Source organism: Neobacillus rhizosphaerae, assembly GCF_937468385.1.
In the GTDB taxonomy this organism is placed as follows: Bacteria; Bacillota; Bacilli; order Bacillales; family Cytobacillaceae; genus Neobacillus; species Neobacillus rhizosphaerae.
In genome coordinates this window covers 1-87,472 of the sequence record NZ_CALBWS010000023.1, presented here as the reverse complement: position 1 = coordinate 87,472, position 87,472 = coordinate 1, and the positions used below count along the sequence as shown (strand labels likewise).

Annotated in this window: 83 protein-coding genes, 1 other RNA gene and 3 other annotated features; of the genes, 18 read left to right on the top strand and 66 right to left on the bottom strand. The window is 38.9% G+C overall.

Annotation, left to right across the window (positions count from 1 at the left end; genetic code table 11):
- Positions 1 to 150 precede the first annotated feature (150 nt).
- The 11 genes from trxA to zapA all read right to left on the bottom strand — a co-directional run bounded on the left by trxA (position 151) and on the right by zapA (position 11,558).
- Complete coding sequence (trxA, locus tag M5A78_RS16650) at positions 151 to 465, bottom strand: thioredoxin (RefSeq protein WP_248736403.1); 315 nt, start codon at positions 463 to 465, stop codon at positions 151 to 153.
- Between the two features lie 208 nt (positions 466 to 673).
- Entirely contained in the window at positions 674 to 1,651 is a 978-nt protein-coding gene (locus M5A78_RS16645) for an electron transfer flavoprotein subunit alpha/FixB family protein (RefSeq protein WP_248736402.1), read from the bottom strand.
- A gap of 41 nt (positions 1,652 to 1,692) precedes the next feature.
- A complete protein-coding gene (locus tag M5A78_RS16640) occupies positions 1,693 to 2,466 on the bottom strand; it encodes an electron transfer flavoprotein subunit beta/FixA family protein (protein WP_248736401.1) in 774 nt (257 codons plus the stop codon).
- Between the two features lie 118 nt (positions 2,467 to 2,584).
- The gene (locus M5A78_RS16635; RefSeq protein ID WP_248736400.1) at positions 2,585 to 3,358 is read right to left on the bottom strand and encodes an enoyl-CoA hydratase; all 774 of its coding nucleotides are present in this window, start codon (positions 3,356 to 3,358) and stop codon (positions 2,585 to 2,587) included.
- A 32-nt stretch (positions 3,359 to 3,390) separates the two neighbouring features.
- Entirely contained in the window at positions 3,391 to 3,975 is a 585-nt protein-coding gene (locus M5A78_RS16630) for a TetR/AcrR family transcriptional regulator (RefSeq protein WP_248736399.1), read from the bottom strand.
- A 201-nt stretch (positions 3,976 to 4,176) separates the two neighbouring features.
- Complete coding sequence (locus M5A78_RS16625; RefSeq protein ID WP_248736398.1) at positions 4,177 to 5,880, bottom strand: AMP-binding protein; 1,704 nt, start codon at positions 5,878 to 5,880, stop codon at positions 4,177 to 4,179.
- Positions 5,881 to 6,143: 263 nt separating this feature from the next.
- On the bottom strand, positions 6,144 to 6,551 hold the full coding sequence (locus M5A78_RS16620; protein ID WP_248736397.1) for a DUF350 domain-containing protein: 408 nt from the start codon (positions 6,549 to 6,551) through the stop codon (positions 6,144 to 6,146).
- A 20-nt stretch (positions 6,552 to 6,571) separates the two neighbouring features.
- On the bottom strand, positions 6,572 to 8,929 hold the full coding sequence (locus tag M5A78_RS16615) for an endonuclease MutS2 (RefSeq protein ID WP_248736396.1): 2,358 nt from the start codon (positions 8,927 to 8,929) through the stop codon (positions 6,572 to 6,574).
- A gap of 14 nt (positions 8,930 to 8,943) precedes the next feature.
- Complete coding sequence (gene polX / locus M5A78_RS16610) at positions 8,944 to 10,662, bottom strand: DNA polymerase/3'-5' exonuclease PolX (RefSeq protein ID WP_248736395.1); 1,719 nt, start codon at positions 10,660 to 10,662, stop codon at positions 8,944 to 8,946.
- A gap of 107 nt (positions 10,663 to 10,769) precedes the next feature.
- The gene (locus M5A78_RS16605) at positions 10,770 to 11,291 is read right to left on the bottom strand and encodes a CvpA family protein (RefSeq protein ID WP_248736394.1); all 522 of its coding nucleotides are present in this window, start codon (positions 11,289 to 11,291) and stop codon (positions 10,770 to 10,772) included.
- Positions 11,292 to 11,297: 6 nt separating this feature from the next.
- Positions 11,298 to 11,558: a cell division protein ZapA gene (gene zapA / locus M5A78_RS16600; protein ID WP_248736393.1), complete on the bottom strand. Its 261-nt coding sequence runs from the start codon at positions 11,556 to 11,558 to the stop codon at positions 11,298 to 11,300.
- 118 nt (positions 11,559 to 11,676) lie between these two features.
- Here zapA and rnhC point away from each other — a divergent pair, with 118 nt between their 5' ends.
- The gene (rnhC, locus tag M5A78_RS16595) at positions 11,677 to 12,621 is read left to right on the top strand and encodes a ribonuclease HIII (RefSeq protein ID WP_248736392.1); all 945 of its coding nucleotides are present in this window, start codon (positions 11,677 to 11,679) and stop codon (positions 12,619 to 12,621) included.
- A gap of 33 nt (positions 12,622 to 12,654) precedes the next feature.
- Entirely contained in the window at positions 12,655 to 12,939 is a 285-nt protein-coding gene (locus M5A78_RS16590) for a 4a-hydroxytetrahydrobiopterin dehydratase (RefSeq protein ID WP_248736407.1), read from the top strand.
- Positions 12,940 to 13,292: 353 nt separating this feature from the next.
- Here the strand turns inward: M5A78_RS16590 and pheT are convergent, their stop codons facing one another.
- The 3 genes from pheT to M5A78_RS16575 form a co-directional block, all read right to left on the bottom strand.
- Complete coding sequence (gene pheT / locus M5A78_RS16585) at positions 13,293 to 15,707, bottom strand: phenylalanine--tRNA ligase subunit beta (RefSeq protein WP_248736391.1); 2,415 nt, start codon at positions 15,705 to 15,707, stop codon at positions 13,293 to 13,295.
- An 84-nt stretch (positions 15,708 to 15,791) separates the two neighbouring features.
- Positions 15,792 to 16,829: a phenylalanine--tRNA ligase subunit alpha gene (gene pheS / locus M5A78_RS16580; RefSeq protein WP_248736390.1), complete on the bottom strand. Its 1,038-nt coding sequence runs from the start codon at positions 16,827 to 16,829 to the stop codon at positions 15,792 to 15,794.
- A gap of 271 nt (positions 16,830 to 17,100) precedes the next feature.
- Positions 17,101 to 17,342, bottom strand: a binding site (T-box leader).
- Between the two features lie 189 nt (positions 17,343 to 17,531).
- The gene (locus tag M5A78_RS16575; RefSeq protein ID WP_248736389.1) at positions 17,532 to 18,281 is read right to left on the bottom strand and encodes a TrmH family RNA methyltransferase; all 750 of its coding nucleotides are present in this window, start codon (positions 18,279 to 18,281) and stop codon (positions 17,532 to 17,534) included.
- 121 nt (positions 18,282 to 18,402) lie between these two features.
- Here M5A78_RS16575 and sspI point away from each other — a divergent pair, with 121 nt between their 5' ends.
- Positions 18,403 to 18,609 carry a small acid-soluble spore protein SspI gene (gene sspI, locus M5A78_RS16570; RefSeq protein ID WP_248736388.1) on the top strand — a complete coding sequence of 69 codons (207 nt, stop codon included), beginning with the start codon at positions 18,403 to 18,405 and terminating at the stop codon, positions 18,607 to 18,609.
- Between the two features lie 461 nt (positions 18,610 to 19,070).
- Here sspI and M5A78_RS16565 read toward each other — a convergent pair whose 3' ends face one another.
- Both M5A78_RS16565 and M5A78_RS16560 read right to left on the bottom strand, forming a co-directional pair.
- A complete protein-coding gene (locus tag M5A78_RS16565; protein ID WP_248736387.1) occupies positions 19,071 to 20,156 on the bottom strand; it encodes a M42 family metallopeptidase in 1,086 nt (361 codons plus the stop codon).
- Positions 20,157 to 20,226: 70 nt separating this feature from the next.
- Positions 20,227 to 20,718, bottom strand: a complete 492-nt coding sequence (locus M5A78_RS16560) for a dUTP diphosphatase (protein ID WP_248736386.1) — start codon at positions 20,716 to 20,718, stop codon at positions 20,227 to 20,229.
- A 106-nt stretch (positions 20,719 to 20,824) separates the two neighbouring features.
- Between M5A78_RS16560 and M5A78_RS16555 the strand changes: the two genes are divergently transcribed.
- Positions 20,825 to 21,202, top strand: coding sequence for a sigma-w pathway protein ysdB (locus tag M5A78_RS16555; protein WP_248736385.1), 378 nt, complete (start codon positions 20,825 to 20,827; stop codon positions 21,200 to 21,202).
- On the opposite strand, the gene M5A78_RS16550 is transcribed toward M5A78_RS16555, so the two are convergent.
- The 23 genes from M5A78_RS16550 to M5A78_RS16440 all read right to left on the bottom strand — a co-directional run bounded on the left by M5A78_RS16550 (position 21,191) and on the right by M5A78_RS16440 (position 44,767).
- Positions 21,191 to 21,454 carry a DUF1294 domain-containing protein gene (locus M5A78_RS16550; protein ID WP_406603716.1) on the bottom strand — a complete coding sequence of 88 codons (264 nt, stop codon included), beginning with the start codon at positions 21,452 to 21,454 and terminating at the stop codon, positions 21,191 to 21,193. The genes M5A78_RS16555 and M5A78_RS16550 overlap by 12 nt on opposite strands.
- 65 nt (positions 21,455 to 21,519) lie before the next feature.
- Complete coding sequence (gene rplT, locus M5A78_RS16545; protein ID WP_007087364.1) at positions 21,520 to 21,879, bottom strand: 50S ribosomal protein L20; 360 nt, start codon at positions 21,877 to 21,879, stop codon at positions 21,520 to 21,522.
- A 36-nt stretch (positions 21,880 to 21,915) separates the two neighbouring features.
- Positions 21,916 to 22,116, bottom strand: a complete 201-nt coding sequence (gene rpmI, locus M5A78_RS16540; protein ID WP_248736384.1) for a 50S ribosomal protein L35 — start codon at positions 22,114 to 22,116, stop codon at positions 21,916 to 21,918.
- A gap of 19 nt (positions 22,117 to 22,135) precedes the next feature.
- Positions 22,136 to 22,639, bottom strand: coding sequence for a translation initiation factor IF-3 (infC, locus tag M5A78_RS16535; RefSeq protein ID WP_141561135.1), 504 nt, complete (start codon positions 22,637 to 22,639; stop codon positions 22,136 to 22,138).
- 131 nt (positions 22,640 to 22,770) lie between these two features.
- Positions 22,771 to 22,903 (bottom strand) — a sequence feature (ribosomal protein L20 leader region).
- Between the two features lie 170 nt (positions 22,904 to 23,073).
- A complete protein-coding gene (gene thrS / locus M5A78_RS16530) occupies positions 23,074 to 25,008 on the bottom strand; it encodes a threonine--tRNA ligase (protein ID WP_248736383.1) in 1,935 nt (644 codons plus the stop codon).
- 70 nt (positions 25,009 to 25,078) lie between these two features.
- Positions 25,079 to 25,325, bottom strand: a binding site (T-box leader).
- Between the two features lie 86 nt (positions 25,326 to 25,411).
- Positions 25,412 to 26,293 (bottom strand): putative sporulation protein YtxC, encoded by an 882-nt coding sequence (gene ytxC, locus M5A78_RS16525; protein WP_248736382.1) that lies wholly within the window; start codon positions 26,291 to 26,293, stop codon positions 25,412 to 25,414.
- 167 nt (positions 26,294 to 26,460) lie between these two features.
- Positions 26,461 to 27,387: a primosomal protein DnaI gene (gene dnaI, locus M5A78_RS16520; protein ID WP_248736381.1), complete on the bottom strand. Its 927-nt coding sequence runs from the start codon at positions 27,385 to 27,387 to the stop codon at positions 26,461 to 26,463.
- 13 nt (positions 27,388 to 27,400) lie between these two features.
- Positions 27,401 to 28,786, bottom strand: a complete 1,386-nt coding sequence (locus tag M5A78_RS16515) for a replication initiation and membrane attachment family protein (RefSeq protein ID WP_248736380.1) — start codon at positions 28,784 to 28,786, stop codon at positions 27,401 to 27,403.
- 108 nt (positions 28,787 to 28,894) lie between these two features.
- Positions 28,895 to 29,356 carry a transcriptional regulator NrdR gene (gene nrdR / locus M5A78_RS16510; RefSeq protein ID WP_248736379.1) on the bottom strand — a complete coding sequence of 154 codons (462 nt, stop codon included), beginning with the start codon at positions 29,354 to 29,356 and terminating at the stop codon, positions 28,895 to 28,897.
- Positions 29,357 to 29,446: 90 nt separating this feature from the next.
- A complete protein-coding gene (locus tag M5A78_RS16505; protein WP_248736378.1) occupies positions 29,447 to 29,845 on the bottom strand; it encodes a hypothetical protein in 399 nt (132 codons plus the stop codon).
- A gap of 110 nt (positions 29,846 to 29,955) precedes the next feature.
- Positions 29,956 to 30,330, bottom strand: a complete 375-nt coding sequence (speD, locus tag M5A78_RS16500; protein ID WP_248736377.1) for an adenosylmethionine decarboxylase — start codon at positions 30,328 to 30,330, stop codon at positions 29,956 to 29,958.
- Between the two features lie 527 nt (positions 30,331 to 30,857).
- Entirely contained in the window at positions 30,858 to 31,889 is a 1,032-nt protein-coding gene (locus M5A78_RS16495) for a glyceraldehyde-3-phosphate dehydrogenase (RefSeq protein ID WP_248736376.1), read from the bottom strand.
- Between the two features lie 164 nt (positions 31,890 to 32,053).
- Positions 32,054 to 32,659, bottom strand: a complete 606-nt coding sequence (gene coaE / locus M5A78_RS16490; RefSeq protein WP_248736375.1) for a dephospho-CoA kinase — start codon at positions 32,657 to 32,659, stop codon at positions 32,054 to 32,056.
- A 95-nt stretch (positions 32,660 to 32,754) separates the two neighbouring features.
- The gene (gene ytaF, locus M5A78_RS16485) at positions 32,755 to 33,390 is read right to left on the bottom strand and encodes a sporulation membrane protein YtaF (RefSeq protein ID WP_248736374.1); all 636 of its coding nucleotides are present in this window, start codon (positions 33,388 to 33,390) and stop codon (positions 32,755 to 32,757) included.
- Between the two features lie 106 nt (positions 33,391 to 33,496).
- Positions 33,497 to 34,324: a DNA-formamidopyrimidine glycosylase gene (mutM, locus tag M5A78_RS16480; protein WP_248736373.1), complete on the bottom strand. Its 828-nt coding sequence runs from the start codon at positions 34,322 to 34,324 to the stop codon at positions 33,497 to 33,499.
- A gap of 15 nt (positions 34,325 to 34,339) precedes the next feature.
- A complete protein-coding gene (gene polA, locus M5A78_RS16475; RefSeq protein ID WP_248736372.1) occupies positions 34,340 to 36,976 on the bottom strand; it encodes a DNA polymerase I in 2,637 nt (878 codons plus the stop codon).
- A 16-nt stretch (positions 36,977 to 36,992) separates the two neighbouring features.
- Positions 36,993 to 38,762 (bottom strand): two-component system histidine kinase PnpS, encoded by a 1,770-nt coding sequence (pnpS, locus tag M5A78_RS16470; RefSeq protein WP_248736371.1) that lies wholly within the window; start codon positions 38,760 to 38,762, stop codon positions 36,993 to 36,995.
- Positions 38,759 to 39,475, bottom strand: a complete 717-nt coding sequence (locus M5A78_RS16465) for a response regulator transcription factor (RefSeq protein WP_248736370.1) — start codon at positions 39,473 to 39,475, stop codon at positions 38,759 to 38,761. The genes pnpS and M5A78_RS16465 overlap by 4 nt, the downstream gene beginning before the upstream one ends.
- A 246-nt stretch (positions 39,476 to 39,721) precedes the next feature.
- On the bottom strand, positions 39,722 to 40,198 hold the full coding sequence (locus M5A78_RS16460; RefSeq protein ID WP_248736369.1) for a MaoC/PaaZ C-terminal domain-containing protein: 477 nt from the start codon (positions 40,196 to 40,198) through the stop codon (positions 39,722 to 39,724).
- An 83-nt stretch (positions 40,199 to 40,281) separates the two neighbouring features.
- Positions 40,282 to 41,220 carry a malate dehydrogenase gene (gene mdh / locus M5A78_RS16455; protein ID WP_248736368.1) on the bottom strand — a complete coding sequence of 313 codons (939 nt, stop codon included), beginning with the start codon at positions 41,218 to 41,220 and terminating at the stop codon, positions 40,282 to 40,284.
- 181 nt (positions 41,221 to 41,401) lie between these two features.
- Positions 41,402 to 42,670, bottom strand: coding sequence for an NADP-dependent isocitrate dehydrogenase (gene icd / locus M5A78_RS16450; protein WP_248736367.1), 1,269 nt, complete (start codon positions 42,668 to 42,670; stop codon positions 41,402 to 41,404).
- 142 nt (positions 42,671 to 42,812) lie between these two features.
- Positions 42,813 to 43,931 carry a citrate synthase gene (gene citZ, locus M5A78_RS16445; protein ID WP_248736366.1) on the bottom strand — a complete coding sequence of 373 codons (1,119 nt, stop codon included), beginning with the start codon at positions 43,929 to 43,931 and terminating at the stop codon, positions 42,813 to 42,815.
- A gap of 377 nt (positions 43,932 to 44,308) precedes the next feature.
- The gene (locus tag M5A78_RS16440; protein WP_248736365.1) at positions 44,309 to 44,767 is read right to left on the bottom strand and encodes a DUF441 domain-containing protein; all 459 of its coding nucleotides are present in this window, start codon (positions 44,765 to 44,767) and stop codon (positions 44,309 to 44,311) included.
- 220 nt (positions 44,768 to 44,987) lie between these two features.
- Between M5A78_RS16440 and ytvI the strand changes: the two genes are divergently transcribed.
- On the top strand, positions 44,988 to 46,103 hold the full coding sequence (ytvI, locus tag M5A78_RS16435; RefSeq protein ID WP_248736364.1) for a sporulation integral membrane protein YtvI: 1,116 nt from the start codon (positions 44,988 to 44,990) through the stop codon (positions 46,101 to 46,103).
- Between the two features lie 47 nt (positions 46,104 to 46,150).
- On the opposite strand, the gene pyk is transcribed toward ytvI, so the two are convergent.
- The 7 genes from pyk to dnaE form a co-directional block, all read right to left on the bottom strand.
- Positions 46,151 to 47,914 (bottom strand): pyruvate kinase, encoded by a 1,764-nt coding sequence (pyk, locus tag M5A78_RS16430; RefSeq protein WP_248736363.1) that lies wholly within the window; start codon positions 47,912 to 47,914, stop codon positions 46,151 to 46,153.
- A 30-nt stretch (positions 47,915 to 47,944) separates the two neighbouring features.
- Complete coding sequence (gene pfkA, locus M5A78_RS16425) at positions 47,945 to 48,904, bottom strand: 6-phosphofructokinase (RefSeq protein WP_248736362.1); 960 nt, start codon at positions 48,902 to 48,904, stop codon at positions 47,945 to 47,947.
- Between the two features lie 286 nt (positions 48,905 to 49,190).
- Entirely contained in the window at positions 49,191 to 50,168 is a 978-nt protein-coding gene (gene accA / locus M5A78_RS16420) for an acetyl-CoA carboxylase carboxyl transferase subunit alpha (protein ID WP_248736361.1), read from the bottom strand.
- Positions 50,162 to 51,040, bottom strand: a complete 879-nt coding sequence (accD, locus tag M5A78_RS16415; protein ID WP_248736360.1) for an acetyl-CoA carboxylase, carboxyltransferase subunit beta — start codon at positions 51,038 to 51,040, stop codon at positions 50,162 to 50,164. Before accD ends, accA begins: the two co-directional genes overlap by 7 nt.
- A gap of 199 nt (positions 51,041 to 51,239) precedes the next feature.
- The gene (locus tag M5A78_RS16410) at positions 51,240 to 51,806 is read right to left on the bottom strand and encodes a FadR/GntR family transcriptional regulator (RefSeq protein ID WP_248736359.1); all 567 of its coding nucleotides are present in this window, start codon (positions 51,804 to 51,806) and stop codon (positions 51,240 to 51,242) included.
- Between the two features lie 56 nt (positions 51,807 to 51,862).
- Complete coding sequence (locus M5A78_RS16405) at positions 51,863 to 53,101, bottom strand: NAD(P)-dependent malic enzyme (protein WP_248736358.1); 1,239 nt, start codon at positions 53,099 to 53,101, stop codon at positions 51,863 to 51,865.
- A gap of 128 nt (positions 53,102 to 53,229) precedes the next feature.
- On the bottom strand, positions 53,230 to 56,592 hold the full coding sequence (gene dnaE / locus M5A78_RS16400; protein ID WP_248736357.1) for a DNA polymerase III subunit alpha: 3,363 nt from the start codon (positions 56,590 to 56,592) through the stop codon (positions 53,230 to 53,232).
- A gap of 167 nt (positions 56,593 to 56,759) precedes the next feature.
- On the opposite strand from dnaE, the gene M5A78_RS16395 reads away from it, so the two are divergent.
- Both M5A78_RS16395 and ytrI read left to right on the top strand, forming a co-directional pair.
- Complete coding sequence (locus M5A78_RS16395; RefSeq protein WP_248736356.1) at positions 56,760 to 57,098, top strand: YtrH family sporulation protein; 339 nt, start codon at positions 56,760 to 56,762, stop codon at positions 57,096 to 57,098.
- Complete coding sequence (ytrI, locus tag M5A78_RS16390; RefSeq protein ID WP_248736355.1) at positions 57,095 to 57,595, top strand: sporulation membrane protein YtrI; 501 nt, start codon at positions 57,095 to 57,097, stop codon at positions 57,593 to 57,595. The genes M5A78_RS16395 and ytrI overlap by 4 nt, the downstream gene beginning before the upstream one ends.
- 145 nt (positions 57,596 to 57,740) lie before the next feature.
- Here the strand turns inward: ytrI and M5A78_RS16385 are convergent, their stop codons facing one another.
- Positions 57,741 to 58,685 (bottom strand): DHH family phosphoesterase, encoded by a 945-nt coding sequence (locus M5A78_RS16385; protein ID WP_248736354.1) that lies wholly within the window; start codon positions 58,683 to 58,685, stop codon positions 57,741 to 57,743.
- A 210-nt stretch (positions 58,686 to 58,895) separates the two neighbouring features.
- On the opposite strand from M5A78_RS16385, the gene M5A78_RS16380 reads away from it, so the two are divergent.
- Positions 58,896 to 59,207 carry a YtpI family protein gene (locus M5A78_RS16380; RefSeq protein WP_248736353.1) on the top strand — a complete coding sequence of 104 codons (312 nt, stop codon included), beginning with the start codon at positions 58,896 to 58,898 and terminating at the stop codon, positions 59,205 to 59,207.
- Positions 59,208 to 59,275: 68 nt separating this feature from the next.
- On the opposite strand, the gene M5A78_RS16375 is transcribed toward M5A78_RS16380, so the two are convergent.
- The 3 genes from M5A78_RS16375 to M5A78_RS16365 form a co-directional block, all read right to left on the bottom strand.
- Positions 59,276 to 60,595 carry a CBS domain-containing protein gene (locus tag M5A78_RS16375; RefSeq protein ID WP_248736352.1) on the bottom strand — a complete coding sequence of 440 codons (1,320 nt, stop codon included), beginning with the start codon at positions 60,593 to 60,595 and terminating at the stop codon, positions 59,276 to 59,278.
- 128 nt (positions 60,596 to 60,723) lie between these two features.
- The gene (locus tag M5A78_RS16370; RefSeq protein ID WP_248736351.1) at positions 60,724 to 60,957 is read right to left on the bottom strand and encodes a hypothetical protein; all 234 of its coding nucleotides are present in this window, start codon (positions 60,955 to 60,957) and stop codon (positions 60,724 to 60,726) included.
- An 83-nt stretch (positions 60,958 to 61,040) separates the two neighbouring features.
- On the bottom strand, positions 61,041 to 61,721 hold the full coding sequence (locus tag M5A78_RS16365) for a metal-dependent hydrolase (RefSeq protein WP_248736405.1): 681 nt from the start codon (positions 61,719 to 61,721) through the stop codon (positions 61,041 to 61,043).
- A 178-nt stretch (positions 61,722 to 61,899) separates the two neighbouring features.
- Here M5A78_RS16365 and M5A78_RS16360 point away from each other — a divergent pair, with 178 nt between their 5' ends.
- Complete coding sequence (locus M5A78_RS16360) at positions 61,900 to 62,997, top strand: M24 family metallopeptidase (RefSeq protein ID WP_248736350.1); 1,098 nt, start codon at positions 61,900 to 61,902, stop codon at positions 62,995 to 62,997.
- Positions 62,998 to 63,051: 54 nt separating this feature from the next.
- A non-coding RNA gene (ssrS, locus tag M5A78_RS16355) (6S RNA) lies at positions 63,052 to 63,247 on the top strand.
- 273 nt (positions 63,248 to 63,520) lie between these two features.
- Here the strand turns inward: ssrS and ald are convergent.
- The 5 genes from ald to M5A78_RS16330 all read right to left on the bottom strand — a co-directional run bounded on the left by ald (position 63,521) and on the right by M5A78_RS16330 (position 67,774).
- Positions 63,521 to 64,639 carry an alanine dehydrogenase gene (gene ald, locus M5A78_RS16350; RefSeq protein ID WP_248736349.1) on the bottom strand — a complete coding sequence of 373 codons (1,119 nt, stop codon included), beginning with the start codon at positions 64,637 to 64,639 and terminating at the stop codon, positions 63,521 to 63,523.
- 248 nt (positions 64,640 to 64,887) lie between these two features.
- On the bottom strand, positions 64,888 to 65,289 hold the full coding sequence (locus M5A78_RS16345) for a hypothetical protein (RefSeq protein ID WP_248736348.1): 402 nt from the start codon (positions 65,287 to 65,289) through the stop codon (positions 64,888 to 64,890).
- Positions 65,276 to 66,778 (bottom strand): FTR1 family iron permease, encoded by a 1,503-nt coding sequence (locus tag M5A78_RS16340; protein WP_248736347.1) that lies wholly within the window; start codon positions 66,776 to 66,778, stop codon positions 65,276 to 65,278. The genes M5A78_RS16345 and M5A78_RS16340 overlap by 14 nt, the downstream gene beginning before the upstream one ends.
- A 308-nt stretch (positions 66,779 to 67,086) precedes the next feature.
- Positions 67,087 to 67,437 carry a hypothetical protein gene (locus M5A78_RS16335; protein WP_248736346.1) on the bottom strand — a complete coding sequence of 117 codons (351 nt, stop codon included), beginning with the start codon at positions 67,435 to 67,437 and terminating at the stop codon, positions 67,087 to 67,089.
- 169 nt (positions 67,438 to 67,606) lie between these two features.
- Positions 67,607 to 67,774, bottom strand: a complete 168-nt coding sequence (locus M5A78_RS16330; RefSeq protein ID WP_248736345.1) for a hypothetical protein — start codon at positions 67,772 to 67,774, stop codon at positions 67,607 to 67,609.
- Between the two features lie 105 nt (positions 67,775 to 67,879).
- On the opposite strand from M5A78_RS16330, the gene M5A78_RS16325 reads away from it, so the two are divergent.
- The 3 genes from M5A78_RS16325 (at position 67,880) to M5A78_RS16315 (ending at position 69,707) form a co-directional block, all read left to right on the top strand.
- On the top strand, positions 67,880 to 68,332 hold the full coding sequence (locus M5A78_RS16325) for a universal stress protein (protein WP_248736344.1): 453 nt from the start codon (positions 67,880 to 67,882) through the stop codon (positions 68,330 to 68,332).
- Between the two features lie 319 nt (positions 68,333 to 68,651).
- On the top strand, positions 68,652 to 68,966 hold the full coding sequence (locus M5A78_RS16320) for a hypothetical protein (RefSeq protein ID WP_248736343.1): 315 nt from the start codon (positions 68,652 to 68,654) through the stop codon (positions 68,964 to 68,966).
- A 363-nt stretch (positions 68,967 to 69,329) separates the two neighbouring features.
- Positions 69,330 to 69,707 (top strand): DUF4181 domain-containing protein, encoded by a 378-nt coding sequence (locus M5A78_RS16315; protein ID WP_248736342.1) that lies wholly within the window; start codon positions 69,330 to 69,332, stop codon positions 69,705 to 69,707.
- A 228-nt stretch (positions 69,708 to 69,935) separates the two neighbouring features.
- Here M5A78_RS16315 and M5A78_RS16310 read toward each other — a convergent pair whose 3' ends face one another.
- Together M5A78_RS16310 and M5A78_RS16305 are read right to left on the bottom strand one after the other, a co-directional pair.
- Entirely contained in the window at positions 69,936 to 70,448 is a 513-nt protein-coding gene (locus tag M5A78_RS16310; protein WP_248736404.1) for a MogA/MoaB family molybdenum cofactor biosynthesis protein, read from the bottom strand.
- A 2-nt stretch (positions 70,449 to 70,450) separates the two neighbouring features.
- Positions 70,451 to 71,287, bottom strand: a complete 837-nt coding sequence (locus M5A78_RS16305) for an EcsC family protein (protein WP_248736341.1) — start codon at positions 71,285 to 71,287, stop codon at positions 70,451 to 70,453.
- 263 nt (positions 71,288 to 71,550) lie between these two features.
- Here M5A78_RS16305 and M5A78_RS16300 point away from each other — a divergent pair, with 263 nt between their 5' ends.
- Entirely contained in the window at positions 71,551 to 72,459 is a 909-nt protein-coding gene (locus M5A78_RS16300) for a nuclease-related domain-containing protein (protein ID WP_248736340.1), read from the top strand.
- Positions 72,460 to 73,464: 1,005 nt separating this feature from the next.
- Here M5A78_RS16300 and M5A78_RS16295 read toward each other — a convergent pair.
- Together M5A78_RS16295 and M5A78_RS16290 are read right to left on the bottom strand one after the other, a co-directional pair.
- Positions 73,465 to 74,412: an L-lactate dehydrogenase gene (locus M5A78_RS16295; protein WP_248736339.1), complete on the bottom strand. Its 948-nt coding sequence runs from the start codon at positions 74,410 to 74,412 to the stop codon at positions 73,465 to 73,467.
- 30 nt (positions 74,413 to 74,442) lie between these two features.
- A complete protein-coding gene (locus M5A78_RS16290; protein WP_248736338.1) occupies positions 74,443 to 76,059 on the bottom strand; it encodes a lactate permease LctP family transporter in 1,617 nt (538 codons plus the stop codon).
- 265 nt (positions 76,060 to 76,324) lie between these two features.
- Between M5A78_RS16290 and M5A78_RS16285 the strand changes: the two genes are divergently transcribed.
- Genes M5A78_RS16285 through M5A78_RS16275 form a run of 3 tightly spaced genes read left to right on the top strand, consistent with a single transcriptional unit; the run spans position 76,325 to position 80,044 of the window.
- Positions 76,325 to 77,851 carry a spore germination protein gene (locus M5A78_RS16285; protein WP_248736337.1) on the top strand — a complete coding sequence of 509 codons (1,527 nt, stop codon included), beginning with the start codon at positions 76,325 to 76,327 and terminating at the stop codon, positions 77,849 to 77,851.
- A complete protein-coding gene (locus M5A78_RS16280) occupies positions 77,832 to 78,917 on the top strand; it encodes a GerAB/ArcD/ProY family transporter (protein WP_248736336.1) in 1,086 nt (361 codons plus the stop codon). Before M5A78_RS16285 ends, M5A78_RS16280 begins: the two co-directional genes overlap by 20 nt.
- Positions 78,918 to 78,922: 5 nt before the next feature.
- On the top strand, positions 78,923 to 80,044 hold the full coding sequence (locus M5A78_RS16275) for a Ger(x)C family spore germination protein (RefSeq protein ID WP_248736335.1): 1,122 nt from the start codon (positions 78,923 to 78,925) through the stop codon (positions 80,042 to 80,044).
- A 201-nt stretch (positions 80,045 to 80,245) separates the two neighbouring features.
- Here the strand turns inward: M5A78_RS16275 and M5A78_RS16270 are convergent, their stop codons facing one another.
- The 7 genes from M5A78_RS16270 to sppA form a co-directional block, all read right to left on the bottom strand.
- Positions 80,246 to 81,439: an acetate kinase gene (locus M5A78_RS16270; RefSeq protein ID WP_248736334.1), complete on the bottom strand. Its 1,194-nt coding sequence runs from the start codon at positions 81,437 to 81,439 to the stop codon at positions 80,246 to 80,248.
- Between the two features lie 241 nt (positions 81,440 to 81,680).
- Positions 81,681 to 82,664, bottom strand: coding sequence for a class I SAM-dependent methyltransferase (locus M5A78_RS16265; protein ID WP_248736333.1), 984 nt, complete (start codon positions 82,662 to 82,664; stop codon positions 81,681 to 81,683).
- Positions 82,665 to 82,801: 137 nt separating this feature from the next.
- The gene (tpx, locus tag M5A78_RS16260; protein WP_248736332.1) at positions 82,802 to 83,302 is read right to left on the bottom strand and encodes a thiol peroxidase; all 501 of its coding nucleotides are present in this window, start codon (positions 83,300 to 83,302) and stop codon (positions 82,802 to 82,804) included.
- Between the two features lie 178 nt (positions 83,303 to 83,480).
- Complete coding sequence (locus M5A78_RS16255; protein WP_248736331.1) at positions 83,481 to 83,984, bottom strand: spore germination protein GerW family protein; 504 nt, start codon at positions 83,982 to 83,984, stop codon at positions 83,481 to 83,483.
- 17 nt (positions 83,985 to 84,001) lie between these two features.
- Positions 84,002 to 84,694, bottom strand: a complete 693-nt coding sequence (locus tag M5A78_RS16250; protein ID WP_248736330.1) for a DUF2953 domain-containing protein — start codon at positions 84,692 to 84,694, stop codon at positions 84,002 to 84,004.
- Positions 84,695 to 84,780: 86 nt separating this feature from the next.
- On the bottom strand, positions 84,781 to 85,341 hold the full coding sequence (locus M5A78_RS16245) for an RDD family protein (protein WP_248736329.1): 561 nt from the start codon (positions 85,339 to 85,341) through the stop codon (positions 84,781 to 84,783).
- A gap of 14 nt (positions 85,342 to 85,355) precedes the next feature.
- Complete coding sequence (gene sppA / locus M5A78_RS16240) at positions 85,356 to 86,366, bottom strand: signal peptide peptidase SppA (RefSeq protein ID WP_248736328.1); 1,011 nt, start codon at positions 86,364 to 86,366, stop codon at positions 85,356 to 85,358.
- A gap of 161 nt (positions 86,367 to 86,527) precedes the next feature.
- Between sppA and M5A78_RS16235 the strand changes: the two genes are divergently transcribed.
- Positions 86,528 to 87,331: an NAD kinase gene (locus tag M5A78_RS16235; RefSeq protein WP_248736327.1), complete on the top strand. Its 804-nt coding sequence runs from the start codon at positions 86,528 to 86,530 to the stop codon at positions 87,329 to 87,331.
- Positions 87,332 to 87,472 lie beyond the last annotated feature (141 nt).

Below are 87,472 nucleotides of genomic sequence, written 5' to 3'. Positions count from 1 at the left end.
ATAGCTTCGTTCCCATTTACATACCGTAAAACAATCTGTATTCTATCTTCTGCTGTAAATTTGGCCATAAAAAAACCCCCGTAAACGTCAGATTGGTGTCTAACATTTACGGGGCAGTTCAATTCCAGCTAAGGTTTTTTTGTCCGAAGATTATACGTGTTTTTCTAAAACACCTGCTAAAGCTTCTTTTGGTTGGAAGCCGACTACTTTATCAACAATTTCGCCATCTTTCATAACCAATAAGGTTGGAATGCTCATAACACCAAAATTAGCAGCTGTTTGTGGGTTGTCATCCACATCAAGCTTGGTAATTTTTACTTTATCGCCCATTTCTGAATCAAGCTCTTCAAGAACTGGAGCAATCATTTTACAAGGTCCGCACCAAGGAGCCCAGAAATCTACAAGAACAAGGCCTGAACCTGTTTCAGCAGCAAAGTTTTGATCTGTTACGTGTGAAATAGCCATTTTAAAATGCCCTCCTAATAAATACTAAAATACTACCGAAAGTATAACATTGATTAAAAAATCACGCTAATAAATTGCTCTCCCGTCATTTTCCCCTATTTCTCTCCTAAGTATTCTTAATGATTAATAAAGCGAGCGGAACCTTCCGCTCGCTTTTTTATTTTCTTGTATCTCTTACGGAGCGGATCCAATCCATCTGTCGCTCTTATTATGAATGTACTTTCAGCTTTTTAAACTCTTCGGTTAATAATGGAACCACTTCAAACAAGTCGCCGACGATTCCGTAATCTGCTACTTTGAAAATATTTGCTTCCGGATCTTTATTAATGGCTACGATTACTTTCGAGTTGGACATTCCAGCTAAGTGCTGAATGGCTCCGGAAATTCCGCAGGCAATGTAAAGGTCGGGTGTAACAACCTTTCCAGTTTGGCCAATTTGTAATGAATAATCGCAATAATCTGCATCACAGGCACCGCGGGAAGCTCCTACTGCTCCGCCTAAAACTTGCGCCAATTCTTTCAATGGTTCAAAACCTTCTGCGCTCTTTACACCACGACCGCCAGATATAACCACTTTTGCTTCACTTAAATCTACGCCTTCACTTGTTTTTCTTACTACCTCTTTAATGATGGCACGAAGGTTGATAATTTCAACTGAAAGGGAGGAAACCTCACCACTTCTGCTTTCATCCTTCGCCAATGTTGCAATATTATTTGGACGTACTGTGGCAAAAATAAGCCCGTCGGTAACAATCTTCTTTTCAAAGGCTTTACCGGAATAAATCGGTCTGGTAAACACAATATTTCCTCCACCAGCTTCAACGGCAATGACATCAGAAATGAGACCTGACGAAAGTTTACCAGCAATTCGTGGAGCTAAATCTTTCCCAAGCGCGGTATGTCCTAATACGAGTCCTTCTGGTTTTTCTTGATTAATTACTGCCAATAATGCTTGGGCATAACCATCTGATGTATATTGTTTTAATTTTTCATCTTCAACAACGACAACTCGGTCTGCTCCATATTGTACTAATTCTGCTCCTAAAGCGCTTACAGTTTCACCCGCTATTACTCCAATTACTTCTCCGCCTTCTGCAATTGTTTTCGCTGCAGCGATTGCTTCAAATGATACATTACGTAACGATCCGTCACGAACTTCTCCTAATACCAATACTTTTCTTGACATTCTATATACCTCCTGAAAAAACAATTTTTATGTGAATTCGATTAAATTACTTTTGCTTCCGTATGAAGTAAGTGTACAAGTTCTTTAACCTGATCATTTAAATCGCCAGCTAAAACCTTTCCAGCTTCTTTTTTAGGCGGCAAATAAATTTCAATTGTTTTAGTTTTTGCTTCCACATCGTCTTCTTCAAGGTCAAGATCATCTAATTCTAATTCAGCAAACGGCTTCTTCTTCGCTTTCATGATTCCAGGTAATGAAGGGTAGCGCGGTTCATTAAGACCTTGTTGTGCTGTGACTAAAAGCGGAAGGCTTGTTTCGATGACTTCTGAATCCCCTTCAACATCACGAGTAACTGTTACATTACTGCCATCGATTTCAAGCTTGGTAATCGTAGTAACGTAAGGAATGTTAAGCAGTTCGGCAACACGCGGACCAACTTGACCAGATCCACCATCAATCGCAACATTGCCGCCTAAGATTAAATCAGCGTCTTTATCCTTTAAGTATTCAGCAAGTAGTTTTGCAGTTGTAAATTGGTCGCCATTTTCCACATCGTCTTCCGTATTAATAAGGACAGCTTTATCGGCACCCATTGCAAGAGCTGTACGCAATTGCTTTTCGGTTTCTTCGCCACCGACAGAAATAACAGTTACTTCTCCACCATTGGCATCTCGGACTTGGATGGCTTCTTCAATTGCATATTCATCGTAAGGGTTGATGATAAATTCGGCACCATCCTCATTAATTTTTCCGCCGTTCAACGCAATCTTTTCTTCGGTATCAAAGGTTCTTTTCATTAATACAAAAATATTCATGGTCAAGGTTCCCTCCTAGATATTCAAACATTTGTTCAGTTCGAAAGATTGAAAAAATTTTTTTGAAAAAAATATTAGTTAAAACTACCTTGGCAGGGAGGACCCCAGCAAGGTAAGTTTATTCCCCTTTAAAATGTGGTTCTCTCTTTTCAATAAAAGCTTGGATGCCTTCTTTAGCATCAGCAGAGACGAATACTTCACCAAACAACTCCGCTTCCTTTTTCGTCCCTTCATAAAATTCTTCTGTTTTGGCATAATTTAATAGTTGAATAGCAGCACTAATCGAGCCAGGACTTTTCTTGGCCACTTTCTTCGCCAGTTTATAAGCCTGATCCAGTACTTCATTTTCCGGGAAGGCGTGATTGGCTAGACCGTATTGAACTGCCTCTAATCCTGTGATTGGTTCAGAAGTGAATAGCATTTCCGCTGCTCTGGCAACCCCGACATATTTCGGCAGACGCTGGGTGCCAGCAAATCCAGGGATTAATCCCAGCTGCAGCTCTGGCAGGCCAAGTTTAGCTGTTTCGCTAACATAACGGATGTGACAAGCCATTGCGAGTTCAAGACCACCGCCAAGGGCCGCCCCATGAATGGCTGCAATAATTGGCTTTGGAAATTTCTCCATCCGGTCAAACAAATCTTGTCCAAACTTTCCAAGATTTGCAAAGCCTTCGGAAGAAGTAATGGTGGTAAATTCTTTAATGTCTGCTCCTGCAGAGAAAAAGCGTCCTTCACCATGTATGACAATGACCCTAATTTCATGGTTCGGTTCAATTTCATCAAGTACTTCCGACAATTCCCTTAAAAGACCTGATGAAAGGGCATTTGCCGGAGGTCGCTGAATCGTGATTGTCGCGATATTGCTCTCACTAGACCATTTTAAATATTCCAATTAAACTCCCCCTCTACCTAATTTTCCATGTGTTAGCGACTTCTAAATCCATTAATCAAGAGACGATGGACCGGAGATGCCAGCTTAGTGATTTCATATTTTTCCTCATTCATCACCCAGGATGTTGCTGTTTCATCAATCGTACCGAATATCATTTGCCGGGCAAGACGTACATCAAGGTCACTTGAAAACTCATCAGATTCTTTGCCTTCTATTATAATCTTATCAATCACCTTTAAATAGCCCTTTAGTACATCGTTAATACGGAGGCGTAAATCCTTATTCGATTGGCGCAATTCTAATTGGGTGACAATGGCAAGGTGATGGTCTGCAGAAAGCAGGTTGAAATGAGCTTCAATCATCATTAATAACTTCTCTGTCGCCGTCCCTTTTCCTGCAATCATTTGATCTATTTCTTCAATAAAACTTCCCATTTTTTCTTCAAAGAGGGAGATAAGAATGTCTTCTTTGTTTTTAAAATACAGGTAAATGGTGCCGTCAGCCACTCCCGCCTGTTTCGCAATTTTTGATACCTGTGCCTGATGGTAGCCATTTTCAGCGATAACAATCACGGCAGCATCAATAATTTGCATATATTTTGGCTTCGTTTTTTTCAACGATATCCCCCCTTTGAAGATTAGAATTTTAATAGTAAAAAAAGAAAAATATGAATGAATAATCATTCATATTTTAATAATAGTTTTTAAATTTATTTCTGTCAAGAAATTCTGGAACACCCTCTTCATAATATTTCAAATTTTTCAATTAGACAAGCCTGATTCCACAAAAAAAAAATGAATGATTGACTAAATTAATTGTCAGGCGTGCTTGATGCTTTCTTCCTCTATTTTTTGTTTTTCTTCTTCTATTAGCATTCTTCTTAATATTTTCCCAACAGCTGTTTTCGGTAATTCCGATCTAAATTCATATAGTCTCGGTGCTTTATAGGCTGCGAGATACTTTCTTGCATATTCATTCATTTCATCTGAGGTAACAGCTGAGCCCTCTTTTAAGACAATATAGGCCTTCACGGTTTCACCGCGGTATGGATCAGGTATTCCGGCAGCGACTGCCTCTAGCACATCCGGATGTTCATACAATACTTCCTCTATTTCCCGAGGATAAATATTGTATCCACCAGCAATAATCATATCCTTTTTGCGGTCGACGACATAGAAATATCCCTGCTCATCCATGTAGCCAAGGTCTCCTGTATACAGCCAGCCGTCATGGAGGACTTCCTTCGTTTCCTCTGGCCGATTCCAGTAGCCTTTCATAATCTGCGGTCCTTTTACAACAATTTCGCCAATTTCCCCAACCGGCATTGGTTCACCATTATCCATAGATAGAATCATAGCATCTGTATCAGGGTATGGAACACCGATGCTTCCCTTTACTCTTTCCACGTCCCACAAGAAGTTGGAATGGGTGACAGGTGATGCTTCTGATAAACCATAGCCTTCGACAAGCTTTCCTCCGGTCACTTCCTCAAACTTCTGCTGAACTTCAATTGGAAGTGGGGCCGAACCACTAATACACGAATGAATCGAAGAAAGGTCGTATTTTTTCATGTCAGGGTGATTTAATAAGCCAATATAGATGGTCGGTGCACCCGGAAAAAGGGTCGGACGTTGTTTTTGAATCGTCTTTAATGTTGTCAAAGCATCGAATTTAGGCAATAAAATCATTTTACACGCCATCTTAATAGATAAAATCATGCATACCGTCATCCCATAAACATGAAAAAAAGGAACGATTCCGAGCATCGATTCTTCTCCAGGCTTTGCTTTGTATAACCACGCTTCACTCATTGTTGTGTTGGAAAGTAAATTTTTATGGGTTAGCATTACACCTTTCGGAGATCCTGTCGTACCGCCTGTATATTGAAGTAAGGCAATGTCTTCCTCAGGATTGATACTGTACTTGATCAATTTTTTCGGACTTCCCTTTACTATTTCTGTAAGCAAATGGGTGTTTCCCTCATGCTTTACTTTCACGACAATTCCATATTGTTTTTTCTGAATGAAAGGATAAACGAGATTTTTTGGAAATGGCAAGTAGTCTTTGATAGCGGTTACAATTATATGCTGTAACTCAGTCTGTGGAATAACTTTCGAAACACGTGGATAGAGGATATCTAAGGTGATAATGGCTTTGGCTCCGGAGTCCTTCATTTGGTACTCCAGTTCACGTTCCGTATATAACGGATTGGTTTGGACCACAATTCCGCCCGCCATTAATATACCAAAATAACTAATAACCGCCTGAGGAGTATTTGGAAGCATGATGGCGATCCGGTCATCTTTTTCAATGCCCAAGGTTTCCTGCAAATAACTAGCAAAGTTTAAGGCATCTTCATAAAGTTTTTTATAGGTATGTTCTTTACCCATAAAATGAATAGCAATTTTTTCTGGAAACCTCTTGGCTGCATCTTCTAAGTATTGTTGTACTGGTTCTGAGGAGTATTCAAGTGTGGCAGGAATTTCTTTTGGGTAAATATCCAACCATGGTTTAGACTCCAACTTAACAAACCTCCCTTTTTTTATTAAATTATTTAAAATTTTCCAACAATCACTTCTATTATAGTACAGTATTTCACAATAAACAATGGAAACTAAGTACACTAATATAGCAATAATAAGTTCTAAAAAAAAATCACCGCTGATACCATTCAGCGATGATTTCCCCTTATGCAAAAAATACCATATAAATGATACCGATTAGCAAAAACAAGCCGCACAAGCCAATAAGAACTTTAGCTAATTTCTCCACAGTTTATCTCCCCTTAAGAAATTCCTGCACCAATCACATAAGATAACCCTACGGAAATGACCAACGAAATCAAGCCAACAGCCCGATTATCATTTTGAATTTCCTCGTCAATCTTGAACTTTGGTGTTAAAAATTCAAAAATAAAATAGCCGATTAATAACAGCACAAATCCATATATCCCCCAGCCAATCATTGTCAGTAAAGAATCATGCAGCGCAATCGTATGACGAAAGATATTGGCAACACCAAATATTTTTCCTCCGGTAGCCATCGCTACTGCTAGGTTTCCCTTTTTAATCTCATCCCAATTTTTATATTTGGTTACTACTTCAAATACGGCTAAAAAGACAATCATACATAAAATAACGACACTATAATAAGCAGCAATTTGAATATACTCATTCTCCCAAAAATGGTCCATGAACAAAACTCCCCCGGGCATTATTTAAATTCTACGATGGTAACGCCTGATCCACCCTCTCCGGCTTCTCCAAAGCGAATTTTTTTAACGGAACGATGGTTTCTTAAATATTCCTGAACTCCCTGCCTTAATGCGCCAGTACCTTTCCCGTGAATAATCGAGACACGAGGGTAACTGGAAAGCAAGGCATCATCTATATATTTTTCTACTTTTAACAGAGCATCCTCATACCTTTCACCGCGCAGGTCTAGTTCCAGTTTAACAAGTAAGTCCCGCCCTTTTACAATCGCCATCGGCTTGGTCTCCACTTGTTTCGGCGTGCTCATATATTCCATGTCTTTTTCTTTCACTTTCATTTTTAAAATTCCAATTTGAACCTGCCATTCATTGGCAGATTTTCTTTCGACAAGTATCCCTTTTTGATCAAACGTAAAGACCTTTACTTCATCTCCAGGCATGTACGTATGTTTCTTGTTTTTCTTATTCGCTAGCTTCGCTGATTTTTGAATTTCCGGAGCTGCTTTTTCTAGGCGTCTTTTAGCATCAATTAATTCATGCTCCTTGATTTCCGCATGCTTTTCGGTTCTCATTTTTCGAAGATCACGGATAACCATTTCTGCTTCATTTTTCGCTTCTTCGACAATTTCCTCTGCTTTTTCGGCTGCTTTTTCCATCATCGAGTCTTTATTCTCATAAAACTCCAATATTTGTTTTTGCAGGTCTTGATGAAGCTTTTCCGCCTGTTTTAAGTAATCGCGGGCTTCCTGCTGCTCGATTTCTGCCTGTCGCTTGCTTTCTTCCAACGAAGCAATCATTTTATCGATTTGGTTTGTATCCTCGCTCACATGAGACCGGGCTGCTTGAATGACCAGATCATTTAACCCTAATCGTTTCGAAATTTCAAAAGCATTACTCCGGCCAGGCACTCCAAGGAGCAACTTATAGGTTGGACTCAATGTCTCGACATTAAACTCAACACTCGCATTCAGCACACCCTCACGGTTATAACCATACGCCTTCAATTCCGGATAGTGAGTTGTCGCAATAACTCTTGCGCCCCGCTTGTGAACTTCATCTAAAATCGAGATAGCCAGAGCTGCCCCTTCTTGTGGGTCAGTTCCTGCTCCAAGCTCGTCAAACAGAACAAGGCTATTAAAATCGACATGTTTTAAGATTTCGACGATATTGACCATATGGGACGAAAACGTACTTAAGCTTTGTTCTATCGACTGTTCATCGCCAATATCGGCATAAACTGAGTCAAAAACGGCAAGCTCTGAACCATCCTGCGCGGGTACATGCAATCCTGCCTGAGCCATTAATGAACATAAACCAAGTGTTTTTAAGGTGACCGTTTTCCCGCCTGTGTTCGGCCCAGTAATAACAATGGTTGTAAACTCTTTCCCCAGCAAAATATCGTTGGCCACTACTTCATCGGTTGGAATTAACGGATGTCTTGCTTTGTATAACGCAATTCTGCCTTCATTATTCATCGTTGGCATCGTTGCTTTGATTTTTTTCCCATATCTTGCTTTAGCAAAAATAAAGTCTAAATTCGCTAATATGTCTACGATTACATGCAACTCGCTCTCATGCTCAGCAGCAAAGGCGGAAAGCTCTGTTAGAATTCTTTCCATTTCAAGCTGTTCTTTCACACGAATATCCTGTAATTGATTGTTTAATTGGACAATCACTTGCGGTTCAATAAATAATGTTTGTCCCGATGCGCTTTGGTCATGGATAATCCCGCCGTAATGACCGCGGTACTCTTGTTTAACGGGAATAACAAAACGATCATTTCGAATTGTGACAATCGCATCGGAAAGCATTTTACTGGCATTCGATGAACGAATCATACTCTCTAATTTTTCGCGAATCCGTGATTCATTCGACCTGAGCTGTTGTCTTAATGAACGCAACAGGTCACTCGCACTATCTAAAATCTCGCCGCTTTCATCGATGGCCTGTTTAATTGCTTGCTCTAGGTTTGTGAGTGGAATGATACGTGCAACTTGTTCTGATAAAATCGGCAGTTCTGTTCTTTCCGCTGCAATATCCTCAATAAATCGTTTCATCTGCCTGCTTGCATAAATGGTGCTTGAAATTTGGATAAGCTCGTGTGTGCTGAGGATACCACCAATAACAGACCGTTTTATATGGGCCCGGATATCATGTATCCCTGACAAGGGAACATTTCCTTTTATCCGAAAAGCAGTGGCAGCCTCATCTGTTTCTGCTTGAAGCCGGACCACATCTTCAAAAACAGTGGATGGCACCAAGTGATTGATTTTATCTTTTCCAAGTGATGATGCAGCATGTTCTAAAAGCTGCTCCCTCACTTTTGTAAATTCTAATACCTTTAAAGTCTTTTCTTGCATGGAGTTACCCCCCTTTAGTTTCGATTATGTAAAAATTCTAGTAAGTCATTTTTATCAAGTGCGTTTAACACCGATGATTTTTTGATCCAGCCCTTTTTAGCTGTGGAGACACCAATTTCCATATGCTTTAATGTATCCAACTTATGGGCATCCGTATTGATGAGAACTTTCACACCCGCCTCCTGGGCTTTTCGTAAATACTCTGCCGCTAGATCAAGGCGGTTTGGATTGGCATTTAATTCTAAAGCGGTATTCGTTTCTTTTGCTAATTCTATCAGTAAATCAATATCGACATCGTATCCTTCCCGGCGGCCGATTTTTCTGCCAGTTGGATGAGCAATTAAATCGACATGGGCATTGGTTAAAGCTGTCTTTAGCCGCTCCATAATTTTTTCTCTTAGTTGGGAAAAAGCAGAATGGATAGAGGCGATAACAAAATCCATTTCAGACAATAAATCATCCTCAAAGTCTAACGTGCCATCCGGTAAAATATCCATTTCAACGCCACGAAGGATGAGAAAATCATTATATTTTTTATTTAACTTTTTGATTTCTTCTCCTTGCTTCAATAGCCGTTCACGAGTAAGTCCATTAGCTACCTTAAGGTACTGCGAATGGTCGGTGATGGCCATGTATTGATAACCACGCGACCGGCATGCTTCTGCCATTTCTTCAATCGAATGAGCCCCGTCACTCCAGGTTGTATGCATATGAAGATCACCCTTAATATCTTCAAGCTCGATTAATTCCTCATTGACTGTGAAGGTCTCTACTTCTTTCCCGTCCTCTCTTATTTCAGGAGGAATAAAGGGAAGGTTGAAATGCTTGAAAAAGTCCTCTTCTGAGGTGAAGGTGCGGATTTCACCTGTCTCTACGTTTTCCACGCCGTACTCACTTATTTTTTCGCCGCGTTCTTTGGCAAGCTGTCTCATGCGAACATTATGTTCCTTTGAACCAGTAAAATGATGTAAGGTCGTAATAAATTCCTCTGGTTTGACCAAGCGAAAATCGATGGAAACATCATAATCATACGCAAGTACTAAAGAAACCTTCGTATCGCCTGCACCAATCACTTCTTTAATATCAGGCAATTGGAGCAGTTGCTCACGAACAATTTCATAGTTGGAGGTCGCAATAATAAAATCAAGGTCTTTGACCGTCTCTCGCATTCTTCGAAGGCTACCAGCCCGCGAAAAACGAAGGATCTCCGGTATTCTGGCAAGCCTTTCTTCAATCTGTTCTGCTATCGGCAGCATATAGGCAATTGGCAGCCGTTCAGGCCTTGAACCGATGCTTGCGATGGCACTAAGGATTTTTTCTTCCGTTTTTTTGCCAAAACCAGCAAGCACTTGTACATGACCTGCTTCACAAGCTTCTTTTAAACTGGTAACATCGACGATTCCTAACTCCTTATAAAGCTTGGCGATTTTCTTTCCACCTAGCCCCGGCAGCTGTAGTAACGGAACCAAGCCGGCCGGGACTTCTTCCTTAAGTTCTTTTAGCACTGACGAAGAACCTTCCTTTAAGTATTCATCAATCACTGCGGCAGTGCCTTTTCCAATCCCCGAAATAGTGGTGTAGTCCTCAATGTCTGAAAAGATCCGTTCATCTGTTTCAAGAGCATTGGCTGCCTTGCGGAAAGCTGATACCTTGAAAGGGTTCTCACCCTTTAATTCCATATAAATCGCAATCGTTTCTAGTAAACGTATTAATTCTTTTTTATTGACTTCCATAAAATCCACCTACCCCTTGAGTATAGCATCTTCATTTTAACTTATTTTAAGGAAGAAAAGAAAAACTTCTCTGCCAAAGAGAAGTTCAAGCAGTTGTTCTATTCAATTCACAGACTTTTGATTTGCTGTGAAAGGATTGGAGTGTGATTCACAATCGCCTTTGCCAAAACGGAATGATCCAAAAGAGACTGGATAAGTTCTATTGGAATTAAGGCAGCGATATATAATAAAATAAAAATAAGTAAATAAACCTCAAAGAAACCTAAGAGGCCTCCAGCCCAAACATTTAACTGCCTTAGGACCGGTAAATGGGCAATAAAGTCGAGCATGGAACCAATAATTTGGAGGACCACTTTAACTGCAAAAAAGATAATCACAAAGGCAATCGCCGAATAGAAGGCCGTTTCTACGTCAGTAGAGTCTGTTAGGATTTTTAACACTGTTCCTTCTCCCAGGTTTGGGTAGGGAATCCATAGAGTTAACTTTGGCGACAACTGATCGTAGTATAAATAAGCGACAATATATGCAATAATAAAACCTGTTAAATGAACAAGTTGCAGGATAAAGCCTCTTTTAAGGCCTACAAAGAATCCAATGATTAAAAGGAAGATAATTACTAAATCCATCATATTTTTTTAGTCCTTTTCTTTTTGTAGTTCTGCTTGCAGTCGTTCTAATTGATCTTTTATTTTAATATAATCATTGACTGCATTTACCGCTGTTAAAACAGCAAGTTTACTTACGTCAAGAGCTGGATTCTTAGAATTGATTTCGCGCATTTTATCGTCAACTAACGATGCCACAAGCCGAATATGACTCGGGCTTTCCGTCCCCATTATGACGTATTGCTGTCCGTAAATATCAACGGTGGTTCTATTTTTTTCTGTTTTTGACAAAGTAAATGCTCCCTTCAAAGAATCCTACTCCATATCATAACACGAACGTATGGAAGTGGAAAAGTCAAACCTATTTAAGAGAGTCGTATATACTTAGTGGAAATGTGGTGTTTTAAGATTGGGTAATCTTGTAATTAATCAAGGAATAAGTGAAATCATGAAAATGCAGGAGTATTACGAGAAACATTTATTGGATAAAAATCCTCCCGGAAGTGTGTTTGTTGCGAAAACTCCGGCCTGTATGATCACGGCTTATAAATCAGGAAAAGTTTTATTCCAGGGGAATGATTGTGAAAAAGAGGCTGGTAAATGGAGTGGCAGCGCGCCCTCCAAAAAGCCTGTTTCATCCAAAACGAAATCAGCGGTGAAAAGCGATCTCCCTGTTGGCATTGGAGGGATGTCAGCCATCGGTTCAGATGAAGTCGGGACCGGGGACTTTTTTGGCCCGATTACCGTCGTAGCTGCTTACGTAAAGAAAGAACACATCCCTTTGTTAAAAGAATTAGGCGTCCGAGATTCGAAGGATTTAAATGACGAAAAAATCATTGCCATTGCAAAAGTCATCAAAGATGTTGTTCCATTTAGCCTGATGACCCTTAAAAACGAAAAATATAATCAGGTTCAAAAATCAGGCATGTCACAAGGAAAAATGAAGGCCATTCTTCATAATCAAGCAATATTAAATGTGTTGGACAAAATTTCACCTGAGAAACCAGAAGCGATTCTCATCGATCAATTTGTGCAATCAAGTACCTACTATCAACATCTAAAAGGACAGAAAGCGATTGCCAAAGAAAATGTCTATTTTAGCACGAAGGCAGAAGGCATACATCTGGCAGTTGCGGCTGCGAGCATTCTCGCCCGCTACGCCTTTATCCAATATATCGATAAGCTTAGTGATGCTGCTGGTTTTACGATTCCTAAGGGAGCAGGTGCACATGTGGATATAGCTGCAGCAAAGTTAATTATGAAAAAAGGGCGCGACATCCTGCCCTCTTTTGTTAAGCTCCACTTCGCCAATACGGATAAGGCGCTGGCGATTGTCAATAAAAAGCGGATATAAAAAATTTATAGGGTCGGAGGGGTAATAATGGCGATGAGACTTAGTGAAGCAGAAATAAATGAAGCTGTTGTTGAATTAACTGGCTGGAAATTAGACGGTAAATTCATTGTGAAAAAGTATCGTTTTCGGGAGTTCTTAAAAGGGGTAGCGTTCGTGAATGCGGTTGCTGAGCTTTCCGAAGAAAAAAATCATCACCCATTCATCGCAATTGACTATAAACTAGTGACGCTTAGGATTACCTCGTGGAATGCAGGGGGATTGACGGATTTGGATGTGGCATTGGCAAAAAACTATGATGCAATTTATGAAAAGATTTAATCAGAACAAAATGGAAGAGGTTGCCCCGATATTTAGCTGGTGGGGCAACCTTTTTTGCTGTATTTTCGAGACTTATTCATGAAAAATCTTCAAAAGAAGATGATCCATCTTTAATAACAGATTCTTATTCTTACTAAAGGCATTATTTACACAAAAAAGGGGACATTTACCCGTCAAAAATGTCATTATTTAATTTTATCAGCGACTTTGAGAGATTTATCAGCGACTTGAAGTGTTTTATCAGCGATTTAAGACAATTTATCAGCGAATCGATTTTTTAACCCAAGACTTAGCCAAATAAAAAGAAAAAGCCAACCCGAAATAAAAATACCTTTCGAGTCAGCCTATATTAATTAACCTCTTAACACCGCGCCTGCCTGTTCTTTTAAGGCTTCAAGCACACGATCATGAACTTTAGTAACTTCTTCATCTGTTAATGTTCGTTCAGGATCAACATATTTTAACGAGAATGCAATGGATTTCTTGCCCTCCTCCATCCTGTCACCTTCATACAAGTCAAACACCTGAACCTCCTTAAGAAGCGGTGCACCTGAAGATAAAATGATTTCCTTTAGGGTGCCTGACACCGTTTCTTTGTTTACCACAAGGGCAATGTCTCTTGTGATCGATGGGAAGCGTGGGATGGCTTCGTATTGTAACACCGGTGCATCTGCTTCAAGGACTGCTTTTAAAGATAGTTCAAATACATAAGTATCCTTCAAATCAAGCTCTTTTTGGACGCTCGGGTGTACTTGGCCAACGAAGCCGATTTTCTCACCGTTTAAGATAATTTCTGCGGTACGGCCAGGGTGCATGCCTTCTACCTTGGCTTGAACATATTGAACACCTTCTGCTAAACCAAGCTTCGCAAACATTCCTTCTAAAATTCCTTTAACAACGAAGAAGTCAACTGCCTTTTTCTCGCCCTGCCAAGAATGACTGTGCCACAGGCCAGTAATGGCACCTGCTAAATGCTCTTTTTCAACTGGTAGTAAGTCTTCTCCATTTGCTAAGAAAACGGCACCTGTTTCATACACGCCTAAGCTATCGTTTTGACGAGCACTATTGTATTTTAAAACTTCTAAAAGCTGTGGCATAATGCTTAAACGAAGGATGCTACGCTCTTCACTCATCGGCATCGCTAAACGAATCGTTTCACGCTTTTCAAGTGCAAATTGTGTAGCTTTTTCCTCACTGGTCAAGGAATATGTTACAGCCTGATATAGGCCTACACCCTCAAGATATTGACGGACAAAACGGCGTTTCTTCTGGTACTCTGACAACCTACCAGGTGTTGAAGAGCCAATCGGTAACGTCTTTGGAATATTGTCATAACCGTAAAGACGAGCTACCTCTTCTAGTAAATCTTCTTCAATTTTGATATCACCACGGCGTGTTGGTGCCGTGACTGTGATGGTTCCCTGCTCTACGATTACTGTGAATTGCAGACGATCAAAGATTTCTTTAACATCTTTCATTCCAAGGTCTGTACCTAGAACACGATTGATTTTTTCTAAAGTTATCGAAACAACTGCTGGCTCAACAGAAAGTGTATCCGCTTCAGCAGCACCTTCTAAAACTTCACCATTAGCATATTTCGCCATCAGGTAGGCAGCGCGTTCGCCTGCTACACGAACACGATTAGGATCCACACCTTTTTCAAACCGAGCGCTGGCTTCACTTCTCAAACCATGATCTTTTGAAGCTTTTCTAACAGTCCCCCCGATAAAATAAGCTGATTCTAATAAAACAGTTGTCGTATCAGGTGTTACCTCTGAATTCGCTCCGCCCATCACACCGGCAAGGGCAACTGGCACTGTTCCATTTGTGATGACGAGATGCTCGGAAGTTAATGTCCGTTCTGTATCATCAAGCGTTACAAATTTTTCACCATCATTCGCGCGGCGAACAAGAATTTCTTTTGATCCTAAACGGTCATAATCAAATGCATGTAGCGGCTGACCATATTCTAATAAAATATAGTTCGTTATATCAACGACGTTATTATGCGGACGAATTCCCGCCGACATTAAACGTGTTTGCATCCATAGTGGTGATGGAGCAATTTCTACATTTTTAATGATTTTTGCTACATATAAAGGGTTATCTTCTTTTGCATCTACGACTATTTTCACGTAATCTGCTGCCTTCTCAGTTGAGGATTGAAGGTCAGTTTCTGGAAGTTTAACCTCTCTTCCAAGAATTGCTGCCACTTCATAAGCAACCCCAAGCATACTTAAGCAATCCGCACGGTTAGGTGTCAAGCTTAGCTCTAAGACTTCATCGTCTCTGTTTAATAACGCAAGGGCATCAACGCCAACCTCTGCTTCCGCTGGAAAAACAAAGATCCCCTCGGAATATTCTTTCGGAACCACTTTTCCTTCCATACCAAGCTCAGTAAGGGAACAAATCATTCCGTTTGATTCTTCGCCGCGAAGCTTCGCCCGTTTAATTTTAAAATTGCCTGGTAAAACAGCACCGACAGTGGCTACTGCAACCTTTTGGCCTTTAGCCACATTTGGTGCACCACAAATAATTTGCACCGGTTGTTCTTCTCCAACATCAACAAGGCACTTGCTTAATTTATCGGCATTTGGATGCTGTTCACGTTCTAGAACATGACCAACCACAACACCTTTAATTCCGTCGTTCAGAATTTCTACTCCTTCAACTTCAATACCGCTCTTCGTAATTTTTTCAGCTAGTTCAGTCGCCGTTACTCCTGTTAAATCAATATAATCTTGGAGCCATTTATATGATACGAACATCTCGTTATCCTCCTTATTTTCTAGCTTCAACGCTTAGGGGCTCTTTGGTCTAAGCCTCTGACCGATGCGCTTCAGCATTTAGTTCTACTCGTGTTTAGAAAATTGTTTCAAGAATCGCACATCATTTGTATAGAAATGTCTGATATCATCAACACCATATTTCAACATTGCGATCCGCTCTGGTCCCATTCCGAAGGCAAATCCAGTGTATTTTTTAGAATCATATCCAGCCATTTCAAGGACGTTTGGATGAACCATACCAGCTCCAAGAATTTCAATCCAGCCTGTTTTCTTACAAACACTGCAGCCATGACCGCCGCAGATTTTACAAGAAATGTCCATTTCAACAGATGGCTCAGTGAATGGGAAAAAGCTTGGTCTTAAGCGGATTTCGCGGTCATCACCAAACATTTTTTTCGCAAAAACTTCCAACGTTCCTTTAAGATCACTCATGCGGATATTCTCACCGACCACAAGGCCTTCAATTTGCATAAATTGGTGTGAGTGTGTCGCATCATCATTATCGCGACGGTACACTTTACCAGGACAAATAATTTTGATAGGACCTTTTCCTTGATGCTTCTCCATTGTTCGTGCCTGAACTGGCGAGGTATGTGTACGAAGAAGGATTTCTTCCGTGATATAGAATGAATCCTGCATGTCGCGGGCCGGATGCCCTTTCGGTAAATTTAGAGCTTCAAAATTGTAATAATCTTGCTCGACCTCTGGACCTTCAGCCACCTGATAACCCATCCCGATAAATAAATCTTCAATTTCTTCAATGATTCTTGTGAGCGGATGGTGGTTACCGACCTTAACTGGGCTTCCTGGAAGGGTAACATCAATGCTTTCAGAAGCTAATTTTTCAAGGACTGCTGCCTCTTCTAAAGCCTTTTGTTTTGCTTCAATTTTAACAGCAATTGCTTCACGAACTTCATTGACGAGTGCACCCATGACTGGGCGCTCTTCAGCAGAGAGCTTGCCCATTCCACGGAGCACTTCGGTGATCGGGCCTTTTTTCCCTAAATAGGCAACTCGGATATCATTCAATTCTTTTAAGCTTGCAGACTGTTCAATTTTTTGAATAGCCTCTTCCTGCAATTCTTTTAATCGTTCTTGCATGTCTATTCCTCCTTAATTTTTATCTCGGGGTGGACGGGTGCGAATTCATGATTCCACGGATTTCTCGATATTTCCGCAAACTTTAAGATTAATTCCGCCAAGTTCGAGATGGATTCTGCCAAACTTGGGACTTATTCCCCCAAGTTCGAGATGGATTCCGCCATACTTGGGACTTATTCCGCCAAGTTCGCAGGGGATTCCGCCAAACTTGAAAGATATTCCGCTGAACAGTGGTGTCAGGCACCAGACAAACAAAAAAACCCCATCCCTGGAAAGGGACGAGGTTTATAGTTCGCGGTACCACCCTTGTAAACACGATATGTAAAACATTGTGTTCGCTTCATTCGGATAACGGCTTATGCCGGCGCATCTTTACATTTTTTTTCAAAAATGGTCCCGATGCCAACTCTGGAGGTGAACTTCTTCTGCCAATTCCATAAAAGTGCTTACAGTCGCGGCACTTTCTCCCTAAATGGTCTATGACAAAATACTTTTCTCCGTCATCGTTTTTGATCTCATATTAAAATTCTTCATTGAACTTTGATAACTGTCTAGCACCAGCGCCTAGGGGATCGAGGTTCCAATCCGTCAAGAAGGCTCGTCTTATGCTTGTCGCACCTGTGCAAGGCGTTTCCGCTTTCTAGTTCAATATTGTTCATTATTATATAATAATTTTCCTACTGAGGTCAAACTAGTTTTTTCCTATTTTTTTAGATAATAAAGAAGAATACCAGTTGCTACGGCTACATTTAAGGACTCGCTTTTGCCGAATATTGGAATAAAAAGATTGGCATTTGTACTTGCAAGAATATCTTTGCTCACGCCATTTCCCTCGTTCCCCACAATTAAGGCAAAAGATTCAGCAGTGGGAATATCAGTGTATGCCGAAGCTCCTTCAAGTGCTGTTCCATAAACGGGAATATTTTTTTCTTGCAGTTTGTCTATCCATTCATGCAGGTTGCCCCTGATGATAGGAAGGTGAAAATGACTTCCCTGTGCCGACCTCAACACCTTTGAGTTAAAAATATCAACACTGCCGCGGCCGATGATAACAGCATCAATCCCTGCAGCATCAGCAGTTCGAATCATCGTTCCAAGATTTCCAGGATCCTGGACTGCATCGATAAACAAAAAGGTTTTTGCATCCTGAACTTCCGAATTTGCTTGACGGCAAACGGCATAAATTCCTTGTGGTGCTTCTGTATCCGTTAACGAGTTTGAAATCTCTTCAGTAACAAGTGTGACGGGTATTGCCCCTGCATCCCAGCGCGGGGGTAATCCAACTTTTTCAGAAACGATAATTTCTAAAATTTGCTCTCCTTGTTTGATCGCCTCTTCAACTAAATGAAAGCCTTCGACTAAAAACGTTCCCGACTTATCTCGCTCTTTTTTCGTTAAAAGCTTTTTCCATTGTTTTACCTTTGGATTATTGACAGATTCAATATGTTTCAAAATTGGTTCTCCTTTAAAAAATTGCTCATGATTTTCTCATTATAGCCCAACTAATATACATAATAAAACCCAAAATAGAAATCATAATAAAGAAATACAGGATAAAAAGGAGTGTGTAATCATGAACTTAAATTTACGAAACGCGATTATTCACAATGTTTCTGGTAATTCACAAGAACAATTAGAAGATACTATTGTTGATGCGATTCAAAACGGGGAAGAAAAAATGCTCCCTGGACTTGGAGTCTTATTCGAAATCATTTGGCAAAATTCATCAGAAGAAGAGAAAAAAGAGATGCTTTCAACTCTTGAAAGTGGGTTAAAGTAAAATTCTTTGTAGTTGCTGCCGCCTAATAAATGGCGGCATTTCTTTTTGTATGGAAAAGGGGCGGAGCGCCGCAAAAGCGAATTAGTTTATCCAATTCGAGTGAAATAAATACATTTTTCACTTCGAATTAGGTGAAGTTCTGCTCTGCTCACACCGCCTTTATTAAGTTAGCTTGGTTTTTAGAACAAATTGTATTTCCATGCTAGATGGTGGCGTGTAACGCCAATTACGTTTTCTGTGGAAAAGGGGCGGAGCGCCGCAAAAATGAATCACTTTAACCAGTTAAAGTGAAATACCCATTTCACTAGACGAAAGATTGAAATCTAGCTCTGCTCTCACCGCCTTTATTAGGTGACTACGACTTGTTCTCTAAATTAATTTCCATGGTAGGGGTTGGGAATTGAGGCTCATGATAGTTTTTTTAAAAAAACCTCGGTAGCTTTACCGAGGATTGAAAACTTTTATTCAAACGTAATTCTATCAACTGTCTCACGGTCTAAACGTTTAATAACTTCGACAATTAAATTTACAGCATTTTCGAAATCGTCACGATGGAGCATGGCAGCATGTGAATGTATATAACGGGTCGCAATCGTTATCGCAAGTGCTGGAACCCCATTATGCGTCAAATGGATCGACCCAGCATCGGTACCGCCGCCAGGAATGGATTCGAATTGATAAGGGATGTTCAGTTCATCGGCTGTATCGGTAACTAAATCGCGCAAACCTTTATGGGCAATAAGGGAGGCATCATAGATGACAACTTGTGGTCCCTTGCCCATTTTACTCATTGCTTCTTTTTCTGATATCCCAGGAGTATCCCCGGCAATACCAACATCGACAGCAAAACCGATATCCGGATTAATTTTGGCTGCAGCCGTCTTTGCACCGCGTAGGCCAACCTCTTCTTGAACATTGCCTACTCCATAAACAACGTTAGGATGCTCAACTCCCTTTAATTGTTTCAAAACATCAATGGCAATCGCACAACCAATACGGTTATCCCAGGCTTTTGCTAAAAGCATTTTCTCATTGTTCATGACGGTGAACTCGAAGTAAGGCACCACCATATCTCCAGGACGGATGCCCCATTCCTTGACTTCATCACGGCTTGAAGCGCCGATATCGATGAACATATCCTTAATTTCAACAGGCTTCTTACGGGCTTCAGCCGATAAAATATGCGGAGGCTTAGAACCGATAATACCTGTTACATCTCCCTTTTTCGTAACAATGGTCACACGCTGTGCAAGCATAACCTGCCCCCACCAGCCGCCAACCGGTTGGAAACGCAGGAAGCCTTTATCATCAATCTGGGTGATCATGAAACCGACCTCATCTAAGTGACCGGCCACCATAATTCTTGGCCCACCCTCTTTGCCTACTTTTTTAGCAATCAAACTGCCCAGTCCATCGGTTGTGATTTCATCAGCAAATGGCTCTATGTACTTCTTCATCACTTCGCGCACTTCACGCTCGTTGCCGGGAATTCCTTTGGCATCGGTTAAGTCTTTTAACATGATCAAAGTTTCATCTAATTTTGCCATTAATTAGCCCCCTTTATGTAGGTACGTTTTTTATTATACCGAAAAAGTCTGCAAATTCACAAATTTTCTGCTAATAGTTATTCTGTTGTCTCTGATAATTTACTTCGTTTTTTTGAAAATATGCCTGTTCCATTTCTAGCTGGGAAAATCCTAACTGATCCGCTAACTGCAAATATGCTTCAAACAATTCTTTATAACTCATAAGATTTTTCGCTTTTTGAAAAATACTAATCAGTTCATAAATACGAAGAAATTGACCTGTTACATCCAAGGACGACGTATGCACATTCAATTCTATCTGCTGCCCATCAAAGCCACACTCAATCCCGAGTGATAAAATAAAATGGACACCATCCACAAACTCCTCGAGAATCACCTCTTTAGCGGATGATGGCTTCACACTCCAAAATTTAAAACAGCGAGTTTCATTCGCTAATTCGCCAATTTCCACGAGCAAGGCAAGAATCTTTCTGTTAAATAAATCTTCGTCTTGCAGTCCATGCATTTCTTCGATATAGGCATCCAATGCCTTTTGCATTTGAAACAGTTTTTCAAGTTGCATGATTATCACCACTCCTTATGGAAAAATTATAACAAAGTGAAAAATAATTGAAACTTTTTTTATTTTGATTCGTATTAAAAGGAAAATAAGTGTAGGAGGCTTAGCCATGATTTGGTTGCTGCGCTTCGTATTGTTGTTTATCATTTTTTTCTTATTATATTTGGCGGTAAAATTCCTTTTTACATCGAACAGAAAACTTGAAACTGCTCGTAAACAAAAACGTTTTTTACTGATTGATAATGATGATGTCAGAAAGAATTTTATGCTCACCTATAAAGGTTCGGTATTTGCTGGTGAAAAATATATGGGTAGTAAAGATAACACCTTTGACGTTGTCTCCATCCTTATTTGGCCCGAAGATTCAGCCACTCTCAAAGGGATGGTAAAGGATGACTTTTTTTATATCGATAATAAAATACTTGAGCACTATCCAAATGCTGAAATCAATTGGAAAAGCCCTGTGAAGGAATTTTTACAGCAATAGCCATTTAAATAGAAGAATAAGTTCTAGAATGGCAAGGACAGGAAAACCAATTTTAAACGATACATGCTTTGTTTTATGACGGAAAAGCTGCATCCCTGCCGTCGTCCCAACAGCTCCTCCAAATAAGGCCACAAGCCACAATGTCCGTTCACGAATTCTATACTTGTGGTTTTTCGCCCGGTTTTTATCCTCTCCCATAACCCAAAGCCCAACAATATTCATGATAAAAAAGGCCACAATCAAAATAGTCATTCTCTATATCCCCTTTATAGAAAAAGCCATTCTCATCAAAGAGAATGGCCTTATCTTATCGAAAATTACTTATTGTTTTGTTGTTTTGCAACGTTTGCTAATTCAGCAAATGCGTTTGCATCACTTACTGCTAATTCAGCAAGCATCTTGCGGTTTACTTCGATACCAGCAAGCTTTAAGCCGTGCATTAAACGGCTGTAAGAAAGACCGTTCATACGAGCTGCTGCATTGATACGAGTAATCCAAAGTTTGCGGAAGTCGCGTTTTTTCTGGCGACGGTCGCGGAATGCATACATTAAAGATTTCATAACCTGTTGGTTAGCAACTTTATATAATGTATGTTTTGAACCGTAATAACCTTTTGCTAATTTAAGAACTTTTTTACGACGCTTGCGCGTAACTGTACCGCCTTTTACACGTGGCATGTAATTTCCCTCCTATATAAATCGATCTGTCCGAGATTATTTTACGTAAGTTAATAATTGACGAATGCGTTTGAAATCGCCTTTTGAAACAAGACCTGCTTTGCGAAGCTTACGCTTAGCTTTTGTTGATTTGTTAGCGAATAAGTGGCTTGTATAAGCATGGTCACGCTTAAGTTGACCAGAACCAGTTTTCTTGAAACGCTTTGCAGCGCCGCGGTGAGTTTTCATTTTTGGCATTGTAATAGTCCTCCCTATATTACTTATCGTTTTTAGGTGCTAAAACTAGGAACATGCTTCGTCCATCCATTTTAGGATGTGATTCGATCGTTGCAACTTCCTTGCACGCTTCGGAAAAACGGTCTAACACACGTTGACCGATTTCTTTATGGGTAATCGCCCGGCCTTTGAAACGGATTGACGCTTTTACCTTGTCGCCTTTTTCCAAAAACTTAATGGCATTACGAAGCTTTGTATTAAAGTCATGTTCATCAATCGTTGGGCTTAGACGAACTTCTTTAGTAGTAATAATCTTTTGATTCTTACGAGCTTCTTTTTCTTTCTTTTGATTCTCGAATTTGAATTTGCCATAGTCCATAATCCGGGCTACCGGAGGCTTTGCATTTGGTGCAACAAGTACCAAATCAAGATTCACTCGTCCGGCAATCTCCAACGCTTCAAATTTGGTTTTAATCCCCAATTGTTCGCCGTTTTGATCAATTAAGCGAACTTCACGAGCGCGAATGCCCTCATTTAACAACATGTCTTTGCTAATAATTAGCCACCTCCAAAGTTTTATCACGAATACAACGTCCGGGTCAAGAAACATCTAATCTGACACCAAGTTGAATCGACAGGTAGTAAAAACTTTTTATTATTGCATTTCTTAAGGATGCAAACAAAAAAGTGTAGGTGTATACACCCACACTTTACAGAACATAAGTAATAAACAAAAAGTTCACGTAAAACCTGCCAACTGCTTAAATCGCGTCAATCAGGTGAGAAGCGGGTGCTTCTTCTTTTCCCAAAACAAGTATTCAATTTTACTTTAGTAACTATATCATAAGCAAAGATGTAATGTCAAACTTACTTTTCATGACAACGAAATTTATTTTATCAAGAAACAAAAAATTATTCAATAGAATTTTTTTATTTCTGTCAAACAAAAAGAGAGGACCCCCTCTCTTTTCAAAAAATTTATCCTTTTTTAACTTCAGCTTTTATGGAAGCGAGAAACTCGGCAAACGGCTTTGTTTCTGAGTTTTGCTCACCATATTTGCGAACGTTGACGGCCTGATCTTCAACCTCTTTATCGCCAACAACCAGCATATATGGAATTTTTTTCATTTGTGCTTCACGGATTTTATAGCCGATTTTTTCATCACGGCCATCCAATTCGACGCGGAAGCCTTCATTTTGCAGCTGCTCCTGAACTTGTTTTGCATAATCGTAATGCGCGCCAGGCGATACAGGAATGACTTGAACCTGCACTGGAGCCAACCATGTTGGGAATGCTCCTTTGTACTCTTCGATTAAGAAGGCGACAAACCGTTCCATTGTTGAAACTACACCACGGTGGATAACAACCGGACGATGTGGCTTGCCATCTTCGCCGACATAAGTTAAATCAAACCGCTCCGGCAACAAGAAATCCAATTGAACAGTAGATAAGGTTTCATCCTTCCCTAACGCAGTTCTAACTTGAACATCAAGCTTAGGGCCGTAGAAGGCAGCTTCTCCTTCTGCTTCATAATAATCAAGTCCAAGGTCATCCATCGCTTCCTTCAACATGCCCTGTGCTTTTTCCCACATCGCATCATCATCAAAATACTTTTCAGTATCCTGTGGGTCCCGGTAGGAAAGACGGAAGGAATAATCATTCAAATTAAAGTCTTTATATACAGCTAATATAAGGTTAACAACCCGTTTGAATTCATCTTTAATTTGGTCAGGTCGAACAAAGATATGAGCATCATTTAAAGTCATTCCACGAACACGCTGCAATCCGGATAATGCTCCTGACATTTCATAACGGTGCATCGTCCCTAATTCTGCAATCCGAATCGGAAGTTCACGATAACTGTGAATGCTATTTTTATACACCATCATATGATGCGGACAGTTCATTGGACGAAGAACTAATTGCTCGTTATCCATGTCCATTATCGGGAACATGTCTTCTTGATAGTGATCCCAGTGACCTGAAGTTTTATAAAGATCCACACTGCCCATTACAGGAGTATAAACATGGTCATAACCCAGGCGTACTTCTTTATCGACAATATAGCGCTCTACGATACGGCGGATAGTTGCCCCTTTAGGAAGCCATAACGGTAATCCTTGTCCAACTAATTGGGAAGTAGTGAAAAGGCTCAATTCTTTCCCAATTTTACGGTGATCACGCTCTTTCGCCTCTTCAAGCAATCGAAGGTGTTCAGCTAAATCCTCCTTCTTAAAGAAGGCTGTTCCATAAACACGTTGCAGCATTTTGTTTTTGCTATCTCCGCGCCAATAAGCACCAGCAATGCTTAACAATTTGAATTCTTTAATTTTTCCTGTCGAAGGAACATGGACACCGCGGCACAGGTCAACAAATTCACCTTGTTGGTAAAGTGTTACCGTTTCCTCATCAGGAATCACTTCAATGAGTTCAAGCTTAAATGGATCATCCATTTCTTTAAAAAGCTGAACTGCCTCATCCCTGCTTACTTCTTTACGGATAATTTCAAGGTTTTCATTGATGATTTTCGCCATTTCTTTTTCAATCTTCGGCAGGTCTTCAGGTGTTAATGATTCCTCAAGATCCATATCATAATAGAATCCACCTTCGATGACGGGTCCTACACCAAGATTTACACCAGGATACAGCCTTTTAATAGCTTGTGCCATTAGGTGCGCTGTACTGTGGCGCAAAACCTCTAAGGCATCACTTGAATCAGGTACAACGATTTCTACGGAACCGTCTTCTAGAATTGGACGGCGAAGATCAAACATTTGTCCGTTCCATTTACCGGCAATCGCTTTTTTCTTCAGGCCAGGGCTAATGGATGCGGCAATATCTTCCGTTGTTGTTCCTCTTGGAAACTCCTTTACTGCTCCATCAGGAAACGAAATCTTTACAACGTCTGACATAACAATTCCTCCTATTCATTTAAGCGCCATAAAAGGTGCGCTTTTAAAAAATAAAAAAACCCATCCCTGGAATAGGGACGAGTTTTGATTAACACGTGGTTCCACCCAATTTTTCATTTTCAATGCACATCACTGAAAATGACTTTGGTCCGGTAACGGTGGTAGCCGTCAACAATTACTTACCTCATCGAAAGAGGAAGTGTTCACTGTTGAAGTTTAAAGGTGGTAAGTATATTTTTCGTGTTAGGAGACTTTCAGCCGCGGCCCCCCTCTCTATAAACCGTAAAAAATACTGTTATCCTTATCATAACTGTTACTGTAATTTTTTATTATGTAGGTTATTATAATGATTTCAGTTTGAAAAAGCAAGGGACATATAACTAAATATTGCCATTACTTTACTTTATCCATGATTTTCTGAAGAATTATTATTCGCGACCCATTGTTTCATCTCACGGAGATCCTCAAACGTTTTAATGGTTACTCTTTCTTCGAAGATATTTTTGATTGTTCGAACAAGCGGTTCTTCAGGGTCTTTCGTATAAATAAAAATAGTGGTTGGCGCAAGCGATAAAAGCGGTGCAATTGAGACGGAATCAACGTAAACAGGATGATTAACTAGTAATTTACGGTCAATCATTCTTGTTAATTCACCACGTTTAATCTCAACTAAAAGTTCATTATAAAAAGTGATTCCTTCATCAAAAAGCAAATGAAGAATGTCCATTTTTGGCTCGCGATTCGTCAAAAAGTCTCTGAGCATTTGTACAAACATTTGATATTCCTGCTCCATTTTATATTCATCAATGGCAATTTCCACATAGGACTCCAACAGATGGAGGTAAGGACGCAAGCGGAATTTTAGAAAAGAGTCAAAGGAAAAGGAAACATTATCCTGAAAAATGTGATGGATTGCTGCCTTAATAAAACTTGTTTCATCGTTTGTTTCTTTTAAGAAAACAGCAAGATCCTCCCTTTTCCCTTCAAGAACAGAATAGATAATCTCCATAATTTGCTGTTGCTCTTCTACATCTTCATAATAATAATGGCTTGTTACTATTTCCCTGAACCATTCATCCCGTTTGATATTCGTGATAAAATCATAAAAGGCAGTTTTGACCAAACTAATCCTATTCATAGTTAAGCAGTCATCTAAAATTTTTACTATATGTCGATCTTCTAAAAGAAGAAAAGTTTCTTTGTGTCGATTATATGGTAAGTACTTCAGCAAGTGGTTATAAAATGTTTGTGCTTCCACTTTGCTTTGGAAGATGATTTCCGCCAACCAAATCCCCCCTTTGAGCAAATCTCTGTTTTAAATATATATGGGGGACTTGACCAAAATAGACGTTCACTAACACAGGCTTTTAACAAATACTAAAATAAATTATACAAAAAAAGGAACACTGACATTTTTCAGTGATCCTTCATAAATATTTCTCGATTTAATCCTTACCTACGATTTGGACCGTCTACTAGAACCGGTTCGCTCAGCGTTCGAATCCGCTCCATAATTCGCCTTGCCTTCATTTTTTCTTCTTCGCCGCGCTGGCTGTAGGTTAGATGATGCTCCAGCTCCCCAAAATTAAAGTTTGAGGTGAAAAATGTCGGCAAACTTTCAAGCATTCGGAACTGCAGGATTGGTCCCAGTACCTCATCCCTTGTCCAGCTTGATACGCCTTCAGCCCCAATATCATCAAGCATTAAAATCGGTTCTTTTTTCAGTGCTTCAATTTTTTCGTTTAAAGTAGAATCGGCGATTGAGCTTTTCATCTCTCTTAATAATTCAGGTACATAGACGATCATTGAGGAAATCTGTTTCTTCGCAAGTTCATTTGCAATTGCCCCTAGCAAATAGGATTTCCCTACACCGAATTTCCCATGGAGATATAGGCCCTTTGCCTTTTTACCTGTTTCATAATTCATTAAGAATGTCGCAGCTTTATCACCCGCATCCAGCCTTCCTGAGTCCCCATCAAAATCCTCAAAGGTAGCTTCAAGTATATCTCTCGGTACATAAAGACTTTTGATTAACTTTTCATTTTTCTTTTTTTCATCCATCATCATTTTTCTTGAGCAGCGTTTATAAACAACATCGATGGAGTTTCGGGTAACAACCAATTCAGGGTGATACCCTTTCATAAAGTTAATACATTTTTCAAGACTTTCGCAGCGGTCGCAATCCTTGCTTTGGTTTGTATATTCGTATAGTTTGCTCATACTTTTTTCAATCATATCTTGAGTAATCTCATTTTGATATTGAGCTAAAAATGCTTTAATATCCGGATGTTGAAGGACTTGTTGTCGCTGCTGCTCATAGCGTTTTTGAAAATTTTCATTAGAAGCTAGCCGCTGCATTGTTTTATTTATTTTCTCCACTAAATTGTCACCTCTACTTCCTGAATGCCTTTAATTTTTCTTTAATTGCCTGCTTTTTCGCCTCATCTGAGTTGTTTCCTTGAGAAGTATCTTTGTTCGCGTCTTCTGAGCTTTCATTAAACCAATCGGGAATTAGCTCTGTCCGAATTGGCTTTTTATTCGCTCCCTTTCCAGCCTTTTTGCTATCAGTCCGAATGCGATCCTCGTTCTTTGCGAGTTCCATCGCTTCCTTAACCGTTTTTACTTGCTTTCGTGCCCAATGACTAGCAGTTGTTTCGACAAATCCCTTTGTAAATTTCATATCCGTTTTTATCAAAACAACCTCAATCATTACATTTACAACACCTGGGGGAAGTTTATACTTAATCATAATTTCTTCCAAAGCTTTTAAATTGGAATTGGAAGGTTCTACTCCACCCGAAAGATCTTTAAATACGATTAGTGGTGGGGTCGTTTCATAATAACGAATTAATTTTTCTTCCTGTGTTTTTGGCTCGGTTACTTGAACTTGATGGGCAACCGGCTGTGTTCGATTAATAAGGCTCGGTAATTGGTCATAATTGACAAATTGATACCAATCACGAGCTCCTTTTCTTAAGTCCTCAATATCAATTTCATCATTCGGATTAATGGCACCTAAGATGAAATTTTTCATTTCAATTGGATTGATATTATAAAGAAACGCAAGATTACTAATAACATTTTTCACCTTTGGTGTCAGTGCTCTTTGGGGGACAAGCGATTCATTCAGACCCGCTGCTAACAAATTAAAATCAAACGTATTGATATCAACTTGGAGTGGATTTGTTTCATTTCGGCCAATTAATTGTTGATTTTCGTCCGCTTCAACATCTGCGGATACGTCCTGAAAGTATTGAAGACTCTCTGGTGCGGCCGAGGCAAACACATCTTGAAAAGCAGCCGTAACCTCATGATACTCATTTTCCTTTGGTTTTTGCTTGTCAGTAAAAAAACGTTTAAGCCGGGCAAAATGATTTTTTCCTATTTTTCGATAAAGATAAATATTTAGCATCCCATCCAAAAAAAATTGCTCAGGATTTAACGGAGGATGCAGTTCGTAAATAAAGGACCTTTCCTCTTCATTCGTTTTGACATAGACCTTTAATAAACCAATGCCCTCTAGCTTTAATCTTGCTTCGTAAATATCCTTTAAATTCATTTCTAACAGATTCATTAAAAGATGGTGGGTGGAAGATTCAGACCAAAGTCGATTTTCCTCGAGTTCTGCCCAAAGAGTCATATACAAACTATAGCATGTGGATCCAATCAAAGGCTGATATAAAAACGTCAGCACTTTTCGGTCATACTCATGCAAGAGCCCATTAGAAGCTACATTATAACGGTCGATAGGAAGAATTTCCTGCCAATGCTGCGCCATATCATTCCAACTTTCCCCTATTAGTTAGATTACTGTCTAGCTCCAGTGCCCAGCGGCTAGTGTACTTCGAGCTCCTAGTTAAAAAAAGCTAAAGACCTCTTTAGCTCCTTAGGATTTTTCTCTTTTGATTAATTCTTTTAATTCATCAATAAAGACATTTATATCTTTAAATTGGCGGTAAACAGAGGCAAATCTTACGTAGGCAACTTCATCGACATGGGCCAACCTGTCCATCACCATTTCGCCAACCGCTCCACTTTTAATTTCAGAAATTCCCTGACTGCGAAGGTCCTTTTCAACACCATGCGTGATATCTTCTAATTCCTTTAGAGCAACAGGCCGCTTCTCACATGCCTTAATCAAGCCTCGCAAAATTTTCTCACGGCTGAACTCTTCCCTCGTACCTTCCTTTTTTACTACGATTAAAGGTATCTCTTCGATTTTTTCAAAGGTTGTAAATCGATATCCGCATTCTTCGCATTCCCGTCTTCTTCTTGTTGCACGTCCTTCATCAACAGGTCGAGAGTCAAGCACGCGTGTACCATAATTTTGACATGAAGGGCATTTCATTATTTATCAACTCCAAATCTACACAATCAATCCCGAACAAATTCCTACTTTTATCTTATAAAAAAGAGTATCTGTATACAAGTAAAAGTGTTATGAGTTTTTTCCTGTTCCTAATAAGGTATGTACTTGATTAATTCGTTGGTAATATGAGTTAATCCGTTTTTTTAAATCAGGATAGGTGCCGAAAAGTGAAAATCTCTCAGATGAAATATTAAAGTCCACGGCGGTTTCCATCGGCCTTACAGACACAATGGTAACAATCAAGAAACAGGAAAACGGTTTACTGACTTCGACAGCAATCTCCCCATGCTCCTTGGACACTGTCGTCACCCGGCAATCGGCATCCTCATGAAATATCTTATCAACCGCTGCAAACAATTGATTAAACGTTGCCTTATAGTAATGAGTCTTCAGTGCATCCTCGGTGTGGTGATCAGAAGTTTCGATTTGCTTCTTAAAACGAGTAAATAAATTTATTAAAATAGCCATACAACCACTCCGTTCATCTTCGCTTTATTCTAGTTTACAACATTTTCTGTAAAAATATAAAAAGAGGTGTACAATTACATACACCTCTTTGCTTTAATTTTTATAAAGAATTACAGTACCTTTGCCTGTTTTACATTTACAGGACCCATACCACGCGGAATTTCAATATTTTCACGTGTTTCGGCATTTAACGCTTCAGCAATATAGTCAGCAGCAACATTCGGATTTAAATCTCCACATGTGTACACATCAATGCTTGCATATCCATGTTCCGGAAAGCTGTGAATTGTAAGGTGCGATTCAGATATAATGACCACTCCGCTTACACCATGTGGAGCAAATTTATGAAATGCTACCTCACGGATTTCTGCACCTGATTTAAGAGCAGCTTCGACAAAAGTTCTTTCAATAAAGTCCATATCATTTAATTTTTCAAAGTCGCATCCCCAAAGCTCGGCGATGACGTGACGTCCCATTGTTTCCATATTTAATTCCCCCTTAAGCTTTTTGTGATCCCTCTTAAAATCCTGTTATTGACGGTATCTTTGAACTACCACGGGGGAAAGTTAGTCCAAAGAGGTCCTAACCCTTTAAGTAGCTAATTGATACCTAATTTCAAGAAGTTCACGATGACTAGTATACTTTGTTTATATTTATTTTGCAACCTATCAAAACAAAAATTATTATTAAAAAAGGCTGAAGCATTATAATAAAAAAACATTAATTTACACAGCTATTTTATGCAAAATTGTCCTAAATGGTACAAAAAACAAACCTGAGTTTCAATTTCCTACCCCATTATAGAAAATAAATCAGATATGAGTAGTACAATAACATAATAATGCGGTGAGAAAAGCTGAGCTTCACCTAATTCAAAGTGTTTTTAACTTACACTAGATAAGCTGATCATTTTTGCGCCGCTCTGCCCCTTTTCCAAACAAAAAAGCTGTCAATCGACAGCTTTTTTGTTTTCTAGATTTTATCTTTTGGAGCTTAATCTTGCTTTTTTAAGTTATCCAACCTTCATCTGTGACGATTTTGCAATTTTCTCTGCCACATTTAAAGTTAGATCAACAACACGTGAGGAATAGCCCCACTCGTTATCGTACCAAGCTAAAACCTTTACCTTCCTGGTTCCCATCACCATTGTCGAAAGACCATCTATAATGGCAGAATGTTCGTTTGTATTAAAATCTACTGACACAAGAGGTTCCATGGTGAAATCCAAAATACCTTTTAAACGACCATTTGCAGCCTCAATAAATGCTTGATTGATTTCATCAACCGTCACATCGTGGTTAAGGTCGACAACTAAATCAACCAGTGAAACGTTTGGTGTAGGAACACGAAGTGACATTCCGTGCAATTTCCCCTTTAACTTCGGTAAAACAAGTGATAACGCTTTCGCAGCCCCTGTTGTTGTAGGAATGATGGATTGTCCACATGCCCGGGCCCGACGTAAATCTTTATGTGGATTGTCGATATTTTTTTGGTCATTTGTATAGGCATGAATAGTTGTCATTAAACCGCTTTCAATACCAAACTTTTCGTCTAACACCTTTGCTACCGGTGCAAGACAGTTTGTGGTACAGGATGCATTGGAAATAATATCGTGCTCAGTAATATCGAGCATATCTTCATTAACACCCATCACAATGGTAACATCCTCGTTTTTTCCCGGAGCTGTCAAGATTACTTTTTTGGCTCCTGCTTCTAAATGAAGTGCGGCTTTTTCCCTGGAATTAAACTTTCCGGTAGCTTCAATAACGATATCAACACCAAGTTCTCTCCATGGAAGTTCTTCGGGATTTCGCTTACTTAATAGCTTGATTCTTTTTCCATTAACGATTAACTCATTATCTAAAGGAATTATATCTCCCTGAAAAGGTCCATGGTTTGTATCATATTTAAGTAAATGAGCTAATGTTTCTGCCGGATAGCTCGCATTGATCGCAACAATCTCAAACTTTTTTTCAAGGATGGCTTTTCTAAAAACCATTCTCCCGATTCTCCCAAAACCATTTATTGCAATTCTCGCCTTCATTTTACGGCCCCTTCCGCATTAATGTTATACTTATGACTTGTTTTATCGTAATTAGTATAACATATTTAGGTTTAATTGTGATGAATAAAAGGCGGATTTTTTTATGTTTTATAATTCAGATAACTTATTAACAAAAAAAAGAGAAGGTTGGCCCCTTCTCACATTCATTTCTGATTGATTCCCCATCGATTTAATATATCAATGAGTTGCTTTTTGGTATCCATGACTGATCCATTATTGTCAATGACCTCATCTGCCAACTTTACTTTTTCCGACAAAGGCATTTGAGAGCGAATCCTTGCCTCAGCATCAACTGTAGTTAGATTATTTCTCTCTATTAATCTTTGCAATTGCGTTTCATTGTCCACATAAACAAGTATGGTTTTATCCACCATATTGGTTAGCTTACTTTCAAATAATAATGGGATATCCAGAACAATGACTTTTTCCTTGTTCAGTTTGGCGACTTCAATTTGTTTGTTCATCCTCCTTCTTACTTCTGGATGGACAATATCGTTTAAGAGCTTTCTTCTCTCAGAATGGTGAAAAATGATGGAACCAAGTTTTTGTCTATCGATTTCTTCATCCTCCAATAAAATCTCCTTACCAAATTCAGCGATGATTTTAAGGTAGGCTGGTTCTCCTTTTTCTACCGCTAGGCGTGATTCCACATCTGCATCGATAATTGAGATATCCATTTCCTTTAACATATTGGATACCGTACTTTTTCCACTGGCAATTCCGCCTGTTAAACCAATAACTAGTGCCATGTTCAAGTCCTTCCTAATAATTTCAGAATATATCTTTGAACGTTGATAATTGCCTAGCTTCAGCACCACATTTCAGACACTTACACTTTTCTTATTCATAATTTCCAAATCCCTATCATAATTAATAGGACCCCTGGCAAAAACGTAAACTTTTGAATCCATTCAAACCGATGAAAAAAAGTTCCGCTTTTTATTCCTAAAAGAACAAATAGTGAACTCATGATCGCAACGGTAATGGCTAAATAGAAGGGGGAGAAGCCAAGCATTGCAGCCCCAATCCCTGCTCCAAAAGAGTCTAAAGACAGCGCAAGGCCTAGCATCAACGCTTCAATTCCTGTAATCGTACCGGATTGGTCAAAATCAGCAGACATAGGCTTTTTCAAGATATTAATCGCTAATCCAAGGGAGCGTATTTCAAAATTCACAATGGTCTTTTCTTGTTTTAAGTTTTCTTTTTCTTTCTCTGGCCGGAAATATTGATACATAACCCCGGCCCCAAGAGCTATCAGAATGACTCCTCCAAGGCTTGCCGTGATGCTCGGTGATAAAACTTTTTCGAGAACATGCCCAATTGACACGGCAATCATTAAAGAAACAGCCGAGCATGTTGCAATAATAAGAACTGACTTACTCGGCATTACCATTTTCCTCAGACCATAAGTAAATCCTACGCTAAAGCTATCAAGACTGAGGGCAAAAGCTAAAATGAAAAGTGAGAACAACTGAACCATGCTGTCTAGGACTCCTTCCTCCAAAATCACTAAGATAGTATATGGAAGAAGCCCATCCAAGGTTAATGTTATTCCATTTTATCGATTCTCCACTCTCTACATCCTTTTATAACTTCTGGCAGATTGGACAATAGTGAGTACCTCTACCTCCCACTTTTGTTTTTTCAAGTGGTGTACCACATCTTTTACACTCTTCTCCCTCACGTCCATATGCATATAACTCAAGCTGAAACATGCCTATTTCACCTTGAGAGTTAACATAGGAGCGAATTGTACTACCGCCTTTATTGACCGCTTCACTTAGAGTAGTAACAATTTCACGGTGGAGAATGACAATTTCAGTTTCATTTAGAGTATTAGCAAGACGTTCGGGGTGGATTCCTGCCCGAAAAAGCGCCTCATCGACATATATGTTTCCTAGCCCGACAAATAATTTTTGATCTAATAATGCCGGCTTAACTTTCCTGTTTGTTTTTTTTAGCTTCATAGCCAAATACTTTTCGGTAAATTCCTCTGAAAAAGGCTCTGGACCAAGGTCAATTAGTGGTGGTTTTAGAAATTCTTCCCCTTTTTTAAATAAATGCATCGTTCCAAATTTACGAACGTCCCGGTACCTTAATTCTGTTTCATCGGTAAAGTGAAAAAGCACATGGGTATGTTTATCAAAGGGCTCATGCTTAGGATAAAGCCCATATTTCCCTTCCATTCGTAAGTGAGATACTAATGCATAATGATTAGTATAGATTAGTAAAAATTTCCCTCTCCGACCGACATCAACAATCGTCTCTCCTTTTAAGGCATCAATAAATTGTTCTACTTCTAAAGGATGTTTGATGATTTTTGGCCAGTAGACGGTAATAGTATCAATTGTTTTATTGAGAACTAAATGTTTTAATGTTTTCCGTACGGTTTCTACCTCAGGCAGTTCTGGCATTCAAATCCTCCCTTTTTATTTCGCGTCAAACCATGTTGGCCCGTAAGCGTAATCCACCTTCAACGGTACCTTCAATTCAAGGGCATTCTCCATCACTAAAGGAACTAAACTTTTTAGAATTTCTACTTCATCCTCTGGTGCTTCAAAAATCAATTCATCGTGCACTTGGAGTAAAAGCCTGGTTTTTAAGCGTTTATCTTTTAATGCCTCATCCATATCAATCATCGCTTTTTTGATTATATCCGCGGCACTTCCTTGAATTGGGGTGTTCATCGCTGTTCTTTCGGCAAAGCTTCTGATATTAAAATTACGGGCGGTAATTTCAGGAAGATATCGTCTTCTTTGCATTAATGTGGTCACAAACCCTTTTTGTCTGGCTGAGTGAATGATGTCATCCATATATTCCTTTACGCCAGGATAGGTATCAAGGTACCGCTCAATAAATTGACCAGCTTCTTTCCGTGAGATTCCCAAGGATTGGGAAAGACCATAATCACTAATTCCATAGACGATTCCAAAGTTTACCGCCTTTGCCTGACGTCTCATATTTGAGGTTACCTCATCCATTTCGACATGAAATACCTCCATGGCTGTTTTCGTATGAATATCCATATCTTCTTTAAAAGCTTGAATCAGCTTTTCATCTCCAGCAATGTCCGCAAGAACGCGAAGTTCAATCTGCGAATAGTCTGCTGCAAAAATGACCCACCCCTTTTCTGATGGGACAAAGGCCTGACGAATCTTACGTCCTTCCTCAAGACGGATTGGGATGTTTTGCAGATTTGGATCAATCGAGCTTAGTCTGCCTGTTGCTGTTAAGGTTTGCTGGTATCTTGTATGGACCTTATCCGTTTTTGGATTGATCACTTTAAGCAAACCCTCAATATAGGTAGACTGGAGCTTACCTAGCTGTCGATAAAGGAGAATATGCTCAATGATTTCATGATCATCTGCTAATTTTTCTAAAACATCAGCTGACGTCGAATGACCCGTTTTCGTTTTCTTAAACGAATGCAGGCCCAGCTTTTCAAATAAGATAACTCCGAGTTGTTTAGGTGAGTTGATATTAAATTTCTCACCAGCCAATTCACAAACTTTCTCTTCAATTTCGATTAATCGCTCATTTAGCTCTTTTCCCATCATCTGGAGACGGTCTCGTTCTACTTTAATGCCGCATGATTCCATATCGGCTAAAATAAGTGATAACGGCATTTCAAGATCCGTAAATAATTCATATTGTTCATTATTTCTTAATTCATCTTCTAGTTTTCCTTTTAAATCAGACATTGCAAGGCCTTTCCGAATCAGGTGCTCAGCAAGCTTCGTCGCTTCGGGAACCCTTCGTTTCGCTCCTTTTCCATAAAACGATTCATCCGACTGGATATTATGGATATCGTATCTTTTCGATATCGCGGCGAGATCTTCAATATTTTCTGAAGGATTTATGATATAGGAAGCCATCAATATATCAAAATTGGCTCCTTTTAAATGGATGCCATATCTTCTTAGGGAAACCTCCGAACGCTTGGCATCATAAACTGTTTTCTTTTTCCCTTCATCTTCTGCCCATTTTTTAAAAACATCCGATTGCAACGCTTGCTCGGTTGGCAAGTAGAAATGTCCTTTTTCATTTACAACCGAGAAACCAATAATATCAGCATAATGGTAGTTATCATCAAGCATTTCCACATAAAAATAATTGTTGTCCGCAAAAATCTCTTTCGTTATTTCAGATGGGATGATAAAGTCAACGTCCTCAAGAACTGGCTCATCCGTGACAGTTGGATCTTCGCCTAATTTGTCCAATAACGAATGAAAGCCTAACTCTTTAAATAAGCCCACTAATTTTTCTCGCGTAAAACCTTCATAAGCAATAGCTTCTATATCCACTTCCACAGGAGCTTGCCTTTCAATCGTGGCAAATTCTTTGCTCATTAATGCTTGGTCTTTAAATTCCTCCAGCTTTTCCTTAAGTTTATTTCCAGTTACGTTATCAATGGAGTTCAACAAATTTTCCAGCGTTGCAAACTCTTTAAGCAGCTTTATTGCTGTCTTTTCACCAACTCCTGGAACACCAGGGATATTATCGGAAGTATCACCCATTAAGCCCTTCATATCGATAATTTGCTCTGGGGTAAGGCCATATTTTTCCGCAACATGCTCTGGGGTATATTCTTCAATATCGGTAATCCCTTTTCGAGTGATTCCTACGGTTGTAGCGGGAGAAGCAAGCTGGGTTAAATCCTTGTCCCCAGAAATAACTTTTACCTCATAACCATCTTTTTCAGCGTTTAAAGAAAGTGTACCGATAATGTCATCTGCCTCGTAATTTTCAAGCTCATATCTTGATATTCCGTAGGCATCTAATAGTTCACGAATAAATGGAAATTGCTCTGATAATTCCGGCGGAGTTTTCTGTCTTCCACCTTTATATTCCCCAAAAGTTTTATGACGGAAGGTTGTTTTTCCAGCATCAAATGCTACAAGTATATGCGTCGGTTTTTCATCTTCCAAAATTCTCATCAGCATCATAGTAAAGCCGTATACAGCATTCGTATGTATTCCTTTATCATTATTCAGCAGGGGTAACGCAAAAAAAGCACGGTAGGCAATGCTATTACCGTCAATCAGTACAAGCTTTTTCTTATCCACCTATTTCACCCTTCCATCATTTCAAATTTTTGTAAAGCTCGATGATAAACTCGCTACCCTCACCAACATCACTTTTGACATTTATATTCCCATGATGCGCTTCTACTAAATGTTTCACAATGGCTAAACCAAGTCCCGTTCCACCGGAATTACGGCTTCTGTCACGGTCCACTCGGTAAAATCGCTCAAAAATACGGGGAATTTCTTCTTTTTTTATTCCTACACCAGAATCCTTCACATGTATCCGAACATTTTTACTATACTCAAGAAGGATAATTTTAACATTCCCTTCAGGTTGTGTATAAGTAATCGCATTACCAATTAAATTGATAAACACCTGCTTTAAGCGATTAACATCCCCATTAATAAGTACTTGGTTCTGCTTACTGTAAAATTCAAGGCGAATATTCTTGGCTTCTGCTTTCCCGGAAAGCAGGGTAATAACTTCTTCAAGCAATGAACGCAAATCCATTTCCATCAGTGTTAACGTGAAGCCTTGCTGCTCTATTTTAGAAAGCTCCAACAGATCATAAATAAGTGATTGAAGACGGTCGCTTTCTTTTAGAATGATGGTAAGAAATGCATCCAACGAATCTTTGTCATTCATCGCTCCGTCCAAAAGAGTTTCGGTAAACCCTTTAATCGATGTGACAGGAGTTTTTAATTCATGAGAAACATTGGCAACAAAATCCTTCCTCATTTGCTCGAGTTTTTTTAGTTCGGTAATATCGTGAAAAACGAGTAAAACACCTTTCCAAACATTATTTGTCCCAATAATTGGAACACCGTATACATCAAAATATCTTCTTTCAATCATTAAGGGTATCAGTAATTGTTTACTTACCTTTTGCTCCGTTCGAAACACTTCGGCCACTAAATGACAAATTTCATCATGATCAATAACTTCATAATAAAGCTTTGATAAATTATCATTTGGATTCACATGAAATAAATCAATATAGCCTTTATTAATTAGATTTATGTACCCGCGACTATCAATTAAGACTAATCCAGCTCCCATATTTTCAATTAAAGCCGTTAATCGATCCTGCTGCATTTCATGTGCTTTTGTGAGCTCTTGAAGGTTTTCTGCCAGCATATTAATGGATGTAGCTAACATCCCTGTTTCATCTAATTGATCGGCAGACGTTCTAGCACGGTAATTACCTTCTGCTAGTTCAATCGCAACATTTGTTGCAGATTCTATTGGTTTTGTATACCTTGAAGTAATTCTAATACCAAGATATACGATGACAATCAGGGCTATCCCTAGGCTAATGGAGAGAATCCACCAAATTTGTCCGAATGCCTGTTTCATTTCATTCGTTTTCGTACTAAGGAATATGTATCCTTCTTTTTGTCCATCCTTTTTAATTGGCTTCCAATAGTAGTGGAGATCATAGCTATCGCCTTCTTCTAATCGATCCTCTATTTTCGGCTTTTTCTTAATGACCTCATTAATAATTTCGTTTAGACCATTGCCGTTGTTATCGTTAATAGTGGAGATACCACTGTCATACAATATCTTTCCTTCAAGATTTGTAATGGTTGCCCTAACATTTAACTTCTCACTGAATTTTAAAACATCCTCCTTATTAAAAGATGAAACTCCGCCCTTTTCCTCAATTAAAGTGATGATTAGATTTCGCTCTATTTTTAGACGTTCGTTAAATGTTTGTGAGTAATAGCTTTTAAATAATTGGCCAAGCAATATTCCTAATCCGACTAATACAATAATAATTAAGGTGATTAGTGCAATTAGAAGTTTTGTTCGGAATTTTGTCATTCTCCTTTAGGCTCCTCTATCTTATAACCAAGACCACGAATGGTTTTAATATAGGCCGGCTTCTTCGTTTCCTCCTCAATTTTTTCTCTTAAATGGGAGATATGTACATCAACGATCCTTGTATCTCCAGCAAAATCATAATTCCAAACCGAACTGAGTAATTGATCCCTGGTTAATACCCTACCTTTATTTTGGGCGAGATAGAGAAGTAATTCAAATTCCTTTAAGGTCAATTCCAATATATGATCATTATAATAGGCTTCATATTTTTCCGGATAAATGGATAACTTTCCTATTCCAATTTTCTCATCGTTTTTATTATTATCTCCAACGGTCTCAGTTTGAACCTGAGTTCGTCTTAGAATGGCCTTTGCACGTGCAATCACTTCTCTCGGACTGAAGGGTTTAACCATATAGTCATCTGCACCAAGCTCAAGGCCTAATATTTTATCAAGTTCATCATCTTTTGCCGTTAACATTAATATTGGGGTCATGATACTCTTTTGCCGAAGCTGTTTGCACACTTCCATTCCATCTAATTTAGGAAGCATGAGATCTAATACGATGATATCAGGTGACTCGGTTTCAGCTAACTGTTTTCCTTCTTTACCATCCATTGCTGTGATAACTTCATATCCCGCCTGCTCAAAATTATATTTAAGTAAGGTTACTATCGACTGCTCATCATCCACAACAAGTACTTTATTTTTCATAAGAACCCCCGTTTTATAAGATACTTTCATTATAATGTTAAAGAATACGGATTATCTAGTTTTATGGGCAGATATATGAAAAAGCCTTAATTGGTTGGTTTTTTTTGCAAAAGTTAACAAATTAGTCATGTTTATCTACCTACCACAGTGCTATTTTTTAAAAATAAACTTTGAATTTAAAAATTTCACTTTTGCTTGCTGAATAAAAAAAAGAGAATGTTTTCACATTCCCCAGAGTGTATCCTATTAAAAATTATCCAGAGCTCTTCCGTGTATTTCTTCTAACCTATGCGGCGGACAAACTTTGATTTTTCCATTGATGACCGTTTCTTTTTTTTCATTGGTTCCGATAACACTAATCACAACGATGTGCTCGTCACTTTTCACATCAATTACTTCAAATAGAAACTCGATGGTACCATAATGATAAACAGGCTTAAGAAATTCAATTTCCTGGCTTAGTATATGGCTTCCTGGTCCAGGTAAGTATTTTGAGATAGCTGAGGTAATCATCCCCGTTAACATAATACTAGGAACAATTGGTTTTTCAAAAGGCGTTTGTGAAGCATAGTCATGTTGTATATATAGCGGGTTGGCATCATCAGTTAATCCTAGATATAGCAGAAGATCTTTATCTTCGATTTTCTCCGTTAAAGATAACTTTTCACCAATCGTTATCTCGTCAATCATTCGGCCAAGCTTTCTTTTTTTCCCTAAAAGCATCCAACACTCACTCCTTATTGAAAGCGATTTCATTATTAATTTGAAAAAAATTCGGGGGAATCCTCACCCCGAATTCCTATTCATTAAGCTAATACGTTCATAACACTGCGAACGGATTCAGCAGACTTGTCTAGTGCTGCTCTTTCTTCTGCAGTAAGCTCAAGCTCAATAATTTTTTCGATTCCATTTGCACCTAGGATCGTTGGAACTCCAAGGTAAATACCTTCATAACCAAATTCGCCTTCAAGGTAGGCAATCGAAGGTAAGACACGACGTTGGTCTTTAAGGATTGCTTCACACATCTCAACCAAAGATGCAGCTGGGGCATAATAAGCACTTCCGTTACCAAGAAGGTTGACAATCTCACCGCCGCCTGTTCTTGTGCGTGCAACAATTGCTTCCAACCGGTCTTTAGAAATTAATGTTTCAAGTGGAATTCCACCTGCATAAGAATATCGTACAAGCGGCACCATATCGTCACCATGTCCACCTAGAACAAAACCAGTAATATCTTTTACTGAAAGGTTTAATTCTTGAGCCACAAATGTGCGGAAACGAGCAGTATCAAGAACGCCGGATTGACCGATGACACGGTTCTTAGGGAAACCTGATTCTTTAAATACCGTGTAAGTCATCGCATCAACTGGGTTTGTTAAGACAAGAATCGTACAGTTTGGAGAATATTTCACAATCTCTTGTGTTACGCTTTTCATTACTTTTTGGTTTGTTTGCACTAAATCATCACGGCTCATACCAGGTTTACGTGCAATACCCGCAGTAATTACGACGATATCAGAATCCCGTGTGTCCTCGTAATTAGACGTACCAGTAATATTTGAATCAAAGCCTTGAACAGGGCTTGCTTCAAGCATATCTAACGCTTTCCCTTTTGTCGGGTTTTCCATTTGCGGGATATCGACTAAAACGACATCTCCGAGTTCTTTTTGTGCAAGTAAAAATGCAGTAGTAGCTCCAGTGAATCCACCGCCAATTACAGAAACCTTTTTACGATTTAATGACATAATAGCTCTCCCCTTAATCGAATAAAATAGGTTAATTAGGGCTGCCCGAAAACAGCCCGAAAACAAATGTCTAGCGCTAGCACCTTTGGGATCGAGGGAGAGTAATTTCTGGCTTCGCTTTGCTTGCTAGTCGATATTTCTCCCCAATTGCCCCTGGTCAAGGCGCTTCCCCTTTTCTAACTTATTCCATATTTTTAATTAGCTCATCAGCAAATTCTGAAGTTTTTACTTCTTTTGCTCCGTCCATTAGACGGGCGAAGTCATAAGTAACCACTTTAGAAGCAATTGTATTTTCCATTGATTTAACGATCATTTTTGCTGCTTCGTTCCAGCCTAAGTGTTCAAGCATTAACACTCCGGATAAAATAACAGAAGAAGGATTTACTTTATCAAGGCCAGCATATTTTGGAGCAGTTCCGTGTGTCGCTTCAAAGATAGCATGTCCTGTTTCATAGTTGATATTTGCTCCTGGAGCAATACCAATACCGCCTACTTGTGCTGCTAATGCATCAGAGATATAATCTCCGTTTAGGTTCATTGTTGCAACAACGTCAAACTCACGTGGGCGAGTAAGGATTTGCTGTAAGAAGATATCAGCAATTGCATCTTTCACAATGATTTTGCCAGCAGCTTCTGCATCTGCCTGCGCTTTGTTGGCAGCATCTGTACCTTGTTCTTCTTTAATGCGGTCATATTGATTCCAAGTAAAGACTTTATCGCTAAATTCCTTTTCAGCTAGCTCATATGCCCAGTTCTTAAACGCGCCTTCAGTGTACTTCATGATATTACCTTTGTGTACGATGGTTAGTGACTTACGGCCTTCTTTAATGGCATAGTTAAGTGCAGAACGTACTAAGCGGCTTGTCCCTTCTTCAGAAATAGGCTTAATTCCGATACCTGAAGTTTCAGGGAACCTGATTTTCTTAACACCCATTTCATTTTGTAAGAAGTCGATCACTTTTTTAACAGCTTCAGAGCCTTTTTCATATTCAATACCGGCATAGATATCTTCAGTGTTTTCACGGAAAATGACCATATCTGTATCTTGCGGACGCTTAACTGGTGAAGGAACGCCTTCGAACCATCTTACAGGACGTAAGCAGACAAATAAATCTAATTCCTGGCGCAGTGCAACGTTCAATGAACGAATGCCACCGCCAACAGGAGTAGTTAATGGGCCTTTGATGGCGATTAAATATTCATTTATGACATCAAGAGTTTCTGAAGGAAGCCATTCACCTGTTTGGTTAAACGCCTTTTCTCCAGCTAAAACTTCTTTCCATACTAATTTACGTTCACCTTTATACGCTTTTTCAACTGCTGCATCTAACACTCTGTATGAAGCTGCCCAAATATCAGGACCTGTTCCGTCTCCCTCGATGAATGGAATAATCGGATTGTTTGGTACGTTTAATACTCCGTCTTTAACCGTGATTTTTTCGCCTTGCATAGTTGTTCTCCCTCCTATTATGTAAAACCCTTTGAACTAAATAGTTTGCATCGCAAAGACTGAATCAAAGGTTAGAGAGCCAAAGCCCCTAACCTATTCATTCAATCTTTATTGAAACAATTTTTCGAAAAAAAGTAAAATATTAACCCCTTTGCTCGATTGGAATATATTTTTGCATTCCAGGACCGGTGTATTCTGCACGAGGGCGGATTAAACGATTGTTTTCATATTGCTCTAAAATATGTGCCAGCCATCCAGATACACGGCTTACTGCAAAGATTGGTGTCATTAAGTCATGGTCTACCCCTAGACTATGATAAACAGATGCTGAAAAGAAATCTACGTTTGGCGGCAGTTTCTTTTCGCCAGTAACGATCGCTTCAATTTTAACTGACATATCATACCATTGTGGTTCACCAGTTAGCTCTGTTAATTTTTTTGACATTTCTTTTAAATGCTTAGCACGTGGGTCTCCTTGTCGATATACCCTGTGACCAAAGCCCATGATTTTTTCTTTCTTTTCAAGCTTGTCGTGTATATACGGTTCTACATTTTCAAGTGTGCCAATTTCTGTAAGCATTTTCATTACCGCTTCGTTGGCACCTCCGTGAAGTGGTCCTTTAAGAGCACCAATTGCAGAGGTTACTCCGGAATAAACATCTGATAGAGTAGCGACACAAACCCGCGCTGTAAATGTAGAAGCATTCAATTCATGATCGGCATGCAGCACTAGGGCTTTATCAATAGCTTCAACAGCAATTGCTTCGGGTACTTTACCTGTTAACATGTAGAGGAAATTCGCAGCAAAGCTTAAATCCTGTCTTGGTGCGATTGGTTCAAGACCTTTTCTAACCCGTGCAAATGTTGTCACAATAGCAGGCATTTTTGCTTGAAGTCGAATCGCTTTACGGTAATTCGCTTCTGCATCCATTAAATCTGCTTCGTCATCGTATAATCCCAATAAAGAGACCGCTGAGCGAAGTGCCGCCATTGGATGCACTTTTTGAATTGGATACATGTTAAAATGTGCGATTACTTCCGGTGGAAGTGCAGCATTCTCAGAAAGTTGCTGCTTTAATTCTGAAAGTTGTTCAGCATTAGGCAGCTTGCGGTGCCATAATAAATAAATGACTTCTTCAAAGCTGGCGTTTTTAGCCAAATCATCAATGTCATAGCCAACATATGTTAGCGTGTCATCAATAATCGAGCTGATGGAGGAAGTTGTTGCCACTACCCCTTCGAGACCTCGTGTTACTGTCATAAAAAATCTCTCCTTCACTTTCTAAATTTCCCCATTACTCAATTTTGTAACTTAAACCCTTGAATAGCAGCTGAACCCAATTACTAGTTTCAGCATAGTTAGAAAAATTGGCAAAAAGTAATGAAGGGGATTCCCTCCAAAACTCTACCCTTTTGTTTCCCCCTTAAACTGACTGAGCGATTGCTCGGAGCACATGCAAAGCGACTGTATGCCCTTTCATTCACAATGAAAAAATTATTTTACAAGTAATTCAGCATTTAAATGTGGTTTATGTAAAAAAGGATACGCTTACAAGCCTATTATAAACAATTATCAGATTTTTGTGAATGAAAAGGAGCTGAAAAATAGAAAAAAATATTATTTCACAAAAAATCAAGTTAAAAAAACCTAAAAACTTTCATAGCTGCATAAGCAATCCCAGCACCTATTAACGGACCAACCGCCACACCTTTAAATATTGAAACAGAAAGAATGGTTCCTAGGACTAATGCCGTTGTAACCTGCGGATCATCAGCTAGTAACTTTACTCCCCCTTTTGCAAGCATCGCCACAAGCATTCCTGAGATAAGGGCAATCCAAGCAACCGGGGTTTTAAAGGCACCAGATAAATCTTTAAAACCTATTTCCCCACTTGCAATTGGCGCTAAAACAGCAATCGTGATAATGGTGACTCCCCAATTAATCCCCTTCGATTGCAGAAAGGTGAATCCCTTTGCATCCATTCCAACTACCTTTAGGAAAAGCAATGCTGCAATAGCAATCATTAATGAACTGTTTTTGGCAATAAATCCGATGACAAGCAATAATAACAGGAATAAAAATGATTCACTTATCATTTATCTCAACACCCCTCATCTAAATTATCGTACCATAATATCTTTAACAAAGTGGATATAATGCTTAGAGTTGTCTTTTTTCTTGATCAAAACGAAACTTTTCATCATGTTTAACGTAATAATTTTCAGATTAATAATATTTATTGGAAAATTATGCAGCTTTATTCATAAAATGTTAAACTAAAACTACTATATAGGATAGTTAAAAGGAGGCCTGTCTTTGAATCCTAAGTACATATACCGGACAATAAGATTTTTACTGGTTATCGGTTCCGTTGTATTAGCACTTTTCGCTTTTTATTATTTATCGACAGTGACATATCCATTTTTGATTGGCCTAATCATCGCCTTTTTCATTAATCCGCTTGTTGATTTTTTTGAAAAAAAGGCAAAAATGCCGCGCGGGCTTGCCGTTATCGTTGCGCTTATTATTATTTTGGCTGTATTTGCAGGGTTAATTACGCTTTTAGTAGCAGAGATTGTCTCTGGTGCCAACTACTTGGCTAACGTCGTTCCAGAACATCTTGATACGTTAATTGGCTATATTGAGAAATATTTTACTGCTCAGATTCTCCCTCTCTATGATCAATTGACGAATTTATTTAATAAGCTTGAGACAGGGCAGCAGGATACTATTATTGGTAATATTCAAAATGTTGGTCAGAAAATTGGCTCAACAATGGGCTCATTTATTAAAAATCTGTTCGAAATCATCCCAAATATTTTATCCTGGCTTCCGAATGCAGCAACAGTGCTTATTTTTTCATTATTGGCTACTTTTTTTATCAGCAAGGATTGGTACCGTTTATCGACACTGGGTAGCAAAATCGTCCCTGATAGAGCTAAAACAAGCGGTAGGACGGTATTCATTGATTTAAAAAGGGCTTTATTTGGTTTTATTAAAGCACAGTTAACGTTAATTTCGATTACTACAATAATTATTTTAATCGGTTTGCTTATCCTTGGTGTCGATTATGCAATAACAATTGCATTAGTAACAGGAATTGTGGATATTCTCCCATATCTTGGTACAGGGCTTGTGTTTGTTCCATGGATAATTTATACCGCCATTGGAGGCGATATGGGCCTTGCCATCGGCCTTGGTGTCCTCTATATTATTGTCTTGGTTCAAAGACAAGTTATGGAGCCAAAAATTCTTTCTTCAAGTATTGGTTTAGATCCGTTAGCGACATTAATTGCGTTATTCGTCGGATTTAAAACAATTGGCTTTTTAGGATTAATTGTCGGACCGGTAACTCTTGTCATTATCAGTACCCTTTACCGCGCCAATGTCTTTCATGACGTCTGGGCATTTATTAAAGGAAAAGAAGCCTAAGCAAAAAACGTCAGCTTCCATATTGGGAGCTGACGTTTTTTTATGGTTTATAATACACTAGCGTGGCCGTTATAGATAACTCCTCTAGTAGCATCAACTGTTATTTCTTGACCATCATTGAACAATTCCAAAGCATTATCCACTCCGACAATAACTGGAATCCCGAGGTTTAAACCAACTACAGCTGCATGGCTGGTTAATCCGCCTTCTTGCGTAATTAGAGCAGCACATTTTTCTATTGCTGGAACCATATCACGGTCTGAACCGATTGTCACAAGAATCGAGCCCGGCTTTACTTTATCGATAGCTTCATTCGCATCATGGGCAAGGACTACTTTCCCAAAAGCAGATTTGCGGCCAATTCCCTGCGCCTTTGTAATGATATCACCGACTACGTGTATCTTCATCAAATTAGTTGTACCTGCCTCACCAACTGGGACACCTGCTGTGATGACAACTAAATCTCCATGTTTGACGATACCGCTGTTTAAACTTTCTTCCACGGCAATATCTAGCATTTCATCTGTAGTAGTGCAGATTCTACCAAGCTGTGGATATACGCCCCAAACAAGTGATAAGCGGCGGCAAACATGGTCGTTGGCCGTAACTGCAACAATCGCTGCCTTCGGACGATATTTCGAAATCATCCGGGCTGTGTGGCCGCTTTCCGTTGGTGTAATAATCGATTTAACATCCAGGTTTAATGCGGTGTGTGCAACAGACTGACCAATCGCATCTGTTAAGTTATGATCGGTGTCCTTGCTGCGGCTTGATAAAATTTCTTTATGATCTAACGCCTGTTCGGCTCTTGAAGCAATATTGTGCATCGTTTGAACTGCCTCTACTGGGTAAAGGCCTGCTGCAGTTTCCCCAGAAAGCATAATTGCGTCTGTTCCATCAAAAATGGCATTAGCTACGTCACTTGCTTCAGCACGAGTTGGTCGTGGGTTCCGTTGCATGGAATCCAACATTTGAGTAGCGGTAATGACAGGTTTTCCTAGGGCATTACATTTCTTGATCAACATTTTTTGGACAAGTGGAACCTCTTCAGCTGGAATTTCTACACCAAGGTCTCCACGGGCAACCATTAAGCCATCAGAGATTTCAAGAATTTCATCAATATGATCTACGCCCTCTTGATTTTCAATCTTAGGGATAATATGGATATGTGTTGCCTTATTTTCTTCTAGCAACTGACGGATTTCTAAAACGTCTTTGGCACGGCGGACAAATGAGGCCGCGATGAAATCAATCCCCTGTTCAATTCCAAAAAGAATATCCTGGGTATCCTTTTCGGTTATGCCTGGTAAATTAACTGATACGCCAGGGACGTTAACACCTTTTTTATTTTTTAATGTGCCGCTATTTAAAATCTTCGTATAAATTTCTTTGGTCGCTTTATTTATTTCCGTTACTTCAAGACCAATTAAACCATCATCTAGTAGAATTTTTGAACCTACATGTACATCATCAATTAACCCAGAGTATGTAACAGAAAATTTCTCTAAGGTTCCTTCGACTTCAGTCATTGAAATAATAATATTCTCGCCTGACTTAAGCTCGATTGCACCGTTTTGCATATTGTTTGTCCGAATTTCAGGACCTTTGGTATCAAGCAGGATGGCAACGGTTTTTCCTGTTTGCTTTGCCGCTTCTCGGATGTTTTGGATTCGGGCACCATGTTCTTCAAAATCTCCATGTGAAAAATTCAAACGGGCAACGTTCATTCCAGAATTGATTAATTGAGTTAGTTTTTCCACGCTTTCACTTGCAGGACCGATCGTACAAACGATTTTTGTTTTTCGTAGCATGCTATAGCCTCCTAATAATCGAACAAATAATTAGATAGATAATTCCTTTGACAATTTGAACAGATCAAAATCCAATGTGTGTTTTTTACCAAGAGCTTCAATAATGTCATAATCAACAAGCTGATTCTTTTCCATTCCGACTGCACGGCCGCCTTTTCCTTCAATTAAAAGCTCAACCGCCCTGGCTCCTAACCTGCTGGCAAGCACTCTGTCAGCAGCAGTTGGTGAACCGCCACGTTGGATATGGCCTAATACCGATACTCTTGTTTCAAAACTAGTTGCTTCTTGAAGCTGTTTGGCGAATTCGTACCCGCTGCAAACACCTTCAGCAACAATAATGATACTATGTTTTTTCCCGCGTTCCTGGCCACTGCGCAGCCTTTCTGCCACTTCATTCATGTCATAGTTCTCTTCCGGTATTAATATCGTTTCAGCGCCGCCTGCAAGTCCAGCCCATAAAGCAATGTCACCTGCATTTCGTCCCATAACTTCGATGACAAAGGTTCTTTCGTGGGATGTTGCCGTATCGCGGATTTTATCGACGGCATCGATGACTGTATTTAATGCCGTATCAAAACCAATTGTAAGTTCTGTACCTGGAATATCATTATCGATTGTTCCAGGTACACCGACGCATGGAAAACCCTGCTCAGTTAAAGCCTTCGCACCGCGGTATGAGCCATCTCCGCCGATCACAACAAGCCCTTCTATTCCATGAGCTCTAAGCTGTTCAATTCCTTTTTGCTGTCCTTCTTTCGTTTTAAATTCAGGACAGCGCGCTGAATGAAGCATAGTTCCTCCACGGTGGATAATATCACCAACAGAACCAAGCTCAAGCTTTTTTATATTTCCGGAAATTAAACCTGTATAACCGCCATAAATACCATAAACGTCTACATTATGAAAAATCGCTTTACGAACAACAGCCCGAATCGCAGGATTCATCCCTGGGGAGTCTCCGCCACTCGTAAGTACCCCTATTTTTTTCATATTTTTCACCTCAATCATGGAATTAGAAAACCTATGTAGATTATTGTTAATAAAATAGATAAGCACAACTTTTCGTTATTATTACTTTTAGTATTAACATAAAAGCATTGAATAATTATAAAATAACATGAAGAAATGCCCTTAACAACCGATTCATATTAGTAAATACAATAGACGGAATAGTTAGTGAAATGGAAACGTTTTATTCCTCTTTGTAAGCGTCGCCACCGTCATTTTAATGAATTTTTTGTGAACTACAAAAAAAGTGCTCAAATGAGCACTTTTTTTAATTTACTCCAATGTAGTCATTCATTATAGAATATTCACCAATTGTCCTAAATCGATTATAACGATCAGCTACTAGTTCTTCTTTCGATAGTTCAAGCAGCTGTTGTAAGGAGGTTGTTAACAATTTTTCAATTTCCTCAGCTTGCTTTTTAACATCCTTATGGGCGCCACCCTTGATTTCCGGAATAATCCCATCAATAACACCTAATTCTTTTAAGTCGGGTGCAGTTATTTTCATCGTTTCAGCAGCATTTTTAGCAAAAGCGGCATCTTTCCACAAAATAGCCGCTGCACCTTCTGGAGAAATAACGGAATAGGTTGAGTTTTCAAGCATATATATGCGGTTGCCGACTCCAAGGGCAAGAGCACCCCCACTACCCCCTTCTCCAATAACAATACAAATGACCGGTACTCTGAGGCCTGCCATCTCGAGTAGGTTGCGGGCAATGGCTTCACTTTGACCACGTTCTTCAGCAGCCTTTCCTGGATAGGCTCCCTTTGTATCGATAAAACAAATAATTGGACGATTAAACTTATCGGCCTGTTTCATTAAGCGAAGGGCTTTTCGGTAGCCCTCTGGATGTGGCATTCCAAAGTTTCTGCGGATATTCTCTTTCGTATCTTTCCCTCTTTGATGACCAATTACGGTAACTGGTAGACCCTTAAATCTGGCTATTCCGCCAACTATAGCCTCATCATCAGCAAAGGTCCGGTCACCATGACATTCAAAGAATCCTTCGAAAAGATAGGAAATATAATCAAGAGTTGTCGGCCTATTTGGAAGCCGTGCTATTTGTACCCGATCCCAAGGTTTAATATTTGCATATATATCGTTCTCTAGCTTTTCAAGCCGATCTTCTAATTTTGCAATCTCAGAACTTAAATCGACATCTGTTGTTTTCGTGAACTCTTTTATCTCAGAAATTTTCTTTCTTAACTCGGTAATCGGGCGTTCGAATTCTAATTCTCCTACCATGCGAGTTCACCCCCGGGTTGATGGATTTCTAAAATGTTAGTGATTTTCTCGACGAGGTCTACGCGTGAAATAATCGCATCCAGTTGACCGTGTTTTAAAAGAAATTCGGCCGTTTGAAAATCCTCTGGTAATTCTTCTCGAATTGATTGTTCGATAACCCTACGACCAGCAAAAGCAATTAAAGCGCCTGGTTCTGCGAAGTTGAAATCTCCCAACGAGGCAAAGCTCGCAGAGACGCCACCTGTTGTCGGGTGTGTCATAATGGAAATATATAAGCCCCCATGTTCACTGAACCTTTTTAAAGCAACACTTGTTTTTGCCATTTGCATCAAACTCAAGGCACCTTCCTGCATTCTCGCACCACCAGAAGCAGTAAATATTATAAATGGTACAGAAAGTTCATCTGCTTTTTCAATCGCAAGCGTTATTTTTTCACCAACAACAGAACCCATACTCCCCATTCGGAAAGAGGCATCCATGATAGCAAGGACAATTTTGTTTCCATTAACGCTGCCGATTCCTGTAACAACAGCTTCGTTTAAGTTACTTTTTAACCGATCCTTTTCCAGCTTTTCAAGGTAATCTGGGAAATTCAAAGGATTTTTAGACATCATATTTTCATTTATTTCTTCAAAGCTGCCTTCATCAATAAAGCTGTCAATTCGCTCTCTTGAATTCATTTGAAAATGAAACCCACAATGTAAACAAACTTTTAGATTTTTTGTTAATTCTTTTGTATACATGATTTTCTTACACGAAGGACATTTAGTCATAATTCCTTCAGGTACGTCATTTTTAGCAGTTTCAGTGGGAATTGTTGCATATTTTTTCTTTTTCGGATGATTTTTAGTAAAAAGATCTTTTAGCGCCAAAATGAAACCTCCCTCATAACGCTCCTACCAATTGGCAGGCTTCTCCATATCATTCTATTCAGAAGTCTTTCTATCCAACTTCAACTATATACACGTAAAAGTGGTCAGACCACTACTCGATTAAAAATACCCTTATGCTAGGGCTTGTATACCTACCACTATAAAATAAAATAAGTTCAGAATTTGTTAGTATTTGTCGTTAAAAAACAGACAAATTTCGTAGTTTCCTATATGCAGAAAGTGTTTTTACTACATCCTTTTCTGCTAAAGCTTCCAGCAACAGGAGATAGTCTTCCCGCCTATACTCTACATGATGAAAATCTAGCGAATAATAATATTCCTTTAATATTAACCACATTCTTAAGAATAGGTGATTATCCGCCATCTCCATTATCCGATAAAAAAAATCATCATCATGAATGCTGTTTGTTTTTTTTGCCCATTCAATCAAATTCTCCATACTTTCATTGTCAATCCGCTGAAGTGCTAAGCGCAAGCAATCCATCTCAATAAAATTTTTTGTTTCGAAAACATCGCGCTTTGCTTTTTCATCCTGCAAAATAAAAGTACTGAGAAGCTGTACCAGCTGATGACCTCGAAAGTCTCTGATAAACGTTCCTTCGCCTCGCCGAGTTTCAATTAAGCCAAGCAATTCTAGTGCTCTAAGAGCTTCGCGAACCGAAGAGCGCCCGAAATTCAGGCGCTCAGATAATTCACGTTCTGAAGGAATCTTATCTCCTGTCTTCAGACCATCTATAGTAATCATTTCTCGTAACTGCTTTACGATTTCTAAGTATACTTTGGTATTCTTCACTTACCTAATCACTCACTTTTACCAATAATAGCGAGCCTCTGTGTTTTTTCTTTTACATCCTCAGGGTCTACCTTTATACGCGCTACTCCTGTTTCCATGGCTGCCTTTGCCACTGCAGCAGCTACATTTGGGGCTACTCTTGGATCGAATGGTGCTGGAATAACATAGTCAGCATTCAACTCATCTTCACTAATTAAGCCAGCAATGGCTTCCACTGCAGCTACTTTCATTTTTTCGTTAATATGGGTCGCACGAACATCAAGCGCCCCGCGGAAAATCCCAGGAAAAGCAAGCACATTGTTTACTTGGTTCGGAAAATCAGAACGGCCTGTACCAACTACTTTTGCTCCCGCTGCTTTTGCCTCATCAGGCATAATTTCCGGGTCAGGATTTGCCATCGCAAAAATGATCGAATCAGGATTCATCGATGCAACCATTTCTTTTGTTAGTGCCCCTGCTACAGATACTCCAATAAATACATCGGCACCTTTTATAACATCAGCGAGACTTCCTGTCAGATTATCTCGATTGGTAAATTTCGCAACTTCTGTTTTGACCGCATTCATTCCTTGTGGCCGTCCTTCATAAATCGCACCCTTAGTATCACACATAATGATGTCTCTAACACCATAACTATATAACAACTTAATAATCGCAATCCCAGCTGCACCAGCACCGCTTGCTACCACTTTTATTTCGGTCATTTTCTTTCCGATAATTTTAAGGGCATTGACAAGACCTGCAACTGTAACAATGGCTGTACCATGTTGATCATCATGAAAGATTGGAATGTTTGCTTCCTTTTTCAAACGTTCCTCAATTACAAAACAATTGGGAGCAGCAATATCTTCAAGATTCACTCCTCCAAATGTAGGCTCAAGTAACTTTACGGTTTCAACAATTTTATCTACATCTGTTGTATTGAGACAGATTGGAAATGCATCTACACCTGCAAAGCTTTTAAAGAGAACGGCCTTTCCTTCCATTACAGGAAGAGCTGCTTCCGGTCCGATATTACCAAGCCCAAGAACAGCTGTACCATCGGATACAACCGCGACCATGTTTCCCTTCATGGTATAGTCGTATACCGTTTCTGGTTTCTCATAAATATCTTTGCATGGCTCTGCTACACCTGGTGAATAGGCTAAACTTAAATCATGTGCATTCCGGACTGGAACTTTTGATTTCGACTCTAACTTTCCTTTATTAATTCGATGCATATGCAATGCTTCTTCACGTAAAGTCAAGATAATGTCACCCCTCTGATAATTACAAAAAAATTTATAACATCCCATTAAAAAACAAGCTAACTATTGGTGGTCTGACCACACTAGTTTCTTTATCACTATAACATATCTTCGAAAGTTGTAAAGAATTAATCTTTCAGTACAACATTTTTCAAACCCAAAATATTACTTAATTGCTGTTGTAATTCTAGGGTTGGTTTTACATTATTTTCTGGTCCTAACCTAACTGTTTTGCGCGTAGTTTCGTAATGCAAAATAACGCCAACTTCCCCTTTATTTTCTTTAAGCAGCTGATTTATTTTTTGAAGGGATTGTTCATCCTGTTGATTATCGGCAATTTTCAAATATAATACTGGTTGTTTTACTAAATTTGCTGTGATCCACTGTTCTATATCAGTTGCTTTTTGAATAATAAACTGGAGCTTTCCTTCCCGATCTTCTATTTTCCCCTCCAACAGCACAAAATTACCCTGTCTTAGAAGCTGTTGGAACCTTTTATATACAGTAGGGAATACCACTGCTTCCATTTCACCGCTTGAGTCACTTACGGATAAAAAGGCCATTGAATCCCCTTTTTTGGTTCGAATAGCTTTCACTGAAGAAATGTAGACACCAGCAGCAGCCTTTTGATTATTATTTTTTAACTCATATAAAACATGAGCCCCGCTTTGCTTTAGATCTTTTTCAAAAATTGAAATCGGATGATCAGAAAGATAAAAACCAAGAGCCTCTTTTTCAAATGTCAGTTTATGCTCCTGACTGATGGGATCGACTTGAACATATTTCGGCTTAGGTACAAATTCATCGTCAAATAAATCAATTTGGCTGGCATCATTAGGCTTAAATATTTGCGCATGTTCAATCGCTACATCTAAACTGGCAAGTAGTGTTGCACGATCCTCGCTAAATTCATCGAAACATCCAGAATGAACGAGGAACTCAAGTGTTTTCCGGTTAATCGCTTTAGAAGAAACTCTGATACAGAAATCAAATAAGTCATCGAACTTTTTCTTTTTCCTTGCTTGAAAAATTTCCTTTAAGATTGAAGCACCTACACTTTTGATTGCAGCAAGGCTATAGCGGATTCCCTTTTGCTCTACTTGAAAGGAATAGCCACTATGATTTATGGATGGAGGCAAGACGACGATTTCCTTTTGCTTTGTTTCCATGATGTACTGCGCAATTTTCGAATCATTACCAATTGCCGAGGTAAGCAGCCCCGCCATAAAATAAACCGGATAATTGGCTTTTAAAAAGGCAAGCTGATAGGCGATCATACTATAAGCCACTGCGTGACTGCGGTTAAAGCCATAGTTAGCAAAGCGGACAATTAAATCGTAGATATCATTGGCTAGAGATTGGCTATATCCTTTCTTAACGGCTCCTTGAATAAAATGTTGACGTTCTTTATCAAGGACTTCTTTTTGTTTCTTCCCAACCGCTCTTCTTAAAAGATCCGCTTCACCAAGTGAGAACCCGGCCATTTTTGAAGCAATTTGGATGATTTGTTCTTGGTAGACGATGACACCATATGTATTCTCAAGGATCGATTGCAAATCGTGGTGTGGGTATTCGATTTTCTTTTTGCCATGTTTTCGTTCGATAAAGAGAGGGATATTTTCCATTGGACCTGGCCTGTACAACGCATTGACGGCAACAATATCCTCAAAACATGAAGGCTTTAACCGGGTTAACACCTTCCTCATCCCTTCTGATTCTAGCTGAAAAACACCTGTCGTTTCACCTCTTGCTAATAATTCGAAGGTCTTTGTGTCATCTAATGGGACTTGCCCGATATCTATTTTTTTTCTTGTATGACGATAAATCGAAGCTAAGATTGTTTCAATAAGAGACAGATTTCGCAAGCCAAGAAAATCCATTTTTAGCAGACCAATCTCTTCAAGATGTTCCATGGAGTATTGCGTTAAATAAACATGGTTAGATCCTCGTTGTACGGGGATTAAATCAATCAACTGCTTCTCGCTTATGACTATACCTGCGGCATGTGTGGACGTATGCTTGGGCAGACCTTCTAGTTTTAAAGCCGTTTCAAAAAGCTGCTGGTTTTGCGGGGTCTCATTAATAAACCTTCGAAGCCCTTCAGATTCTTTATATGCCTCTTGGAGATTTATTCCTACTTTTGATGGAATAAGCCTTGACAATTGCTCTAGTTCCTTCGAATTTAATCCGAATACCTTGCCGACATCTCTCAACACTGCTTTGGCAGCAAGTGTCCCAAAAGTGACTATTTGGGCAACATGCAGCTCCCCATATTTTTTGGCTACATACTCAATCACTTCCTCACGACGGTGATCTGGAAAATCAATATCAATATCAGGCATCGAAATCCGCTCAGGATTTAAAAACCGTTCAAATAATAAGTTGTGTTCGAGGGGATCAACATCGGTTATATATAAAACATAGGCAACAAGTGATCCTGCTGCTGAACCCCTGCCTGGTCCGGTCAATATTCCATGTTCACGGGCATATCTCATAAAATCCCAGACAATTAAGAAGTAATTGCTAAACTTCATTCGTTTAATAACTGTCAATTCATAGGACAATCGAGCAACATACTCATTGCTTGGCGAGGAAATGCGCTCACTCAAACCTTTTTGGCATAGCTCTTCCAGGTATTCTTCAGCAACCATGCCATTTTCTGTCGGAAATGTGGGTAAGTAAGTTTTATTTAGTTCAATATCTACCGTACATCTTTGGGTGATACGGATTGTATTCTCCAAAGCTTCCGAAAAATCAGAGAGACAGTCTATCATTTCATTCGCCGTTTTTAGATAGTATTGATTGCTTTCCAATCTTTCTCTATGTTCATCCTGTAATTTCTCACCATTCTTAATAGCTAGCAAACATTCATGAGCAAACATATCCTCTTTTTCTAAAAACTGTACCTGGTTGGTAGCCACTAGAGGGACCATCATTTCCTTTGAAAGCGGTTGAAGCTGATTTATTAGTAACTTCTCTTGTTCCAGTTGATGATTTTGAATGGCGAGAAAAAAGTTGCCATTACCGAAAATGGCTTCTAGTTTTCTTATTAGCTTCCTTGCCATTTCCTCATTCCCATTAAGAAGAGATTGTTCAATTTCCCCTTCAGGTCCAGGTGTGATAGCAATAAGACCCTCCGAATAATGTTTTAACCATTTTAGCGGAATCCCGTTCTCTGCCTTTGTTTGGACCGCGCTGGATATTTTTAAAAGATTTCTAAAACCCTTCTCGTTTTCTGCTAGTAAGACAAGGGGATAAGATTCGTTCGGCGTTATTTCACTTTCCACATCTACTGTTAAGCCAATAATCGGTTTTAAGTTGTTTTTTTTACATAGTTTATAAAACTCAATTGTACCGGACATGATGTTCTTGTCTGTTAATGCAAGGGCTCTGAAACCCTTTGATTGTGCAGCTTTTACTAATTCAGGAACCGTAGCCGTACTTGATAACAAACTATATGCACTATATACATGCAGGTGAATAAAGGACATTTTGTCACCCCCAAAATAAAAAATCTCTTCTTTTATTATAGTGCTTAATCCTAAAAAAGGAAAATATGTTCTGTTTTTATTATCGTATTTCAATGAACATATTCAGTAGGTATTGTCCATATAAATAAGTATGAGGGTATCGATTTTGTACAAAGGCGGTTGAAGGGATGAAAGAAATCGGTTTTTTTCCAGCTTTCATAGAAAGCTATTTTATTGCCTTAGGCGTCGTACTTGGAGGTTCGCTAATTGGTGGAATTGCTTCGTTCATAACAGGACAACCTCCCCTTACAACCGTCTATCGCTTGTCTTCAGCACTGAGAATCTGGGCAATCGTGGCGGCCATAGGTGGAACATTTGATACGGTTTATACCTTTGAAAGAGGCATTTTTAATGCTGATACAAAAGATCTTTTTAAACAATTTTTATTAATTCTTTCGGCCCTAGGCGGTGCTCAGACAGGTGCGCTAATCCTTAATTGGTTAACCCAGGAGCATATTTCATCATGAGGATCCCGCCATTTTATCGAAAACCGGCCTTTCAGAGATTTTTTGGTGGTATGGCGGTTGGCGGTGCTATAAGCTGGTGTATTTTTTTATATATTTATGGTGTCTGGCAGGAAAGGAATACAGAACTACTTCAGAAACAGCAGCAGGAAATTGTGGATTTAAACAATGAGAAAAAAATCTGGCAGGATGAATATAAGGAGATGAACAAGCGGAACCTTGAGCAGCTTACCATCCAGAAAATCAATATAAAAATAGTGAACTGGGAAAAATATAAGCTAGATTCATTAAGCGTGTTAGAGACAGAAGACTCTGTTAGAGATGATATCAACATGATGCTGGCAAAGGATTTAGAGACGGTCTATAAAAGCAAAGACTTGCTAAAAAAAATAATCGAAAACAAACCGGTTAAAATCAATGAGAAAAGATACAAACTTAAAGTGAAAGAGATGGTTATTTATACAAACTTAACGATGCAGCTTGAGATACAATTTGAATAAGAACAAGCATGAAATACAATTGTCGTTGGATGCTTATCACTTTTTCTTCGTGCGAAGTTAAGGCTGCCGAAGCCTTTCTTGTGGGGCTAGACATTAAAGAAACGTCCCGTAGGTGGGACGTTTCTCTTAATTTGGAGAATAAATACTATTTTGAATGGGTTTCACACGCCTCGCCTAGTTCCTTTAAGACGTCATCCACTTCGTCCCAAGAAAAAATGGAGGCACCTGCGGCGAGGGGGTGCCCTCCGCCTCTATACTTTCTTGCAATGCCATTTATTACGGGTCCCTTTGAACGGAGACGGACTCTTATTTGATCACCTTCCTCGATAAAAAAGACCCATGCTTTTATACCCTTTACATTTCCTAATGATCCAACAAGTAAGGAAGCTTCTGCCGGCTTTGCACTGTATTCTGCTAATAATTCTTTTGTCAGCCTAACAGAGGCCACTCCGTTTTGCTGAAACTCGAAATTTTGTAAAATATAACCGTTTAATTTAATGATATTAACATCGAGTTCATACATTTTGTCAAATAGGTCAGTACGTGAGAAGTTGTAATGAATTAAATCCCCCGCGTAAGCGAATGTTTTTTCTGTCGTGCTTGGAAACAGAAATCTTCCTGTATCGCCAACAATACCGGCGAATAGCAGTCTTGCTGCTTCATCATTCATTTTCAAGCCTTTTTCTTTTCCAAACAAGTAAAATTCATAAATCATTTCGCTGCAAGAACTTGCCGTTGTATCGACCCATAGTAAATCCCCGTAAGGATCCTCATTTGGATGATGATCAATTTTGATTAGCTTATCACCTAGTGAGTACCTAGCGTCACATATTCTTTCTGCGTTAGCCGTATCACATACTATCACCAAGGCACCTTTATAGATTTCATCCTCAATTACATCAAGCCTACGCATGAAATGAAGGGTCGGTTCTTCCAGCCCGACTGCATAGATTTTTTTATTCGGATAGGACACTTGTAAAATTGCTGCTAATCCACTTTGTGAACCATAGGCATCCGGGTCAGGACGGACGTGACGATGGACGATAATGGTATCATATTGTTCAATTGTTTCTAAAATTTTCTCTTTCATAGGATCTCCTTTTAGCACCGAATGTGGCATTTTTTTAAAATTACAGGTACAATATTAAAAGCGTAATTGACTTGTCCAAGGGCGACCAGCAAACAAACACTGACAAAAGGTGCTTTTTGCTTTCCAAAGCGATTGGCTGTAGACCATAGAACCCCTTGGCACAGAAGCTAGGTAAAAATAGAAGATTTTTGAAACCTGGAGGAACATATCATGCTTGTACTTGTCGTTTTAATTGGCTTATTATTTGCTTTCTACTTATTTTATAAAACAAAATACTTCCGAAGCAACCGTCTAGTTGAAAAGAAATGGCTCTCAGCTAAATCAAATATTGCTCTGGGCCTGTTTGTCTTTTTATTTGGGGTTAATCATCTACTTTTCATTTCTGAATCAACAGTAACATATATAGTTTCAGCACTTTTTATTATTTATGGCGCAATATTCAGCTGGATTGGCTTCAAAAAATATAAACATTATCTACCTTTTGCCATCGAGGAAGCCAAAAACCTTGAGACCCAAAAATAAATTCGAGCCGCTTCTCATGGAGGGAAGCGGCTTTCTTATTGGATTTTACAAATTCCCTATAAGTTTACTTAATTCCTGTCTATCAACTGGCACATCATCATTGCTTTCCCGACCAATACTCCTTCATTGAAAACTTCCACATCTACCTTGCCAAACTTTCGCCCTACCTCTAGTATTTTCGGATAAATTTCTAATGTGCTCTCCATTTGAACCGGTTTAATGAAGTAAATGGTCATATTTTCCACAACGAGGTCACCTTTTTTATAGCTTCGCAATACTCTGTTTGCAGCATCTGAGACAACGGTTGTAAATACACCATATGAAATAGTCCCAAGATGGTTGGTCATTTGCGGAGTGACTTCACAGGAGTAAACCTCTTCCCCTTTTGCTTTGCCCTGCAATAGCACCATTTGATTAGTTACGATGTCATCAATGGTTTCGCCAACCTGAGGCTGTCGTTGGTTCATTTGCAATGCCTTTAAAACATCCTGTCTGCTGATTATTCCTTCAAGGCGGTTAGAATCATCGGCAACTGGGAGTACCTCAATTCCTTCCCAGACCATTGTATGTGCGGTTGATGCAACACTTGTCTTCCCATTCACCGTCATCGGATGTTTGGTCATAATCTTGTCGATGGCCGTTTCATAATCCCGCCCTAAAATGTCCTTACTCGTTACCATCCCTTGAATCTTCATGTTTTGATCGACGACAGGATAACGGCTGTGGGTTGTTTTTTGATTAAATTCATGCCATTTTGATACCCTATCGGTCGTCTGCAAATAAAAAGTATCCTCGAGAGGTGTTAAGATATCTTCGACTAAAATAATCTCTTTTTTTATTAACTGGTCATAAATGGCCCGGTTTATCATCGTAGCTACCGTAAAGGTATCATAGCTTGTAGAAATAACAGGTAATTCTAATTTATCTGCCAGCTTTTTCACCAGATCCTCGGCATCGAAGCCTCCGGTTATGAGAACAGCAGCTCCCGCCTTGAGGGCAAGTTCATGTGCTTGGGTGCGGTTCCCGACAATTAATAGGTTCCCTGCTTCCGTATAGCGCATCATTGCCTCTAATTTCATGGCCCCAATAACAAATTTATTAAGGGTTTTATGCAAGCCTGTTCTTCCGCCTAATACCTGACCATCGACAATGTTTACGACTTCAGCAAAAGTAAGCTTTTCAATATTTTCTTTCTTCTTCCGTTCGATTCTAATTGTACCAACTCGTTCAATCGTGCTGACATATCCTTTATTTTCGGCTTCTTTAATCGCTCGATAGGCTGTACCTTCACTTACAGACATCGCCTTGGCGATTTGCCGCACTGATATTTTTTCCCCGATTGGAAGTCCATCAATGTATTGCAAAATTTGTTCATGCTTAGTAGCCAAGACCTTCACCCTTTATTTTCGAATTCCAATTCATCCAGTCATTGATTAACCAGATTTGTCTAAATTTCATTATAGAGTTTAATAGGCCTTGATTCAATGCGGTTTCTTACATTGTCATCTTATTTTCATTAAAATGAGCGGGATTTCTTTTTTGGGCGCTGTAACTGATGTCTTTGTACTTGATTTTTCGGACTATAAAGCAGCCCTGTAAGATTTCCTGCGATGACTATCAGTGCGAATGAAAGCCATGCTATAGAAAATATCCCCTGTACCACATCAGCGTAGATTGATAATCTTGGTACAGCAAAATAAAGCATAAAGCCACAGAGCAATAGACAAAGTAAATATCTGTTCTTTTTCAATTGTTTTTCCTCCTTTAAAAGACTGCTTGTTCCATCTTTATGCGCTTTAGAGGAAAAAAAGTATGTGAATACCTAAGAACATATTAAATTTCGATTACTTCGCCTGGTGCTAACACTTTCCCATTTTTAGCTTCAAGCATTTCTATAAATTGGTATGGATCCTGTTTAATTGGTGGGAAGGTATTGAAGTGCATCGGTACAATCGTCTTTGCGTTTAACAGTTTTGCCGCATAAGCAGCATCTTCAGGTCCCATTGTAAAATTATCACCAATTGGCAGGAAGGCTACATCAATCGGATGACGCTCACCAATGAGTTTCATGTCCGAGAATAGAGCCGTGTCACCAGCATGATAAACGGTTTTTCCTTCGTTCATAAACAAGATTCCTGCCGGCATACCGCAATAAATAATTTCATTATTTTCAGTTGTAAAGCTTGAGCCATGGAAGGCTTGTGTCAGCTTAACTTTTCCGAATTCAAATTGGTGGGCTCCACCAATGTGCATTCCGTGGGTCTTGACTCCCTGCCAGCTTAAAAAGGTTGAAATTTCATGGTTTGCAACTACAAGAACATTATGTTTTTTAGCTAACTCTACCGTATCCCCGACATGGTCATTATGTCCATGCGAGAGGATGATTGCATCAGGTTTTACGTCATCAACCTTTAAGTCAGTTAATTGATTACCGGTGATAAAAGGATCAATAATAATTGTTTTGCCATTAGTATGAATTTGTACAACTGAATGTCCATGGTAAGAAATTCTCATCATTCCAACTCCTCTAAAAGTAATATCTTATGTAGTTCCATAAAAGTTATCGAAATCCTTCTACCTTGATTCCCATAACTCACTTGTTTTAGTGCATGATGAGCTCAGAGAGTTTACATTTACTTTTAATATTGATACTCTCAAATTGGATATTAATTTTTAAAGGGGGACCCCTAAAATGAATCAACGAATAGAAAAACTTCAAACTTGGATGAAGGAAAATGGAGTAGAAATTAGTTTTCTAACCTCTTCAGAAAATGTATTTTATTTAAGTGGCTATTATTCCGACCCACATGAAAGATTGCTCTCACTTGCCGTTTTTCAAGAGGAAGAGCCGTTTCTAGTATGCCCATCAATGGAGGTGCATGATGCTAAACGTTCAGGTTGGCATCATGAAATTATTGGCTATAGCGACATCGACAACCCATGGGAAATGATTCTAAATTCAATAAATAAAAGAATTAATGGAGTATCTAAAGCTGCTATCGAAAAAGAACATATGAATGTAGAACGATACGAACAGCTTTCAAGATTATTCCCGAAAGCAGCATTTGTTTCAGCAGAAGAAAAATTGCGATTGCTTCGCATGATTAAAGATGCCAAAGAATTAAAAATCATTGAAGAGGCCTGTACCCTTGCTGATTATGCCGTTGAATTTGGAGCAAATGAAATCAAGGAAGGCAAAACAGAGCTCGAAGTCCTAAATGCTTTAGAGTACGCCCTAAAGCAAAAGGGCGTTACCGAGATGTCATTTTCAACAATGGTTTTGACAGGAGCAAACGCCGCGTCTCCACATGGCAACCCTGGGCAAACGAAAATTCAAAAAGGGGATCTTGTCTTATTCGATTTGGGTGTTGTGGTGGACCGATATTGCTCGGATATCACAAGAACGGTTGCTTTTGGTGACATTAATGACAAGCAAAAGGAAATTTACGATACGGTTTTAAAAGCTCAATTAGCAGCCATTGAGGCTAGTAAACCAGGTGTTACTGCTGCTGAAGTAGACCTCACTGCCCGCCGGATTATCATGGAAGCAGGATATGGCGAATATTTTCCACACCGTTTAGGTCATGGACTTGGAATAGGCGTCCATGAATATCCATCGATGACTGAAACCAACCAGCTGGTTATTGAAGAAGGAATGGTATATACAATTGAACCAGGAATTTATGTACCTGAGGTAGCGGGTGTACGAATTGAGGATGATATTTATATTACTGCTGATGGAGCTAAGATTTTAACAAAATTCCCGAAAGAACTTCAGATCATCAAATAAGGAAATGGATTTCTTTTACATTGAACTCTTTTAGGAATTGATGTACTATACAAATACAAGCTGCGTTGTACGTAATCATAATAAAGTTTTAACCTTTAAGCTGTAATAGGGAGTTTAACCATCGAAGCTGGAATGACAGGCCTCTGTCTATAGGACAAGGAGGACATGCAGAAAAGTTTCTGAGAACACCCACTTTGAGGAGTGGTGGTTTAAAACTTTCTTATATATCTACGGCAAATGCGGCTACATATGATTTTTAAACCAGCTTCTTTAGGGAAGCTGGTTTTCTAATGTCAAAAAAACTATCATGAGCCTCAACTCCCAACCCAACCATGGAAATAAATTTAGAGAACAAGCCGTAGTCACCTAATAAAGGCGGTGAGAGCAGAGCTAGACTTCACATCTTTCGTCTAGTGAAATGGGTATTTCACTTTAACCGGTTAAAGTGATTCATTTTTGCGGCGCTCCGCCCCTTTTCCATAGAAAAGAAGAAGGACATTAACCAATCCCTCTCCCCTAGTTATTATTTTTCAAGCAATGTTTTTGTATCAGAGAATTCAAGACCGTGTGCTTCGGCGACAGCTTGATAGGTCACAAAACCGTCGAGGGTATTGATTCCTTTTAACAAGGCTTCATTTTCTAAACACGCCTTTTGATAACCCTTATTGGCAATTTGAACGGCATACGGAACGGTCACGTTTGTTAACGCAAATGTCGACGTTCTCGGTACCGCACCTGGCATATTCGCTACAGCGTAATGAACAACACCATGCTTCACATATGTTGGGTTATCATGTGTGGTAATCCGGTCTGTTGTTTCAAAAATACCACCCTGATCGATAGCAATATCAACAACCACACTGCCAGGCTTCATTGATTGGATCATTTCTTCGCTAACAAGCTTCGGTGCCTTCGCTCCCGGAATTAATACAGCGCCAATAACTAAGTCCGATTCCTTTACAGCTTCAGCAATATTAAAAGGGTTGGACATCAATGTCGTCACATCAGAACCGAAAATATCATCTAATTGACGAAGACGGTCTGGATTTAAGTCAATAATCGTCACTTTTGCCCCTAGACCAATTGCCATCTTAGCTGCATTTGTGCCGGCAACGCCACCGCCAATAATCGTAACTGTACCTCTTTGCACACCAGGAACACCAGAAAGTAGGATTCCCATACCACCATGGACTTTTTCCAGAAATTGAGCACCAATTTGAGCTGCCATTCTTCCAGCAACCTCACTCATCGGTGTCAATAACGGCAGGCTTCGGTTCGCTAATTGTACCGTTTCGTAGGCAATCCCTACAACTTTATTATCAATCAACGCCTTCGTTAATTCTGGTTCAGGTGCTAAATGTAAATATGTAAATAAAATTAAACCTTCACGAAAGTATTGATATTCACTTGGAAGAGGCTCTTTAACCTTCATGACCATATCCATGGACCAAGCTTCACTAGCTGAATCTACCAGCTTCGCACCTGCAACTCCATAATCATCATCTGTAAAACCAGAACCATGTCCTGCTCCTTTTTCAATAAAAACCTCATGGCCAAATTTCACAAGGTTAACTACTCCAGCTGGTGTCATCGCTACACGGTTTTCATTATTTTTTATTTCTTTAGGTACTCCAATCCGCATGTGTTTACCCCCATTTAATAACATAAATAGTAAAATAATCCAAGTCGATATTAATATATCTTTTTTCCAAAGTAATGATGTAACAGCTTACCATTCTCTGAAAGCTCTTTCATTTTATCAAAAAAAGCTGAGATACCCAAACTTTTTTATTTGATTATTATCGAGTATACTATGTAGCATAATATTAACTAGATTTCTCTTTATTAAGAAGAAAAAGCGGTAACCTTTAAGGGGTTACCGTATTTTTATTATTTTATTTTTTCAACGTCTGACAAAACAGAATCCAATTCATCAGCTGATTTATTTAATGTTTGTGCATCAAGTGGATCTGATTTTGCACCTGCTTCAATTGTGTGTAGTGGAGTTTCCACTTTTTCATATAAATCAGCATTCTTATCTTTAACATCGTCTTCAAATTTTTGCCAAGATTCTTCGAGTTTTACTCCACTTTCTTTAACTTTTGCAGCATCGTTTGCATTTAATTGATCTCTCAAATCAGTGATGGTTTGTTTCATTTCCTTCGCACCGTCACTTATGGAAACAGTTGTCTTTGTCTCTGCAGAATTCTTGTCATCTTTAGCTCCACCACATGCAGCCAATGTTAAAGAAGATGCGATTAAAATTGGAACGATTAATTTACGCGATTTCATTTACTTTTCCCCCTGTTTGTCCCTTTACTTTGTTATCTTTTCTTTTATTTATTATTGCAGCAGTTACCGCAACAACTAACAAGATCATTTGTGGAATAAAACTCTCCCAAGTTGAATAAATGGCGAAAAAGTCAATAGTTGCAATTGGTGCTTGAGTTGCTGGTAGTAATCCAGCTAGCTGCAATCCATGAATCCCCATCCCTGTAAACTTAAAGCATAAGTAAAACATTAAAATACTTGATACTAGGAAGAATGGACGCATTGGAATTTTTAATCCTACCTTAAGAATGAGGTACGATAAGACCACAAGTATGAGCAGTCCAATAGCAATACCCAATAAAAGGGATGTCATTTTTATCGAGGAAGCCATTCCAATAAAGAATAAAACTGTTTCTGTCCCTTCGCGAAAAACAGCGAGGAAAGATAAAAGTGCTAAGGATAAGAGGCTACCTGTATCCAATGCTTTTGAACTTTGTGTACGGATGTATCTCTGCCATTCTGATATACTTGATTTACTATGAAGCCAATAACTCATGTATAGAAGCATTACTGCTGCAAAAATCCCAGTCCAGCCTGCAATTAAGAAATTGTTACTGCCAAATGCTCCTGCTGAAAATAATAAGTTGACAAGGGTACCAAGAATGATACTTACTCCTATCCCTGCACCGACACCTATCCAAATCCATTTACTTTTCTCTTCATGACCTGCCTTTCTTAAAAACCCAAGCAAGGCAACCACTACAAGCAATCCTTCTAATCCTTCACGAAGAAGAATTGTAATGGCATCCATCATGTTATAACTTGTTTTGCTTACTAGTGGTGATAAATAATCTCGCATACTTTCAATTGTTTTTTTAGCTCCTTCAACATCAGCTGGCTTAGAAGATAACATGGCGTATGACGAAACCATATCCCTTTCTGCATCACTGTATATTTTGGAAGACTGAGTAAGGACAATACCCTCAACGTTCAACCATGATTTGCGAAATTTTTCGATATCAGCTTTTGCACCATGAATATCATTGTCCTTTATTTTTGATAGGGACTGATTTAGCAAAGTTATTAGTTCAGCGACATCCCCCTTTTGAGCAGAGGTATTATCACTTTTATCCGAAGAAGCAAATTTACCTGCTATAAATTCTTCATTTGTCTTTTTTAAAGCTAAAAGTGCATTTTTCACTTTTTCTTGATTGATTGGTTGTTGAGCTAAAGCAAATTGCACTTGCCCCATATTATCTTCAATATCATGATACGCCTGCTGAGATTTCTTTTTTACTCCATCTTCAATTGAGAGCCAGGTGGATGTGAATTTCTTAAATTGCTCGGAGGCGACATTCACTTCCCCATTGTCCAAAGAGTGAATACTCTGGTTTATGATAGTATTTGCTTGTTTCATATCTTCAGTTGCACTTGCAGCAAAACTGTTAATTGGAAGGATTATAAATGCTGTTAGTAAAATCAACAGAGTAGTAAATAACCTGCACCTCATGTTTTCCTCCTTATGTATGTTTTACTATTTAAAAAATAGCAATTTTACGTTATGAATTCGATAATGAAAATCATTATCAATTATCCCCTAGAGAGATTATATGTCCATTGAGAATGAAAGTCAATAACATTTTTAACTCAAAGAAAATCTATGAATCCCGCTTTGACCACTTGTTGGAATGATCTGACCTTCTTAATAGTTTGTTACCTAGGTTAAACAAATATGGCTGTACCAAATATTATTGATTTTCCATAAATTACATGATTAGAGCTTTGCCACTGAAGGCAAAGCTCTTTTAGGATGTTTTACTAATAATAAGGGTAAGGATATGGGTACCCGTAATATGGATCCGGATACGGATATGGATATGGATATCCATATCCATATGGAGCTGATAATAATGCCCCAGCTGCTAATCCACCCAAAAACGGCAATCCAAATCCGAAACCAAATGGTCTGCCAAATCCAAATCCTGGACGACCAAAGCCAAATCCTGGTCGGCCAAATCCAAATCCCGGACGACCAAAGCCAAAACCTGGTCTTCCAAACCCGAAACCTGGACGACCGAACCCACCAAAACCATGACCGAATCCTCCGAACCCACCATGAATCCTCTCATCCATGGTATAATCAGGCATTCCATACAATTCTGTATTCATTATTCTCCTCCTCATTTAATACTTAACACACTAAAGAATATGCAAAGTTGCTTGCATATTCTTGGGTAAACGCCCTCCATAAATGAAGTTTCCAAGGCAAATGTCTAAAAAATTTAATCCCAATACAAAAAAGGCTGTCCACTAATGGACACCCTTTTACCTTTCATATTCATTTTTCCAAGCTCTCGGTTGCAGCAAAATCATCATTGTCAGCAAGAGCTGTTCCTTCCCCAATGAAGCCACTATTATAGGAATTCAGTATCTGCTCGTTAACTTCTTTCGTTCCCTGCTCATCAAACTCAAATGAATATTTATTCTTCGGGTCCCGTTTTTCCATATCACCAATCTCCTTTCCAATATAAGTTACTTCATTATTGTTCGAAAAATTGCAACAGTTATTCGTTGTAAATTATTGTATAATCAAGATGAGGAGATGATAATCATGGGACTTAAATATCATAATATTTTAGTTGCTGTTGATGGATCAAAAGAGGCAGACTGGGCTTTCAAAAAAGGGATTGAGATTGCTAAAAGAAACAGCGCAACATTAATATTAGTCCATGTCATTGATACAAGGTCATTTGCCTTAGTCGAGGCCTATGACACTGTCATTGGTGAAAGAGCAGAAAAGCTGGCAAAAGATATGCTTGAAAACTATCAAAAACTAGCTGTGGAAGCTGGACTGCCAAAAGTCCATTATGAAATTGATTTTGGCTCTCCAAAAGTAAGAATTCCAAGAGATTTGGCTAAAAAGCATAATGTGGATTTAATTATCTGCGGTGCAACAGGAATGAATATGGTGGAAAGAATTTTTATTGGCAGTGTATCTGAACACATCACTCGCTATGCTCCATGTGATGTTCTTGTCGTTCGGACAGAAAAAGATGTCGAATAATAATAGATAATGCTTAAGCACGGAGCCATTTGCCCCGTGCCTTTTATTTTTCACAATAACAATAATGAGTTTCAACTCCCAACCCAAACATGAAAAAGGATTGGAAATGAGCGGTACACCAAATAATAACGGCGGTGTGAGCAGAGCTAGGTTTCACCTCAGTCAGAGTAAAAACTATATATTTTTCAATTAGACTGGATGCCCTGATTGATTTTTATGACGCTCCGCCTCTTTTCCAAAAAAATAAAATTGTTTTATCGTGAATGGTCTCCTGATGTGTAGTAAAATATTATCATTAACACAGCTTGGAGGCACCTATATGAAAGATCATTTTTCTTTTGACCACCGTCTTGGTATTCTTCTACCCGATTTACCAGTAGATTGGGATCAATTCAGTAAAGAAACCCAGGCAGAAATTCTCTTCCAGTGGGAACAAATTCGCGGCTCTATTCCAGATAGAATTTCAGAACTCGAAAACGAGATTAATCATAAACAAGCACAGCTTTCAGATGAAGGTGATTTCCCTCATTCCTGTCGACTAAACTCGGAAATAGCAGAGCTAGCCTCTATTATCAATGACCTTTGGCTTTGGTATCGGGCGAACCAGACACTTTCAGAAAGAATACATCAATAAAAATACTCCCTTATCCCATTAAGTAGTTCCTTTTTTGTGGAGAAACATTGCAAATATCATATGAATTAGCATATCAAACAACATACGAATTGGTATGCTTTTTTCGTTGATATAACAATATTTTTTACGAAAACAAGTCCAAATTAATAGGGCAAATAACATGCCAAATAACAGAGTGACAATAGCCATTGTCATTGCTCGAATTAAGATGTTAATTGTATTGTTAGTTGCTATGTTATTTCTACGTTCGTTTTGAAAAAAGTGAAGGTAATTGTCATTTTATGCTAAAATGTATATATAGATTGTGAAAATTTGTACTTATATTAACGGGAGTTTAGTTGAAATAGAAAGTGGAATAGTAAAATGCCGTTGGTAAAATTAATTGTTGTTGTTATATTCTCAATAATTCTAACCACAAACGTTTTTGATAATGTTATTCGAAAATGGTTTGGACTAGGGAAAAAAATTCAAAGAAAAAAATCCTTTAGGCAATATGAGGTGTGGATAGAACTATTTATACTGTCAACATTTCTCATTATTTCCATTCTTATAGGAATAGAATCTCCCTATATATTTATTGCAACTCTTTTATTTGGGATAATTTTCTTTGGGTTTGAAGCAATACTAGACAAAAAATATATTAAAAATTCTAAAGAATATTTAGTAACATTTTTAATAGGATTACTTAAGTCTCTGGTTTTAATGATTCAAATTGTCATTTATAATTTTTTTTCTTTTTAGACAAGTATATAGGATAGTATCTATCTTGCAAATTCATTAAGTATGTGAAGAAATGTTCTTAAACAAATTGGTGCTTTAATTCAACAAAGACTATACAAAATAAAATCAAACGCTTGGGGTTACTGGAACTATCCCAAGCGTTTTGTGTGTTAATTTATGAAAAGTTGTGCTTTTCCTTGAACTACTAATCTGTCTTCGGCTAACAACTCGCCAGTCAGTTTGATTTCTTTATAAGTCTTTTTTAATTTCTCTCACTACATGACCAATTTCAGGCAAGATTAATTTATTCATCGCAAGCTTTACAGCGCCGGAGGAACCAGGGGTAGAGAATACAGCTTTATTTTTGACGACACCGGCAATTGCCCTCGATAGAATTGCTGCAGAACCTATATCCTCTTGATAGCTTAATAGCCTGAACAATTCTCCAAACCCGACGATTTCTTTTTCAAGTAGACCTTGTATGGTTTCAATCGTTACATCTCGCTTGGCAATTCCAGTGCCGCCATTTGTTAGAATGACATCAATATCGTCTCGGTCGCAGCCTTTTAAAATTTCAGTTTGAATATGTTCAGATACATCTTTTACAATGACATAATCAGCAATATTGTGCCCTGCTTGTTCAAGCAGTTCCATCATTAACTTGCCGCTTTTGTCTGTATCCTGATCTCTCGTATCACTGACTGTAATTACCTTACAATTGACCGTTTTAGGTGCTTCCTGTTTATGTTCTTGTGTGCTCATCATTAAAACTCCTCTTTTTCTTTAAGATAGCGAAGTTGGTAATATTTATGGGCAAAATCCGTAACTTTTCTCGTTAATTGATAATTTGCACCGGCACCAATGGCCATACTGACTAGCGGAAGTCCTTGAATAACTTTTTTCCGAAACAATGCAATGACCATCGCTTTTAAAAGTTGCTGGACAGGCTGCTCCAGCCAGGTGATATCCATAATTTCCTCATTGCCTTCGTAAAAATAATAATAATCGTTCGACTCCAGCTCATCCATTAAAGAAGCCCAGCCCGCTTTTTGAATTCGTGGCGGCAATGTCGCGGTATGGAATACTTTTAGAGATGTCATCATTTCATGTGGGGTATTCACCTCAAAACCGTAGGTCATCGCGATTAATTGAACAACTCTTAAATTAATGACTGCCATTGCCGGAATATCGGTACCTAAAAGAAGCATTTCGCCTGTACCCGCTAAACCACCTTGGGCAAAGGAATAAAGCCGATGTCTTGCGATTTGCTGCTGTGCTATGTATTGTAACTGGTCAATGTCCAGTTGCTTTAATTCTACTATTTTTTCTAAATCTTGCTTAAAAATTCTCCCAGAAGCTAAAATTCTTTCTTTTGCGTCCATTTGCAGTTGCGAGCCTTGGATTAAACTATGTAAATGGAATAGCCAGCTGTCAATGACAGAAAAAAATTGTCTTTGAACCTTGTTAGGTAATAATGAGAAAGAACGTTCCAAATATTTTTCATATGTCAATTGAAAGTCATTCGCCTCATAATTTAGCAAGTTCCTTTCCCAATCCCGTATCCCATGCAAGGCTTTTGTTTCACGGTTGGTCAATGGCATCTGGATCCTCCTCTAAACATCGCTTCTATTTCCAGTATATCACAGAGAATAGAACGATAAAAAGGCAAAAGTTGTGATACGGTTCATCGCATCAACTATACCTGCGGTTAATAAGGCCCGCTTAATAATGATTATCTTATTACTAAGCAAGTTGTACTATATCCAAAGCTTGTTAAAATGTTAACAGAACATTCATATTCCTTTAATGGAATCTTGAAAATTTTTTATAAAATGAATTTAGAGATGAAGAAAGGAAGTGGCTTATGTTACTTAGAGGGCGATCTGAGTCGGATGAATTAATGGCTATGCGATATTTAAACACGCGAATGGAGTTAACTGAAAAGGAAAAGTTTCACTATTCAAAACTTGAAAAAGGATTTGAAGGGGAGGTGAAATTTGACCTGCTGGCAGAAAGTCTTCAAGAAGAAAGGTATATTATAAATGACTTGCTTCTAGAAGTAAACAACTCCTATTTTCAACTTGATACATTGATTATTTCACAGGGAGTTATTCACCTTTTGGATATAAAAAATTTTCAAGGTGATTGTTACTTAGAATCGGACAAACTTTATGCCATGAAAACCGGACGCGAATATAAGAATCCTGTTGACCAGTTAAAAAGGAGCACGACCCTATTCCGCCAACTGCTCCAAAACCTCAAGCAAAATTACCTTGTTGAAGCCTCCGTTCTCTTTATCAACCCTGAATTCACCTTATATCAAGCCCCGATGGATCAACCCATTATTTTACCAACCCAAGTAAATAGTTTTTTGAAAGATTTAAATAAAACACTGTCTAAGTTGAACGACGGGCACAAGAAACTTGCACAAAAATTAATTTCATTACATCAAACTAAAAATCCATTTACGGTATTGCCTAAATATAATTATGACCAGTTGCAAAAGGGAGTTTATTGTAAAACTTGTAAGTCCTTTCTGATTTATATAAAAAATAATGACTTTGTATGCGGAAAGTGTGGAGGACATGAAAAGATTGAACTAGCTATTTTGCGGAATGTGGAGGAATTTAATCTGTTATTTCCTGATCGAAAGATTACTACCCACAGCATTTATGAGTGGTGCAAGGTGGATTTAAATAAAAGGACATTTTGTAGGATTTTAAAGAGAAACTATACCGCATTTGGAAATACAAGAGAAACTTATTATAAATAAATATATGAATCATCTTTTTTGCATGAAAGGTTTTATAAACCCCTCTAAACCTGGTGCATTCAGACTGGATTTCTCTTTTTGGGCCTCGCCCTGTCCGAATGATGCCCGCATTCAGACTGGATTTCTCTTTTTGGCCCTCGCCTTGTCCGAATGAGACCCGCATTCAGACTGGATTTCTCTTTTTGGCCCTTGCCTTGTCCGAATGAGGCCCGCATTCAGACTGGATTTCTCTTTTTCGGCCTTGCCTTGTCCGAATGAGGCCCGCATTCAGACTGGATTTCTCTTTTTCGGCCTTGCCCTGTCCGAATGAAGCACGCATTCAGACTGGATTTCTCTTTTTGGGCCTTGCCCTGTCCGAATGAGACCCGCATTCAGACTGGATTTCTCTTTTTGGGCCTTGCCTTGTCCAAATGAGGCCCGCATTCAGACTGGATTTCTCTTTTTGGGCCTTGCCCTGTCCGAATGAGACACGCATTCAGACCGGATTTCTCTTTTTCGACCTTGCCCTGTCCGAATGAGGCACGCATTCAGACTGGATTTCTCTTTTTGGGCCTTATCCTGTACGAATCAAACCCGCATTCAGACTGGATTTCTCTTTTTGGCCCTTGCCCTGTCCGAATGAGGTACGCATTCAGACTGGATTTCTCTTTTTGGGCCTCGCCCTGTCCGAATGAGGCACGCATTCAGACTGGATTTCTCTTTTTGGGCCTTATCCTGTCCGAATGAGACCCGCATTCAGACTGGATTTCTCTTTTTGGGCCTTGCCCTGTCCGAATGAGACACGCATTCAGACTGGATTTCTCTTTTTGGCCCTCGCCCTGTCCGAATGAGGCCCGCATTCAAGCTCCGGCCATGTAACATGGAGATATGCTGATTCAGGATCATTCGTGTAAAAACCGCCTCTATTTATGATATGGTTCACTGTACCATACCTAAATGAGGTTAATGTATTGAGTGTTATCGTAAATTTCTTAACTTGATAAGCTAAGGATGTACTTTCATTTATTAAATGAAAGAGCTCATTGTTTCTTTGAGCAATGAAACGGAATGATTAAATTGTTCTTTTTCCTTTTCATTCAGCTCAATTTCGATTACTTCTCGGATACCGGCACGATTAATTACAGCTGGTACTCCAATATAAACATCATTTTGTCCGTATTCTCCGTTTAGATAGGAAGATACTGTCAGGATGCTATTTTCATTATTAAGGATTGCTTTTGTAATTCTAACAAGAGACATACCTATTCCATAGTATGTAGCCCCTTTTCGCTCAATGATATGATAGGCAGCATCACGGACGTTTACAAAAATTTCTTCTAAACATTCTTTTTTGAGATCTCCCTTCCGTTCCAAAACAGTATCAAGATGCTCAATTCCAATCATTGCATGACTCCAAACAGGGAGTTCTGTATCTCCATGTTCACCAATGATGGCTGCATGAACATTTCTTGTATCTATGTTGAAATATTTCCCTAGAGCAAACCTTAGACGTGCAGAGTCTAATACCGTTCCAGAACCGATTACACGTTCTTTTGGTAGTCCTGATTCTTTCCAAGTCACATAGGTTAAGATATCCACTGGATTTGTTGCCACTAAGAATATTCCATTAAATCCACTTTCCATTATGCTTTTTATTATTTGCTTAAATATTTTTGTGTTTTTTTCAACTAATTGCAATCGGGTTTCACCTGGCTTTTGTGCCAATCCCGCAGAGATGACAACTATGTCAGCACTTCCACAGTCTTGATATGAACCGCTCCAAACGTTTACTGGTGAAGGCGCAAACGGCATGCCGTGATTAAGGTCCATTGCCTCGCCTTCGGATTTTTTTTCATTTACATCAATTAAGACTATTTCCTCAACAACTCCCTGGTTGATCAATGAATATACATAACTGCAACCTACAGCACCTGTTCCAACTAGTACAACTCGATTTACTTTTTCTTTATCCATGATAAACGATCTCCCTTCGAATGAAAAAAATTAAAATAGTAACCAGCTGATTATTCCAATTACAACAAGTAAACATAAGCTATATTTAATTGTCACTTTAAATAAATCACTCTCTTTTCCTGCTAATCCAACTGCTGCAGCAGCAACAGCGATAGATTGAGGTGATATCATTTTAGCCATGGTTCCGCCCATTACATTGACCGCAACCATCGATTCAGGTGCTATGCCAATTTGAGAAGCGGTGACAGATTGAAGTGGAGCAAATAAGGAACCGCTGTTTACAACAGAGCCTGTTAAAAAAACCCCTAGCCACCCTAACACTGGGGAGAATAATGGAAATACTGCACCTGTGGAAGCAAATGCTAAACCAAGTGTCGATGACATACCAGAGTAAGTACAAATGTAAGCAAAGGCAAGTACACTACAAATGGTTAGGACTGGTGATAATAATTCTTTTGCCGTTTCTTTAGTAATATCCCACAGCTGCTTACTGCTGCAGCGAAAGAGAATGCTTGCGACAATAATCGTCAGGACAATTGCTGTTGTGGTAGATGAAAATAAATCTAATTTAAATACTGCCGCATATGGTGTATCTTGCGGTACTATTGGTGCATGCTTTATGACTACGTTGTTTAATCCCGGAATTGGCAGCAATAACACTAACTTTTCTAAAGGACCGCCGGGGATAAATAGATTTTTAAAAAATGATAAATTAAACAAAGTAACACATATAGTTAGAAATACAAATGGCAGCCAAGCATATGCAATTTTCCCTAAGGAATACTTAACCTGTTTATCTACTTGGTTCTCATTACTTATACGGAATATCTCTTTTGGTTTCCATATTTGTAAAAATACTGATAGTGCAACTAGGCTAACAATTGCAGCAAAGATGTCTGCAAGTTCAGCACCTAAGAAATATAGAACAATTGCCTGAGTAAGTCCAAATGAAACTCCGCTGACTAAAACTGCTGGGAACGTTTGTCTAATCCCTTTCATCCCATCAATGATAAATATTAGTAAGAATGCTACTAGAACACTTACGATTGGAAGGACAAATGCTGTATATCTTCCAACAGCAAGACTATCTAAACCTGTAAGTAATGCGGGAACAGTTACAGGAATGCCCATTGCTCCATATGCACCACCGGCAATGTTTGCAATCAAACAAAGGCTGGCTGCATATATCGGACTAAATCCAAGTCCTACTAAAATGGCTGCTGTTATCGCAACTGGTGCACCAAATCCTGCAGCTCCTTCTAAAAATGCACCGAATGAGAAGGCTACAATGAGAACTTGCAATCTTTGATCGGCTGTAATAAAGGATATACTATTTTCAATAATTGCAAATTTGCCTGTTTTTACTGTTATTTTATAAAGGAAAATAGCAGCAAATACAATCGATGCTACGGGCCATATACCGGATAAAACTCCAAAGATGGCAGACATCAAAACTAATAAAGCAGGCATTTTGTAGATTAAGACTGCAACAACACCTGCTACAATTATGCTGGAGAGTCCTGCAATATAGCCTTTTAATTTAAAAACTGTCAGCATTACAATAAAAAAGATTATAGGAATGGCTGCGATAATAGCTGAAAACCAAATGTTACTCACGGGATTATATACTTGCTCCCATACATTCATTCTGTTCAACTCCTAGGTAAATATAAGTCCCATTTATTTTTAACCACTATTGCAAACCCTATCCTTCACATTCTGAAATATTTCACAATGAAATTAGAGATACTTCAACAGGTGTTTTAGTGACAAACAAGCAATGGTAATACATAGCACACGATCAATAGAAGTCACTGAATAGGTTCGCCAATTTAATTAGCAGTATCCAGGGAATAATGCTCATAATAATGGTTAAATTAATAAAAATTGGATTGAACCTGGGTGGAGTATAATGAGATATCTTTTAAGAAAAATATTTTCGAACAAACAGACAGAAGAAAGACCACACATGAAAATGAATGTTTTTTCTTCTTTAGATAAAAATTTAGAATTCATTGAAAACCAGCTGTTTCATTCAAGTGATCTGAAATGGCGGAGCATTAGGTTTAATCACTTGGAGGGTCTCATTGTCTTTTTTGAATCCATAACTGATCAACAAAGAATTCAAAATGAAATCATCCAGCCTATAGAAGAAAAAAGAGAAGGAAACGTGGATAAAGTCATTACTTCTTTGGAGATTACGAAAAAATCGGATCTTTGCGAGGTTCCCCATGCCTTAATCCAAGGAAAATGCGTATTGTTATTCGAAGGTACAGTAGAAGTTTATGTAGTGGATGTAACTGCAGTTAATAAACGAAGTATCTTGGAGCCAGAGAACGAAACGGTTATTCGCGGTGCTCATGATGGTTTTATAGAGCACCTCATGACGAATCTTTTTCTTGTTCGAAAACGCCTTATGAATCCGAATCTGGTCGTTCGTTATTACCAGATCGGAAAGGCAACCAATACAAAATTAGCTCTTCTCTATATGCAGGACCTGGCGAATCCGGATCTGGTTAAAGAAGTGGATCATAGAATTAATTCCATTTCGATGGATACCATTTTCTCGCCCGGATTCATTGCCGAATTTATTGAAGATAACCCATATTCTCTATTTCCGCAAATCTTATATACAGAAAGACCGGATCGGGTGGTAGCTCATCTTATGGAAGGCCGTGTAACTATTTTATCTGATGGAGACCCATCTGCACTGATTTTACCGGTGACTTTCTTTTCCTTTTATCAAAGCCCGGATGATTATCACCGAAAGTGGTTGGTCGGATCGTTTATTCGATTGCTTCGGTTGATGAGTTTTATTATCGCATCTATAATACCTGCTTTATATATTGCGATTATTGGCTTCCACCCTGAAATTCTTCCGGAAAATTTGATTTTTTCAGTAAAAAGCAGTATAGACAGGGTTCCATTTCCACCTATTGTGGAGGCTTTAATTATGCAGATTACTTTAGAAGTATTACGTGAAGCAGGAGTTCGTTTGCCGAGCCGAGTAGGTCAAACCATCGGCATTGTTGGTGGCTTGGTCATCGGTGAATCGGTCGTCCGAGCTGGATTGATTTCCTATCCCATGGTTATCGTCATCGCCTTAACGGCTATTTCTTCTTTTGTCGCACCATCTAATGAAATAAGTTTATCAACACGTCTTTTGGGCTTCCCGCTCATGATCCTTTCTGCGATGTTCGGTTTGATCGGGATTATGTTTGGCTTGCTATTCATCTTAATTCACTTATGTAAATTAGAGTCCTTTGGTACAGCTTATTTTGCTCCAATCATGCCTCTTCGAATGAAAGATTTGAAGGATACATTTATACGTTTTCCTATCTGGAGTTTGAATCAACGCCCCCATGATCCGCATCCAAAAAGGCTTAATCAAGAAAGAAATTCAAGGGAGTGGGAACAGGATGATCCCGGAAAAGAGTAGAATTAGCCAAGGGCAGTTCATGTTTGTTGTTGTACAGTCCCAAGTGGGGGTTGGAATTTTATCGCTTCCTAATAAAGTGCAAGCAAGCGCCAAGGGGGGAGGGTGGATTTCTGTTTTAATCGCCGGATTGGCTATACAAGTCATTATTTTGATTCTGTGGGCTCTTTGCAAACAATTTCCTTCCGATACGATATACAGTTTCTTACCAAAGATTACCGGGAAATATCTTGGTAATCTGCTTAGCTTTGCTTATATTAGCTATTTTCTGCTTTCTGCAGGAACGGTTCTAGCCAAATTTGCCGATGTCGTAGAAAGGTGGATACTGCAAGAAACGCCTAGATGGGCATTATTAATTCTCTCCCTTCTCACCTGTATGTATTTGGCTATGGAAAACCTTCGAGTGATTGCCAGACTGTTTGTCATTTCTTCGTTAACAATCATTGTGATGTTGGTATTAACCTTGATGGGTTATGTCAATGTGAACTTCAGTTATATTTTTCCTATAACTGAAGCAGGATGGGGGAAAATCGTCAAAGGAGCGACTGAAGCATTGTTTCCTTTAGTTGGGTATGAAATTATATTGGTGATTTACCCATTTGTTGAAGGGAAAAGCGGAGGGAAATTAAAGGCAGCTTCTTTAGGGAATATGTTGATTACACTTTTTTACGCATTTGAAGTGTTTACCTGTTTAATCATTTTCAGTCCGGCAGTCATGTCAGAGGTTCCGGAACCTCTCCTTTACATGCTGAAAGGTTTTTCTTTTCAGCTCATTCAACGTATCGATTTGATTTTTTTATCGGTATGGGTCTTTGTTGTTAGCACTGCCATGGTGGCTTGGATATACATGGCAACGGTTGGATTGGGTCGTTTTTTTCACCGGGGCGAACATAAAAAGGCTGTCCCCTATGCCATGTTCATACTCTTTATTCTGGCCATGATGGCTCAAGAGCCATCGATCAGCGATTTCTTCGATAGAATGCTTAAGATTGGTCATTATACTTTTGTGGTTGGGCTTCCTTTGATCCTGCTTTGTTTTACGTACTTGATTAGAAAAAGGAGGACGTAAACCAGATGAAAAGGATCTACTGCTTATGCGCTGTTATTTTCATCCTCCTATTCATGACTGGATGTTGGGACCAAGATCTTTTAAAGAATGCTCGTTTGATTTTTGGAGAAGGGTTTGATCTCGCGCCGAATGGAAAGCTTCAATCCACCTTTCTCATACGGGACGTGCCTGCTAGCGAACAACAGAGTCCTAAAAACGATATTATTTTCACAGTGGGCAATACGACAAGGGAAACCCGGGATCATGCAGACGATCAGATATCACGGCATCTTCGTGGTTATAAAAATCGGATTATACTCATTGGAGAAGAAATGGCAAAACAAGATATTTATCCGATCCTCGATTTTTTTTACCGCGATCCCAAAAGTGCCTTAAACGCCAGGATCGGAGTGACGAAAGGGAAGGCGGCAGATATATTTTCCCTTAAAAAAGTTGGGAATGTCTTGATTGGAGAAGAAATTGATGAATTAATCAAGAGCAAAGAAGAGACTACAACTGTTCCCAAGGTGACCGTTGAAAAGATTTACCCTATTATGATGGATCCTGGAGAAGATTTTGTTCTTCCATACCTTGTGGAAAAAAGAGGACGTGTGGATGTTTCCAGTATTGCCATGTTTCATAACCATCAATTTACAGGCGTACTGACCCCAGATGAATCGATAATGTATTTATTGTTGAAAGACCAAAAAGGGAAAGTGACGAGATTCACCAGAAAAATAAATATCCGGAATGGTCATCAAAACAGTAATGACTTTTTGACCTTTAATGTAGACAAATCAGAGCAAAAAATGAAAGTATTGATTCAATCGGGCAATCAAATTACGGTTAAGCTGGATTTAAAATGGAAAGTGAATATTATTGAATATCCGAAAGATCGCTTAAATGAGAAAAAAATGGTTACGCAATTAAACCAGTATCTTTCTAAAGAGATGACTGACTTGGCAAAAGATACACTTAAAAAAATGCAAAAAGCCCGCTGCGATGGATTAGGTATCGGCAGACAACTCATGGCGTTCCATCCCCGCATTTGGAAGACACAGAAGGAAGGCTGGGATAGTAATTATCAAAAAGTGCATTTTGCTCCTGTGATTCAAGTAGAAATTACGAAGAAGGGGATAATAAACTAACCTATGCGCCGAGGAAGCTCCCCGGACCGCCCGCGGAAAGCGAAGCGCCTGGAGCGGAAATCAACAGATAAGTTTAGCAGCCTAAAAATAAGGAGGGGCTTCCAAAAGTCATTTACCTGACTTTTCGGACAGCCCCTTCTTTTTGTTATCAAATGTTTACCTAATCTAACCTAAAGGCGATCAGCTTTTGCCTTTAGTGTATTAATGAGTACCAGCCAAACGAACAACGTCGCGGGCAATCATGACTTCTTCATTAGTTGGTATAATAATTACTTTTACAGGTGAGTGCGGATAGTTGATAAATGCTTCCTCACCTCGTACCTGATTAAGAGCCGGATCCCAATAAACACCCATAAATTCAAGACCATTTAATACACTTGCTCGAATCGAGTCACTATTTTCTCCGATACCGGCAGTAAAAATAATCGCATCTACACCATTCATGCGGGCCGCATAAGATCCGATATATTTATGAATACGATTAGAGAATACATCCAACGCAAGCTTAGCCCGTTCGTTTCCTTGTTTGGCCGAGATTTCAATATCTCTTAGATCGCTTGAGAAACCAGAAACGGCTAACATTCCACTCTTTTTATTTAAAACATCTAATACTTCATCAGCAGTTTGATTTGTTTTTTCCATAATATATGGAATTAGCGCAGGGTCAATATTTCCAGAACGTGTCCCCATTGTTACACCTGCAAGCGGTGTAAAACCCATAGAAGTATCAATAGATTTACCGCCTTGTATGGCAGCGATACTTGCTCCATTTCCTAAATGGCAGGAAATTAACCGAAGTTGTTCTAGTGGACGCCCTAAAAGTTCAGCAGCACGCTGTGATACATATTTATGACTGGTTCCGTGGAAACCATATTTACGAATACCATATTTTTTATAGTATTCAAATGGAAGACTATATAGGTATGAACTTTCAGGCATGGTTTGGTGGAAGGCTGTATCAAATACGGCTACTGCTGGAACATTAGGAAGAACATGTCTGAATGCTTTAATTCCTGTTGCATTTGCTGCATTATGAAGCGGTGCTAACTCCGCTAACTCTTCAATTTTTGCTAAAACTTCATCTGTAACGATAGCTGAATCTTCAAATGACTCTCCACCATGCACAATCCGGTGGCCAGTTCCATTAATCTCATCCAGCGATTTAATAATCCCTAATCCAGTAAGCTTTTCCAATAGCATTTTCACAGCAATATCGTGATCAGGAATATCAAGAGTTTCCTGAATCTTTTCTCCATTTACCGTAATTGTAAAGATGGAATCCTTCATACCAATTCTTTCGATTATCCCTTTTGTTATGACTACTTCGCTTGGCATTTCAAACAATTGAAACTTCAAGGAAGAACTTCCCGCATTAATTGCAATAATTTTTGACATTTTTGCTAACGCTCCTTTTATATAACAATATCGAATCAATTCGGAATCTGTTTAGTACAACTCTATTTTGTGCAATCCGAGCTTGTTTATTTCCCTCAATTTCTCATTAAATCATTGTATATAGGACATTTCAAGGTATATTTACAGCGGGAGCGCTTTCAGAGGAAATGTAATTATATTTTAAATATTTGATTTTTAAGATAAAACTAAAAAAGGGTAAAACTGGAGTATTCCACCAGATTTACCCTTTATTTTCCTGAAACCACTTGTCCATTTTTAATAAAATTTTATCCATCTCAACTACATTTGATAAATTAGGCAAATTTACGAGTAATGCTTGCTTTGGCGGCAGTACACCTTCTCCTTTTTTTTGCAAAACAAAAATACTCTTTGCTGAGGCTTTATTTTTAAACATACTTGCCGGTAATTGCAGTAGCCCCTGAACAATCACATGTTCCTTGATAAATTCATGAAGCAATAGGGCCTGCTCACTTTCAAATAAACTGCTTGGGACAAGGAAGAATAGGTATCCTCCTGGCAAGGTGTGGCGGACACTTTGTTCAATAAATAAATGATGGGCATAGGAATGTCCGACATTGGCTTTTAATTGATAATCCGCTGCTCTAACGTCATTGGGATAAAAGCCAACCGGTAAATCAGCAATAACTGCATCGACTAGGTCGATAAATAGTGGCTCGAGGCTATCCTGGTTAAATAGCTGGACAGGATGCTCTTGTAAATTTGCATTTATATAGGCAAGTTTAATCAGAATGTCATCAATTTCAACTCCGATTGATGATACCTCTTTATGTAAATGATTTAACACCGTTGTTAAGAGGTTCCCCGTTCCCACTGCTGGATCAAGCAAGCGGAAGGATGGCTGTTTCATAAATTTTTCTACTAAATAACCAACAAGCATCCCGACAGAATCCGGAGTCATTTGATGATTAGGCTGAACATTTTCATTCATTCCTTTTAAAATGACTAGCTGAAATGCCTTACGAATTTCCTCATTCGAATACTTTTCCAACTGAATTTCCTGGTATTGTTTTTTCAGTCTTTTTACCGTTAACTCACTTAACTCTGCTTGAAGGATTGATCCTTGAAATAAATTCTCTCCTGTTTCTGCAATGGCTTCAAGATAGCTGCAGGATATTTCCTCTTGTAAAATAAGCGCCGTTTCATTAAATAGCGTAAATAATTGTTCAACTGGAGAAATTTTCATGATTCTCCTCCCATCATTAAATTCTTTAATCATTTTAAACGATAATATATTTTTTACAACCTTAAAGCTAAGAAAAAGCTGGAAATAAGGATATTAAAAGACCCCGCCCTTTGGACGAGGCCTGGTTAGCTATAAGATTACTTCGCAGCTCTAGCCGCTTCTAATGCAGCTTCATAGTTCGGGTGGTTTGTTGCTTCACTAACATACTCCACATATGTGACCATATCGTTCGAATCAACCACAAATACAGCACGAGCTAAAAGCCTTAATTCTTGGATAGCAACCCCATATGCTTCTCCAAATGAGAGATCACGATGATCAGATAATGTTTGCACGTTTTCAATACCGCTTGCTGCACACCAGCGTTTTTGTGCAAATGGAAGATCACAGCTTACAGTTAAGATTTTCACGCTTCCAAGAGAATTCGCTTCCTCATTAAAGCGGCGAGTTTCCGTATCACAGACTCCCGTATCTAATGATGGGACAGAAGTGATTAAACGTACTTGCCCCTTTGTATCGTTCAATGTTACTTCTGATAAGTCATTGGCAAGGACAGTGAAAGTTGGAGCCTTGTCTCCAACCTTTACTTCGTTACCTAGTAATGTAATCGCATTTCCTTTAAATGTAACATTTGCCATTTCTAACATCCTCCTTTGTCGTATTGAACTACAGCATTCCTAAGTCCAAAACCCGCTGCACTTCAAATATGTACAGTGTAAATATATCTTTTCATAGCCCTTTATGCAATTATTTGAACTCCAAAATTGCTACAAGAAAAAAGTTAATCCTCCAATTGGCGGAAGATTAACAGTTTAATTATATATCAAAATCAACTTTCGACTGCTGGTGTTTGCCTTCATCTTTTTTCGAGAACATTTGCTGTATTTTATCAACTGCTTGTGGGGCAAGCTCTAGAATTTTCTCATACAAATGAGTACTTTCATCTAAATGAAGCATTTTGACACCTTGAGAGTTAACAATTAAAAAAGCGATTGGAGTGATGGATACACCGCCTCCACTCCCACCGCCAAATGGAAGCTTTGGTTGACTTTGACTTTGTCCTTGCCCTTGTCCTCCCTGACTTTGACTCTGTCCTTGTCCTTGCCCTTGTCCTCCCTGACTTTGACTCTGTCCCTGGGAGCTATCGAGTCTAAACTCACTTCCCCCGGCGGCAAAACCAAATCCAACCTTAGATACTGTCAAAATGACACTTCCATCTGGAGTTTCAACCGGGTCTCCAATGATGGTATTTACATCAATCATCTCTTTCAAGCTTTCCATTGCGGTGGTCATCAAACCTTGAATTGGGTGATCAGACATAGCAGTTTCCTCCTCATTCAAATGGATTTCGTTTTTTCATTTGAAAAATTTGTTTCCTTTTTGAAAAGCGGACTTCCACGCTTCCAGAATTTAATCAGTTTTAATCCTGCTAAAATAGCATGCCCGATTCGAAACTGAAAAATACATTTTAACTGAGTCTGTATAACTGCCGCTTGAAAGTGAGGGGTAATCGAAATTTCTGGCATTACTTTAAGATTTAAATAATGGCTAAGTAGTCCGACAATGCTACCTTTAATCGCCCAGAATGCCCCTGTTGCCATACCTGTATAAGCTGCATCACCAACTCCGATGAGTGTTTGCCATTCTAATTTTTTTATCGTTACCTTTTGAAAAAATTTCCTGATAATTACATGCAAATTAAACACGCGTTTCAGTAATTCCGTTGTATTATTTAAATTGGTTATTACATCCTTTTTAGTGAATTGGTTAACTTTTTGTTTGGAATCTCCAGAGGCAGCATCCCCCATATTTGTATGACTTTTCACAACGATGCTCGGGGAATCATCATCAATTTTGATCAACGGAACATTTATTGTGTATTTGATTAAGCCAGCCCATACTCTAAACTCAACCTTTAAGTCATCGTTGTCGTTATAATGATAATAATTTACAAGAATCGTTAGTTTAGTAAGAATAATGATAATGAAAAACAACAAGAGGATAGACAAGGAAAGTAGCAGCCAAAACAATTATGTTCACAACCTTTCAGCCTTCTAGTATTCCTTTTTAAAGATAAAAATAAACCTACCAACTTTTATCGTTGATAGGTTATTTATTATCGTTCTATATGGATGACGGTTGTATCGCTGAAGATGTCATGCAATCCCTGCTTTTTTGGTAAAAAGGCGACGATGATATAGCCGACAATGACCGTTGCCGAGATAAACCGGCCGATCCATTCACGAAATAAACAAGTTCCCCAAGTTAATTTGTTATGATTCAAATCAACTACTTTTAAACCAAATACCATTTTTCCAAGAGTTTGATTAAAGTATTTCGTCATCAGAACAAAATATAAATAAAAGATGAGCGCTGACGCGATGGAAATAGGGGCAAACATGTTAAACTCTGTTAATGAAATATCGAGTATTCGAAATAACGGCTTAATTAATATCCGTTCAATACTGCCAATAACAATTAAATCAAGAAGATAAGCCCAAAAACGCATCCAAAATCCAGCATACCGAACGGGCCAAACCGGCAGAATAGGTTCCTGCTTTTGATGTTCATTGTCAGAATCAACATCAGCAGCTTTCTTCTCATCTCGATTAAGCATCAGATTGGGGGATGATTCCTTTGTCTCATTCAATCCGTTTTGATAATCATTCGATTCCATTTGCATTTCCCCCCTTATTCCGCATATAAATACATCAGACGCGGCGAATTGGGCTTGGAAAGGATTTTCATAAGTCCAGCCATTTCAGCATTTTCACCTAGCCATTTATTTGTCTGCAATTTAAATAATGAGCCAAAACCAAAATCCTCCGAATAACGGACCACCTTTGCACCGTTTAGCTTCTCGTCTTTTTTCATTTTTACAATGACATCATCTAGGTAACCAAAATCATCAATAAGGTTTATTTCCTTCGCTTGCCGGCCATCATAAACTCGGCCATCAGCTATTTTTTTCACTTGGTCAATACTCAAGTGTCGGCCTTCTGAAATCACTTTGACAAATCCTTCATACGAATTATCGATCATCTTTTGTAGTATTTGTCGTTCTTCATCCGTCATTTTCCTCGTTGGGCTCATGATGTCTTTATACTGTCCACTTTTAATCGTGACAAAGTCAACACCATATTTATCTGCCAATCCTTTGTAATTATACCCTTCCATAATGACTCCAAGAGACCCTGTTAATGTTTCAGGGCTGGCAAAGATTTTTTTCGCTGCAGTTGAAATATAATATCCTCCTGAAGCAGCCATAGAGCCCATAGAGATATAGACTGGCTTTTTACTATCTTTTTGGATTTCCTTTAACTTTTCATGAATTTCCGCACTTTCAACCACTCCGCCTCCTGGAGAATTGACTCTGATTATTACACCCTTAACGGTATCATCGTCTTTAATATTGTTAAGCTTTTTCATGAAATCCTGATGATTATAACCAGAGTTTTGCAAAATGGAGCCTGAATCACCAGTGTCCTGGATGACACCATCAACATCGAGAATCACTATTTTCTTTAATTCGCTCCCATTTTTGACCACTTCTTCTGTAAAAGGATGCTCTGATGTATTCATGATATTGGTGAAATCCGTTTCAATTCCTTTAAAGGCAACAGCCGATAAAACATTAATTAAAATCGAAACAAAAAATAATGCTCCTGCAATACCAAGAGCAGCCCAGCGTTTTCCATTCATATGTAGTCCCCCTTTTTTTAAGTCTAAATTGAACATTCTTAAGTTCATATTGTCTCTAAAAAATGCTAAACTAATTTCAAACTATCACTATTTTATCAAAGTTTTTTTGATATGGATAAAATAATGACATTTTATTTATCATTTTACAGGGGGTACATAATATGGAAGTGAGACGAAATATTTATTTTTATCATAAGCGTGATGCGGACATGCTGGTAAAGGCAGCTCCTCTTTTTGAATTGGCAGAACGCTACGGTTTTACCCTTGTTTCTGACTATCGGAAAGCTAATATCATTGCCAGCATTGGAGATGATGGCACATTTCTCCAGGCTGTTAGAATGACTGGATTTCGAGATGATTGCCTTTACATGGGGATTTCTACGAAAAATAGCTTAAGTATGTATTGTGATTTTCGACTCAATGATACTTCAAAAATGATTGAAGCCATTACATCGAATGAACATATAAAGGTCAGACGGTATCCGACGATTGAAGTTTCTGTTGATGGTCAGGGCACCTTTCCATGTCTAAATGAATTCAGTATCCGGTCTTCCATTATTAAAACCCTTGTGATTGATGTGTTTATTGACCAACTCCATATTGAAACATTCCGCGGCGACGGTCTTATCATTGCTACGCCGACTGGAAGTACTGCTTATAATAAATCGGTAAATGGCTCGGTTGTAGACCCACTGCTCTCCTGCATGCAGGTAAGCGAAGTTGCATCCGTCAACACGAACCGTTATCGGACACTCGGAACATCCTTTATTGTCGGCAGTGAACGGACACTTACACTTAAGGTCATATCGGAAAACAACGATCACCCAACGATGGGCATGGATAACGAAGCATTAAGTATCCGTAGTGTGGATAAAATTCAAATAAAAATAAGAGATAAAAAAATTAAAACCTTAAAATTAAAAGACAACTCCTTCTGGGATAAAGTAAAGAGAACATTTTTATAAATAACAAAAAACCCTATCCCTGATATTATCCCCTTTAAGTAGACAGTGTAAAAAACCCATGTGTATAGCGTGGGTGATACACTAATACTTGGAGGGGATTTTTCTATGGCTAAAAAAGGACAACAATTTCAAAGGTATACA

Coding starts and splice junctions, on each gene's coding strand:
- M5A78_RS16380 (WP_248736353.1), top strand. CDS start 58,896: ATGCTTGTACTTGTCGTTTTAATTGGCTTATTATTTGCTTTCTACTTA.
- pyk (WP_248736363.1), bottom strand. CDS start 47,914: ATGCTACGAAAAACAAAAATCGTTTGTACGATCGGTCCTGCAAGTGAA.
- M5A78_RS16290 (WP_248736338.1), bottom strand. CDS start 76,059: ATGAATGTATGGGAGCAAGTATATAATCCCGTGAGTAACATTTGGTTT.
- M5A78_RS16300 (WP_248736340.1), top strand. CDS start 71,551: ATGTTACTTAGAGGGCGATCTGAGTCGGATGAATTAATGGCTATGCGA.
- accA (WP_248736361.1), bottom strand. CDS start 50,168: ATGGTAGGAGAATTAGAATTCGAACGCCCGATTACCGAGTTAAGAAAG.
- dnaE (WP_248736357.1), bottom strand. CDS start 56,592: ATGTCCTTTATTCACCTGCATGTATATAGTGCATATAGTTTGTTATCA.
- M5A78_RS16560 (WP_248736386.1), bottom strand. CDS start 20,718: ATGCAACTTGAAAAACTGTTTCAAATGCAAAAGGCATTGGATGCCTAT.
- trxA (WP_248736403.1), bottom strand. CDS start 465: ATGGCTATTTCACACGTAACAGATCAAAACTTTGCTGCTGAAACAGGT.
- rplT (WP_007087364.1), bottom strand. CDS start 21,879: ATGCCACGTGTAAAAGGCGGTACAGTTACGCGCAAGCGTCGTAAAAAA.
- M5A78_RS16590 (WP_248736407.1), top strand. CDS start 12,655: ATGAGACTTAGTGAAGCAGAAATAAATGAAGCTGTTGTTGAATTAACT.
- nrdR (WP_248736379.1), bottom strand. CDS start 29,356: ATGAAATGCCCTTCATGTCAAAATTATGGTACACGCGTGCTTGACTCT.
- tpx (WP_248736332.1), bottom strand. CDS start 83,302: ATGGCAAATGTTACATTTAAAGGAAATGCGATTACATTACTAGGTAAC.
- sspI (WP_248736388.1), top strand. CDS start 18,403: ATGAACTTAAATTTACGAAACGCGATTATTCACAATGTTTCTGGTAAT.
- M5A78_RS16270 (WP_248736334.1), bottom strand. CDS start 81,439: ATGTCAAAAATTATTGCAATTAATGCGGGAAGTTCTTCCTTGAAGTTT.
- citZ (WP_248736366.1), bottom strand. CDS start 43,931: ATGACAGTAACACGAGGTCTCGAAGGGGTAGTGGCAACAACTTCCTCC.
- mdh (WP_248736368.1), bottom strand. CDS start 41,220: ATGTCATTAAATCGTAAAAAGGTTTCTGTAATTGGCGGTGGATTCACT.
- M5A78_RS16285 (WP_248736337.1), top strand. CDS start 76,325: ATGAGATATCTTTTAAGAAAAATATTTTCGAACAAACAGACAGAAGAA.
- M5A78_RS16615 (WP_248736396.1), bottom strand. CDS start 8,929: ATGCAAGAAAAGACTTTAAAGGTATTAGAATTTACAAAAGTGAGGGAG.
- speD (WP_248736377.1), bottom strand. CDS start 30,330: ATGGAAACAATGGGACGTCACGTCATCGCCGAGCTTTGGGGATGCGAC.
- M5A78_RS16275 (WP_248736335.1), top strand. CDS start 78,923: ATGAAAAGGATCTACTGCTTATGCGCTGTTATTTTCATCCTCCTATTC.
- M5A78_RS16550 (WP_406603716.1), bottom strand. CDS start 21,454: ATGACTATTTTGATTGTGGCCTTTTTTATCATGAATATTGTTGGGCTT.
- M5A78_RS16565 (WP_248736387.1), bottom strand. CDS start 20,156: ATGGCAAAATTAGATGAAACTTTGATCATGTTAAAAGACTTAACCGAT.
- M5A78_RS16320 (WP_248736343.1), top strand. CDS start 68,652: ATGAAAGATCATTTTTCTTTTGACCACCGTCTTGGTATTCTTCTACCC.
- polX (WP_248736395.1), bottom strand. CDS start 10,662: ATGGAAGTCAATAAAAAAGAATTAATACGTTTACTAGAAACGATTGCG.
- ytrI (WP_248736355.1), top strand. CDS start 57,095: ATGAGGATCCCGCCATTTTATCGAAAACCGGCCTTTCAGAGATTTTTT.
- M5A78_RS16640 (WP_248736401.1), bottom strand. CDS start 2,466: ATGAATATTTTTGTATTAATGAAAAGAACCTTTGATACCGAAGAAAAG.
- pfkA (WP_248736362.1), bottom strand. CDS start 48,904: ATGAAAAAAATAGGGGTACTTACGAGTGGCGGAGACTCCCCAGGGATG.
- M5A78_RS16440 (WP_248736365.1), bottom strand. CDS start 44,767: ATGATAAGTGAATCATTTTTATTCCTGTTATTATTGCTTGTCATCGGA.
- M5A78_RS16495 (WP_248736376.1), bottom strand. CDS start 31,889: ATGAAGGCGAGAATTGCAATAAATGGTTTTGGGAGAATCGGGAGAATG.
- M5A78_RS16340 (WP_248736347.1), bottom strand. CDS start 66,778: ATGAGGTGCAGGTTATTTACTACTCTGTTGATTTTACTAACAGCATTT.
- M5A78_RS16645 (WP_248736402.1), bottom strand. CDS start 1,651: ATGTCAAGAAAAGTATTGGTATTAGGAGAAGTTCGTGACGGATCGTTA.
- pheS (WP_248736390.1), bottom strand. CDS start 16,829: ATGCAAGAACGATTAAAAGAATTGCAGGAAGAGGCTATTCAAAAAATT.
- M5A78_RS16255 (WP_248736331.1), bottom strand. CDS start 83,984: ATGTCTGATCACCCAATTCAAGGTTTGATGACCACCGCAATGGAAAGC.
- M5A78_RS16460 (WP_248736369.1), bottom strand. CDS start 40,198: ATGCTTTTAGGGAAAAAAAGAAAGCTTGGCCGAATGATTGACGAGATA.
- mutM (WP_248736373.1), bottom strand. CDS start 34,324: ATGCCAGAACTGCCTGAGGTAGAAACCGTACGGAAAACATTAAAACAT.
- M5A78_RS16265 (WP_248736333.1), bottom strand. CDS start 82,664: ATGAAAATTTCTCCAGTTGAACAATTATTTACGCTATTTAATGAAACG.
- M5A78_RS16365 (WP_248736405.1), bottom strand. CDS start 61,721: ATGAGAATTTCTTACCATGGACATTCAGTTGTACAAATTCATACTAAT.
- M5A78_RS16360 (WP_248736350.1), top strand. CDS start 61,900: ATGAATCAACGAATAGAAAAACTTCAAACTTGGATGAAGGAAAATGGA.
- pheT (WP_248736391.1), bottom strand. CDS start 15,707: ATGTTCGTATCATATAAATGGCTCCAAGATTATATTGATTTAACAGGA.
- M5A78_RS16620 (WP_248736397.1), bottom strand. CDS start 6,551: ATGGACCATTTTTGGGAGAATGAGTATATTCAAATTGCTGCTTATTAT.
- M5A78_RS16305 (WP_248736341.1), bottom strand. CDS start 71,287: ATGCCATTGACCAACCGTGAAACAAAAGCCTTGCATGGGATACGGGAT.
- M5A78_RS16505 (WP_248736378.1), bottom strand. CDS start 29,845: ATGGCTATTTTAATAAATTTATTTACTCGTTTTAAGAAGCAAATCGAA.
- infC (WP_141561135.1), bottom strand. CDS start 22,639: ATGTTGTTAAATGAGGGCATTCGCGCTCGTGAAGTTCGCTTAATTGAT.
- M5A78_RS16515 (WP_248736380.1), bottom strand. CDS start 28,786: ATGGCGCAGCATTGGCAGGAAATTCTTCCTATCGACCGTTATAATGTA.
- pnpS (WP_248736371.1), bottom strand. CDS start 38,762: ATGACAAAATTCCGAACAAAACTTCTAATTGCACTAATCACCTTAATT.
- M5A78_RS16410 (WP_248736359.1), bottom strand. CDS start 51,806: ATGATTACTATAGATGGTCTGAAGACAGGAGATAAGATTCCTTCAGAA.
- M5A78_RS16310 (WP_248736404.1), bottom strand. CDS start 70,448: ATGAGCACACAAGAACATAAACAGGAAGCACCTAAAACGGTCAATTGT.
- icd (WP_248736367.1), bottom strand. CDS start 42,670: ATGCAAGGCGAAAAAATCACGGTTAAAGACGGAGTATTAAACGTACCA.
- M5A78_RS16330 (WP_248736345.1), bottom strand. CDS start 67,774: ATGGAAAAACGGGACCCGAAGAATAAATATTCATTTGAGTTTGATGAG.
- M5A78_RS16345 (WP_248736348.1), bottom strand. CDS start 65,289: ATGAAATCGCGTAAATTAATCGTTCCAATTTTAATCGCATCTTCTTTA.
- M5A78_RS16325 (WP_248736344.1), top strand. CDS start 67,880: ATGGGACTTAAATATCATAATATTTTAGTTGCTGTTGATGGATCAAAA.
- ald (WP_248736349.1), bottom strand. CDS start 64,639: ATGCGGATTGGAGTACCTAAAGAAATAAAAAATAATGAAAACCGTGTA.
- M5A78_RS16245 (WP_248736329.1), bottom strand. CDS start 85,341: ATGGAATCGAATGATTATCAAAACGGATTGAATGAGACAAAGGAATCA.
- M5A78_RS16295 (WP_248736339.1), bottom strand. CDS start 74,412: ATGGATAAAGAAAAAGTAAATCGAGTTGTACTAGTTGGAACAGGTGCT.
- rpmI (WP_248736384.1), bottom strand. CDS start 22,116: ATGCCAAAAATGAAAACTCACCGCGGCGCTGCAAAGCGTTTCAAGAAA.
- sppA (WP_248736328.1), bottom strand. CDS start 86,366: ATGAATGGAAAACGCTGGGCTGCTCTTGGTATTGCAGGAGCATTATTT.
- coaE (WP_248736375.1), bottom strand. CDS start 32,659: ATGGCACTAGTTATTGGTTTAACAGGCGGAATTGCCAGTGGAAAAAGT.
- ytaF (WP_248736374.1), bottom strand. CDS start 33,390: ATGGTTCAGTTGTTCTCACTTTTCATTTTAGCTTTTGCCCTCAGTCTT.
- M5A78_RS16315 (WP_248736342.1), top strand. CDS start 69,330: ATGCCGTTGGTAAAATTAATTGTTGTTGTTATATTCTCAATAATTCTA.
- M5A78_RS16555 (WP_248736385.1), top strand. CDS start 20,825: ATGATTTGGTTGCTGCGCTTCGTATTGTTGTTTATCATTTTTTTCTTA.
- M5A78_RS16385 (WP_248736354.1), bottom strand. CDS start 58,685: ATGAAAGAGAAAATTTTAGAAACAATTGAACAATATGATACCATTATC.
- M5A78_RS16605 (WP_248736394.1), bottom strand. CDS start 11,291: ATGATGGATTTAGTAATTATCTTCCTTTTAATCATTGGATTCTTTGTA.
- M5A78_RS16465 (WP_248736370.1), bottom strand. CDS start 39,475: ATGAAAAATAAAGTACTTGTTGTGGATGATGAGCAGTCGATAGTAACC.
- M5A78_RS16235 (WP_248736327.1), top strand. CDS start 86,528: ATGGAAGTGAGACGAAATATTTATTTTTATCATAAGCGTGATGCGGAC.
- M5A78_RS16280 (WP_248736336.1), top strand. CDS start 77,832: ATGATCCCGGAAAAGAGTAGAATTAGCCAAGGGCAGTTCATGTTTGTT.
- thrS (WP_248736383.1), bottom strand. CDS start 25,008: ATGTCAGACGTTGTAAAGATTTCGTTTCCTGATGGAGCAGTAAAGGAG.
- M5A78_RS16395 (WP_248736356.1), top strand. CDS start 56,760: ATGAAAGAAATCGGTTTTTTTCCAGCTTTCATAGAAAGCTATTTTATT.
- M5A78_RS16335 (WP_248736346.1), bottom strand. CDS start 67,437: ATGAATACAGAATTGTATGGAATGCCTGATTATACCATGGATGAGAGG.